Source organism: Dyadobacter alkalitolerans DSM 23607 (genome assembly GCF_000428845.1).
Lineage (GTDB): Bacteria > Bacteroidota > Bacteroidia > Cytophagales > Spirosomataceae > Dyadobacter > Dyadobacter alkalitolerans.
Genome location: NZ_AUAS01000002.1, coordinates 115343 through 230685, shown reverse-complemented (window position 1 = coordinate 230685; position 115343 = coordinate 115343). Strand labels below are relative to the sequence as shown.

The window sequence follows — 115343 nt, the reverse complement described above, 5'->3', positions numbered from 1 at the left end:
TCCCAGTCAGCTGGAAGATGATATGCCCGGTGTAGGCTTTCCCCGCTGGCACGTCCAGCTTCTGAAAGTGCGCAACGGGGAACCCGGTGAATGGAAAATGGAATGGTCGGACGGGCGTTTCAATTATCTGGAACAAGAAGTAAAGATGGCGACTCCATTCCGCAAATCTACTTCGCCATCTGCCGCTTAAAGAATGCCCAGGTTTCTTCGAAGATGTCGAAATCGGTCAGGAATTCGTGTTTGCCGTTGATGACTTTTAATAATGTTACTTCGGGTTTTCCCTTCTTTTGATAGGTGTATTTTTCGACAGTAACATTGTTGGTTTTGTCGCCATCCGGCATCATTGATTTGGCAGGCTCACCGCTGTAACCATCCAGTTTTGCCCAGTATTGAAATGACTGATCTGTCGCGCGTACAGTGCCTAGCGTTACACCCGCAGTTTTCACTTCACCGCCATTATAGGGGTTGGTTTCATCGGCAGTTCCGTTGGTAATCATGACCGGCAGCGGTTTGTTCATAGCCACGCAATCCATATTTTCATCCGTCGGAAGGTTGGCAACAATCGCCGAAATGGCCCGGATTTTATCAGGCATGGTCAGCGCCAGCTTGTACGACATATGACCGCCACCCGAAAATCCGGTTGCAAAAACGTTTGCTTTGTTGATCTTGTATTTATCGGAAAAGAAGTCGATCATTCCGGAGAAAAATGCTTCTTCATTTAAATTTTCCTTGTTGGCAATTGCTGTTGAGGCTTTTCTGCATTCATTCCAATATCGCTTATAACCAGCCGGATATACCAGCACAAGGTTTTCAACCTCGGCCCTGGCTTGCAACTTCGCAGCTCTCGGCGCAAATCCCATCGGTTCACCACCCGAGCCATGCATCAGAAAAATAAGGCTTGCACCCGGCTTGACCTTCACGGATTTGTCATAAACAAAAACGCGGTGATGGCCTTCAATGAGCAAGGAATCGGAAACCAACTGCGCATTTGCAGACATGGAAATAGAAAGCAGCGAAGGAAGAATGTACTTCAACATATTTGGAATAGGGGGCTAAAATGTTTTGGCGCAAGTTACCTTTTAGCCGATGTTTTCTCTACAAATCCTTTAAATAAACTCAGCCAGCCCTGTCCTATGCATTTTCAAGCGCAGCAATATCAAATTTACTCATCTGCATAAATGCCGCGATCACCCTCGGCGCCTTTTCAGGATCCGACATTAATTTGGACAAAACACTTGGCACTACCTGCCAGGACATCCCGAATTTATCATCCAGCCACCCGCACTGATTGTAGGAACCGCCTTCACCTAGTTTCTCCCAGTAATAATCGATTTCTTCCTGCGTATCACATTCAACCACAAAGGAAGTAGCCGGAGAGAACTGGTAATGCGGACCGCCGTTCAGCCCCATAAATTTGAACCCATTCAGCTCAAATGTCACCACCATCGGGTTCTCAGAAGTGATCTTGGAACTTTTGAAAATAGAACAATAGTAATCCGCAGCTTCCTTCGCATTTCCATTATACCAAAGGCAAGGATAAAGTGGCTTGATCATGTTGTTGGTGATTTATTTACAAGTAGTTAGTTTTTACTTTATTAAGATTAAAAACTCATTTGCTACTGATGGTTGTACATAGATATCCTTGGATCAGTTGAGAAAACGCTTTTCCGGCTTCTTAGGAGTTGTGATTCGTAGGCAGAATAAAGATTTTAATATCTTTGGTTTTTTAAAACACACTATAACTAAAATGAATATTGAAAGTTACACGACCGAGCTGATCGGTGAAGCGGAGTTTAAGTTTTTCAGTGAAGGCAGGAATGGTCGTTTTGAAATGAGGATCCGTTTCGAGCCGATTGGTGAAAACCTATTTAATCTTGCTTTTGGATTACTCGCAGATGATTTTAAAACGATTGATGATAGCACGGAGCTTCGCAATGGCGATATGAACCTAATTCTTGGTACTGTTGCATCGAAAGCTATTGAATTTCTCAATGTACATCCCAGCGTGAGTATCTACGCCACGGGCCTGATTTTGCCTGGCAAATTGGCTGTCAGAACACGAAAATATCAGATTGGGATAAACAAGAATCTCTCTTATTTATCAGAAAGACATAACATTTACGGTTTTAGGACAATTGATGACGCCAATCCTGGACTGGCGGGCGGCTGGCCTTACGGACGTTCCGGAGTGTGGGAAGTATTTAAACCAAACACAAATTATGATGCATTTTTGTTAAACCTAAAATGATTGGTTAAATTTGAATAAACCATTTTAGAAAAACGTATGGCAACAGCAACTGTTAATAGAAGGGAAAGCCTACATATCGAAAGAGCTAAATCGAAAGATTCCAAGGTCGAAAATGAAGTTGCTCCGCCGCTATCAAAACAAGCGCAAGAGGCAAAAATCTTCCTGGAAAGGAATCCGATTCCCAAGGAATTTTTAAAACAAAATTGACGGCCCTGTGCGTGCGGACCGTCATTTTTATGTTAACTTAACCTCAGCCCTGCACCTTTGCCAGATACGCATCCAGCTGGTCGAATGTTCCGCTGAATCCTTGGTGCATATTATCCAAAATTGAAAAATACGTTTCTTCCTGTGCAGGTGTTGCGTTGATGGGGTAACCCTGGATCGTCAATGTTGTTACTCCGTCTTTTTCTTCTAATGTAATCTTGTTGAGTATTTCCAGAGGGAAATCCATTGGAAATGGCGAGGTGATGATGTTCCCTTCTGCATCTGCAAATGAGTTGATGAATTCCATCAGATCGGCACGCTGAATGTTTTTATACTGAAATAATCCCCACATAACGTGACCGTTCCCTTCCATTTTGTAATGCGTACTCCCGCCTGTCCGGAAGTCAAAGCGTTCAACGGATAGATTGCTGCCGGCCGGGCCCCACCATTCGCCAAATGCTTCGGGTGATGCAAATGCGTCGAATACAAGCGTTTTAGGTGCTTTAAACTCCCTGACAATTTTCAATCCTTCTTTTTGTGCTGTTTGCTGGTCCATATTACTGATTGTTTGATTGGTTCGCGTTTGGATCATCACTTAATTGGTCATTTGCCTGGATCCGGGTTAGATAGCTTCCCAGGGAATCGAATTTTTCATTCCAGAATTGTTTGTATTGATCTACCCAATTTGACACTTCACTTAGTCCGTCAAGCTTTGCCTCACAAAACCTTTCACGGCCTTCCTGCCGGATAACCACCATTCCGCATTCCGTGAGGATCTTAATGTGCTGGGATATAGCTGGTCTGCTGATCTCAAAATTGTCTGCAATGGCATTGAGGTTCATGGATTTATGTGCGATTAGGCTGATAATCTGCCGCCGGGTAGGATCTGCTATGGCTTGAAAAACGTCACGTCTTGCTCCAATGGACATATATGTAAGTATTTGCTTACGCAATATTAAATGTAAGTATTCGCTTACGCAAATTTTTACAAGAAATCTGCATAAGATTTTACAGAAAGGATTATTTCAGTTTAATAAGCGGATGGTTAAGCCCGTTGATCTCGTTATTAACGATCTTGTATTTGGGCAGACTTTTTAGCAGTTGGGTTAAAGTCTTGAACCCATAAGTGCGGGAGTCGAAGCTTGGGTCAATTTTTCGAAGGGATGATCCTAATTTGGAAATAAGCGCTTCCTCTTCCTCGTTGGTGGATATTTCAAATGCCTTATCAATGACCGTCATATCAATTTTCGGATACTTTATCTTTATTTCCGGTTTTTTAGGATCCTTTTTGATTTTCTCTTGTGGTGTGACGTCGATCTTTTTAATCTCCGCTTCTTCTGATGTCGCATCCAGTTCCGCAATCAGGTTTTCGCTGAAAGTAAAGATCTCGCAGGAATTGACGAATGCAAGCGGGGTGGTTTTTCTGCCAATCCCCATAACGAAAAGCCCTTCCTCTCTGATCCTTTTGGCTAGCCCGGTGTAGTCGCTATCGCTTGAAACGATGCAAAATCCGTCCACACTTTTGCTGTGCAAAATATCCATTGCGTCGATTATGAGCGAGCTGTCCGTGGAATTTTTGCCTGTCGTATAGGAAAATTTTTGAATCGGACTGATTGAATGATTGTTGACAGTTTCTTTCCAGCTATTCATGTGAGAACTCGTCCAGTCGCCATAAATTCTCCTAACCGTAGCTTTCCCATATTTGGAAACCTCTTCCAGCATTTCCTTCATAAACTTTGCCTGTGCATTATCGCCATCGATTAATACCGCAATGTTGAATTTTGTTTCGCTCATTTATTTCGACGGTTTTATGAAATTTGCTGGTCCTGGTATAATGGTTTGTCTGGCCTACAAGTTAAGTTTTTGTAAGTAAATAAATGTTGCTGCTTAACCATTAAAAATACTTTCCTGAAAATTTGTGCAACTATAAAGTTGCACATATATTTGCAATCATAACGTTGCATAATTATAAAAAGCGTATGGCAAAAGAGTTTAGAAGAGATGTGTTTCAGGCCATTGCGGACCCAACGCGCCGGGCCATACTGACCATGGTTGCCGTGCAAGCAATGACGCCTAATGCTATGGCTGAACATTTCAATACCAGCAGACAGGCAGTTTCAAAACATATAAAAATTTTGACCGAATGCCAGCTGATAAGCCAAGAATCATCTGGCAGGGAAATTTATTACCACTTCAATGCAAAGCAGATGAAGGAAGTGGATCAGTGGCTGGAACAGTTTAAAAAGCTTTGGGAAGATCGGTTTAATCAACTAGACGAAGTATTGAATAACTTAAAACCAAATGATTATGAAAGCTAACCTGTTTTTGAATTTTACAGTTGACAAGGAAAATAAAAAAATAAACGTTGAACGGGAATTTGCTGCTCCGGTAGCGAAAGTTTGGGCAGCCTGGACACAAAAAGAACTTCTGGAACAGTGGTGGGCGCCAAAACCCTGGAAAGCAAGGACCAAAGAAATGGATTTCCGAGAGGGCGGACACTGGTTATATGCCATGGTCGGGCCGGAAGGAGAGGAGCATTGGGCGCGCATGGAATACAAATCGATCACGACACAACAATCCTATTCAGCTTTGGATCATTTCTGTGACGAAAGTGGAAAACCAAGCGACTTTCTTCCAGGCTCTCAATGGCTTATATCCTTCAATGAAAACAATAGCAATACGATCGTAGATGTTTTAATAACATTCAACGAACTTTCCGATCTGGAAAAACACCTTGAAATGGGTTTCAAAGAGGGCTTCCTGATGGCATTCGAAAACCTCGACGACATGTTGGAACCGCAGCAGTAATTTATTCTATATATCTCTTTAAAGCTCCTCAATCTCCGGCTTGGTTGAGGGGCTTTTTTGTTGATGTCTGATAAAACAAAGTAAAGAAAATTCTTGCGACTATACAAGAGATTTGATATCATTGTGACCAAATTATAGATATCAAAAATATCATTTATATTTCAAAAGATTAATAATCAAGTGTTTATGTAAAACAATTGCTACTATGCACCAGCGCTTTGCCAACATATGGTTCCGACATTTAATCACAGACTGGGTTGTGACTGAACGTCCTGAGCTTGCTAACGAGCAGTTTGTTTTAGCGGCTCCCGAGCATGGGAGAATGGTCGTAAAAGCGGCCAGCCCGAAAGCGATTGAAAGTGGGATCATGGTGGGAATGGTGGCTGCTGATGCCCGGGCCCTTTTTCCGGCCTTAAAGGTGATAGATGACGACCCCGCTAAGGCAGCCGTGTTGCTGAACGAGCTCGCCGAATGGTGCATACGCTATACGCCCATTGTTGCAGTAGACTTGCCCGACTGTTTGATGCTTGACATCACAGGATGTGCACACCTGTGGGGAGGTGAGCGGGCTTACTTGAAAGACATCGTCATCAAACTCAGGCACAAGGGTTATCAGGTAAGCGCCGCCATAGCGGATACAGTGGGCAGTGCTTGGGCGGTTGCGCATTATGGCCAGGATAAGCGCATTGTGCCGCCAAATGGCCTGTCCGGAGCATTGCTGCCTTTGCCACCGGCGGCCTTACGGCTGGAAGCATCAATTCTGGAACGCATGCAGAAGCTGGGGTTATATCAGATCCGGGATTTTATCGATATGCCGCGTTCGGTGCTGCGCAGGCGCTTCGGCCAGCAGCTTTTGGATCGGATGGACCAGGCTTTCGGACATGCCATAGAGGTTATTCAATCGGTTAAACCGACGGTGCCTTACCAGGAAAGGTTACCATGCATGGAGCCGATTGTAACGGCCGTTGGCATTCAGATCGCTTTAAAACGGCTTTTGGAAACGATATGCCGTCGCTTGGTGAAGGAAGGGAAAGGATTGCGGACGGCCGTTTTCACGGGTTATCGCGTGGATGGAAAAGTGGTGCAGATTGACATTGTGACCAACCGGGGATCATTTCATGTAATGCACCTTTTCAAGCTTTTTGAACTGAAAATATCCACCCTCAGGCCAGGAATGGGTATTGAGCTATTTGTGATGGAAGCCCCTGTTACAGAAGATGTTAGTGAGGTCCAGAAAAAGCTTTGGAATACGCAGGCAGACTCGGGAAATGTAAATCTGATCGAGCTGCTGGACAGGCTTGCAGGCAGGGCAGGCATGGAGACGATCCACCGGTATCTTCCGGATGAACATTATTGGCCGGAAAGGTCTGTTAAAATCGCTGATTCCCTGCTAGAAACCCCTCAAACGGCCTGGCGGATCGACAGGCCCAGGCCGATCATTTTATTGGCAAACCCGCAACTGATCGATGTGGCTGTGCCTGTGCCGGATTATCCGCCGGTGCTGTTCCGGTTCAAAGGAACGGTCCATTATATGAAACGTGCCGACGGCCCGGAGCGGATTGAAAGGGAATGGTGGCTGGAACAAGGCATGCATCGGGATTACTATTGTGTTGAAGATCAGGATGGTGCGCGATTCTGGATTTTCCGGCTCGGACATTATGATCATGATAATTCCAAATGGTTTATCCACGGTTTTTTTGCTTAACTAAATATGTGCTACACGGAATTACAGGTGACGACTAATTTCAGCTTCCTTCGTGGTGGATCGCACCCGGAGGAATTGGTGCAGCAGGCATTGCTATTTGGATACAAAAAAATCGCGATCACGGACCGGAACAGCCTGGCTGGAATTGTCCGGGGCCATGCGGCTGCAAAAGGAAAGGACATTCGTATCATTCCGGCTTGCCGCCTGGATTTGCTGGATGGGCCCAGTTTGCTGGCTTATCCCACTACGCAACAAGGTTATGCCCGGCTTTCTTCTCTGTTAACCGAAGGCAACCTGAGGGCGGAAAAAGGTCAGTGTCATTTATACAAAGCAGATGTTTTTCGGCATGCGGGTGAAATTAAGTTTATAGTTGTTCCTCCTGCTGCTTTGAACAGTCATTTTGATTTTGAACCTGAATTCAAACACGCATTAAAAGAATACAAGAGGGCTTTTGGCAAGAACGTTTACATCGCTTCGGCCCGCTCGTACCAGGGCGATGATACGAAGAAGCTGCACCGGATTTCGCAGCTGGCCCATCAGCAGGACATTCCTATGGTGGCCACCAATGATGTGTACTATCATAATCCGGTGCGAAGAGAATTGCAGGATATTCTTACCTGTATCCGTGAAAAATGCACGATTCACAACGCAGGATTTAAGCTTTATCAGAATGGGGAAAGATTCCTGAAACCCATTGATGAAATGCAGCGGCTGTTCAGGCAATATCCGGATGCAATCCAGCGCACGCAGGAGATTGCGGACGCCTGCCAGTTTTCGCTGAATGAACTCAAATATGTTTATCCTGAGGAAATTACGAGCTCCGGTAATTCGGTAATGATTGAGCTGGAAACGCTAACCTGGAAAGGGGCCAGGGAGCGTTTTGGCGATTGCATTCCTCAAAAAATTGAAGATGCGATTGCATATGAAATGAAATTCGTGGAGGAAATGGATTATGCGCCCTATTTTCTTACCGTTTATGACATTGTCCGGTTTGCGCGTGAACAAAAGATACTTTGTCAGGGCAGGGGATCAGCCGCTAACTCCACGATTTGCTATTGTCTTGGCATTACGTCGGTGGATCCGTTGGAAATCGATCTGCTTTTCGAGCGGTTCATATCTTCAGCCCGTAATGAGCCACCCGACATTGATGTGGATTTTGAGCATGAACGCAGGGAAGAAGTGATCCAGTATATCTATAAAAAGTACGGTCGTGACAGGGCCGGAATTGTGGCTACGGTAACACAGATGCATCAGCGTGGGGCCATCCGTGATGTGGCCAAGGCAATGGGAATGTCGCTGGATGCTATTAATCGCCTGGCCAATTCAATCTGGGAATTTACGGATGAATGGTTTGAAGGCAAACGTGTTGCTGAACAGGGATTTAATCCTAATGACCCGCATTTGCTCAAAATTCTGGACTTGACCAGGCAGTACGTTGGATTTCCCCGGCAGCTAGGGCAGCATACCGGCGGTTTCGTGATTACGCAAGGCAAACTTTCCGACCTGTGCCCCATCATGAATGCGCGTATGGTGGACAGAACCTGCATTGAATGGAATAAAGATGACATTGATACCCTGGGTTTTCTCAAAATTGATGTGCTCGCTTTGGGAATGCTCACTTGCATCCGGAAAGCTTTTGATCTGGCCAAAAAACATTACGACAAAGACTATACGCTGGCCAACATTCCCCAGAATGACGAAGGTGTTTATGATATGATCTGCAAGGCGGATACGATCGGTGTGTTTCAGATCGAAAGTCGTGCACAGCAGTCCATGTTGCCCCGATTGAAACCAAGATGTTTTTATGACCTTGTTATTGAAGTTGCTATTGTACGTCCTGGCCCTATTCAAGGAGATATGGTGCATCCTTATTTACGTCGTAGAAATAAGGAAGAGGAAGTAATTTATCCTTCCAAAGAACTGGAAGACATTCTGGGCAAGACATTGGGCGTGCCCTTATTTCAGGAACAGGCTATGAAAATCGCGATTGTGGCAGCCGGTTTCACACCTTCGGAAGCGGACGAATTGCGGCGGAGCATGGCTACTTTCAAAGTGAAAGGAATGGTAACCCGGTTCGAGAAAAAGCTTGTGGCCGGTATGACGGCACGTGGTTATACCGAGGAATTTGCATTGCGCGTTTTCAGGCAATTGGAGGGATTCGGGAGCTATGGTTTTCCCGAAAGCCATGCTGCGAGTTTTGCATTGCTGGTGTATGTTTCCTGTTATCTGAAATATTACTATCCCGATGTGTTTGCCGCTGCATTATTAAACAGTATGCCGATGGGTTTTTATCAACCGGCGCAGATTATCATTGATGCCAGAAAGCATGATGTGGAAGTAAGGCCCGTGGATATCAATTACTCCGAATGGGACAATTTACTGGAAGAGAAGACCGGGACATACTGCCCGATCAGGCTGGGTTTCAGGCAGATTAAGGGAATGCGGGAGGAAGATATTGCGGCGCTGCTAACGGCAAGGCAAAGGCCATTTACCAACATTCATACCCTGCGTGATGCAGGTGTTTCGCAAGCTGCCCTGGAAAAACTGGCCGATGCCGATGCATTCCGGTCCATAGGGCTGGACCGGCGGCAGGCGCTCTGGGAAGTGTCCGCAATGAACGACAGGCCTATCGGATTGTTTGAAGGTCAGCCATCGGAAAGCGCGTCGGAAGCAGCCGTAAATTTGCCTCGCATGAGCGCTTCGGAGCATGTGGTTCAGGATTATGCTTCTACTTCCTTGTCTTTAAAAGCGCATCCGGTCAGTTTTGTGCGGGAAAAATTGGAAATGCTTAATGTTTTTTCAACCAGAAAACTGGATCAGATCGGAAATGCAATGAAGGTGAAAGTCGCAGGACTGGTGCTGGTAAGGCAGCGGCCCGGAACTGCCGGCGGGGTTTGTTTTATTACCATTGAAGACGAAACAGGCTTTGCAAATCTGGTTGTATTTCAAAGTCTTTTTGAAAAATACCGAAAGGAAATCCTGTATGCCAGACTGTTAATGGTTGAAGGGAAGTTGCAGCGAGAAGGAGATGTGACGCATGTAATTGTATCGAAATGCTACGACCTTTCTGTTTTACTCAAAAAACTGACAGCCGTTGAGGATGAAAAACCAAACATTCTGACCCTTTCGCGGGCAGATGAAAAGGATGAGTATGCTACAATGGCCGTGAACAAAAGGACACAGGTCCGCAAGGATGTGCAAACAGAGATTTTTCCCAATGGTCGAAATTTCAGATAGCGCTTTTACAACACATTACCGGCCGAACCTCAGACCTGCTGAAACACCCACCCGGTAAGGCTGGTAATAAAACGGATCGCCTGATCCGGTGAATTTCACCGGACTGAATTCTGCATAGGGGCCAATGTGCAGGGAAGTTTTTCTGTTAATCGGGAATTGCTTGCCGATGCCCGCATTCACCCAGCCAATGCTTTGCTTCCTGATCATACCATACGAATATTCCAGTCCTGCGGACGCATAATATTTGCCCACCGAAGCATTTCCCCATTGCACCTGCTTGCTGACGCCAACCCCTAAAAGACTAAATTGATTCTCCTGACTAACCCGCGTTCCCTGTCGTATCACGACAAATTTACCCTGGTCCACCGGGTGTACAACATAGTCATTACCAGCAATTTCGTATGAATAGGATTGCTGAAAACGGCTATAATGCAGCATAAACTGGAAACCTTTTTTCTCTGCACCTACACTGACTTTATATCCCAGGGAACGAAGAGAAAATGTAGAAGGGAACTCGAAATTCTGGAAACTCTGGCCACCAGCCGGCACTGTCAGGATCTGGTAAGATTGCAGCACAGCCGCATTCACAAGCCAGTTAAAATGGCCTCTTTGATAACGAACAACAGGTTTAACATCAGCCTTTGGAATATCAATATGTGGTAAGCTGGAATGATCGGTTGAAAATTTATATGATTGATTATCAAGTATATCAGCAGTAATGTCAATGGCTTCACCAGCAGCCGGTTTCACGACAGACTGTGCTTTTTCAGAGTTGACAATAATGTCTGATTCAACATCTTCAACATCGCTTTCATCGAAGTTTGGCATTTCGTGCAGCTGTGATTTTAAAGACTTATCGTTCAACTCACCTTTCGAACCAGCCAAACTGTTTTGATCAACATGATCTGAATTCTTAAACGTTGCCTTTGATAAATGAATAACCTGACTTGCCACAACCGCCTTTTTTGAAATTCCCCGTTTCAAGAAAGCGGACTCCTTAACCGATGATTCTGCGGCAGACAATGCCGCGGCAGACGATCCCGCGGCGGGCGATCCCGGACTGGAATTTTTTAGGTCAGCTGCATGCACGAGGGTTAGTTTCTCAGCTCTGTTCTTTAAGAAATGTTGGTCTGTAATGATGCCGGTAACGGCTATGCCGACAAACAACAGGCTGAAAAACAGATATTTCCACTGCGGAATAGGTTTGATATTGGCGCGAATTTTCTCAAATGCAGACGGGTCAGGCGCGTTTTCAAAATTGTCGAATTTGCGTTTAAGGGCTGACCGCAGTGCCTCATTGAGTTTGTTCTCAGAAGTTTTCATGATGCACGATCCCTTTAAGTTCTAATTTTTTTAACAGCAAATTACGCCCCCTCATAAACTGTGACCGCGAAGTCGCGTCGGGAATGGAGAGTAATTCGCCAATTTCAGCATGTGTATAGCCGTCGATCAGGTGCAGGTTTATAATGGTCCTGTATTTGTCGGGCAGCTCGTTGATGATGGCAAGCAAATCTTCCACATTTAACTGGTCAACAATTTTTTCATAATCGTCGGATTCCAGCTGAATATCCATATTGTGAATAGAACCATTTAGGTCCTGTTGCTTCGTGGTGCGATGATAATAATTAATCGCCGTCCTGACGACCGTTACTTTAACCCAGCTATCCACCGATTCCGGGTCCTTCAAATCCTGAATGTTATTGAAAATCTTAATAAATGCTTCCTGAAAAATATCTTCTGCTTCCATTTTTGTCCTCGCATAACGCTGGCAAACACCCGTTAACCGGCCTTTGTATCGCTCATAGAATGCAGTCTGCGCACCCGGATCCTGCTTTTGACAAGCTTTCACCAAGGAGGTCAGGGTACTGAATTTCTTTGAGAGAAAAAACTTCATAAAGTCCGGAACATGAGCACGTTGTGAGTAAATTTATTACGATATAGTCAATTTTATTGAAAATAAATAAAGTACATTTTGTTAACCAGTTTGCCATCCTTGTCAAACTGCAAATCACAAAAATCGAAAGTGGTATTATTGAGATATCGGATCCAGTAGCATTTCTCTCCCCGGTACTCCGCCATCCACTGCATGCCGGCGATCGGCTGGCTGGAAAATTCGGCTAGTTCTTTCGAAGAGTCCAGATATTGCTGCATTGCCTCAGGCAGTTTATCATAATTGGGAGGTCCATTAAGATCTTCCGGCTCATTGAATGCCCTGCTAAACCATTGTAAATCACCCTCGTCGTTGAATATAAAAGTTGCGTACGTTTTCACCCCCGCCTTGTCAAAACTGACCTGCACCTCGTAAGACTTTTGATAACTCATATCAACTTGCAGTTCCAAACCTTCGTATTTGATCTGTGGATCAGCATTAATGAAGTCTTGTGCTTTTTTGGGCAGCGTGCTCATGTCATGATATGAAATCCAGTAAAGGGTTTCCCCAAAAGCCGCACCCGCAACCCTATTATCAACATACACCCAGTTAAAACTATAGTCACTCCCATGCAGGTTATATATCAGCCTGTTATATTCATTCGGAGCAACCGCTCCGATCATGTCCCGGTTCGCACTAAACGTTCCTCCCCGGAAGGCACTTTTCTCCACCAGCGCCAACATTTTTGGAGGTGCATTTTCTGCACTAAAACGATACGTCTCCCAAATTTTCGTGCTGTCTGCAAGCGATACATACTTATTGGCGCCTTCATCGAATTTTGCCTCCCAAACCAGCTTTTCAACCAGCGGTTTAAACACCAGGTTTTCTGCATTCGGATACCACTGTTTCACTTGTGCGATCACTTTCGAAGGCACTGGTTCCGGTTCAAGTGGCTCCAACTGGTTCACTTGGTTACAGGAAACAACGGAAAGCAAACAAATGACGCACAATAAAAAAACTCTCATACGAACTAAAATCTTATGTATTCAAACCCATAGACACCATATCAAAATCAAAGCGTTGCGTTAAATCGAAATATATTTTTTTAAAAAAATCTCAATAAAAATGCAACGTATTAAAAGATGTTTCGTGTCTTTAATTTAAGCATTAATATTAGTTTTTCTTTCACCTTTATTGCCGCGTATATATTCATAGGTTGAGCTAAAATATAGCTTTAACCATGTCTTTTTTGTTTCCTTCGTGATATCCACGGATGTCAACCATGAAACCTATTGGCCATATATTAAATTCCCTTCCGTTATGATCAATTATGTCACTTCAAAACCAAAAGTCATTTCATTTGTATCCGGCTATAATTTTATTCTAAATCGAAAGAAAGTTTATAAGCCATCTAAAAATGTAGCATCTTCTCATAATTTTAAAACTGTCGACAGTGCTAATTTTACCAATGTTTTAATCGTTCTGTCATTTATTTATCTAATATTACCAGTCATTATTTTTATAAATGGCTACTTAAAATTGGAGCTCGCTATCTTATTGAACGCGTTAATTTGTTTTTCTCTTTATAGATCTTTCTCGAAAACAGTTCAATTCAATCAAGTTTTGAAGTCAGTCCGTCATGCTTATTACTATGCGTTGAATCATCGCAAAGCCTTGATTTTTCTGGCAACATTAACTTTTGTATGGCTCCTGTTTTCAAGCATTGGCGGCATTGGTTACCGGAATTTCGACTCGGGAATCAGGAGCTCGTTGCTGTGGCATTTGACTGTGGATCCATGGCCGGTTTGGTTTACGCCTGCATACATGGGGGAGCGGTTCGGGTATGCTACGGACAAGCCGTACGTCTATTATTTTGCTTATTATCTACCTGCTGCACTTGTAGGGAAGGTTTTCGGATGGAAGGCCGCAAATCTGGCTTTGTTTGCCTTCTCCTATTCCGGCACATTGCTTTCTCTGTTACTCGTCGCATTTTCCCAAGCGCACAAGAGCCTGCGAGGCATGTTTTGCATCTTTATCAGCATATGTTTCTTCGGCGGCTTCGACTACGTTGCAAATCTGCTTTTCCATATGACCGAAGACCGTGCTGAGACTTGGCTGACACCATTCTTTTATTTTTCAAATATGTGCAATCTATATTGGTCCCCACAACATTGTATTCCTGCGTGGATTATGATTGCCATTTTATTAAATCGAAGATATATTAATCCCACTCTCAATCAGATTCTGCCCATTGCTGTGGTGTCACTTATTCTCTGGTCGCCATTGTGCTTGCTGGGATTAGTGCCTTTTTTTATCCCTCATTTTTTCAATCATTGGAAGCAGTATCTTTCTTTTACGTTGATTAACCTTTCTGCATTTATTTTATTCTGTGTGCTGATCTTATTTATATTATCTAATGATTTTTCATTTCCAATTCACTTCTCCATTCTGGTTTTTGATGATTTTTCGAAAAGATATCTGCTATTTATTTTGGTTGAATTTATTTTTATTTTGCCCATCATACATTACAGAATCAATCATTTGAGCACTGACGAGACACGAATTATTTTCACTGCTATATTTTCTTTAACTCTTATTCCATTTATTATTCTTGGCACCTGGAATGATTGGGCTATTAAGGTTTGCATGCCTTCCATATTTATTCTCAGTATTTTCGTAGGAAAGCAATTTGTTTCATTGGTAAAATCTAAAAGCAGATTGCTTTACTGCGCTGGCTTCTTGTTTTTCCTCGCTTCTTTAACCGCAGCCGAAGAGCTTATTTTCAGCGCGACGCACTATGAGATTAGTTTCAGGTTCCCGCCAGAAATTCGCGATTTCGGGCCGGGATACATTGTGAGTCAGCAATTGGGGAAGGCGGATAGTTACTTCTTTAAATATCTTGCGAAAGGCCAGTAAGTCAGCGGATTATCTTATGCTGTTATGCACCCAGTGCATAGGTTCATTCAAGCGGAATGGCTGGCTCTTTTTGCGCAAAAGAATGTGCAGCGAATCATTGCCGCTTTTCGCGTAAAGGAGCATTCGCGAGCTGTCCGGTTCTTTATAATGCAATGTGAAGTTGCGGGTTGAGTCCTTGTATTGCATTTCAAATGTCTTTTTTGCAGTGTCCGCTTTGTAAGTAAAATACTCCCGTCCATAGCGCATCAGCGGGCTGTCCGCAGGCTGACGTTTGATGCTGCCGCCATTCCATTTTTCAAAAATCACATTATCCCAGCGGGTTGTGTCCGCAAGAAGCGTTAGCGGCTTTTTGTTAACCTCAAATGCTTCCACATCGAAAAATCCCTCGGTAACAGTAGGTTTGTCCAGGGACATATAGCCACCTCTTCCGTATGCCAGGATCATCGCACCAAAAGCCGTGGTGCGCCGCGAGAGCATGAGCAATCCACCGAGCACTTCGCAAATGCCTGAAAATATCTCGTAGGAGGGAGAGGAGCCAATAAAAAGCCACGCAAAACGCATTGACGTGAATTCGCCAAGCGGCGTGGCAAGCTGACTAATACTGGGTTCCGGCATCTGCATCGGGAAAATTTTGATAAACCCGTAAGTAAACATGCTCATTGCCAGCTGGTAACGTACAATCACTTGCAGCCACGTGTACAGTGCATTATACTCCCGTCTTCGTGCATCCACAAGCGACCAGATCGCGGTCCCGATAAAGGAAATGAACAGCATGATCCCATTCCAGGTCCAGTCATCAATCGTATCGCCGCTGCCGTTAGGCGTAATCTTAATATCGATGTGCAGGATATGTTTTTTCACCAGCTGAATCAGCCAATCCGCCGCGCCCCAGTGCAGGTCGTTGAAAAAACTAAGTAAGTCGCCGGTGAAGGGCATGCTGGACGGCCAGGTCCAGGGAGCAATGTAGAGCAGAAAAAAAATAAAGAAAAAACGGAATGCAACTTTTTCTTCCCATTTCCAGTAACGTTCAGTAAGCGTAGCGGAGGCGTCCATATAATTGATCAGGCGTAGTTTTCTTCATTTCTATCATTATAAAAAGCGTTTCACAGAGGTTCTGGAAAACGATTACGTGTGCTAATATGGATATTTTTTGGAAAAACTTTACTTTGTTAACGCATTGTCATTTATTATTTTACAACCCTACTGGACGAGTCCTATGGTCAAAGGTCAAATGTTGTGGAGCGCAATGTTGGTGGGCATTTTCAACCTGTTACTTGTCGGTGAAAGTGCAGGTTCAAATCATGTTTTTGGTAAAGAATTGACGGAAGTCAAAGGTACCGTCAGGGACATTAATGGTGTTGCGGTTTCTAATGCAGCGGTCTTTATCAAAGAATCCGTCCTGGGAACCGTTACCAATGTGAAGGGCTATTTTGAGATCGCCGCCGTTCCTGAAAACAGCGTGATGCTTATCAGTCATCCTGATTTTGAGCCGGTTGAAATGCATGTGAGGAAATCGGGAAAAGATTATGAAATTGTTTTGAAAGGTAAGCCGGGGTGGGTTAGCCAGGCGGCGAAGGCGGAAGTCACTGCTAAAAAGCCGCTTGATAACCATGAAAATTCGGGCAGTGGGTTAGCGTTGGAAAGGTGGCCGCGTTTTCCGGGAGGGACCAAAGAACTGGTCAAATTTCTTGCGCACCACATGCGTTACCCGGCAGAGGCAGTTGCTGCGGGTGTTGAAGGACAGGCTTCGGTCTCATTTTTTTTGGACGAAAAGGGGAACATCAGCAGCCCGGTTATCGTGAACGGGCCGGGGTGGGGGATTGACGAAGAAGCTGTTCGGCTGGTTCAGCATATGCCGCAATGGACGCCAGCCAGGCAAAATGGAAAAGCCGTTGCGGTGCGCTACACCATTGTCATCCCTTTTGATCTGGAAGTGGAGAAGCTGCCGATCCATATCCGGGAAAAATTACCGGATTTTTTCAACCGGAAAAGCCGCCTTACAGTCAACAAGCCTACATTCAAGAGCGGCACCGAATTCAAGGCGTTCTTTGACAAATCATTAAACCTCTCTCAAAAGGAGCCGCCGAAAACGGAGCTGTATCGATATAATATGATCGCACGACCTGTTTTGATGCCCCTGCCCGCCATTGATTTGAAATACAAAAAATAAGCGTGGCCGAAATCAGCCACGCTTATCACAACACATTTATTAGTCACACAAAGTTTCTGGCTTTGTACGATCAGGGGTGAAGTGAACTTTCGAACATTTTGGCCAGTACAACCGGATCGCTGATCTCACTTTCCGGCGAGTTGGCGAACACCGCAACTTGCACGCTGCCGAAGTCGATCACCATTGTTTCGCAGTTTTTACCATTGCCTCTTTTCCAGTAATAAGCGCCCTTGGATCCGTTCAGCTTGCCGTCAAATCCGACGAGCTTGTTTTTCATCGCAGATACGGATTCCATTTTTATCACCTTAAATGTCTTAACTGCATATTGCAGCTTTGCAAATTGGGAAGCGCTGATATACAGGCCCGTAGCACCACCATTAATCAGGTTATCTTCCTTCAACAAGCCGGGTTCTGAGCCGGATCTGGACGGATATCCCTTCGTTGCTTTTTCTGCGCTAAGTGGCCCTGTCGGAGACCAGGCTCGCCATTCTATTTTGTCTGCATGTTCCAGTCCGGCTGCGCCAAAAACATAGGTCCTCACAAAATTTCCATAAATCGAGGTCGCTACGTAATAGACACTCGAATTCGTTGGTTGAGAATTTAGTGTATTCAACAGTCCGCTATCGCCTTGTTTGGCTAACTCTTTGGCATGTACGTACGGTAGGATCAATGCCAGCAGCTCATAATTTGCATCGGAATACTGGTAGGCCTTTTCATTGAAAATGGTTGTGTTTATCGGACCTTCAACTGTTTTTTCCAGGTCATTCAGATTGGCATAATCGATCAATCCAGTGCGGTGTGCAAGTAGCCGTTCGAATGTCAGCGCTTTAAAGCTTGCACTTGGCACCCAGCCCTTGGGCAAATAATTGTGCACGGTGTGCCCGAGCGTTAAGTTATATTTTTCCAAAACCCGCATGACGGCCACCGCTGTTACATATTGCGTAGTGGCAACAATTTCCTGCCTAGCATTGGCGCCATGAAATTCGAAGTTTGACTCGATCTTCTTTCTGGCGTAGCCGTCCCCACCATTGTTCACGTAAAATTCTTTCCCGTCTTTAATGATGGAATAGCCAAATCCCGCAACCTTATCTTCCAGATACGTTTCAATGCGATTTGCAAATGCCACCTCGTCAAATTTGGTAGGCACACCTAGTTTAGCCGACTCGTCCGAACCGTCCAGCTCGAATTTTTCGTTTTCGGACAGGATTTCTTGATCCTTGCAACTTGTTGAGAATAAGACCGCGCCGAGCATTAAGCCACAGCTAACTGTTTTGAGCAAGTGATTTTTCATTGGATTTGAGTAGTTACCTTTTTAAATGATTGATGTGAATATTTGATGGCAACAAAGGTATCGTAGCAGGGAGAGCCGAACTTTTAAGGGTTCATTAAAAAGTATAAAAAAATATAAAATAGGTGACAGTATTTTTTCCTCGGGACAGGATCCTGGGAACGGTTATTTTACATACCCGCTTTGAAACTGTGTGTGGAACGGATTACACTAAAAATGAATAACAGTATATTACTTATCGACGATGATCCGGATGATCATGATATATTTGAATTTGCATTGGAAATGGCTTTCCCAAAAGCCACTTGTGAGCACTCATTCAACTGTCAGGATGCGGTTAACAAAATAAAGGAAAGGCGTTTTCCATTGCCTGATAATATTTTTCTTGACTTCAACATGCCGAGGATGGAGCTTCCCAAATGCCTGTTTGCAATCAATGAGGCACTGGGCGTAAACCATGTGGATATTGTTATTCTAACCGGTCTGAAAGCGGCTGACCTTCCCAACTATCAATCTTTCGGTGTGATGAAGGTAATTTCTAAGCCAAGCACTATTGAATCGTTGGCGGGCGAAATCAAAGATGTGATGGGTTACAAGGCCAGTGCATGACGTTGCCGACAGCCCTTTATCTTTTATTTACAAAATATATTTGCAGAGTGATAATTTACATCTAATTTACGTAGAAATAGTTGTAAATTGATTGTGACCCTGCATGCATAAAACCTTTACGCTCCTCTTTTCTCTTCTTTACTTATTTACCCCTTCGTTCGCTCAGCATAAGCAGGCAATATTCCGACATTTAACGACCGGAAACGGCTTATCTCAAAACAATGTGACCTGCATTGTGAAAGACAGGCGCGGTTTCATGTGGTTTGGCACCCAGGACGGACTGAATAAGTTTGATGGTTACAAATTCACAGTTTACAGGAATGACCCCCGTAACCCACAGAGCATCAGCCACAATTATATTCATACCATATTTGAAGATAAACAGGGCAGGCTCTGGATCGGCACGGACGATGGAGGGCTGAGCCGGTTTGACAATGAACAGGAAACTTTCACAAATTATCTGCACAAAGCGGGGAATAACAACACCGTCAGCCACAATAAGGTGCATGCCATTGATCAGGACAAGGCCGGAAATCTCTGGCTGGGCACCATAGGAGGCGGCGTAAGCGTCTTTAATCCGGAAAAAAACACATTTCAAAATTATTCAAATAGTCCTCGCGTTGCCGGCACTTTGAGCCACAATGTGGTGAGCGACATTACGGTAGACCGGAAGGGGACCGTTTGGATATCCACCAGCGGAGGAGGACTCAACCGTTTTGATGCGGCTGCAAAAAGGTTTGTCATTTATAAAAACGATCCTCAAAATCCGGCATCCCTTAGTAGCAATGATCTGAATGAGGTTCTGGAAGATTCCCGCGGCAGAATTTGGGTGGCCAGTGAAGGCGGAGGTCTTAATCTTTTGAATGCGGACGGAAAAACGTTCACCATTTTCCGGCACGATGATCAGCAGTCGACAGGACTTTCTCATAACGATGTCATCTCTCTGGAAGAAGACAAAAACCGCCGACTTTGGGTAGGAACCAGGAACGGGGGCATTAATGTGTTGCAGGAAAACAACCAATTTGCCCATTATACATATGACAAAAATGATGCGAGCGGGCTAAATAATGGATCTATATACAGCATGTTTTGCGATCCACTGGGCACCATGTGGGTCGGCACTTACAGCGGCGGGATTAATGTAATGGACCGGGAACCATTGAAATTTGGCCTGTTGAAAACGAATATTAACGATCCGAAAAGTCTGAATAATGATAACGTACTGACTGTTATTGAAGACAATGAGGGAAAGATCTGGGCAGGGACAGATGGAGGAGGAGTGAACGTGGTGAACCTTAAAACCAACCATACTACTTATTTAACGCACAATCCTAAAAACGAAAGCAGCATTGCCAGTAACTATGCAATCGCCATTTGCGAGGACGCTGATGGAAACATATGGGTGGGAAATTACAAGGGCGGTTTGAGTTTGTATGATAAGAAAAGCAATGCATTTAAGAATTTAAACCAAAGTGAAAATCCGGCTTCTACAATTTATGCCAATGTTCATGTGATGATCAATGATGAAAGCGAGCATTGCATGTGGATCGGGACGTCGAGAGGTTTGCTGAAATACGATAGGACTTCGGGGAACGTAGCGCAATTCCGGGCGGACGCCAATGTTCGGGGCTCTATCAGCAGCGACATGATTCTCTCGTTAATGGTGGATTCCGCTGGGAATCTCTGGGTAGGAACCGAGGGAAGCGGGCTGAACCGTTACAATAAGAAAACCAACCAGTTTACCAGATTCACATCGGATCCTGCACAAATCACAAGCTTGTCCAATAACCAGGTCAATGCCATTTATGAGGATAGAAACGGACACATTTGGGTTGCGACCAGTGGCGGTCTCAATTTGTTAGACAAAAAAACGAACACTTTTAAGCATTATCAGCGATCGGATGGCTTGCCTAATAATGTCGTTCAGGCAATCACCGAGGACGACCGGGGCTTGCTCTGGATAAGTTCTAATAAAGGCCTTTCCAGGTTTAATCCAAAAACTGGTGAATTCCGCAACTTCGATTTCAGTGATGGCTTGCAGCAGGGTTCTTTTAACCGTCTTTCCCTGTTTAAAAACAAAGAAGGAGTCATATATATCGGAGGGCAATATGGGCTCAATTTTTTCCATCCCGACAGCATTAAATACAATGCATACGTCCCACCCGTCTTTATCACTGATTTTCAGATTTTCAATCAACCCATCAAAAACCAGGAGGAGGGATCGCCTTTAAAAAATCACATCAGCGCAGCCAAAGAAATTACCGTTTCCTACGCGCAGTCCATGCTTTCCTTTGAGTTTACCGCGCTGAATTACACACTTTCTGAAAAGAACCAGTATGCTTACCAACTCGTCGGTTTTGACAAGGACTGGATTTACAGCGGGACGAACAGAAAAGCGACTTACACCAATCTCGATCCTGGTAAATATGTCTTCAAAGTAAAAGCTTCCAATAATGATGGAGTCTGGAACGAGCAGGGAACAAGCGTTGTCCTGCACGTTACGCCACCATTCTGGAAAACGCTCTGGTTCCGCACATTGGCGGTTTTGTTGGCAGCGGGCCTCATTTACTGGTTCTACCGCTGGCGGATCGGCGCTATGAAAAAGCAAAAGGATTTGTTGCAAAAGCAGGTTGAAGAACGCACCGTTGAGGTGATCCGGCAAAAGCACGAACTTGAACTGCAATCCGCGGACCTGCAAACAATGAATTCCCGTTTGCAGAATCAGAACGAAAGAGAACTGGTGGCAAGGCAGGAAGCGGAAAAAGCGAACATGGCCAAAAGCGTGTTTCTGGCAACGATGAGCCATGAGATTCGCACGCCTATGAATGGGGTGATTGGTATGGCGTTGCTGCTAGCGCAAACGCCTATGAATGAGGAACAAACTGAATATACCGACACCATTATCAAATGTGGCGACAGCCTGCTCATGGTAATCAATGATATCCTGGATTTCTCGAAGATCGAATCGGGAAATATGGAGCTGGAACACATTAGTTTCAATCTTCGCGATTGTATTGAGGCGGTTTTGGATATATTTTCTTCCAAAGCGGCGGTGATTGGTCTGGACCTTGTTTACCAGATCAGTCCACAGGTGCCCAACCAGATCATTGGCGACAGCCAGCGGTTGCGGCAGATCCTGATCAACCTTGTCGGAAATGCGATCAAGTTCACGCATGAGGGTGAAATTTTGGTGATTGTAAAACTGGTTAAGTATGTCAGTGATGACGAACTGGAAATCAGCTTTCAGGTTCAAGATACGGGCATAGGCATCCCGGCAGATAAGCTGGACCGCCTGTTTGTCGCCTTCTCACAGGTCGATTCGTCCCATACGCGCAAGTACGGAGGCACGGGGCTCGGGCTGGTGATCAGTCAGCGCCTCGTGGAACTGATGGGCGGAACAATCAGCGTCGACAGCGAGCCTGGCAAGGGAACCAGCTTTCATTTCTCTATCCAGGCAAAGGTCAGCCATGAATCCCAGCGGCAATATGTGCATTTTAACACTTCTGAAAATGATGGCAAAGCCGTCCTGGTCATTGATGATAATGAGACCAATCTGCGGATTTTCCAAGCACAAATGGAGCAATGGAAACTGGTGCCCACGCTTGCGTCATCGGGAAAACAGGCGCTCGAAATTCTGGATAGCGGCATGAAGTTCGACCTGATCATTACGGATCAGCAAATGCCTGAAATGGATGGCGTTACACTGGCCGGGATCATTAAGCGGCGCTTCCCAGCATTGCCTCTTTTCCTGCTCAGCTCGGTAGGCGACGAAAAACGCCATACTTTTAAAGATCTATTCGCCGCTATTCTGACCAAACCGGTTAAGCATCAGCAGCTTGGGCAGTTGATCCAGATGGAGCTGAAAAATCAGGGCGACTCGGCCAAGCTGGTTTTACCTGCGGTGCAATCGCCACTCTCGGAGGCATTTGCTATTCAGTATCCGCTGCACATTCTGATTGCTGAGGATAATCAGATTAATGAGAAACTGTTTGTCAAAATACTCGGAAAACTGGGTTACAGCCCGATCGTTACCCGCGACGGCGCTGAGGTGGTCGCCAAAACCTTTACCAGAAAATTCGACGTTGTTTTCATGGACGTTCAGATGCCCGAAATCGATGGTCTGGAAGCCACGCGCCTGATCCGCAAACAGGAGATCGAGCAACCTTACATCATTGCCATGACCGCCAACGCTATGAAGGAAGACCGCGAAGAATGCATCGCCGCCGGCATGGACGATTACATTTCCAAACCCCTGCGCTACGACGACATTACATCATCTTTAAAGAGGGCATATATGGCTTGTATTTCGGCTGGATAGAAGTGCTTGAAAGCATTCTGTTACGACCAGGTTACGATTTTTCATAAAGGATTATCAATGTACCGACTAAACAAGCTCGCAGTTTTCGGGAGCATTGCAAAACCACTGCTGGCGTGGAGGTCAGGATTTTTATTATCTTGCATTGCGCAGATGCGCTTGCCCGAAACTTGTGAAAATGCTTGAAAATTTGATTGTATTCCTGGTTGACGATGACATCGAAGATCAGGAAATTTTTTCTATCATGCTGGAAGACGCACTTCCTGATGCTAAATGCTTTTTTGCCAAAGACGGGATCCAGGCGCTCGAAAAACTGGAACAACCCGCATTCTCTCCCGATGTCATCTTCATAGACATCAATATGCCCAAAATGAATGGTATGGAATTTTTAGCAGAAATGAAAAAAAGGCCGTCGCTCATTCATATCCCTGCTTTTATGTATTCGACTTCCGATGAAAGGGCCATTGTTCAGCAATGCAAGGCACTCGGAGCAGCGGGGCTTATTAAGAAACACGCCAACACGGATGAGGTAAAGGAAGAAATTAAAAGAATTGTAACGACCCTTTTCTAGTCATTTCATGGTAGATAATGAGTTAAAAAAGCTGGAATTCCTCGTAGGAGGAGGCGAAATGGGCGAACGCATCCGGCAATTAGATTGGGAAAAAACTAAACTTGGCATCCCCGAACAATGGCCGCAAAGCCTTAAAACCTGCGTGCGGATCATGCTCAGCTCGAAACAACCGATCTGGATCGGCTGGGGGGATGAATTGATTAAATTTTACAATGATGCATATATCGATATCGTTCGCGGGAAGCATCCTGTCGCATTAGGCCAGCCGGCTTCGGTGGTTTGGAAAGATATCTGGAAAGACATTGAACCACTGCTTTCGCGGGCTATGAAAAAAGACGAAGGGACCTACGTGGAATCCCAGCTGCTGATCATGGAACGAAGCGGCTTTCCCGAAGAAACTTATTACACATTTTCGTACACACCCGTGCTGGGCGCAGACGGATTTCCATCAGGCATAATTTGCTATAACACAGCTGATACAGACCGGATTATCAACGAGCGGGCATTGAGGACAATGCAGTTGCTGGATACAGTTGCACAGAAGAAAAACGAACAGGAAGTGTACGCGCAGGCAACAAAAGCGCTTGCAGGGAATCCTCAGGATTTCCCTTTTTCTATGGTCTATAAGATCAAAATGGATGGCAGCAGCGCTGAGATCGTCGCGTGCTCCGGCTTTGAGGAAGCTCCTGTGAGTGGGTTAATAAACCTGACCAACCCAGAAACAGCCGCTCCCGGCATTATAAAGGCCATTCAGGAAAATCATATCGTGGAATCGGTCGTGGATGGGCAGTGGAAAGAGATCCCGAAGGGCGCGTGGGACATTGCGCCGCGGATTTTTGTGGATATTCCTATAAAATCCGCTAACCGCCAGTTTCCATTGGCGGTGCTTACCGTTGGACTCAATCCATATCGCAAATTCGACGACGCATACCGGAATTTTATTCAAGTAGTTGCGGACCAGATTGCGCTGGGTGTGAACAATACGCTCGCGTACGAGGAAGAGCGGAAGCGCGCTGAGGCACTGGAAGCATTGGATAAGGCTAAGACGCTCTTTTTCACCAACATCAGCCACGAGTTCCGTACACCACTGATGCTGATCCTTGGACCACTGGAAGAATTGCTGAACAAGCCTGCAGGCAACCTCAATAGTGCGGAAAGGCAAAGTATTGAAGTAACGCATCGGAATGCGTTGCGTCTGTTGAAGCTCGTCAATTCACTGCTGGATTTTAGTCGCATTGAAAGCGGCCGTCATCAGGGCAATTTTGTATCGACAGATCTGGCGACATACACCCGTAACCTGGCGGCGAATTTCAGATCGGTGATAGAAAGCGCTGATCTTCAATATAATGTTGAAGTTGACGCCAACCTTCCGCCCGTTTATCTGGACCGTCAGATGTGGGAAAAAATCGTTTTCAATCTGTTGTCAAATGCTTTCAAATTTACACTGGAAGGCGCTATAACAGTCAGACTTTTTGCCAATGGTGACCATGCCGTGCTTACCGTGGCCGACACCGGTGTGGGGATTCCGGAGAACGAGCTGCCGCATATGTTTGAGCGTTTCCACCGGATCCAAAGTACGGCAGGGCGAACATATGAAGGGACTGGAATTGGGTTGTCGCTGATTAAGGAGCTCATTTCGCTGCATAACGGTAACATCGAGGTAGAAAGCGTTGAAGGTGAGGGAAGTTGCTTTACGGTTTCCATGCCATTTGGCACCAAACATTTATCCCATACCCAAATTCTGGAAGATGACGGCGGCTTGGCGAATGCAGGCCTAAATGTATATGTACAGGAAGCAGCGGCGCTGGTGGACAAGCAAGCGTTATTGCCAGATGATAGCAGCACAGAGGTTGAGGCAGGATCAGGAGAAGCAAATGAACTGGTGCTGATTGTAGATGATAATGCGGATATGCGCCAGCACATTGAGTCATTGGTCTCAACGAGATATGAAACCATCACGGCAACCAACGGCTCGGACGCACTTGACAAAATACGAAAGTATAAGCCTACGCTCGTTTTGAGTGACATTATGATGCCGGAAATAGATGGTATCGAATTGCTCAGGCGTGTAAAAGCCAATCCGGAGACCAGCCAGCTTCCGGTGATCCTGATCACCGCCCGGGCCGGAGAAGAATCCAAAATTGAAGGTTATGAAATTGGCGCGGATGACTATCTGGTAAAACCGTTCTCATCCAATGAAATGCTCGCCAGGATTACATCCCAAATCAAAATTCAACGGGCCCGCAAGCGGATCGAGGAGAGCCAGAAGTTATTTACAGAAGAGTTAGAGCAGCAGGTGCAGCAACGCACAAAGGATCTTTTATTGGCCAACAAGGAACTGGAATCGTTCAACTACATTGCCAGCCACGATTTGCAGGAACCATTGCGAAAAATCCAGACATTTATCCATTTAATTCAGAAAAACAAAGCCGACGAGAACACGGCGGCCATGTACTACCGGAAAATTTCATCGTCGGCACAGCGCATGAGTGAACTGATCCAGTCGGTGCTGACATACAGCCGGCTGGCCAAGACAGGCGACGACCACACTGCGGTGGATCTTAATGAAATTGTGGAGAACATTGAAATCGATTTTGAGCTACTTATTGCTGAAAAACAAGCTGTTATCCATTACGATAACCTGCCCGTTATCAGGGCAAATAGTTTTCAGATTAACCAGCTCTTCTCTAATCTGATCAGCAATTCCATCAAATTTTCTACTGAGAACCCGGTAATTACCATCAAAGCAGAAATCGTTGACGGGGCAAATGTGGTGGCGTATGCTGCCATTAATCACGATCAGCTGTTCCATCACATTACATTTTCAGACAACGGAATCGGGTTTGAACAGGAGTTTAGCGAAAAGATTTTCAGCCTTTTTCAACGGCTGCACGGCAAGCACGAATATTCAGGAACGGGGATCGGGCTGAGCATTGTTAAGAAAATCGTGGAGCAGCACGGCGGTTACATTTCGGCACATTCGAGCCCGGGTAATGGTGCTGTGTTTAACATCTGGCTTCCTGTTTAGCATTTTAATTTTAGCTCCATAAAAAAACGCCTCCCAGATAAGGAAGGCGTTTTTTTTATGTTAATAGGATAGTTGATCAGTATTAATAGGTAAGCTTATACACTTTACTGTTTCCAAGGGAAACGACATAATAAGTGTTTGTATAAACTTTTTCAATGTCCGTTGGCATGTTCAGTCCGGCCAGAACAACAGCACCGTCTTCGCTGGTAACTGTTCCTGTATTTTGCTCAAACATGAAAGCGGATGAAAAATTAGCGAAATGTACAGCCAATGGCTTATTGCTGTCTGTTAGTACAACATCCACCAGTGTTGTGAATCCTTTTTTATGATCCGATACATTGCCATGCTGGTCAACAGTTTTGATTTCAGCCAGGCCCTCATTGAAAGGGAAACCTGTTAAAGATGTAACGTAGAACTTGCTGCCATCCCAAGCGATGCCCGTAGGAACGAAATCCACTGTCGGGCCGCCCACAGGTTTTTTAGGATTGTCGAAATCCGGGAAAGTAGCAAATACGCTTTTGGAGCCGTCACTTTTTCTGCGAATGATCATGTTACCCGCTGCGTCTGTGATGAAAAGATCTCCCTCAGGTCCCCATGTCAGGTTGTACAAGTTGGATTCCGCAGTTGCCGGATCAGGAAGCTGAGATTTTACAAAACTGCCAAGATCTTCAAAACTAAGCTCATTTGCTTTCAAAGGTGCGTCGCCAGGGTTCCAGGACGAAACATTTGCCTTGTAAAGCCTGCCTTCCACGCCGTGAAGAATGTATAGCATGCCATCTTTATATAAAAGGTGCGTAAGGCCGCTAGGCATTTTTTCAACGCTGCTTTTCGATAAAAAGCCGGTGATTGCGGGATAAACCGTGCCATCAGGCCCGATCATGGAAACACGGCCGTCGTAAGTGTCGCCCTGGTCGGTTGCGCTGCCTTGTTCGGTTACCCAAAGTCTGTTATTATCTCCCTTGGTAATAGCGATCGGAGCAATTAGCGCACCTTTTGAAAACTCAGCAGAACTGAATTCGATAGGATCCGGCGCGTGGTCGGTGCAACTGAGGGCAGAAGCAAAAAGGAAAAAGCCCAGGCCAAGTAAACGAATTGTCTTCATAGGAAAGAGATTAGAGAATTGTGAGTAAAATTAGACGCGACAATATTAATAAAACAAGCTGCAAACGGACTATTCCGATATAGAGTTCTTATTTAATGGTAATGTTACACCAAATGCCGAGGCGAGGGGCCATTTGTTTGTAGGGTATGAATGATAATGATTCGTCTTAATAATGAAACTTCTTAACTGATAAAATGAAACTCAAAAGAATACTCGTAGCAACTGTTGCCTTTGCATTGGGTGTCAACACGCTTTTTGCCCAAAAAACAAAACCTCTTTTCCCTGACATGCCGGGGATGGTTTCTTACACTTTCCGTAAAAGTTTGGCCAAAGACGCTGCGGCTACGTTGGACACATTGCAGCAGCTTGGCATTAAAGACATGGAATTTTCAAGCTTGTTCGGGAAAACGGCAGCTGAACTGCGCAAGCTTCTGGATGAGCGTGGCATTAAATGTTCATCCTTTGGTGTGCAATACCCGGACGCATTGAACAAAACGAAAGAAGTGGGAGAGAATGCCAAAGCGCTGGGCGCGAAGTTTGTACGCGTTGCCTGGATTCCGCATAAAGGTCCCTTTACATTAGAGATGGCTCAGCAGACTGTTGCTGATTTCAATAAGATCGGGAAGCAATTGAAAGAGGAATTCGGTCTTACATTCTGCTACCATAATCACGGTTATGAGTTTGAGAAACATGAAGACGGCACTTTGATGGATTATCTGATCCAGAAAACAGACCCGAAATATGTCAGCTTTGAAATTGATCTTTTATGGACTTTTTTCCCAGGCGCCGACCCGGCCGCACTGATCGCAAAATATCCTAAGCGCTTCAAATTAATGCACATGAAGGATTTGAAAAAGGGAGTTACGGGGAACATGTCCGGCGGGACGCCTGTTGAAAACGATGTGGCATTAGGAACCGGACAACTCGACATTCCAGGCATTCTGAAAGCCGCCAAAAAATCGTCCATTGAACATTACTATATAGAAGACGAGAGCCCGAGTTACGCTACTCAGGTGCCTCAGACCATTGCCTATCTTAAAAGTCTGACTTACTAAATAAACACGAAACCGGGTCGCTTAGCAGTCCGGTTTCATTTTATAATGCCTATGGCAGGGAACTGAGCCGCTCTTTCAACGATGTAAATTCCAGGGGAGGTTCTTTTCCCCAGCTATGAAACTGCTTGTCCTGATAAGCAACTGCTTTACGGATGTCCCAGCCGCCAGCGGTTTGATAATCTGGTTTCGCACCGTGGTTAAGCAGCAGGTTGCAAATTTCCCATTGTTCCAGGCCCGCCGCCGTGCATAGGGCCGATGAAACAATGACATTCTCATCATATTTGGGAGAAAACGCATTAGGATCGGCACCATATTCCAGAAGCAAACTCACCTTTTCTGTCTTAGCCGTATCATTCACATCCAGAAATAATGCTTGAAAAAGGATGGGATAGTTACGCTCTGCTTCTATTGCATTGGGGTTTGCCCCGTTTTTTAGGAAAAATTCGAGAAAAGCAGGATCATCTGCTAATACAAGAAAGTGCGTTGCCGTGCGCATAGGATCCGGTGTCTCGGTTTTAGCACCATGAGCCAGCAACAATTGAAGAGATTCGAGCACTTGTGCTTTGGGATTCTTCTTTGCCTGCATCGCAGCAAAATCCAGCAGGGTTATATGGTCTTCGCCGCTTGCATTGATGTTAGGAATGGGTTGGTCCAGTGCGGTTTTCAGCTCCTCAATATTTCCTGCTGCCAGCGCCGCAGCCAGATTTCGCCTCACGGGATCCGGAAAATAATAGGTGCCATTCGCTTTTTCAGTCAGTTCAATATCATAGCTTTTGGATTGATAATTTGTAATGACGCGGCCGAGACCGAGATAAAATATACCCATAGCCAGCGGATAAATATTGATGGCCAGGGCAATGATCTTGGTTGTTTTGTAAGGCAGGTAATTCAGCAGCGCCAGTATGGCAAGCGGTATGTAAACCATTATGAGCATGCCGCTCGCCATACGGTCCGATTGCGTTTTTTCGATGAGCAGCGTCCATAGTATGCCCAGCGCGTACACGCTCACAGCCGCCCAGTTAAACAGTGTTATTGTTTTCATGCAAGCAAAATAAGCAATCTCGCACGCGGCAGATTTCCTACTTATTTACAGGCAGGGCAGGGTTAGCAAGCGGTTTAAATTTTATTCTTCCGGATCGGCAATCTCAATCCAGGTAGGTGCATGGTCACTCGATTTTTCCCAGCCACGAACGTCCTTATCCACACCCGCCGCAAGCAGGCGCGCGTCCACATGCGGACTTAGCAAAAAGTGATCGATACGAAGGCCGGCATTGCGGCCGTAAGCATTTCTGAAATAGTCCCAGAAAGTATAAATCGTTTCAGCAGGATGTAATTTCCGGATGGCATCCGTCCAGCCCTGGTCCACAACTTTTTTGAAAGCCTCCCGGACCTCGGGACGGAACAGCGCATCGTCTACCCACCGTTCAGGCTTGTAAACGTCCAGCTCAGTGGGCATCACATTGTAATCGCCCGCCAGGACGACCGGCACATCGTAAGCCAGCAATTCCGCAGCGTGTGCTGTAAAGTGTTCGAACCAGCGCAGCTTGTATTCCAACTTGGGCCCGGGTGCCGGGTTGCCATTGGGCAGGTAAAGGCAGCCCACGAGCATTCCGTTCACAATGGCCTCAATGTACCGGCTATGCAGATCATCCTCATAGCCGGGAAGCGTTCTGCGCACTTCTTTCAGCTCTAAGCCCCGTGCCAGGATCGCTACACCATTCCAGCTTTTTTGCCCGTGCCAAATCGCATTATAACCCGCGTCCAATAGAGCTTTTTCAGGGAATTTCTCCTGCGGCGCTTTCAGTTCCTGCAAACAAACGACATCGGGTTTTGTCATTTCCAGCCAGCGCAGCAGCACCGGCAGCCGGCCATTGACTCCATTGACATTGTAGGTGGCAATTCTCATATCGGTCGATCATTGATTTGAATAAAATATGAATATAAAAATCAGTCCTGATGAAAGTGAAGTCTGGCGGTTTGCCGGGCGACATGATCAGCCCGCATTATCAAACATTTGCTGCTATCGGCCCGAAGCCGGTAGAATAGGGCTTGAGTACGCCTTTTTTCATTAACATTTACAGTACACAAGCGATGAAAATCAAGTTCTATGCGCCGCAATGGGGCAACACATTGCCTTTTGACACTTTTTGCAGCCATGTAAAATCAGCGGGTTACGACGGCGTTGAGATGGCGCTGCCTTTCGAGCGGGAAGAAACGGACGTAATACTGGAAGCGCTGGCCAGGCATGGTCTCGAACTGATTGGTCAGTATTGGCAGTCATTTGAGCGGGGCATTGATGCGCATGCGGCTAATTATGAAAAATATCTTCGAAACCTGATCGCAGCCGGGCCGGTTTTTATAAGTTGTCAGACCGGAAAAGATTACTTTTCCTTTGATCATAACAAGCGGCTTTTTGATCTGGCTGCTTCGCTTGCAGCAGAATCCGGCATCCCGATTATCCATGAGACGCATCGTGGAAAAAGTTTATATGCCGCGCATGTTACGCACGAATATCTTTCACAAATCCCGGATTTGCGCATTACGCTGGACATTTCGCACTGGTGCAACGTGCACGAATCGCTGTTGGAAGATCAGGCGGAAGCAGTTGCATTGGCAATCGCGCATACGGATCACGTTCACAGCAGGGTAGGGCACGCCGAAGGGCCGCAGGTAAATGACCCCCGAGCACCGGAATGGGCCGAAACGCTCGAAACACATTTGCAATGGTGGGACCAGGTGGTTGCCTCGCACAATGCAAAGCAGTCGCAGCTCACCGTCACCACTGAATTCGGCCCTGCACCTTACATGCCGTCGTTACCATACGCACAAACGCCCGTGGCCAGCCAGTGGGACATTAATGTATACATGATGAATCTTTTAAAGGACCGATATCGTCAGGAACCCGGCTCTGCGAAGCCTTGATTGCGATAACATTCGGGCAAATACGTAACGTTTCTAGGAACCAAAATGGAAATGAGGCGCTTGTATAATGTAGCATGGACCAGAAATCTTATCACGTAAAGAAAAGTCAGAGAGTCGTCGGAGTGTTAATTGCAGCCGCATTTACAGGTGTAGTATCCGCATTGATCGCAGATACACTTAAAGTGATCACAGAACATTACGAGGAGAATTTGCTTGAAAAGATCCATGAAAACACCTATCTCATTTTTGTTTTGCCACTGATCGGCATCACGACGATTCACATGCTCAGGCGATTTCTGTTCAGGAATAAGGCCAATAAAGGGATCAAAGAGGTTTTGGACACGATCAATAAAAATGGAAATACGCTTCCCGCATACAAGGTTCCTTCCCATTATTTCAACGGATTCCTGACAGTCATTTGTGGCGGTTCAACGGGCATCGAAGTTCCTACAGTCGTTGCTACGGCGTCGGTTGGCGCATTGTCGAGTCGCAAGGTGAGTTATCTCAAAAAATACAGGACCGATCTCGTTTGTTCGGGGCTGGCCGCGGGTGTTACAGCATTATTCAATGCGCCTATTGCGGGTTTTTTGTTTGCATTTGAGGTTTTTACCAAAAGAAAAAGCAAGCTGCATACAGCCAGCGTCATTACGGCCGTGCTGGTTTCTTACCTGTTAACCCGCTATTTCTTTTTCAAACAAATATTCAATTTCAATGTCTCCGTTTGGAATAGCTATGCCTTGCCTTACTTTGTATTGCTCGGGGTTATCGCTGGCCTTAATTCGGTGTATCTGACAAAAAGTGTCCTCTTTTTCAAACGTTTTTTCAGCTCCCTGAACAATGACCTCACCAAAATCCTGGCTGGTTCGTTGCTGATTTCGTTGCTTGTTTTCTTCTTTCCAAGCTTGTATGGCGAAGGTTATGCCGGGATCAATAACCTGTTGAAACTCACGCCGGACACTGCAATGTCAACCATTTTACCGTTGCTGCTGATCTTGCTTTTGAAGCCGCTGGCAACCTCCATAACATTAGGCGCCGGGGGCGATGGCGGGGTTTTCGCACCCAGCTTATTCATAGGCGCGTTTCTTGGATTGATCGTTTGTACGGTCTTAAACCATTTTTTCGGCCTTAATCTGATTGCTGTTAATTTCATGGTCATTGGCATGGCGGCAGTGCTGAGCGGCAGCATTCACGCACCATTTACAGCGATTTTTCTGGTTTGCGCCATCGCTGATAACTATATGCTTTTTGTCCCGATTGTGGTGGCCAGCCTTATTTCCAAGCTGGTTGCACATTACATTTTCCCTTACACCGTCTACACATACAACGCACCGGCCTTGGCGAAAGTGCAGCAGTAATCATTCAGGAGATATCATAATAAGGTAATTTGTCCGCACATATATTTGACTAATTTTATTGGTCAAATATTTCCAAACCTCATGATCCTACGCAGTGCGCCGTTTTGGCTCTGGCTTGCATTCAGCAGTCTCTTTTCCTCATTTTGTTTCTCCCAAACTGTAACTGAAATCCGGACATTTCAGGTAACCGAAGCGAAGCAGGCCGTTGCCGTTGATGCAGATCATTTTTATGTTATCAACAACAGCACCATAACCAAACATACCAAATCTGACGGCAAGCAAGTTGCCGTCTGGGACGGCTCAAAAGAAGGCATCAAACATTTAAACAGTGGCGTGGTCATTAAAGGAAAAATGTATTGCGCCAACACGAATTACCCCGAAATTCCGATGGCCAGCTCTATTGAAATGTTCGATGTGAAGTCAATGCAACACATTGGGAACCATAGCTTTGGCATTGCCCAGCACGGCTCCTTGACATGGATAGATCAGAAGGATGGCTTTTGGTGGTGCGGATTTGCACATTATTCAGGAAAAGAGGCCAGCGAAGGCAGGGACACCCGCTGGACGGCGGTCGTAAAATATGATCCGGAATGGCGCCAGCTTGAATCCTGGGTTTTTCCCAAGCATATCATAGCTCTTTTTACGCCAAAAAGTAATTCAGGTGGCGTCTGGGGCGCAGACGGCTTGCTCTATTGCACAGGCCACGACGAGCAGGACCTTTACGTCATGCGCCTCCCTAAATCCGGATTCACGCTCGAACACGTCCGCACGCTACCCGCACCAATGCATGGTCAAGGCATCGCCATGGACCATTGGGTAAAGGGCAAGCAAGTCGTCTACGGCATTAACCGCGCTGAAAAAAAAGTTGTTGCGGCTGAAATTAAGTGAGAGGCTTGCTATGAAGCGAAGCAGATGGTAAGGCATTGGTTGGACTATCCGAGAAGCACTTGTGCAGGAATTCCGAGCTTCTCGTGAAATAACTTGGCCAATTTCAAGGTCAAAGGTTTTTTCCGGTTTAGTATGGCCGAAACATAGCTTTTGCTGCCAACCCAATCCACCAGATCTTTACTTTTCAGCCCTTTTTCATCCATTTTGAGCTTAATCGCCTCGATCGGATCAGGAGAGGGGATTTTGTAATGCACATCTTCATACGCTTTGATCAATAGCAAGGCGATTTGAAGGTTGTTTCCTTCTTTGCTTTCGGGATGCGGCTTCTTGTCAAACTGCTCGTCAATCCATTCGAGCATCAGCTCATACTCCGCGTCATTTTTTATCAGTTTTAATTCCATTTGTTCAAGGTTTATATTTTATTGATTTCACGTCCACCTTATCGTATGACCATTTCCTCATACCATTCTCTTAATGCGTTGGAAGCCTGCGGATAAGTAACACAATATGCTAAAAGCGTTTTGCGTGCGATAATATTAAACATAGCAAAGTTTACTATTAGTGAACAAAATTACATCTTTAATTCTTTATTACAAATCTTTAGACGTAACATTTCACATTGGTCACAAGCGAGCAAGAAATTTTCTATTCCAACTCCCTAAGCTCGCTTCGAGCGCATGGCTTTTACGGTTGTTAGTTTTTCGTCGGAGGAGAATTTTTGATATTCTTTTGATTCCAGGCCGTATAGCGCAACTTTTCCTTCGGTGTCGCTATGAATGCCCCAGCCGTATCGCTTTGTGAGTGGTGAGGCTCTAAGGCAGGCCTGGCCTTTGGAGAAGAATTTTTCCCGCTCTGCTGCAAGCTCAGCCTCGTCCAGACCCTGGCGAACGGCGAAAGTCTGGAAGAGGACGTCGTCGGATGTGTATTGGTAGGGATGGGTGCTGATGATTTCAAACTGAATGTTGGCGACAGATTTTTCGGTTCCCTTTGTTGGCGGCACTTCGCCCGCTTTGGCCTGGCTGTCTTCGGCGACCTGAATGAATGTATCGATGTAGTTGGTTGTATGCGTCTTCATTTGTCCGGAATAGGTGTTTTTGATACTAATGTAAACAATATAAAAAGTCGGGAAGTAATTACAAAAAGTTAACTTTGAACAAACAAACTGATATAAAATGAAAGCGACATTTGCACTCTTATTTTTACTGATTTCGGCTCCGTTATGGGCACAACTTCCTGCTGCCGATGATCTGTCGACGTCGAAAGGCCGGCTGAAAATACAGCCGCTCAACCACGCCACAATGTCGCTGACCTGGGCCGGAAAGACAATTTATGTGGATCCCTATGGGGGCACGAAAACATTCAAAGGCATCGCTGCACCCGACCTTGTCCTTATTTCAGACATTCACGGCGACCACTTCGATCCTAAAACATTGGACTCTCTGGACCTAAGCAAAGCCATCATCGTAGCACCGAAAGCGGTCATTGATATGATGTCGGAAACGCTGAAAGCCAAAGCCGTTGAAGTTAATAACGGTCAGACGATCAGTAAAATGGACATCTCTATCATGGCTATTCCTATGTATAACCTTCCCGAATCAGCGGATGCAAAGCATACCAAAGGCCGCGGCAATGGTTATGTATTGAAATTTGGTGACAAAACGGTCTACATCAGCGGTGACACAGCGGGAATCCCGGAAATGCGCGCCTTGAAAAACATTGACCTTGCATTTGTCTGCATGAACCTTCCATACACCATGGACGTGCCCGAAGCTGCCTCCGCAGTCCTGGATTTCAAACCAAAAATCGTCTATCCTTACCATTACCGCGGTCAAAACGGCCTAAGCGACACCGAAGCTTTCAAAAAGCTCGTGAACGCTGGCGACAAGAAAATCGATGTGAGGCTAAGGGATTGGTATTCTATTAAATAAGAGGTTACTGTTAAATTCCAGCTACGGACTTATACCAGAATTGTCGCAAAACACCCTGCGATTTGTCGTATAATCCCTGTTGCTTGTGGCGGTTAGGCGGTATTTTTGTTTAGGCACCGACTGGTTTGAAAAATGGCGACGCGTATCTCTCCCTATCTGACATTCAATGGCAATTGCAAGGAAGCAATGTATTTTTACAAGGAGTGCTTTGGCGGGAAGCTCACGCTCGAAACGATAGGCGACACGCCTTTTGCCATAGAATTTCCGGACAATATGCAGCATCAGGTTATGCATGCAATGCTAACAAATAGGGAGTTTACTATCATGGCCACCGATTTCATGGGTGCGCAGGAGTTTGTTGCTGATAATGATATTTCTATCGCATTGTTATTTGATGATCAGCAGGAGATCATCCGTTGCTTTTCCAAGCTTGCTGCTGACGGAAAGGTTATTTACGCACTAAATCCTGAACCTACCGATGTGCTTTTCGGTGTGGTCCAGGATCAGTTTGACATCATCTGGATGTTTAATTATAATACCAATTAATATAAAATCCCTTGGTAAGGAATCACGTTAGCCAGACTACTTTTTGACTGGAAGCATGATCTGCGCCGATGACATCGCTGTAAAGTTCGGGACGGCGTGCCATTCTGTAACGGTGACCGCCCGCCTGGGTCAGTTTCTCCGGTGTGCATGTGGCGATCGCGATGTCATCGCCAAGTGTTCTACATTCTGCTATAATGTCGCCGAATGGGTCGAGGATCATAGAGCAGCCATTTTTGAGCTGGTCGTCGTCCATCCCGATCGGATTTGAAAATATGGCATAAATCCCGTTGTCATAAGCTCTTGCCGGCAGCCATTTCATAAGCCATGCACGCCCTTTCAAGCCGTCAAATTCCAGTCGGAGCGCGGTCGGATCTTCGTGCCTTTTTTCCCACAAGGCCGGATCGGCAAAGCCAGCGCCGGGACGGGTGGAAGGCGTCATCATCGTCACGTGCGGCATGAAGATAATGTCCGCGCCAAGCAGTGCAGTAGCACGCACATTTTCAACGATGTTATTATCGTAGCAAATCAGTATCCCGCATTTCCAGCCATACAAATCAAACACAACGTATTCGCTGCCCGGTGTAAGGTTGCTGTTGATGAACGGATGCAATTTTCTGAATTTGGCGATCAAACCTGTTTTGTCCACGCAAACGTATGCCTTAAAAAGACTTCCCGCTTCGTCTTTCTCAAAAAGTCCGGCCAGGACGGCAATGTTATGTCTGGCAGCAATGTCTATGAGTTTCGTTATGCTGGGCCCGTCGGGAATGGGCTCGGCAAGTTCGGTGAGTTGCTCGCGATCGAGCTTCCTGGCGAATGTGTAGCCGGTCACGGAACATTCATGAAAAGCGATAACCTGCGCGCCGTCGGCTGCTGCTTTCTCCGCCAGCCTGTCGATAGCGAGCAGATTGTAGGCCTTATCACCGCTTTTGTTTTCAAACTGGGCCGTAGCAATTTTTAGATTCTGCATACAAATAAGATCTTTTTGTACAAAGCTATATGCTATGAGCAAAACTGGAAATAGAAAGCGCCATAAGTTGAAAGCGAGTTTCTGAACGGTAGACTTTTGGCAGTCTTCATTATTGGATTATTTTATTTAATAATTAGATAAAAAAGTTGCCAGGTAAGGTTTGGTTAATGTTTTATTAATCATTTCTTAATAAGTCTCGCTTTACTTTGACCCATGGTTTGGCCAACCTGCTACACTTGAATTGCTGTCACCGACTTTAAATGACTTTATGGAAAATCAACTTTTATTAAAACGGGAAGTATTGCGAAGCTTCCAGAAATACCTCTTGCAATGCTGCCTGGCATTCGCTGTCACACTGCTGGCGGGGCACATGGCGCTGGCGCAGGAAACCAACATTTCAGGTGAAATTAGGGATGAAAAAAACAGCGCGATCCCAGGCGCGAGCATTGTTTTGCAAGGCACCGCAAAAGGAACTACAACGGATGCAGATGGCCGTTTTTCATTGAGCGTTCCAAGATCAGGCTCCGTGCTCATCGTGAGCTTTCTGGGTTATAAGCGCCAGGAAATTGCGGTGGGAAGCCAAACCAATTTTCAGATCAGACTGGAACCGAGCACCGACGACTTACAGGAAGTGGTGGTTGTGGGATACGGAACGCAGCGTAAACAAACGCTCACCGGTGCGATCTCCAACATTGTTTCCGAAGACATCAAAACCACCACGCATACGAGTCTTGCGCAGAGCCTGCAGGGAAAAGTGGCTGGTGTGCAAATCCGTCAGAATTCGGGCGAACCTGGCTCATTCAGCACGAGCATTAACATTCGCGGGTTTGGTGAGCCGCTTTATGTTGTCGACGGCGTAGCGCGTGATGGCGGTTACGAATTTCAAAAGATCAATCCGGATGATATCGAAAGCATTTCTGTATTAAAGGATGCTTCTGCTGCGATTTTCGGAATCAGGGCGGGAAATGGTGTGGTGATCGTTACGACCAAAAAGGGAAGCAAGGGAAAACCGAAGTTCAGCTATAATGCGGTTTACGGACGCCAGAGTCCTACGGATGTTCCACAAATGACTTCTGCATTGCAATGGGCTGAAATGCGGAATGATGCTGCCAGAAACCTGGGAGAAACGCCGGTTTACACGGCAGAAGAAATTGAAAAGTTCAGATCGGGAGCGCCCGGTTATGAAGGAACAGACTGGTATAAGACGGTGTTGAACAAATCAGCTTCCCAGCAGCAACATTTTCTCTCGGCTTCGGGTGGGGAAGGAGCTGTGACCTATTTTACTAGTTTTGGTTTTCAAAATGAAAATGGTCTTTTGAAAAGCAAGGATATGGGTTACAAGAAGTACACTTTCCGGGCGAATGTGGGCATTGATCTTACCCAAAACCTGAAAGCCGACCTAATCCTTTCCGGACTATTTGACAAAAGAGATCAGCCAGGAGACAACTTTTTCAATATTTACAAAGGAACACGAATCGCACTGGCGACAGAGCGGCCTTATGCCAATGACAACCCAAAATATCCTTCATTGCTGAGCGGTGGCTACAATCCCATTGCGCTTGCAGATGGCGACCTGACCGGCTACAATGAAGAAGCGAACAAATTTTTCCAGTCGACCTTTGCATTAACGTATTCGGTTCCTTTTGTTCCTGGTTTGAAATTGAAGGGATTAGTAGCTTACGACAGCAACAATTACCGTAATAAATCGGTCTCTAAAAGCTATAACCTTTACACTTACGATGCAGCGACGGATAAATACACGGCGCATCTGCAACGGAATCCTTCACGCATTGGCAATAATTTTTCGGATAACAACCGCGTCACATTTCAGGGACAGTTGTTTTACAACACGGTAATCGCCAAGAACCACAATGTGGGGGCAACATTGGTTTACGAACAACAGGAATCCAAAAACCGCTGGGCGGGATTAGGAAGGGAATATGCTTTTTATACCAATGACCAGATCGACCAGGCCGGGCTTAACAATCAGACAACCAGCGGTTCCGAGAGCGAATATGCGAGCCAATCGTTTGTAGGAAGATTGAACTACGATTTTAAAGAAAAATATCTGCTTGAAGTTGCGGCACGCTATGACGGCTCTTACCGCTACCACCCGGATCGTCGCTGGGGATTATTCCCGGTGGTTTCGGCCGGCTGGCGGGTTTCGGAAGAACAATTTATGGACAAGATTCCATTGATCTCCAATCTTAAACTGAGAGGTTCTTACGGGCTTGTAGGCGCTGATGCAGGTGCGCCGTTCCAGTATGTGCCCGGCTTCTCGCTTACGGGCGGAGGCGGATATGAGTTTACCAACGGCAACTATACAACCGGTGCCGCTTCACCTGCCATTGTTAACGAACAATTGACGTGGTTTAAGTCGAAAATCAAGGACGTCGGCATTGACATTGGCCTTTGGGACAACCGCATCGACCTGACTTTTGATGTGTACCAACGCGACCGCAAGGGCTTGCTGGCCAGAAGGAATGTTTCATTGCCTAACACATTTGGCGGAACATTACCCGATGAAAACCTGAACAGCGACCGGGTGCAAGGGATTGAATTCTCGGCTGCCTATAATGGTCAGATCCGCGATTTTAAATATGGCATTTCAGGGAATTTCAACTTTGCCCGCACCATGAACCGCTACGTGGAAAGGGGTGATTTTCTGAACAGCATGGATAAATGGAAAACGGGGACAACCAATCGCTGGAACGACGTCGTATGGGCTTATCAGTTAGAAGGCCAGTTCCAGAACAAAGATGAGGTGATTTATGCGCCGATTCAGAATGGCGACCTGGGTAACACACGTGAGCTTCCCGGTGATTTTAAATACAAAGATGTGGACGGAAACGGCATGATTGATGGGAATGATGCGTTGCCTTTGTTCTTTGGCGGCGATCCGAAAATGTACTACGGTGTGACATTGAATGCTTCCTGGAAAGGTTTTGACTTCAAAGCATTGTTCCAGGGATCGGGAAAATACAGCGTGCGTTTTCGCGAAGTATATGCTGAGGTCTTTGCCTTCCGCGGTAACACGCCAGAATATTTTTATGACAGATGGCATCTGGATGGTGACAATGAGTGGATTCCGGGAAAATGGCCTGCGTCGCGTTTCAATTATAATGTCGGAGCGATGTATGCAGAAAGCTCGGCGTGGCGGAAAGATGCTTCTTATTTGCGGTTCAAAAGCGCACAGCTTGGTTACACTTTCAATCTGGCATGGCTGAAAAAGATCGGTATCGATGACGTGCGGATCTACGGAAATGCGCACAACATTTTCACCTGGGCCGACCCGTTTGTAAAGCCATTTGACCCGGAAAAAATCGAAGGGTTGTTTGGCGCCGGGCTTACTTATCCCGTAACCAGAAGCTACAACTTTGGTATTAATGTTACATTCTAATTGCTGAAATAATGAAATTGACCAAACATATATTCATCCTCTTGTTGCTGCTAACGGCGATTAGCTGCGACAATGTGCTCGATAAGCAGCCGCTGGACAAGTTGCAGGGAGAAAACCTCTTTTCCAATCCGGAAGGGGTCAAATTATACATGGCGAATTTGTATTATCAATTGCCTATCGAGGATTTTACGTTTTTCAGACAGGGTTTCAACTGGAACACAGGCGACCCGAACAATGGTGGATTTGCACCTGCTATGATCACCGACGAAGCGGTTCACACGGAATTTGGGGATTTCATCGGAAATGATGATTTTCAATGGTGGGACCAGGGTTATAAACTCATCCGCGACACAAATATCCTAATCGACATTATCCCTACATTGGACGTGAGCGAGGACGAGACCAAAGCACTTGTAGGCGAAAGTGCATTCATTCGCGCATATGCCTATTTTGCATTGGTTAGAAGATATGGCGGCGTTCCTTTAATTACGGCGGTTCAGAAATACGAAGGCGATGTGGAAGCGCTTAAAGTGCCGCGCAGCACAGAAAAAGAGACGTGGGATTTTGTGTTAAAAGAATGTGACATAGCCATCGCAAACCTGACCGATTCATGGCCAGGCGGTGAGAGACGTGCTACGAAATGGGTGGCTTATGCACTCAAATCCAGGGCTGCCTTGCATGCTGCTTCGCTGGCAAAATATGGTGACAGAGCCCCAATTTCGGGCACGGCGGTAGATCAAAAACTGGTTGGACTGGATAAATCGGCTGCTGCGGAATATTATAAGGCTGCAATAGAAGCTTCTGAGGCCATTATTTCATCGGGTAAATTTGCGCTTTATAAACCTTCACCTGCCAGTCCCGAAGAAGCGGCTGAAAATTATCGCAAGCTTTTCGAAGATCCGAACATTGCGCCTACGGAAGCTATTTTCATCAAAGGTTATGCACGTCCAGGTTCAGGAACGGGACATAATTACGGAATCTGGTTTCAGCCCAATCAAACTGCCAACGGATGGCCGCACCCAGGCCGCATGAATCCGACGCTGGACCTGATCGACGCTTATGAAAGTTATACAAACCCAGGGCAAAGTGCGCCGGTTACAACAACAGTTGCGGGCAATGATGTGAGCGATTATAACGGGTTTGATCCTGCCAAGAATTACAAACGTTACGACGATCCTGCCGGAATTTATAAAGATAAAGATGCGCGCTTGTGGGCAACGGCTATCCTGCCAGGAACGGCCTGGAAAGGCCAGAAGATCATCATTCAGGCGGGTTTCATCAAACCGGACGGCAGTGCACAGCTGTTTGGCGGTGAACCGATCAAGGTGGGCGGCACGACCATTTATCCGTACGGCGCCGCCGACAGGACACAATATTCCGGCTTCGATACCTGGGGAGGAAATAACACCCGCACGGGCGTCAGCTTTAAGAAATTCCTGAACGAGGGCGTGAATGTTGCGCCGGGGTGGAACCAGACCGTTTCTGACTGGGCAGACTTCCGTTATGCCGAAATCCTGCTGAATTACGCCGAAGCCATCATTGAAAGCGGCACCGGAACGGCGACAAAAGGCGCACAGGCATTGAATGACATTCGCCGTCGGGCAGGCCATACCAAAAACATTCCTCTGACGGTCGAAAATGTGATCCGGGAAAGAAGGGTAGAGCTGGCTTTTGAGAACAAACGTTTCTGGGATTTGATCAGAAGGCGTGAATATCATACGCTATTCAACAACCGCGTGCGCCATGCGCTCGTTCCGGTGCTGGATCTGCGTGTAACGCCTGCGAAATACATTTTCATCCGCCAGAACATTGCACGGCTGAACCCGGCAACATTCGATTACAAGCAGTATTACCGTTACGTTCCTGGCATCGGCGCGAACGGGTTGGTTCAGAACCCGCAGTATTAATACGCTTCCCGCCAGCGGGAACTCGACTTCGAACTTAATCTTGAAACTATAATATCAAACATTGTGAAATCACAGATATACATCAGCGCGCTGGCCATGTTGCTCTTCGCCTCGGGCTGCAAAATTGACAATTACCCTGCGCCGGATGCGCAGCTGTACGGGACTTTCCTGGATGCAGAAACCAATGAACCCGTAGAGCAGGACATTATCCGCGGTAGCACGATCGAATATATAGAGCACGGTTATGCTTCTCAAACAAAGCAGGTTATGCTCGTCAAAAATGACGGGACATACCGCAACAACCTGATCTTCGCGAATCAATACACCATTACACCGGTGCGCGGAAATTTTGTTCCGACGGAGCCGCAGGAAGTGACGGTAGCAGGCGAAACGCAGCTGGATTTTAAAGTGCAGCCTTACATTCGCTTGAAAGATGCGAAGATCGAGAAGGTTGGCTCTAAGGTGATCGCAACGTTCAAAATCCAGCAGACGGTGATCAATAATGTGCGGAAAATAGGTCTTTATGCGCATCCAGAACCCTCGGTAGGGGAGCCTATGCGGACTGTTTTGTCCGAAACGGAGATCAATGGCGCGACGGATCCGAATAAGGTGTACAAGCTGGAAATTGATATTCCTTCGAACAGCAATAACTTGAAAACGGGCAACCAATATTTTTTCCGGGTCGGCGCGATCATCGATGCACCAGAGTCCAAGTTTAACTATGCGAAGGCGGTGCAGATTGCTTTGTGATGGAGAGATGAGAGCTGTCAGGCTCTTTTGAGGGAAACCTGCTTTGGGCGGACGAGAGCCGTCAGGCTCGATGATTTGTTGGGATGGATTTCAATCCATCGGCTTGATGATTTCTGGTGTTGTTCCCCTGGATTGAAATCCAGGGTTAGGGTGTCTTTCGAGCCTGACGGCTCTTTTGAGGGAAACCTGCTTTGGGCAGAAAAGAGCCGTCAGGCTCGATGATTTGTTGCGATGGATTTCAATCCATCGGCTCGATGATTTCTGGTGTTGTCCCCTGGATTGAAATCCAGGGTTAGGGTGTCTTTCGAGCCTGACGGCTCTTTTGAGGGAAACCTGCTTCGGGCGGACGAGAGCCGTCAGGCTCGATGATTTGTTGGGATGGATTTCAATCCATCGGCTTGATGATATTTCAATCCATCGGCTCGATAATATTTCAATACATCCAATGCTAAGATTTTTAAACTAAACCTTTAACCATGAAGTTTTTTCGATTCCTTTTGCTCTTGCCTTTTATTTCATTCGGATGTAATGGTTCGGATGATGTTAAACAACCTGTTGATCCTAAACCAATTGAAGCAGTTAAGTATGATGAAACCGGTGTGCTTTTCAAGAGCTACAAAGGACTGGTTATGGCCGGTTACCAGGGCTGGTTTACTGCCGAAGGTGATGGTGCTGGCCGCGGCTGGCATCATTACCAGAAAGGTGGCAAGTTCGAGCCCGGTTCCACTTCTATCGACTTTTGGCCCGATGTAAGCGACTATCCTAAAACTTATAAGACTGCCTTTAAATACAAGAATGGCGAAACAGCGCCGATTTACAGCCCGTATGATGAAGAGAGCGTCGATTTGCATTTCAAGTGGATGAAGGAGCATGGCATTGACGGCGTTTATATGCAGCGGTTTGTGTCGGAAGTGAAGGGCGAGAGCGGCAAAAAGCATTTTAATAAAGTACTGGTCAATGCATTGAAAGCCTCCAAAAAATATGGCAGGGCCATCAGCATTATGTACGATCTGAGCGGCTCTACATCTGCGGATATGGATTTTATCGTAAAAGATTGGGAGGAGCTGCAAAGCACATTTAAGCTTTTTGATAACAAAGAAAATCCGCAATATCTGCGGCATAACGGCCGTCCGATGCTGGCGATCTGGGGCGTGGGATTCAATGACGGGCGCAAGTATACCATTGCAGACATTCAAAAACTCGTTAAAAAAGTAAAAGGGCCGACCAAGAAGGCTTCAATTTTGCTGGGCGTGCCCTATTATTGGAGAAGTCTGGGTAAGGATACGGAAAACTCCACTTTGCTGCATACAGTTGTGAAAAGCGTGGATGTGGTGATGCCCTGGGCAGTTGGGCGCTACAATTCATCCAGTTATACGAGCGTTGCGGGACCTAATCTACCGGCCGACATCGCCTGGTGCAAGGCCAACAATGTCGATTACGCGCCGCTCGTTTTTCCTGGTTTTAGCTGGGGTAATTTAAAGAACGATAAATCGCTCTATAACGAGATCCCCCGCGGAAAAGGGGACTTTTTATGGCAACAGATTGCAGGCGCAAAGCTTTCGGGCGCCGAAGCGTTGTACGTGGCGATGTTCGACGAGGTGGATGAAGGAACGGCGATTTTTAAATGCCGTCGCGAAGGTGAATTGCCCGAAAATGCAGGTGGGAAATTTGTAGGGATAGAGGCGGATCTGAAAACGGATCACTATCTGTGGCTCACCGGACAAGGCGCCAAATGGTTTCACGGGGAGCCGGGTTTCAGTGCCAAGAAACCTGAAAGACCGAATTAAGTTTGGAAATGGGCGGTCAGGAATGTAAAACTTCCGGCATGTCCTTTTGAAATTCTTCCCCGTAAATCCGGCTGTATTCTCTGGCGAAATTCTCAAAAGTCGTTTTCGCCAGAGAATGCTTGCCCAAAAGCGCCAGCGCCTTGCATTTGATGGTCATCGCTTCTTCATTAACCGGGTCAAAATAGAAGATATAATTGGCGACTTTGATCATAAATTCCGGGTCATCCGCGATTTTCACAGAAGTAACATAACGCAGATAAGCATCGACGATCTCGTTCGAAATTTCAGATTTAAAACTGTCCAGCCATTCATATTCCAAATCGGCCAGAAATGTGCCGCGTTTGCTGATCTGCGACAGGTCCACAATGTCCTGCTTTGAAAGCACGCGCTTATCGGACACGAGTTTCAAATATTCGGCATAATCGACGTGGATCTGCTCATAATCAATGTTAACGCGCCAGTAACCGCTCTCCTTGGAAACATGGCACCATTTGAGTTTGTCCAAAATCCCTTTCAGCTTCGCAATGTTAACAGCGCGGTTATTACGCGCACTTTCCGACGATTTATCTGACCAAAGCAATTCCTTCAATCTTTCAGAACTAATCCCTTCCCGGCGCACGGAATGTAACAGGATTACCAGGAAAAGCTCTTTCAGCAAAGGCGTGAATAACCTTGTAATCTCAGTGCCTTCGTCATCAAACAATTGCAGGTTACCAAAGAGCATAATGCTGCTATGAAGCGGGATGACCTTCGTTTCAATGCTTTTTTCAGGAATGTCAATGACGGGAACAGTTACAATGCCAGCCTCCGTTTTTGGATGTTTTTCGGCAGGAACAGGAAGAGTTGTTTGAACCGTTTCGCCGGGTTTACGCCTTTTGTAAAAATATATTCCTGCAATCACTGCCACCGCCGCTCCGATGATCCATAACATATTTCCTGACTTCGCAGAAGCCTGCGCAATGGTAGGAACCGTTGCTAATGGCGGAGAGAAAAGGGAGTAGATTGAGACTTTTGTCTGGTTTTTGTCTGTCCGGAATAGGGTTACTGCGACAAACCTGTCTGTCGATTCATCGAAGAAAAGGTCTGCAAATGATTCCGTATCAATGAATTCAAAAGGAATTTTTGAGCCGACGGCCTTGTATTCTGGCTTGGAAAGCGATCCGGTGATGAGCTGTAATTCAGAGTTGAATTTGTCTTTTGGGAAAATCAGCGCATAATAGGCGTTTTCCTTTTCCCGGATGATCATCGAGTTGGCAAACACAAAATCCTCCTGAGGAGCTTTCAGCTCATATATTTTTTTAAATGTCCCGGTTTTGGTATTAAAATAAATGAGATCATACCAGTTTCTCGGGTTCAGGATTTGCCTTCCCGTAATGCTGCCATACCCGCCCATGATGTACGCGCCGCCCGTTGCCTCGCCCGCAGCCGCCAGATAACGCGGCGAAAAAGCGCTGTCTTGCGGGCTCGATTGCGACCATTGGCCGGTTGCCGGCTTATATTTTTGAATAATGTTTTTGTATTCGAGATGGCCGTAACCGCCTAGTACATAAATCGTTGAATCCGTTTTAGAGTAAAACTTATTGGCATGCAGGAAATGGGTTTTCAATTCGGCCTTTACATTGTTTTTATCCCATTTGCGGCTAATCGTATCAAAACTGGCAACTTGTTTTTCGTTGATAAAAAGATTATAGATCCGGTTTTTTGATTTCTCGTAAAACACCTGATTGTCCATAAAAAGCGGCTGGCTCTCATACGGAATGCGTTTTGTCAGGTTATTAGAAATGCGGTAGGATGTCAATGTATCGTTGCCAACCACGTAAACGATCCCGGCTGATTGGTCGCACGTAACGCGGGCTGGGCCTTGCACCAGGAACGTTTGCAATGGCTGCCATTCGTGATGCATCTTTTTGATCCATAATGGGTTAGTAACGAAGCCATCGGTGTGTTTTGCGGTTCCAATTGCCTTGACCCCGGTCATTTCATCCAGATTCCAGCGATATTTTTCACTGCCGTTCTCGCTGATGGCCACATTCCGGATTTTCATCGGCGGAACGTCCGTCGTATTGAAGTTTTTGTATTTGTTTGCCCCAAAGAGAATCTTAAAGCAGCCATCTTTTTCCAAAAAAACTTTCTGCTTGAATTGCTGCGTCCCGCTGAAAACCGTAAGCGTGCCCGCGCTTTTATCAAATACCAGCCTTATTTTATTCCAATGCTGGTAAAGTGCGTTTTCGCTGATATCGAAGGCGATTTTGGAAAATTTATCGCCTATAACCACCTTAAAGCGGTCTTTATTCAGAGAAGAGTTGTCGTAAAGAATGTCAATGTTCTTCTGATCGTTTTCGATAAGACGGACAATGTAGCCGAAGTAATTCTTTTTGTGTTTGAGAAAAGAAACCTCAAAGGACAGCTCGAAATTTTTATCGAAACATAATGTCCCCTCCGGCGAAAGATCCAGGCCGGTCCTTTTATCCTGCACCGATTCAAAACTTTCAAAACCAAGTCCGTAAGATTGGGCAGGGCACAAATTGATCATCCCGTATCCAAAGTGGAATGCAAGCAGGATGACAACGACTTTTAAACATTTACACATATTCAAACGACCACGATCTGGCAGGGTACTAATAATGGCTTAATAAGTAAATATTAAGATTTTTTTGTCTCTATTTTACTTTGCTCCCAATTTATTTGTTTCACCAACAATCCGGCCAGGTTACTGGGAAGCAAAAAAGGCACCGGAATATATTCCGATGCCTTTTCGATATGCAACTTTAAGATTCTATTTTACCGGTTTCTTGAAAACAGCTGCGTCCACAGGCGTGTTTACTGATACTTTGTTGGTAATGAACGACATTGTGCCCATTTGCGCATTGGTAATGTCCATGGTGTTGGGAAATTTCACGCCTTCCACTTCCTTGTAATCCGAAAGCTCGATCTCGCCGCTCTGCCCATTCATGTCCACTTTTACCTTGCTAACCAGGAACGTTTCCGCGTCCAGATATTCATCCATTGATGTGCCTTCCTTCGAAGTTACTTTCAGGTGATACACATCTTTCTTGTCCAGTTTTTCTTTGCCGACAAGCTCCACTTTGTTTCCCTTTTCCTTATAATTAACAAGGCCGCCAAACGGGTCCAGGGATGCAATCTGTTGTTTCAGCTGATCGGCTGGCATATCCTCCGGCTCACCCGTTCCGCCCATTTGTGCTGGACGGATCATCCAACCCTTGGAATCGTCCACAACCTGCACCATTGAATTTCCCATAATAGTCGATTCATTGCGAAGCGATTTGCCCACCACAAGAATCGTTTTCGTTGGGATTTCCATTCCCTGTACAGCCAGTGAACGTTCGGTGATCACCGTGTTAACGGCTTTAATTTTATCCATTCCGCCAAGTGCAGCCACATGCTTATCCACGATTTCATCGACAGTTTGCGCAAAGGTGCTTGCCGAGATCAATGCCGCTGCGACAGCGACGAACAATTTGGTTGTTTTCATATGTAGGTTTATTTGGAGTAAGTAGCTTGTATCTTCTTAAAGTATTGATAGTAAAATAACTACCGGGGCGTTCCGCCACCTGCCGGAGCCGGACCGGATTGCTGTCCGCCGCCTTCGCTTTTCACGTCGTCATTGTTAACCGACTTCGCTTTGCGTTTTGGCGCGTCCATAGTCATTTTCCCGATTTTGTATGTAAATGTCAGCCTGATGCCACGGTTGTACATGTAAATGTCGTTCACCTGATTAAATTCCAGCGATTTCAGCTCGGTGTGCATTTTAAAACGTCTGCTCAGGAAGTTTTCAGCTGCGAGTCCAAGACTTGCCTTTTTATCCGCAAATTCTTTTTTCACACCCACGGTATAAAATCCGAAACCACCCTGGTGACCCTGCAACTGGACCGTATTTCCCTGCATAAAGCCGAACGCCTGCGCCCCCCAGCCATTTTTGAAAGTTGCCTGTGAGAACAACCCGCCGCTCACCACAAAACCTGTATTTTCCAATTTCCGTGTAACACCTTTTTCCAATGTCTGACCAGTCAGCGTAGCATAATACATGTTGGAAAAGACCCCGAAGCTGATCTTGGAAGTGGCAGCCACGTTCGCGAAAATGTTTACACCATAAGCGTGCTGTTTTCCAATGTTCTCATAAGTGGTAATAATGGCTCCTTCGAGTGTATCCGATGGCTGGCGCACCTGCGAGATCGCATTGTTGGTGACGCGGCCAAAGAAAGTGGCATTCACGAACGTCTTTTTAATGTTCTTGCTTACGCCTAACTCGAAGTTGTTAGTCAGCTCAGGTCTCAATTCGGGGTTACCGATGGTAATGTTCTGAGGGTTGGCCGAGTTGAAGTTCGGGTTCAATTGCTGTAATCCGGGACGTTGGATCCGGCGGTTATAACCCAGTTTCAATGTTGTTCCTTTGAAAGTTTTGGAAGCATTTACACTTGGCACAAGCACGCCATAATTACCCACGCCGACAGTTCCTTCATTGGTGCTGGCATCAATAAATGTATGCTCGTAACGCAAACCTCCTTTGAAAGTGTAACGCTTCTTGGTTGTATAAGTGTAGGAACTGTAACCTGCCGCAATGTTCTGGTGATAGGTCAAATCTCCCGCGGGCTGGTCCAGTTCGGGACGGAAGTCGCCGGTTGGTTCAGCGATCAGGAAGTTGTATGCGCTGGTAACCTCTCTGAAAATCCCTTTTCCACCAAATTCCAGCAACTGGTTTTTCTTGATAGGCGTCTGATAATCAGATTGGAATGTAAACTCCTGGTTGATGCTTTTGTTCAGGTTGCGCTGACGGTTAACCAATTCGCTGCTGCCATTCAGGATATCTGCGTCAAAGTCGTTGGTCAGGTCGTTGCGGCTGTAAAGCGTCGAAATGCTCCATTCCTGCTGTGGTTTGAAAGTATGGAGGTAATCAATGTTCGCATCAATCGTTCCCGAAAGGTTTTTTGCATCCACATTCCGCGCGGTGTTAAAGTCCATTTCACCCGTTTTCATAATGCGTGTCATCAGGTCCTGCTGGCTGCGGAAATTCCGGACCCCATAACGCACGCCGGCTGTAATGCTTTGATTTTTCGCCAGATCGTAATCAAATCCTAGGTTGTAATTTCCAAATAAGCCACGGCTTGATCCGTCGCCTGTTTGGCGCGTTACCGTTGAAACGTTGTCGACAATGCTGGTCTGTTCGAGGTTTGTTTTCGTGATCGTATTATACATCCCGCGGCCGAAACCACCGATGGTGAAACCAGCCTTTCCTTTGCGGTAACCACCATTCAGCGAAAGAATAGATCCTCTGTTTCCAATGCCGGAGTCCACATTCAGGTTCAATCCCTGCAGGCTGTTTTTCTTGGTAATAATGTTTATGATCCCGCCTGAGCCTTCGGCATCGTATTTGGCCGATGGGCTCGTGATCACTTCCACTGTTTTGATCTGATCGGCAGGAATTTGCTTCAATGCGTCTGCAACGCTGTTGGCAATGATCGTGCTCGGTTTGTTGTTCACCAGCACGCGAATGTTCTGGCTTCCGCGCAAGGAAACATTACCGTCCAGGTCGACTGTTAGTAATGGCACTTTTCTCAAAATATCCGTCGCATCGCCACCTTTTGCCGTAATGTCCTTTTCGGCATTATAAACAAGCCTGTCGACTTTTTCTTCTATCAAAGCAGCTTGTCCGGTAACCGTAACTTCGTTCAAAGTTTTCGTATTGGATGACAAAGTAATTACGCCAAGATCCAGTTCCTGGCCTTTGGTGATTGCAATGTTGTCTATTGTTTTATTTACAAATCCAATAAATGAAATCAAGACCTTGTAATCGCCTGCGGCGAGCTTGGATAATGTGAATTTTCCTTTTTCATCGGCTACTGTTCCGTCCACAGCCTGGCCGGTTGCTTTGTTATAAAGTGCAATGCTTGCGAATTCAATGCCTTTTGCTGATGAAGAGTCAACGATTGCGCCGGATAGTTTTGCGTTTCCTTTCGGAGTTTGATCGCCCGCAGTTCCGGGCAGTGCCTTAGGCTGGGCGGTTCCGCCGGCACCTGGAAATTGTGCAATTGCAGGAGAAACGAAGGTGGCCAGAATGATGATTGAAGCTAGAAAAAGTTTATTCATTTTTATAGGATTGTATTTGCACCATAAAAATGCAACAGAATAAAAAAACCTTATAGTAAATTATGATAAAGGCTTGATTAAACGGGATGGATGAAGCGCTGGGACAGATGGAAGTATGGATGATCTGCATGCAAATGCATAGCCCGATCTCGACGCCTGTGTCGTATATATGGAGATTAGAGAAATAATTAGGATTAAACTTTGAATCCTATATTAAAAATGACTAAAATCGGCATGACTATCTCGGTTAAAGCCATATTATTTGCGTCATGCGTCTTCGGAATGCTGGCTTGCGGACCTGAACTGCCTCAGGATGTGAAGCTTGCGTATGAGGAACTGCCGGAAAACCTGGATTATAATCAGCATGTGAAACCAGTGCTGTCGGACAAATGCTTCGTCTGCCACGGACCGGATAAAGCCAAACAAAAGGCCGGGTTAAGGCTTGATTTACAGGAAGCTGCATATAGTGATCTTCCGGAAAATAAAGGAAAAGTGGCGATTGACCCGGGCAGCCTGAAAAACAGCGAAGTATTCCACCGCATTCTTTCAGGCGATCCTGACTATATGATGCCGACGTCGGCATCGCATTTGAGTTTGAACGCCAGGGAAAAGGCAATTTTGATCAAATGGATCGAAGAAGGCACTGCTTACAAACCACATTGGGCCTTTGTAAAGCCTGAAAGAGTGGAAATGCCAGACGTCAAAAATGATAATTGGGTCAAAAACCAGATCGATCATTTTATCCTGGCCAAGCTGGAAACCGAAAATCTCAAACCTTCCGCCGAAGCAGATAAAGAGCTGTTATTGCGTCGGTTATCACTCGATTTGACCGGATTACCTCCGTCCATTGCAGAAATGGATCGCTTCTTGAATGACAAATCGGCCGATGCCTACGAAAAACAGGTTGACCGGCTCATGAACTCACCACATTATGGAGAAAAAATGGCTGTTGACTGGCTGGATCTGGCGCGTTTTGCGGATTCGCATGGCTATACTGTGGATCGTCTCCGCGACATGTCGCCTTACCGCGACTGGGTCATCGGTGCATTCAATCGGAACTTGCCTTACGATAAATTTTTGCACTGGCAGCTTGCCGGCGACCTGATGCAAAAACCTACGAAAGAAATGCTGATCGCTACGGCATTCAACCGGAACCATCAGCAGAATATGGAGGGTGGGATCATTGAGGAAGAGTTTCAAACGGAATATGTTGTCGACCGCACCAATACATTCGGCGATGCAATGCTTGGACTATCAGTAGGTTGTGCCAAATGTCACGACCATAAATATGACCCGATCTCCCAAAAAAACTACTACGAGCTATTCAGCTTTTTCAATAATGTAAAAGAAGCTGGACAAATTTCCTGGGACGACGCGCTTCCCACACCAACGCTCATGTTACCGACCGATGCGGAGGAGAAGATGCTGAAATTCCTGAAATCGAGAGAAATGGAGCAGCAAAAGGCTGTCGTGCAAATGAAAAACAATGATCAGACTGGTTTCGAGAAGTGGCTTAGCAGTGCTGGCTTGCGGGAATTGGCAAGTGAACGAATTCCGTCTGCGGGCTTACAAGCACATTTTTCGTTTGATAAAGGTGCATTGAGCAGTAAAGTTTTATCCAATGAGGTCAATCAGGCTGAAAAGGCAGTGATGAAACGGGAGTCGGGCCAGCCTGGCGGAAAGCCGGTTTTTGTAACGAATCGAGGCGGATATGCCATGCAATTCGACGGTGATGTTTTTTTGGATTTAAATCAAATCGGCGTTTTCAGAAAGTCGGAACCTTTCAGCATTGGAATTTGGGTAAATGTGCCTGAGAAAATGAAAGAGGGGGTGATTTTGCATAAGAGTCAGGCGGAGCGGCTTTATAATTACCGCGGCTATCATCTTTATCTGAAAAATAACAAGCTGGAACTGAATATGGCGCATACTTCGCCTTCAAATGCGATTACAAAAGTTTCGAAAGTCAATGTGCCGAGAAATAAATGGATCCAGCTGACGATCACTTATGACGGATCGTCGAAAGCGGCTGGCTTTAAGGTGTTTATGGATGGTGCAGAAATGGCGATGGTTACGGAAACGGATCAGCTGACCAAAGATATTTTATTCAAATCCAATGTGCAGCCCGGCTTGCAAATTGGTGCCTGGTGGCGTGGCAACGGTTTTAAGAATGGTCTGGCAGATGATATAGTAGTGTACAACCGCGCGTTAACCCCGTTTGAAATCGGCATTTTAGCAGCTAAAAATGATTGGAAGTCGATTCTTTCCTTAGATCAAACGGCATGGTCGGACGAGCAGCGGAAGGTGTTGAAAGAGTATTATTTTTCAGCTGTTTCTAAATCGGTTACCAAAGCGGAAATGGATCTTCAAAAGACCCGGACTGCGCTGGCTGATTCTACGGAGCATATCAAAGAATTAATGGTGATGGCAGAAATGCCAAAACGGAAAAAGGCGCACATTTTGCTGCGTGGAAATTACGATTCTTTCGGGGAAGAGGTTTTTCCTAACACACCCAAATCAATATTGGTATTTCCTGAAAATTTGCCCAAAAACAGATATGGACTTGCGCAGTGGCTGACGAGTAAGGACAATCCGCTGACGGCCCGGGTGGCGGTGAACCGGTTTTGGCAGAACTTCTTTGGCACCGGATTGGTGAAAACAACGGAAGATTTTGGTAACCAGGGAGAAATGCCCAGCCACCTTGAATTGCTGGATTGGCTCGCGATTCGTTTTCAGGAATCGGGATGGAATGTGAAAGAGCTTAACAAGCTGATTGTCATGTCGGCCACTTACCGGCAGCGCTCGGACGTTTCGAAGGAAGTTCGCGAAAAAGATCCGGAAAACCGGCTGCTTTCGCACAGTCCTGCCAACCGGCTTACCGCTGAAATGATCCGGGATAATGCATTGGCAGCGAGCGGATTGATTAATAAAAGAGTTGGCGGAAAGAGCGTCAAGCCTTATCAGCCGGATGGGCTTTGGGAGATTAATAATACAAGTTATCAGCGGGATTCAGGCGACGCAGTTTACCGGCGAAGCTTATATGTGATAACCAAAAGATCCGTCCCTAATCCTACGCTCGCCACATTCGATGCCACGTCGCGTAGTTTTTGCATGGTAAGGCGGCAAAAAACCAACACCCCACTGCAAGCGCTTGTCACATTGAATGATCCGACGTTCAACGAAGCCATGAAAGTGATGGGGCAGCAAATGGCTTCAATGAAGAATACAAATGATGCTATTATAATGAGTTACCGCAAATTGACAGGCAGAAAGCCTTCGCCGAAGGAAGTTGTGCTTTTGATGGATCTGCAAAAAAAGCAGGTGGAAAAGTTCAGCAAAGAACCCGGAAAAGCGTTGGGCTGGCTGACGCAAGGGCAGTTTGTTATTGACAAAAAAATGGATTTGACGCAAATAGCGGCTAATGCAGTTGTGGCAAGCACGATATTGAATTCGGATGCATCCCTAACCAAGCGATGAACCATGGAAGACCATCACAAAGAACCGTTCAGGATCAATAGCCCTGAATTTGATATACTAAATAAAAAACTGGAAAGACGGAATTTCCTGGTTAAAACCTCGCTGGGACTGGGTGCGCTGGCGATGGGATCGTTATTTGGTTCGCAAAAGCTCTTTGGTTCCGGTGCGGCCGCTACCACCGAAGGGGCGGCGGCATTGGAAGAAAAAGTCCTGAAAGCGCTGCCCCACATTGCCCCTAAGGCAAAACGGGTGGTTTACCTGTTCATGGCGGGCGGCCCTTCACAGTTTGAAACATTCGATTATAAACCAAAACTGGTTAATATGGCCGGCCAGAACTTGCCCGACTCGGTTAGGAAAGGGCAGAGGCTTACGGGCATGAGCGCGAACCAGAGTTCTTTGCCGGTGGTCCCGTCGGTTTATGGATTTAACCAGCATGGCAAAAGCGGCACTTGGGTGAGTGAGTTGATGCCGCATACTGCCAAGGTTGTGGATGAGTTGTGTATGATCAAATCCGTTTATTCCGAGGCCATTAACCACGATCCGGCAATCACTTTTTTCCAAACGGGCAATCAGCTCCCGGGCAGGCCGTCTATCGGTTCGTGGGTTAGTTATGGATTAGGGACCGATAATCAAAATCTGCCATCATTCATTGTCTTAGTTTCAAAAAATGGTGCAAGAGATCAGCCGTTGTATGCCAGGCTCTGGGGAAACGGCTTTTTGCCTTCCAAACACCAGGGCGTTCAGTTCAGGTCCGGGAAAGATCCGGTGCTTTTCCTGAATAATCCCGAAGGCTATGATGGCGCAGACCGGAGGGAAATGTTGGATTACCTGGCAAAGCTGAATCAACTCCAAAATGAGCCCTACGGTGATCCCGAAGTGGACGCGCGCATTGCACAGTATGAAATGGCTTTCCGGATGCAGACATCCGTGCCGGAAGTGATGGATACCGCCGGTGAACCGGATGAGGTTTTCGATTTGTATGGGCCGGATAGCCGTGATGCAGGGACTTATGCGGCTAATTGCATTCTCGCTCGCAAGCTTTTGGAAAAGGATGTCAAGTTTGTGCAACTCTATCACCAGGGCTGGGACAACCATGGCGGACTGCCCAAAAGCATCGCCCAGCAATGTAAAAACACAGATCAGGCCACGGCTGCATTGATCATGGATTTGAAACGCAGGGGATTGCTGGACGATACATTGGTTGTTTGGGGAGGAGAATTCGGGCGCACGGTTTACTCGCAAGGCAAACTTACTGCCGATGATTACGGCCGCGACCATCACCCGCGCTGCTTCACTATGTGGATGGCCGGGGCGGGAGTGAAGCCCGGAATCAGTTTCGGTGAGACGGACGATTTTAGTTATAACATTGTAAAAGATCCTGTTCATGTGCATGATTTTCAGGCAACATTAATGCACTTAATGGGCGTTGACCACGAGCAGTTGACTTATAAATTTCAAGGCAGAAGGTTCCGGCTCACGGATGTGCATGGCCATGTGGTAAAAAGCATCCTTACTTAGGCAATGCGCTATGCAACCGTTTTCAAGGATTTTGTGTCAGAAGTTATAATGTACAAAATTTGCTTTTTACTTGTAATGATAATTGGCGTTGCGCTGACGGGCTGCAAAACTGCTGAATCGACACTTTCGATCCGGCGGGTCAGAAATTATGATCCTAATGCTTCAAACCACATTCTTTTCCTGGATTTCAAGATTAGTAAAGGGAACGGGAAAATGGAGACGGTTGAGCTGGTTAATGCAGTTTCAGGAAATGGGAAGCTTAAAAATTTAGCTGCGCCTGTTCATAGTCCTTATCGGATCGTTGTAATCCCGCGCTATCCGGTTGATGATATGGAAAAGGCATTGGTTTTCGAGCATCCGCTTTACAAGTCTGTAGAGGTTGCCAGCGGGGACGGACGGCTGACCAAACAGGATTTAAACGCAAAGGAAGGCATACTTTCTGTTCGTATTCAAAATGATAATGGTCTGGAAAAGGTTGAATTATACAGCATTACACCTGGAAAAGAGAACATTAAAATCTACACACTTAACTTAGAATAGATGGCCAGATTCTTTACCCTCGTATTATTTTTAATTTCATCTTTCGCCTGCTTTTCTCAAACTTTTGAGGTCGATACCATCTATAAACATGGCTCCATCGATAACAGGGTTAATGTTGTTATTCTGGGCGACGGTTTTACACAGACCGAACTTCCGAAGTTTACGGAAGAGGCAAGGGAATTTGCGGACTTCTTTCTCAACTACGCGCCGTACAATGTTTACCGTAACTATTTCAACTTTTTCTCTATTGCAACACCGTCCAAGGAAAGCGGCGTGAGCAATCCGGGCAATGCACCCGACGCGTATCCCGATCAGCCTGTTGGTAAGAAAGACACTTATTACGGGACGACATTCGGCGAATACATTCATCGGCTCGTTGTTGTCCAGAACTATCAGAATCTCACGAATGTGCTGGCCGTCAACTTTCCAACGGCTGATCTGGTCGTCATGCTGGTTAACACACCATTCTATGGCGGTTCAGGCGGCGGCATTGCGGTCCATACATTGCATTCAGCTGCGAACACTATCGGCGTTCATGAAATCGGACATACATTTTCTTTTCTGAATGATGAATACTGGGCTGGGCCGCAATATGGCTGGGAGGCGCCTAATATGACAGCCATTACCGATCCGGCTACAATAAAATGGAAAAACTGGCTGGACGAAACCAACATCGGTATATTCCCACACGGCGAAGGTGAGGCCGCAAAATGGTTTAAGCCAACGCACGCCAACTGCCTGATGGAATATCTCGACCGACCGTTTTGTGCAGTTTGTAAAGAGGCCACGGCTGAGCGGATTTTGCAATATGTAAGTCCTATTGACCAGGTTTCGCCTGAGCCATCGCAGGGAATCGTGCTTTCGGAACAACCCAAAACATTTAAATTAAACCTGGTCGAGCCCGAGCCCAACAGCTTGAAGGTAACATGGACGCTGGACGGAAAGTTGATCAGGACCGGAAGCGAAATAAGCTTAAATGCGGCCGATATGGAGGAAAATTCGGGCAACTTAGTTGCCTCGGTGTTTGACTCAACATTGCTAAGCCGACGTGATAGCAGGGCGAATGAGCGTACTAAAACGGTTCAATGGACTTTGGTCAAAAGCAATGCACCACTTGTCTTTAAAGTGAAAATTTCTGATCCTAACGTTTGTCCGGGTGAGTTTAGCTTGCTCACTGCATCCGGCTGCGCCGGAAATGTTTCCTGGTCCACAGGTGAAGCTGGGTTGTCTATTAATGTAAACCCAAAGGCAACAACCGACTACACTGTAACATGCAAAACGCCCGGCCAGCCTGATTCCACATTAAAAGTAAAGGTTATCGTCTTTGAACAACCAAAAGCCACTGCGACCAACACAGGCCCTTACTTTGAAAAAGAGACCATTGAACTTTCAGCCGACGGAGGCATCAGCTATTCCTGGCAAGGACCGGAAGATTTTAAATCCCAAACCCAGACGGCACGGATCGAAAATGCAACTGTCAAAAATTCGGGCGTTTATGAAGTTCGGGTGGTAGACGGAAATGGCTGTGCAGACACCGCGACAACGGAAGTAAAAGTGGCGCCGATATTAGCTGTTGAAAATCCAGCCAACGCACTTGTACAGGTTTCACCTAATCCGGCAAGAGGTTTTGTGCAAGTCACGACGAAGCTGGCAGGAACGTCCCTGTTCACGCTGTTCGATATACAAGGCAGAAAAGTAATGGATAAGCAGTTCGAGCAGCAAACAGAACTGAATTTGAATAGGACGACGGGATTGTATTTATACAAATTCAGCAATGGAGGCAGAGAGGTCTCCGGAAAGCTGCTGATTGAGTAGGATGATGAGTTATTGTAAGCGACTGTCACACTGAGCGGAGCCGAAGTGCGTTACTGCTAGCAGAAGCGCACTTCGGCTCCGCTCAGTGTGACAGGGGATGTAACATTTTACTCACTAACCGACTTTGGCTTGCGGCCTACTTTTGTACGGTTTCTAATTTTGTCTGGTCTTGGGCGGATCTCTTTGTCCTGAAAATAGAGCTTTAAGGATTCAAGAATGATGTCTTTTTGCGTCAGACCTTCCCAGTAACCGTAATCTTTCATGTTTTCCATTAAAATGTAATCACAATCAAATGTTACTTTGGTGGGCGCTCCGTCTGCAACCTCATTGGTTTTGTTGTTATCAACCTCCTCCTGAATGTCAGCAACCCGCGGAAGCGGCGCAAAATCGAATTTCCTTTCCTTAGCCATCGTGTCAGTTATTGATTCGTTCTAAAATTTCTCGTGTCAGTTTGTAATAATCTTCGGCACCATTACTATTCGGTGCGTAATCAAATATGGTTGTTCCGTTTGCCTGCGCTTCGGAAAGCGCAATGTTGTCGCGGATATAGGATGCCATGAAAACATCGCCCAGTTGTTCCTTCGTGGCGTTGATCAGTTCATGGCTGATCTTCTTTCTGATTTTAGGGTTATATCTCGTTGCAAAAACGCCGCCTAGATTTGTGTTCGGGCTAATCTTTTTGATCTCCGCAGAATAAACCAGAAAATTCCGAAGACCCTCATAACTCAAAAACTCAGCCTGCAAAGGGACATAGTACTGGTGGCACGAAACCAGGGCCAACCGCGTATTTCCATACAATGCAGGCGGGCAGTCGATGATCACGAAATCGTAACGGTCCTTGATTTTTTCCAATGCAATTTTCAGGTTGAACGGAAATACAGGAGCCGCCTTAATGGTGTCTTCGCGGTGTATCAATTCTGCCGATCCAGGCAACACATCAATATCCCCAACCCGCTTCACGATCTCATCAAATTCATATTCGCCGGTAATGAACGAGCCACTGTCTTTTTTAAGTCCTGCATGCTGAATGCCGAAACTTTTGGTAAGGCTAGCCTGCGCATCCAGATCAATTACCAGCACCCTTGCATTGGCAAATTTGCTGAGACCGGCAGCAATACTCTGAGCCGAAGTGGTCTTTCCCACACCGCCTTTGTTGTTGACAATACTAATGATTTTCATTTAAAAGTATTATAAGTATAAAAAGATAATAGTTTATTTCCAGTTTGATACGTAAATAAACGTAAAATAATTTTATACCTAATCCTTAGAAATAAAAAGCTTCAAAAGTTTTTCGCTTTGTAAATGTATAGATCTTTTTAAAAGAATGATAAGTATTATATGAATTTATTTTTAATGAGGTCGTAAGTGGCTCATTTACAAGCAGGGGATATCACATAATCATTTTCAAACAGTCGGTTTCACAACACCATCCGCCGAGCTCGCCAGCAACTTCGCCGTAACATACCGATGAATCCTGTACATCAATAATGCAGTCACCACAACAGCAACAACAACCACATTGCCTAATGTCGGATAATGTTCAATAAATCCCGTGCTGGTTTCTGAGACGATGAACCCTGCGAGGAGCGAGGCGAGGCCGCCGGCGATTTGCTGGATTGATGAGTTGATTCCCATAAACGCACCGCGGTCCTGCGGCTCGGGAACTGCCGTCATCAGCGCAGATGCGGAGATCATTCGGCCGGTTATTCCTACAAAGAGGAGCACATTCAAAATGATAATAATCCAAAGCGGTGTGACGCCGAGATTGCAATAAATGAGGGTCATTACGCAAGTGATTGCAGAGCCGGCGAGGAAGACTTTGTACTTCCCGACCTTATCGCTAAGCTTCCCGATGAACGGACTGAAGACCAGCATGCAAAGTCCGGTGATCATATATAAGGTCGGAAGTTGTGCTTCCTGAATGCCGAGGTTGTTGACTCCATAAGCTGTCCCGAACGGCATCAGCATGAAACCTCCGGTGGCTAGTAATGTGGTCGCTGCAAAACCCTGAAGATATTCCGGGCGGGATAGTGTTTTTCCCAAATGCTGGAATGCATTGCTCTGGGTCTGGATTTTCAAATGTGCATTAATCGGTTTCATGTAAGTCACGATAAGGAAACCTACAATCAGGCTTAATCCGACGATCATCAGGAATGGGGCATGCCAGCTGAATTCCTTTGCAAGGTAAAGTCCGATTGGAATTCCCAAAACCTGGCTGCTCGCAAAGGCCATTTGCACAAATCCCATCACACGGCCGCGCGCGTTAATCGGGAACAAATCTGTAATAATCGCAAAACTGATAGAGCCGATTACGCCGCCAAAAAGCCCGGTGAAAACGCGAGCCATGAGCAAAAAATGATAAGTTGGAGCGATGCCGCATAAAAACGTGCCGATTATAAAGCCCGTATAGAAGAACAGGAGCATCTTTTTGCGATCAAACTTATCAGCAAATCCCGCCGTAAGCAGGCCGGCCGCACCTGCGCTGAATGCATAGGCCGACACCACGAGCCCGAACTGGCTCGTAGAGATGTCGAGTTTGTCGAGTAAAATGTATCCCAATGGCGAAAGCACCATGAAATCCAGTACGATCGTGAATTGTAATGTGGCTAAAATGGCTATGATAAACTTTTCATAGCCCGAAAAAGTGCTTGGTTTAGATTCTGTCATAAGGTGTGGTTGGTTTCTAGTCTGTTAATTCTTCGCAGTTGAACCCCGCAGTGGTCACCAGGTGAATGACGGATTCATGATGCGGATGCGTCGCTTCGATGCGCAGGACATTGTCGCAATCAGATAAGTCAATGTTCCATTTGATGATTTCTGAACAGCCGTTGAGAAGCGGAGTCAGGGACTTAACATGCTTTTTGCGATTTATATTGGTACGGAATACCAATATAAATTCCGGTTTGTTGAGATTATTTTTCATGTGAGCTAATTTTAAGACAGCCAAAAGTCGCTGTTTCAAGGTTTTAAAGCTTTGATAACCAGGCCTAGCGTCAGATTTATCTTCTCTTCATCCAAAACAAATTGCGGCCGACCCGGCATACTTGTTTTTGCAATGTGAAATTTCACTAATTGATAGAGCGGGGCAAAAGCAATTGACCAGTAAATTTCAACCGGCAAAGGAATGACTTCATTTCTTTCAATGGCCCGATTTACAAACCGGTGCATCGCATTCAGGAACCGCGTGTCAATATTAGAGCGGTCGACCAAGGGTGAATGCTTGACTTGCTCCGTAAAAAACATGCTGTATGGATTCTCGAAACAGTAATTCATCCGGTTAAGCCACTGCACTTTCAAGCCGTCGTCGAAATGGGATTCGGGATCAAAATCGCGTAATGTGGCCTCCACCATTTTCTGCATTTCCTCGGCATACAGTTGCTGGATCAGGTCTTCGCGGTCTTTGAAGTAAATGTAAATGGTCGCCACCGAAACGCCTGCCGCTTTCGCCAACTTATGCATGCTCAAACCTTCAAATCCATGATCGACGATCATTTCAATCGCCTTTTCCCGAATGACCGTTTCTTTGTTAATATCTCTGGTTCTCAATTCATAAAGTATCAAATTTCAACGCAAATATAAATGAACGTTCGTTTATTTATTGATTTTTTAAGATTAAATAAATTCAATACAGTTCACTGTTTCAAGCTAATCAGGTAAGGTTATGATAAAGTTCTCGATGATCTTTTTGTTATAACCTTTGTACCCACCCTGAAAATCACGACCCGCTACGGCGATAAATTCGGCCATTCGTGGCGAGTTTAGTTGGGTCAGCAGCGCTTCATAATCGCCATCATATTTTATAAAATATCCCGAATAGACAGTCACGTCCGGGTTATCATAAAGCACGAAATTCGGAGCGCGGTTCATCGGCGAAAACACGATTTTTTTACCAAATGTGTTGTCTAATCCCTGTGCACGCCCAAAAGCATACCAGGCAACCGCATTAATCTTCCCATTATCACGACGATCAAGGGCAGGTTTTACTTTAAGCAAATAGGAAAAAGTTTGAGGAAATTGGTCTTGAAGAACATTTTCGGGTATAATGCGCTGTTTGCCAGCGGCATCTCTTTGGTAAGGGAACAAAATGTATTCTGTCACCGGATCCGCCGCAGACTTCAATTTAGAAGCCTTAATGATGGGTTTGAGGATGTCTTTTTCCAGGTAAACCTGCATCCCGTTCTTGTTTTGGGCATAAACAAGATTTGAGTCCTCCCGAATGATCGTAAACAAGTAATATGCATCAGCTAATGTGGTAAGGCCCACAGAAATCTGGCATATGTCGCCTAATCGTTGACCATTAATGTGCTCAGAACGCTTGACGGACAACTGCCAGGGCTTTAATTCAGGAAGTTCGGAAAAGTGGATATCTCTTTTTTTGTATTGTAAGTCAGCGCTTTCACATTGTTCAAATGTAAAGTGTGCTTGATCCAATTTTCCAAAGACCACGATTGCGGAATAAGTTGCTGTATTTCCAAAAACTGGAACGGACCCGTAATTCGTAATCTGCTTTACATTCCGATTCTGCTGGAAATAGGAGCGAAGCGGCTTCCCCGTTTCGGAGGTTAAGAAGCCATTGGGCGTGATAAATCCACAGGTCCCGCCGGGAGATAGCAATTTTACAGCTAGCTCGAAAAAGGCCATGTATGCATCCGTAGAGCCTTTTTTACAGAAGGCATAGTGGGATTGGATAAATGTCCTTTGCGCAATTGGGAGAAGCTGGATCCGAATGTAGGGCGGATTCCCAAAGATAAAATCAAACTTCAAACGCTTTCGAAATTGTTTGAGCGCATCGCAAAGTTTAAGATTCCAGTTGATACTAACACCCAACGGTTCGGTTAGTGCATCCAAATGTTTCCTGCAACTTTCAAGTGCCCCTGAGTCAATGTCCCAGCCATAAATCTGGTTTAGGCTATCAGTAAGCTGGTGCGAAGGAGTCGTCTTAATAATGTGTTCAACGAGAGGAACCAGGAATCTCCCATCTCCACAAGCAGGATCCAGGATTTTTTTGTGGGTCAGATCAGCATCATAAAACCCGGCATCTTTCAGGATTTTATCAACGATATGAGGTGGCGTGTAAACCTGGCCAAGCAGCTTTTTCTTTCCGTAAGTGCGTGTTTGCGAAGCCATTAGAAGTCGATGCCTGGCCTCTTTTTTAGAACCTGTGTCAAAAATTTAGACGGAGCAAGCACCTTAATCGTGCTATTATCTGCCGCTGAACTAAAATCCTTGGTGTTGCCTGTCAGAAGATAGTCGCAACCCGCCTTAACCGCAGTATTGTATTGAAAGCCATCTTCCAGATCTTTAAAACTCGATGTCAGACTATCCAGCAAACACTTACTATCTGTATAGCAGACATGCAGGAAGCCGAGATAGAGTTTCAATCTTTTCTTCAACTCCTCGTTTCTAAGGCCATTTTTCTGCAAGATGTATACGAAAGTGTGAAAGCTACCCGGTGAAATATACATGGGGATCTCATTCTCCAAAGCCCAGGACAGGATAAACTTTGCTTCGAAAGGCTCTCCGGTAGGTCTCGCAAGTGCGTGGTCAATCAGGACATTCGTATCCAGAAACAGCTTCATAGCCCGTATTTATCCTTGATCATCAAGTCCTTAATTTCTCTGTCTGTCATATAACGAAGAGGACCATCCTTGGCACATCCGAAAAGTTCGTCAGCAATCGAAGGCTTTTTAGCAATGGTTGTATCTTCTGATTTTGTGTAACTTAAAAGATATTCTTCGAAGAGATTTGATAAAGATGTGCCACGTGTTGCTGCAAATCTTTTTGCTTGTTCAATAGCCGATTTACGGACACTAAGCGTTAGTTTAACTTTTGGCTCTTTTACTGTTTTCATTTTACACGTGTGTTCTTGAATAAAACCATTTAAATATACGTATAAAAATCATTATGTCAACGCACAGATCCGGAAGCCGGGCAACTTCCTGATATGGTTTGTCACAACGGGCGGATCAATGTCGCGGAACAATACTTCATATGTATTTTCATAAAATGTAAACGAAGTTCCGTCAGATCGGATGCGTTTTGTGCCGCTTTTATATAGCGCTCCGACTTCTCCTTTTTCTAATGCAACCTTATCAATGAAACCGAGTAGGGAGGCGACGGTGCCTTCCGTGGGGCACTGGTGAAAGGAGATGCAGAAGTAATGCGAAGTTTTGGAATTGGCTTTGTGCAGTTGCGATGACGGAATGTTCAGGACATAGTCGGAGCCTAACTTGCCAGTGCGGCGTTTCATGGATTTAATACCGACGGAGAATGAATGCTCCTCGGATTTGATCAGAAAGTCCTGGCCCCAATCCTGGCCGTCTGTTGCGCCGAAGGATTTCGTCGGCCGCGGTAAATGATAGCAATCTGCGAAAATGATTTCACCCAGACTTCCGGTAAAACGCATCATCCTGGTTTGAGAAAGTTTGTCGTTGTGCTTGTCCCAAATATTAGCGACGTGATGGTGGCGCAAAGAATGCTCAACAAGCTCGCGAGCAAAAATTCGCTGATTTTCGCCAATTGAGATTTGAATATACGAGCCCTTGGTCAGAACAATTTGCTCCATGCAAACCTAATCGCTAGTAAAGTGAGAACAAAACCGATCAAAATGGCACTAAACGGAACGTAAGTCCATGCTACTAAGTGGATTCTGTCGACAAACCACATCACCCCGATGAGTGCAAAAATCAATGTTAGAAATCCGGAAATTTTGCCAAATCCGGGAATTAACGAAAATGGGATCTTGCTTTTGATCAACATCAGGGTCAAGCCCACGGAAATGATCGGCAGAAACTGCATAATAATGTTTGCCTGCCAAACACTTTGCCTTTCGAACAGAAAAAGATAAATGTTGAGCGTAACAGCGAAAATACCTGGAATGCAAACTGCATAAACGAGCACGGCATAAACGTAGCTCCAAAGTTTAACATCCTTACTGCCGTCTGCCGCCATTCCAATGAGCCATGCAAAAACCGGTAACAACATGAAATAGATGGCCAGCGGCCAGGGATTTTCCGAGATGGAATTGAAGAGTTGGGATAGTGTCATGTATTAATTTGCAATAAAAGGGAAAGATAACAAAAGAGGAGGGGAATTTTACATTTGTAAATTTCCCCTCCTCCAAAAATCAACTCAGTTCTTCTCAAATCATAATCCTAATAAGAAGCCGATCGTAAAGTTGGCATCCCAGTCGAATACAAATTGCTGACAGCCAGTTGCATCTGTTACTGCTTTGTAAATGTTCACACCCGCTTTCGATTTGGCATTCGTCAATTTCGAATAGGCGAGCGGCGCGCTCAATGTGGTGTAGCGTTCTTTTCCTTTGCGCACTTCTTTGGCCATTTCAAAGGGAACGCCGCCGATGATGAAGCAGGTTTTTCTCAAATCCTCAGGAATTTGTTTGGCCTTCGCGCTTACTTCCTGGTACACTTTGGAATCGTCTGTTCCTTCCTGGAAATATTTAGCTCCGTAAGATTCAAGCGCCGAAACTTTTCCATTCTCAATCCATGAAATTTTCGTGTTCCCGGAGCCAATGTCAACCACGAATGCTTTGCCTGCGTAGTCAGCTGGTAAAACCGATTTCAGAGCCAACTGCCCTTCCTGCTCGGCAGTAACCTGGTTCACCACGTATCCAAGTGATTTCAAAACACGCGTTATTTTTACCGTAACATCCGCTTTCGCAGCACCGGAGCTCACTACGAAGTGAATGTCTTTGCTGCCCACGCCGTAATCCAGCATGCCGCTAATGTATTTTTTCAGGCCAATTCTGACGTCTTCATCCGTCGCCATATTTTCGGTCACAAGACTGTTTCCGAATTCAGATTTTTCAAGAGACCAGCGTTTTTCTTTGTCAACCTTAATAATGAATGAGTTGAAACCGCTTGCCCCCAGCTCAACAACGCCGCGTAATTTGCCATCCACTGGCGCCGGTGGTGTGTAACTGAATGCTGAAACCTCTGTGGAAGTTGCTTCTGAATTTTCCGCAGGCGTTTCGGCCGAAGGCATATCGGGGTCGGTGTTACTCGCTTCCGTTTGCGGACTTTGTGCACGATCCTCAGCCATTTGGTTCAGAGCCTTTTCGCCGCCGAGATATTTGTAACCTAAGAATATGGCCCCAATAATGATAGCGGTGATAATCAACCGGCCCGCAACTGTTAGTCTTTTCATTGATTTTTTATGTAAAATGAATAATGTAAATCGAAGTAAGGAAGAATTCTAGTCCAGTAATCCTTTGTAGCTGGAATCTTTCGGAGTTTCTACCGAACGGTTTACCGGCTGCGGATTATCGAGCTGGATAAGTTTAAATTGTCCGGAGTTATAAGCTTCCAGCATAGCTTGTCCTTTGTCAGAAAGCAGCCCGTTCTGAACGTCCACGCCGTTGATAAAGTCCAGTGACAAGTCCATCGCGCGCTTCATTTCTCCCAGCTTCTGGCTCATATCGTCCTGAATGTATTCCATCGATTCATCAAAATAGAACTTTTTGTCAGGATTTCCTTTGAAAATGCTGATCGCCGTACGCAACGCATTGGAGCTTTCCTTCACAATTCTATATTCCGCTTCTTTCAGTTTAACCTTAATTTCTGTTTCCTTAATGATGTAGTCAGCGCTTTTATTCACCTTTTCCATGAATTCGAGCACCGTTTTCATGTTGCGTTGGAGTGGAAAAAGCTTCTCGTTCATTTCCTGCAAACCGGCTCCTTCAATGGTTGCCAAAGACGCTGTTTCCTTCATTCCCGGCCGGTCGAGCATGGTGCTCGCTTTGTTTGCCTCCGCAAATTTTTGCTTTATCTGCTCGTTATTCTCGTTAATGTTCTTGTTCAATTTCACGAGCTGGCCAGCGAGCGTATTGATCTGACCTTGCATTTTCTCCCTTTTCTCTTTCAGGTCATCAATATAAATTTTCATAATCGCAATCGGATCCAACTTGATAATCAGGCCGGTAATGTTACGCATGAGTGTTTTGAAAAGGAAGAAAACCGCCGTTCTTACATCTTTGCTGGTAAATAGAAAGATAAGCAGCGCAAGCACAGCCATTAAAAAGCCCAGATAGAGTGTGTTTTTAGTCACTTCTATCAGGAAAGCTGCGATTTTATTCCAAAAATAAAGGGTTACCGCCCCGGCCGCCCCGATAAAAAGGAGTGAGGTTATGCCTTCGGGTTTGCTCCAGTATGATCGCTTTGATGCGTCTTCCTGCGAGCCTCCGATTTGTGTAAAATCTGGTGTAGCCATTGTTGATCGAAATGTTAGGTTATTTGAGATATTGATTGATTTTATTTAAATCCGACTTAATCTGATCTACGAAACTGAGATAGGTGATTTCAAAACTATCCTTGTTTGCATTGATCTTCGCACTTTGTTCTGCCACTTCTCCCGAGATTTGTCCGAGTCGGTTCTTATTCTCGTCCATCTTTTTTTGCAGATCCGCAATCTGCTGGGCAATGGCCTTATTGGCATCTTCCAGCCGCTTTTCCTCATCCTGCAATGCGCCCACGCGATCCTTAATCGCCCTTTCTACATCTTTCAAAAACGAAGCCCGGTCCTTATCCAAAATTCCCAGGTATTGATTGGCAGAAGTGTTCAAAACCGTTATTTCCTTCACACCACCCATCGCCTTGAAACTTGCCCAAGCGGCCTGGAACTGCTTTTCCTCTCCTAATCCCAGACCTTCCATACTTTGAAGTGCCTGTTTGTATTCGAAATAATCAGGTCCCGGCAGGTTGGCTTTTTCGAGCAGGCTCACAAAATGTTCTGTGAATTTCTTGTCGATGTTGCCGGTGCCCGCAGCATTCGGGGCGGTGTTCGCGATGACTGGTTTGGGAGCTTCCTGCGTTGCGTTTGTAATTGGTGCAGTATTGCCTTGTGCGGGCCTGATCGGTTCCTCACCCTCCTTGATAAAAAAGCTGAGTATCTTTCTTCCAATACCCGGTTCTGAATCTGCCATATGCGTCTAAAGTGTTAAGATTCATTGTTTTTGTCAGGTCAATATTACTAAAATTAAAAGGATTTCGTACCGTACGATAATTACCAATGGTGCCCTGAATTGATGAAGCCACGGAAAATTTGGATAGAAATGCGGTTGATTCTTGAATGCCGCCGGTTTTTTGGTGATGTTTACCTCAAAAACTAAATCCTTATGCTTAAACTAGGTTTTAATAGCGCCATTTTGGGCGATTTTAGCTTTGAACACGTGGTTCAGTTTGCAGGAAATCATGGATTTTCCTGTGTAGAAATGATGTGCTGGCCATCGGATAATGCGGATAGCAGAAGATACGCCGGCGTCACGCACATTGACGTCAACAACTTCACACCCGAGCGGATTGCAGGGATCAGGCATACATTAAAGGAAGCCAATATTACCATTTCGGCGCTGGGATATTATCCCAATCCGCTTGATCCGGACGAGGAGCGTTCCGGTTATTATATCGAACACATTAAGCAGGTGATCCGTGGGGCAGCGAAGCTTGGTATTCCTGTGGTTACGACATTCATCGGGCGTAATCCGGCGAAGAGCATTAAAGAGAATCTGGCCAAATTTGCCGATGTATGGCCCGCAATCGTAAAGGTTGCCGAGGAAAATAATGTCAAGATAGGGATCGAAAATTGCCCGATGTTCTTTACAGACGACGAATGGCCGGGCGGAAAGAACCTGGCTATCAGTCCTGCAGTCTGGGACAGGATGTTTGAGATCATACCAAGCCCGATTTTTGGTCTGAACTATGATCCTTCTCACATGATCTGGCAAATGATGAGTGAGACTAAGCCAATTTATGATTACAAAGACCGCCTGCACCACATTCATTTAAAGGATGCAAAAATTTACAAAGACAAGCTGAACAGGGTAGGCATTATGGCGAATCCGCTGGAATATCATTCTCCCAAATTGCCCGGCTTGGGTGATGTAAACTGGCGCGCCTTCTTCGCGGCTTTAACGGACGTGCGTTACCGGGGCCCGGTTGTCATCGAAGTCGAAGATAAGGCTTATGAAGGAAGCATTACAGATGTCCAAAGCGCAATCCTGACAAGTAGAAATTACCTTCGTCAGTTTCTCGGGTGAAACTCAATGGCTCTCTTGAAATACAAAAAAGGATAGCCTCTCGACTATCCTTTTTATTTTATTAAAATAACCCTAGTTATTGGATCAACTTAGCTTTCGCAGACAGGAATGCTGTTAAGGAAGCGAGTATGCCAACAATCCCGAATGACATTCTCAAATCGGCAAACTGAGCGACAATCCCGATCAACGGAGGTCCGATAAGGAAACCGATAAAGCTGATCGATGAAACCGCAGCCAGCGCCATTCCGGCCGACATGGTGGTTGATTTTCCTGCCGCACTGTAAACCAATGGCACAACGGACGAAACGCCAAATCCTACCAAAAGGAATCCGAATGTTGCCGGAACCAGGAATGGGAAAAACACAGCAATAGCTAACCCGGATCCCATCAAAGCGCCGCTGATCTGCAACATTTTCTTGCGTCCGATGCGGTTGGCAAGCCAGTCGCCAGCGAAGCGACCGCCAGTCATGGTGCCCATAAAGGCTACATAACCAAGCGTTGTCAATGAGGCAGGCACGTGAACGGCTTCCTGAAAATAAACGCCGCTCCAATCGAACATTGCGCCTTCACAAACCATGGCACAGAATCCGATCAAACCTAGCATTAGCAAATCACGGTCCGGCTTTACGAACATCGGTTGCGCTTCGCCTTCGTTCTTTTCGCTATCAGGCATTGTATGCTTGTAAGCGGTGAAAATAATGATGAATGCCGCCAGCGCGATAATGCTAAAATGAATATGAGGAGGGATACTAACCGAAATAAAGAAAGAGCCAATCATCGCGCTCACAAAGCCAGCCAAACTCCAGAGTCCGTGAAATGACGCCATGATGGATTTTCCGTAGACCTGTTCCACCGCAACAGCTTGTGTGTTCACTGCAATGTTAGTCAGGTTTCCCCAAAGCCCGAATGCGAACAGCGCAATAACAAGTTGCTCGGTCCTGGTTACGAAACCTATAAAAGACAATGTGACCGCGTACAAAATGGCTCCGATAAGCACCATTTTTTTACTTCCGTAATGTGTCACCATCCAGCCTGAGATGGGTAAGCTGGCCATTAAGCCGATGGGTAGTGCCAAGAGAACTGTCCCCAAACCGCCTTCGGTCAGGTGCAGCATGTTCTTGATATCCGGGATCCGGCTCGCCCAAGCCGCAAAACTAAGGCCTTGAACGAAGAAGAAAGCAGCCACGGCCAGGCGCAGATACTTTCGGGAGTCGGAGGGGGCGAAAATTGAATAATTCATAGGAGAGAAAATTTAATGACAGATGTGTGCAGCACTATCAATTCGTATTTATTTGTTATGATTTTTTTAAGATTCCAGTTTTTTAGAATAGTGAAAAACAAAGATTGCTTTTATTGTTAATCACTCTCGGATGCAAAAATAACGGATTATCAAACATTTTGATTCACCGTTGTTGTACTTTTTAAATAATATTAAAAAGTATGTGTTGTACAAAAATAAGAAATAGCATTTTCTGATTCAGCTTTTTTCAAATAGCGTAATCCATTTTGTAAATTGACCTTTCAGCCATCATAAAAATCATTGGATAAATGAAATTTGCCTTTACATCACTCCTTAGTTTTCTGATATTCATAAGCGCTTTTGGCCAGGAAAACAGCGGCGACCGGGCCGCCAGGATCAAAGCCACATTGCCTGTGATTGAGAAGATGTACAATGAATATGCTGAAAAGAACCATTTTCCTGCTGTGGCATTCGGCATAGTGGCGGACGGTCAGCTTGTAATGTCTGGTGCGACCGGCTTCTCAGAGATCGCCACGGAGACCAAAGCGTCGCCTGGCTCCTTGTTCCGGATCGCCTCCATGTCCAAGAGCGTCACGGCGATGGGCATCCTGGCCCTTCGGAAGGAGGGAAAGCTGAAACTCGATGATCCGGCCTATCTATACATCCCCGAGTTGAAAGATATGCCGTCGCTGACCAGTGATGCCCCGGCTATCACCATCAGGCACCTGCTGACCCACCAGGCAGGCTTCCCGGAAGACAATCCCTGGGGTGACAGGCAGCTGGATACAAAGGATGAGCAGCTTATTGAATTGATTAAAAAAGGAATTTCATTCTCAAATGTTCCCGGCGTGACATACGAGTATAGCAATCTGGGATTCGCTATGCTGGGCAAGATCATTAGCCATGTTTCGGGGCAGCCTTACCAGGAATATATTAATGAGGTTGTTTTTAAGAAGTTGGGGATGACTAACACCATTTGGGAATATACTAAGGCGCCTGCAAACCTGTTAGCGCACGGATATCGCTTTGAGGACGAATTGTGGAAGGAAGAAGAATTGGAGCATGACGGCACTTATGGCGCCATGGGCGGTTTGATCACTTCTATCGATGATTTTAGTAAATATGTTTCTTTTCATTTGTCGGCCTGGCCGCCAAGCAATGATCCGGAAATGGGCCCCGTTTCGAGAAGTGACGTGAGGGAAATGCAGATGCCGTGGAATTTCAGCTATTTGAATGCACAATATAAATATCCCAATGGTCGTCCCTGTGCGATGGCTTCCGCATATGGTTATGGATTGCGTTGGAGCCGCGATTGCGAAGGACGGACTGGAATAGGGCATACGGGAGGCTTGCCGGGGTTTGGGAGCCAGTGGCAAATCCTGCCTGAATACGGCATTGGAATCCTTGCTCACGCCAACCGCACCTACGCAGGCATGGCCAACATTAACACCGCCGTGCTCGACACGATCATCACATTAGCAGGTCTGAAACCGCTTCCTGTGGAGGTTTCTGCCATTTTGAGACAAAGAAAAGATGCCTTACTCAAACTCTTGCCGCATTGGGAAGGCGCAGAACAGAGCGGGATATTTGCAGAGAATTTCTTTCCCGACAGATCTGTAAATCACAGAAAGCAGGAGCTGGACGCCATTCTCACGCAAACCGGAAATGTGACCGGCTCAACGGAAATAAAGGCTGAAAACCAGTTAAGAGGAAGTTTTCTTCTAAATTGTTCCAATGGCAATGTGCGCGTTTTCTTCACCTTGTCACCCGAAAACCCGGCATTGATACAGCAGCTTGATTTTTCGCTTGCCAAATAATTTCCTAAAAAATTTCATGACTAAATAGGGGAGTCGATTTTCTGGATTGTCTGATAAGAAACAAAATCAGAAAATGATGAAAACGATACTCTTATTAGCCATCTGCTTAATCGGCATTTCCGCCACAGACATCCTGGCGCAGGAAAACGAAACAATTTTCAAAAGCTCAGGTGTTCGGCGCTCCAGCGGATATGCGGCGATCTCCAATAAGTTTACAAAAATCAATGGCAGCTATGCCAATATGCCCGGTATCTACGGCGGCTGGTTCATCAATCGCCGCTTCATGCTAGGTTTGGGCTTTGCGGCCACAACCAACCACATCCCGGTTCCTTTGCAGGACCAGCAATTCCCGGCCAGAAAGATGACCTATCAATATGGGCAAGCCGGCTTAATGACGGAATATGTGGTTGCTTCGACTAAATGGGTGCATTTCAATTTCAATTTGTTAACCGGGACCGGATTTACATTGCAATACGATCGGCGGGAAGTGGATGACTGGGATTTCGATTTTGACGATCACGATGGCGAAGATCCTAAGTTTTTCTTCCTCATGGAGCCGGGTGTACAGGTTGAATTCAATGTCTTAAAATGGATGCGTTTCAGCCCGGGTGTGTCGTATCGGCAAGCGTTTGGTGCAAAAGGAAACGGCCTGAGCGATTCCGATCTGAGCAACATTACCTATAACCTTACATTAAAATTTGGCAAATTTTGACCGTTTTGAACGGGATTTCCGGGATTGGGTAATAATGCTCCATTCAGTCCCCACATTACCCTATGAAAACTTGTCGGGCGTCGTGTGAGCCTGTCATATCGCTGATTATCTTTATAGAAAGCAATAGGAACAATAGTTTAGAGTTATACTAGCAACGCACTATTTCGACAGCAAAAAGACATAAAATGAGAGTTTCAGGGTATTTGGTTTTCGGAATGTTATTTCTTTCGGCTTCAATGGTCCGGGCGCAAAATGTATACGACGTGATCGTTGCAGGACGCACCATCGGATCTTTAAAGGTCTTCGATGACCAGGGCAAGGATAATTTGCAGCAACATCGCATTGAATCGGATTTCAAGGTGATGTTCTACAAGGGTAAGTATTCAACCCAGGCGAATTATTCGGGAGGAAAGCTGGTGTCCGCAACTTGCGCGCATCATGTGAACGGGGATTTGAAGGAAAAAACACTTACTAAAAGTGCAGCAAAGAGTTCTTATGAAGTGTTGTTTTCGGGTGAAGACGGCGAGGACAAGCCTAAGCTTTCACTCAATAGACCGATTAGCAGCACGATAACCGGCCTCTATTATAAGGAGCCAATTAATATCAATGAAGTTTACTCTGAGCGATATGGGAAGATGTGCAGCGTCAAAAAGCTTGCGCAAGGGAAGTATGGCGTAACACTTCCCGATGGCAAACAAGGAATCTACTCTTATAAAGATGGGCTCTGCCGGGAAGTCAAAACGGACCTAGCTGGATTTAAGCTGAGAATAGTCCTTAACGAGAAAAAGCAAGTCAGTAGCTTATAAACCAAAAAGAAAGCCGGTCCAATTTTTTGGGCCGGCTTTCTTTTTGAGTTACGAACGCTTAGTCAACAGTAGGATAAGCTGTACTATCTGGCTTGCTATAATAATCAGCCACTTGCGTGTTGTCGCTGGTCGTTATATTAGTAGGAGTCTTGTAGTTCCGCGGTGAAATCAATGGGTTGATATCGACTCCTTGCGGCGTGTAACGCTTGGTAACCACCAGCGTCACCGGGCGCGGTGCATACTTAGGCGTGTTGCTCACATATCGACTGCGTTGTTGCTTGCTGTAACTTTCAACTGTGTTCAAATTATAAACGACAGCATCACTGCCACGGTTAGCTTTGGCTTTTGCAGCTTTATTCGGGTGTTTGTAATTGTGAACAGAAACTCCCGGATCAACAATAGACTGTGCCTGTGCACTGAACGTAACTAATCCTGTAAGCAATAATATAGATACTAAAAAAGATGACTTATTCATGATATTATCCGTTTAATCGAGTAACAAAACCTCCCGTTGTACGGGATTTCATGAATATAAAAAATTTCTTGCCATCCTACTAGGCGCTAAAATGCAGCCTAAAAGTTAAAAATATGGATTTTGAGGTAACTTTTGGCGATTGATTTGTCAAATTATTGTTAGTATGACAATCGTCGGCGTTTAAATGAAGGTGATTTTGGAAAAATTTTTCAAAAGTCACGAAAACAGGATAATATTCGATTGGAGAAATTTTCTGAAAAAGTTATCAATTTTAATCAAACTCTTACAGTTTTCTAATTTCTTCCTAATAATTGTGCCATTCCTGACATTATTGCAGCAACGCATGTGTGGAAGTCTGTATACCATTGCAAATGCGCTCCATAGGAAGATCATTGCTATCTACCCCAAAAGGATCCTCAATCTCTTCGGCGATGACTTCAAGACTGGCGAGAATGTAAAACACAAACATCACGAATGGGACAACCAAAAAATGCAGGCTAAAAACGTAGCCGATTGGGAGAGTCAGGCAGTAAATGAAAATGAACTTTTTAATAAAAGAGCTGTAAGAGAGAGGGATAGGCGTGTTCTTAATCCGCTCACACGCTCCGCAAATGTTAGTAAAAGCTTCCAGTTCGTGATTTAGCAGAATCGTATGCTCCGGTAGCAAAACACCTCTTTTTTGCAGTTCAATCACTTTGCTAAAGATCGCAGCGGCAATCTGGTTGGGAATATGATCGTGCGCGCGAAGCGTTGTCTTTTCATACAATTCTGAATCCTCAAACTCCTCCGACCTGTAACCGCTCTGCAAATGATTTTTCAGGGCAAAAGCATAATTGGGAATCATCTTCATAAAAAATACCCGCTCCAATTCGTGTTCATTTCCAAGTAATGCATTGATTTTCAAAGCAAGGTTGCGGCTAATGTTCATTAATGAGCCCCACTGTTTGCGTCCTTCCCACCAGCGGTCATAAGCCGTATTGGTCCGGAAAACAAGCAGCATGGAAATCACAAATCCCAAAAGCGAGTGCATCAGGGAAATGTTTTTCAGATCCGTGTTTTCCTTTAACTTGAAATGAATCAATAAGAGATAGGCAACGGCTGTTGAATACACCGCAATGGTCAGGATCAGCGGCATAAGCTTGCGGACCGTATCTCCTTTTTGGAAATAAAATATGTAGCGGAACCACTCCTTAGGATTGTAGTCGATCATTTGAGTGTAACATTGTCAATTAGTTTGAAGAACTCTTTCAGGCACTTAGCGGTCAGTCGGGCATCTTCCAATGCATTATGGGTTTCTTCTTCCCGCTCAAAACCAAAATAGGTGGCCACTGAACCCAGGCTGAGCGAGCGGGGAATCGTTTTGCCATTCTTTTCTAAAATTTGAAAAAACAAATAAGATACCGTGTGAAGATCAATCAGCTTATTGGAGAATCCCCACTTCATTTTCTCATTTCGGTATGCATAGCGAAGGAAATTAATGTCGTTAATGACACTTTGACCGCAAATGATGACATTAGTAAAGTTTGGTTTACCTGCATTTAGCTTTTTAAGCCATTTTTCAAATTCCGGCAAGACGTCGTAAATCATGGGCGCATCTTCCAGATCGGCCATTGACAGTCCATGCACTTCTTCCGATTTAACAGAAAAAGCTTCCTCATTTTCGGGATAGACGTTTTGTAGGTAAGTGCCCAGCGACCGCCAGTTGTCGTCAAAAAACTCTGCTCCAATTTGTATGATCTCATTCCAGCCCGGCTCGGGGCCCGTCATTTCAATGTCTAATACGAGGAACGCCATGCCGTGGTTTTAATTGGTAACAGAAAATTGGGACTCTTTTGAAACTCAAACTTATACTTTTGTGTACAAAAATAGAGAAACCTTACATTTTAGCTGATTCATTCATTATTCATTTATATAAAATGCCAATCGATTACAACGAAATCCCGTCGCCTTGTTTTGTTCTGGATGAAACGCTCTTACGCCAGAACCTGAGCCTGATCGATTCGGTGCAGCAGGCGGCCGGTTGCAAGATCATCCTGGCCTTGAAAGGTTTTTCCATGTTCAGTGCATTTCCTATCGTGAAAGAATATCTGAGCGGCGCTACGGCAAGCTCGCTGAATGAGGTCAAGCTGATCAATGATTTCATGGGTTACCAGGCACATACATACATGCCGGCGTATCTGGATAGTGAATTTGCAGAGATCATGGAGCGCAGCAGCCACATCACATTTAACTCCCTGAGCCAATGGGAGCGGTTCAGAGATAGGGTAGAAGCATTCAAAGCTGCGAACCCGAACCATAAGCTGTCCTGCGGCATCCGCGTAAACCCGCAATATTCGGAAGTAGCGACGGATATGTATAATCCATGCGTGCCCGGCTCGCGCCTGGGCATTACACGGGACAAAATGCCGGATACCCTGCCGGAAGGAATTGAAGGCATTCATTTCCATACACTTTGCGAGAATGGTTCGGATACGTTGGAACGTACATTAGAAGCATTGGAATCACGCTTCGGAAATTTGCTGCATCAGGCCAAGTGGTTGAACATGGGAGGTGGTCATTTGATGACAAGAGAAGGGTATGATATTGAAAAACTAAAAAAATTAGTTAGTAATATAAGGGCCATGTATAATCTGGATGTAATACTAGAACCCGGTTCAGCCATAGCCTGGCGGACTGGTGTTTTGGTTACAACCGTACTGGATTTGATGGACAGCCAGGGCATCGATGTCGCGATCCTGGACACTTCATTTGCAGCGCATATGCCGGACACATTAGAGATGCCATATAAGCCAGCAATCACTGGTGCCAGCATGGAAGCTATCGCAGGAAAACCAACTTACAGAATGGGTGGTATGACATGCCTCGCAGGCGACTTCATTGGCGACTATTCGTTTGACGAGCCATTGACGTCTGGAGATAAAATCATATTTGAAGACATGATACACTACACCATGGTCAAAACAACAACATTTAACGGCGTTAACTTACCTTCCATTGGTATGGTGACAACTGACGGTGATTTCAGAATGATCAAGTCTTTCGGATATGAAAGCTTTAAGGATCGGTTATCATAGTAAACGCTTGATTTTACACTTAATTTCGTCCTAAACTAAAAAGCCTCGTTAGAATAATCGTTATAAAAACGACAGATCGAACGAGGCTTTTTATATATCGGTTCTCGAAGTAATTTGAAACTTTTTGACCCTAATTTCCATTTGGAAGCATTGGGAATAGTCGCCTTATCTCTTCCGGTGACGGCTGCTTTCCATACTCGGTTATCTCAAAAACTTCTACAAATTTTATCTTTTCAGATTGCTCTTTTCCATACCATTTTTCAACGGTCAGCTTAATCTCCGGGGTAATAGAAGAACGTTTTTCCGTAGCTGCCAGCAGCCACTTTTTTCGCTCTTCAAGCCCTTTCGGAACATTAGCAAGATCCTGATTTGTCCAGGGTAGCCATTCGTAGAATTGGGAGATATGCGCATCCAACCCATCGACCTTTTTAATAATTGCTGTGGTGATGTCAATAGCAATGTCCGGGCGGAAAGGGTTAGGACGCTGAAACCGATCTCGGAAGTAAAGAAAAAGCGGGTTTTTGACCAGCGGAGGTACACTGCTAAGAATATTAGGTACGATTACCAGGTAAGATGCGTCTTGTACAATTACGCCAGTATTGCGGTGATCGGGGTGATAATCGTTTGTTCTGGGTGCAATCACCACATCTGCATTCCATTCGCGGATTTTGCGGATTACTGCCAGCCGGTTTTCTAATGTGGGGAAAAGCTCGCCGTCGTGGTTGTCGAGCACGTCGTATTCGATGCCTAGTCGCTTCGCCACTTCCTTTGTTTCATTAAGCCGACGTTTGGCCAGTTCTCCGCCGCCTATATCCTGGTGGCCTGCGTCGCCATTGGTAAGGGAAACGAATTTAACCTTATGTCCCATGGAGGAGTAAATGGATGCAACGCCTCCGGCGCCAAGATCGCAGTCGTCGGGATGTGCGCCAAACACAATGATTTTGAGCGGTGTTTTGGCGGCGTCCTTTGCGCTTTGTGAAAATGCGGGCGATAGCCATATCAGCAGAAATGGCAGAAATAAAATTTTTCTCATATTGGTTAAAATGATTTAGGTTGGTACTGATGCAAAATAGGAATTAAAATTTGTAGTTTTTTTTATTCAAAATTTTAGGCATTTTATGAAGTCACAAACGCACTTAAAACCTGTGCAAAAGCTTGTTTGGAGAAAATGGGGGCAGAAAAATTTACGCCTGCTAACCTTCCAGAGTAACAAGTGTTTAATGATTTTACGGTAATATTTAAAAAGCCCCCGCTTAGATTCTTCTAATATTCCTGTATCTTTGTATCCCGTAATCATAGAAAAAAAGCAACGTCTTATGGCTTCCAAAGCACGAAAGACCGCGAAGTACATTTTCGTTACGGGCGGTGTAACATCTTCACTTGGCAAAGGAATCATTGCCTCTTCATTAGCAAAACTACTGCAAGCCCGAGGGCTTTCTGTTACGATTCAAAAATTCGATCCATATCTTAATATTGACCCGGGAACCATGAATCCTTACGAGCACGGCGAGTGCTATGTAACGGACGATGGCGCCGAAACGGATCTTGATCTGGGCCATTACGAGCGTTTCCTGAATGTTCGCACGTCCCAGGCCAACAATGTTACTACGGGACGCATCTACCACAATGTCATTACAGCCGAGCGCCGGGGGGATTTTCTGGGCAAAACTGTTCAGGTTGTCCCGCACATTACGGACGAGCTGAAAAGGAATATGCTGCTGCTCGGGCAAACCGGCGATTACGATATCGTTATTACGGAAATCGGCGGTTGCGTAGGGGATATCGAGTCACTTCCGTTCCTGGAAGCCGTGCGTCAGGTTAAATTTGAGATGGAAGAGCATAATACGCTTGTGATCCATCTGACCCTGATCCCTTACTTGAATTCTGCCGGAGAACTGAAAACCAAACCGACGCAACACTCGGTAAGAATGCTGCAAGAAGCGGGGATTCAGCCGGACATTCTGGTTTGCCGCACGGAACATCCGCTTCCTTACGATATCCGCAAAAAAATCGCGCTTTTCTGCAATGTTCAGGTGAATTCTGTTATAGAGGCCATGGACGCAGACACGATTTACGCCGTTCCTTTGCTGATGCTGAAAGAAAGACTGGATCAGCGCGCGCTCTATATGCTCGATATTTACAACGATAAAGACGTCGATCTGGATTCCTGGAAGACGTTCTTATCCCGCTATAAAAATCCGGTTGATTCCATCCGCATTGGTCTGGTAGGAAAATATGTTGAGTTGCATGACGCTTACAAATCCATCGTTGAATCATTCATTCACGCCGGAGCAGCCAACGAGTGCAAAGTGAACATTGAATGGATCCATTCTGAAAGCCTTACAGCAGAAAATGCCGTGGAAAAATTGGAAAGCCTGGATGGTGTTCTGGTTGCACCTGGTTTTGGTGAAAGAGGGATCGAAGGAAAAATCGCTGCGATCCAGTATGTGCGTGAAAACAACATTCCTTTCTTCGGAATTTGTTTAGGTATGCAAATGGCGGTTATTGAATATGCAAGAAATGTAATAGGCTGGGATGGAGCACATTCTGTTGAAATGGACGCTAACACCGATCATCCGGTGATCCACCTGATGAAAGATCAGAAGGACGTTTCTAACAAAGGCGGCACCATGCGTCTGGGAGCCTATCCATGCAAGATCAAGAAAGACACGCTGGCGAGCCGGATCTATGGCAAAACGAACATTAGCGAGCGCCACCGCCACCGTTATGAGTTCAACAATAAGTATCTCAAAGACTTCGAGGAAAAAGGACTGGTTGCAACCGGAATTAATCCTGACAACAACCTCGTTGAAATGGTTGAGCTGCCCGGGCATCCGTTCTATATTGGCGTGCAATTCCACCCTGAGCTGAAAAGCACGGTGATGAACCCGCATCCGATTTTTGTGAACTTCGTGAGTGCTGCACTTACTTATTCGCTGCAAAAGAGATCTGTTGAATCGCTTAACACCACAATCCACTGATCACAAAAAAGGCCGATAAGGAAAAAACTTATTACCTTTGCCGTCCCCTCGCGGGTTTACTATTTCAATCATTTCAAGTAAATAATGGATAAAAATTTTATTATCGGCTTAGTATTAATCATGCTAATGCTGATTGGCTACCAGATACTGGTTCCAAAACCTGTGGAACCTGCACCTGCGGAGCAAGTAAAACAAACTACTACAAAACCCTCTGTTCAATCACCAACAGTTTCGGATTCAACCAACTTATCTGCTCAATCCACTGATTCAAACGCGGTCGCGCAAGTCGCTCCGAAAGACCTGGTTATCGAGACGAACGACACGCGTGTTGTTTTCTCCAACAAAGGAGGGATCATGAAAGAGGTAATGTTGAAAAAATACAAAACCTACGATCAGAAGCCGCTTTACCTGATCGCGGAAAATCATAACAGTTTCCGGATCAGCTTTCCGACTACAACAGGTGACGTCCGTTTGACGGACCTGTTCTTCACTACCGAGGCGCGAGATCAGAAAGTAGGCGAAAAAGACTCAGTAATAGTAACTTACCGCGCTCCGCTGAATGGTAATCAGTTCGTTGAACAAACGTATGTTGTGCATGGAAGCGGTTATGTGATCGATTACGGCATCAAATCAAATGCTAAGGGATCAAGTGACAAACTGGTTCAGCTGGATTGGAACAATGATCTGCTGCAATTGGAAAATGACATGCACAAGAACCGTGAGGTGGTGACGATCAACTATTACACCGATGATCTGCAAAGCCTTGCGACGAGCCCGACAGCAACAGAAGAGGATAAAACGGCCGAACCTGTTAAGTGGTTTACAATCAAACATAAATACTTCCTTGCAGGTCTGATCGCGGATAAGCATCCGTTTGGTAATGTGGCTGTAAGGGCTGACGTAAACCCTGCGGATTCAACCATCGTAAAGACAATGCATGTTTCGGCCGGAATCCCGATGTCTGCCATACAGAAAGGGGAGGCCAATTATCAGTTCTTCCTTGGACCAAACGACTATCACCTGGTCGATAAGGTTAAAGCCGAGAATTTCGACCAGAATGTTTATCTTGGATATGCGTTTTTAAAGCCTATCAACAAGTTTTTCCTCGTTCCGCTTTTTAACTTTTTGGAAAAATTTGTGAGCAATTATGGTCTTTTAATCATACTGCTGGTAATTTTTGTAAAAACAATCCTCACTCCGCTGACTTACAAGTCATATATCAGCATGGCAAAAATGCGTTTGCTGGCACCCGAGCTGGAACAGATCCGCAGCCAGAACCCGGATGATATGGCAAAGCAGCAGCAAGATCAGATGAAGCTTTATCAGGAAGTAGGCGTAAGCCCGCTGAGCGGTTGTATCCCCGTGCTGGCGACCATGCCAATCCTGTTTTCACTGTTCTTCCTGTTCCCCAACCTGATTGAGCTGCGGCAGCAACCCTTCCTGTGGGCGAGCGACCTTTCTACTTACGATTCGTTCATCAAGCTGCCCTTTACCATTCCTTTCGGTGTAGGAAACCACATCAGCTTGTTCACCGTGTTGATGACGGCATCCAGCATTGGTTATGCTTATTATAACAATCAGATCACGCCAACGCAGCCTGGCCCGGTAAACATGAAAGTGTTGGGTTACATTATGCCGTTGATGTTCATGTTTGTTCTTAACTCGTTTCCGGCCGGTTTGACATTCTATTATTTTGTATCAAACGTGGTAACGATCGCGCAGCAGCTTTTGATCAAGCGTTTTGTGAATGAAGACAAGATCCGGAACATTCTGGAAGAAAACAGAAAGAAAAACGCGAATGGCGAGAAGAAGCAGACGAAGTTCCAGAAATATCTGGAAAAGTCGCTTCAAGCCGCAGAAGAGGCCAAAAAGAAGCAGGCTGAGCTTGAAAAGCGTTCGAAAAAGAAATAAAAGATTTAATATATCGTAATGTATAGGGCAATGTTTCCAACCGGAAATATTGCCCGTTTTTTTCTCTTAGACCGGATTTTGTAATTTGTCCGCCGTTACTCAATTTTCACCCACTGTTACGATGAAATCAATTATTGTAGTCATCTTCATACTTGCCGGTTTGAGCGATGCAGCATTTGCCCAGAATATTGCACAAACGGAAAGCAGATATAAAGCGGCGCTTGGAGATTATAAACAAGGACGTTATGCCGCAGCAGTGGAGAAACTTTCGCCGTTGACAAGTGTCAATTCAAAAACCACCTTCTCAGCCTACGCACATTACTATTATGCGCTTTCCGCTTACCAATTGAAGCGTTTCAGGGAGAGCAAGCAAATGTTACTGCAATTGCAGAGCCGCTATCCGGGTTGGAACCGTATTGCCGAAGCGCAGTATCTGCTTGGTGCCATAGCGCTGGAAGAGGGCAAGACCGATGAAGGACTGGCTCATTTGGCCAAAATAAAAGATTCTTCACTGGCTAAGGATGTATTTTCTTTAAAACAACATTATTTCGGCTCCATTACTGATCTGGCCAAACTGAAAGGACTGCAAAAGCAATATGCGGATGATCGGGACATTGCCTTGACGCTTGTCCACTTTATAGAAACTTCCCCAAGCTCAACACAAACTGATTTCCAGATCGCGGAGCAGCTTCAAAAGCAATTTAAATTTAGTAAAAAAGAAAAAGTTGCCGTAGCAGAAGAAGCGCCGAAGCGCAGCATTCCAAAATCCGAAGGGCAGTGGACAAAAGGTTACTATGATGTTTCTGTGCTCCTTCCGTTTCGCTTGGATGAATTTAGCACGGGCAGGCGTCGTTCGAACCAGTTTGCTTACGACTATTACCAGGGCCTTATAATGGCCAAAGAACAGCTTGCCGCTGAGGGAATAAGCGTAAACCTGTGGGCATATGACGTGGGAGCTGATGCCAAAACGGTTGAGCCGATTGTTGAGAATAAAAATTTTCAGCAATCTGATATGGTGATCGGGCCGTTGTATCCTGCCACATTCGACGTCACTTCCAGCTATGTTGCCAATGGCAGGGCTATCATGCTTAATCCATTGTCAACCGATGGCAATCTCTTGAAATCAGGCTCTAATATTTACCTGGCGCATCCATCTATCGCTTTTCAAATGCAAAAAGCGGCGCAATGGATGAAAACGCAGGCGATGGGATTGTCCGCGGCGATCTATTACGGTGGAACCTCGAAGGACTCTGCAATGGCATTTTCATATGCCAATGAATGGAAGAGTAAGGGAGGGAAAGTGCTGGAAATGCTTAAAATCCAATCATCCCGTGAGTGGCTGGAAAACAATCTTTCCACTTTTGAAACCACAAAACCATCCCACATCGCCCTGTTCTCCACCGACGGTTCCTCCGGCGCAATGTTGATGGAGGTGTTGAATGCACGCAAATTGACAACCACTCCGGTCCTGAGCACATCCACAAGTTTCAGCGCGCAGCAGTCCAGGCTTAACCGCTATGCGTCGCGACTTTACCTGATTGATACGGATTATGTAGACCGTGAAAAGGAGAACATTCGTGAGTTTCAAAAGAATTATTGGAACAAAACGAACACTTTCCCATCCGTTTACTCTTACCAGGGATTTGACCAGCTGTTGTTCTTTATGCGTATGCTTGCCAAGCATAAGGACCGGTTTCAGGATGGCTTGCAATCCGCACGGCCGGCAGGTGATGAATATCTTTTGTCAGGATTTAATTTTACAAAAGCAAACGAGAACCAGATTACACCTGTTTTGAAACATAACGGGTCCAAATGGACGCCAGTAGACAGGTAACCTAAATTAGCGTATCCAATGAACATTGCAACGAGTCAGCATCTTTTTGAGAAAGCACAACACTTCATTCCTGGTGGCGTAAATTCTCCCGTCCGCGCATTTCGCGCAGTAGGCGGTTCACCCGTTTTTATCAAGTCAGCTAAGGGGCCTTATGTTTATGACGAGGATGATAATGAGTATATAGAGTTAATCAATTCCTGGGGCCCGATGATCCTGGGACATGCTAATGAATTGATACAAAAGGCAGTTTACGATGCCATTCAACATTCATTCTCTTTCGGCGCACCTACTCGCAGGGAAGTGGAAATGGCTGAGCTGATCGTGAGTATGGTGCCTTCCATCGAAAAGGTAAGAATGGTAAATTCGGGCACCGAGGCTACAATGTCTGCGATCCGGGTGGCCCGAGGTTTTACAGGAAGAGACAAGATTATCAAATTTGAAGGCTGCTATCATGGCCACGGCGACAGCTTTTTAATAGCAGCTGGCAGCGGTGCAGTCACTTTCGGCACACCGGATAGCCCGGGTGTTACAAAAGGTGTGGCAAATGACACATTAACAGCACCATTTAATGATCTGGAAGCAGTTCAAACGCTCGTTAATGCCAACAAAAATGCAATTGCCGCATTGATCCTTGAACCTGTGGTTGGTAACATGGGATGCGTCCTTCCGGCCGAAGGTTTCCTGCAAGGTTTGCAGAAAATTTGTGATGAAGAAGGAATTGTTCTTATCCTGGATGAAGTGATGACCGGCTTTCGTCTTGCAAAAGGCGGAGCGCAGGAAAGATTCGGAATAACCCCGGATTTAACAACGTTAGGAAAAATAATAGGTGGAGGAATGCCCGTAGGAGCATATGGAGGCAGGGCCGACATTATGAACAAGGTTTCGCCAGCCGGTCCGGTTTACCAGGCTGGAACACTGTCAGGCAACCCGATTGCGATGGCAGCGGGGCTTACCATGCTAACCTATCTCAATGATCACCCGGAAGTTTATACGCAACTGGAAGCATCGGGAGAGAAGCTATCGACTGGTTTCAAAGCATCCATACAGAAGCTCGGCTTGAATTATACATTGAACCACATCGGCTCGATGTACACGCTCTTCTTCACAGACCAGCCTGTAACAGATTTTCCGTCCGCAAAGTCCTCGGACCTTCCCCTGTTCGGTCGGTATTTTCATGCAATGCTGGATAGAGGCATCTACATGGGCCCATCCCAATTCGAAAGCATGTTCCTATCCACCGCACTGGAAGACAAACATTTAGACAAAATCATAACAGCCAATGAAGAATCTTTGAAAGAGATTTTGAGCTTATAATCTCCATTCACTCATTCGGTCACTCACTCAATAAAATGCGCCAATACTCCATCATCATCCCTGTCTACAACCGTCCCGACGAGTTGCAGGAACTGTTGGAATGTCTTGTTCAGCAGACGGTTAAGCATTTTGAAGTGATCATTGTGGAAGATGGCTCGAAGATTAAGGCGGATGCGGTTGTCAGATCTTTTGAAGATAAACTCGACATTAAGTATTTCTTCAAAGAAAACGGCGGTCAAGGCTTTGCGAGAAACCACGGCTTCGAGCGCGCTACGGGTGATTATTTTATCCTGCTGGACTCCGATGCATTAATCGAGCCGAATTACCTGGCTGTGGTCGAGCATAAATTAAACACAGATTACGTCGATCTGTATGGTGGCCCTGACACGGATCATCCATCATTTACGCCTATACAAAAAGCCATCAGCTATTCAATGACCTCCGTTTTCACGACGGGGGGGATCAGGGGAAAGAAGAATAATATGGGTGGGACTTTCCACCCAAGAAGTTTCAATATGGGCCTTTCCAGGCAAGTTTGGGAAAAAACGGGAGGATTTTTAACAAGTCGGATGGGAGAGGATATTCTGTTTAGCATTGTTGCTTTACGACTCGGATTTCGCTCTGCACTGATCCCGGAAGCATTCATTTATCACAAGCGCCGCACGCAATTTGTGCCGTTTTTCAGGCAACTGAAATTTTTTGGAAGAGCCAGGATTAACATTGCACGATTTTACCCGGATGAACTGAAACTCGTGCACACATTCCCACTGCTTTTTACCCTGGCAGTTTGCAGCATCCCCCTTTGGTTCCTGATCTTCAAGCCATTCTTCTATCTGGGCCTGATTGGATTAGCCACATACATTGCACTTCTTTTTATAGATGCATTCAGAAAAACAGGAAGCGCTCAGGTCGCGCTTCTGGGCATAGGAGCTGCTTTTGTCCAGCTTTTTGGCTACGGAATTGGCTTTATGGAGGAGGGATGGAAACGGCTTTTCGAAAAAAAATCGCACCGGGAAACCGGCGCGACCATCGAATACCCATCATAACATTGGCGTCCAAATTATCGGAAACCCGGGGTTGAAACCCCGGGCTAGAGTATATATTATATCTGACGATATTATCTCGAGTCTCTCGCATTGTGATTATATCATAATCATTCAGATACTATAACCTGGGGTTTCAACCCCAGGACGCTAGCTGGCTAGCAGGATGTTCTGCTGCTGTCTGGCCGCATGATCCGCCATCTGTCCAGCCGATAACCCGCCAGAGACCCACCAGCCCACCATCACAACGCCTTCTGACAAAAGTAAACGATCTCCTCACCGGGCAAAGCATACCGGCTAACCTCAGCTTTCGTCAGCTCATCCATGACAAATCGGTCCTCCTTCACTGTAAAACCGCCTTTTTCCAATTCCCGGCCGTAATTTCTTCCAAACAGCCTTAAATGGTCGTTTTGTAGAAAATACTTTTCACGCTCTTTGGGATCCGTAATCGTAGCATCTTCATAAGTCACTTCATACTTCATATCCTGTGGCGATTGGATCAGCGCCCAGCCGCCAGGTTTTAGAACTCGGTGCAGCTCGCTCATCGCCAGAATATAATCGTCCACGTGCTCCATTACGTGATTACAAAAGGCAACGTCAAAGGTATTTTCTGGGAACGGAATCGAATGAATATCCATCTTCACCTTCGCCAGTGGTGACTCAATGTCAGCTGTAATATAATCCAAGTTTTTCATGTGCTCGAAGCGATCGATGAAGCAATATTCTGGTGCTACATGCAGGACTTTGAGATTGGCGGTGAAGAAATTGGTTTTTCTTTTAAGGTATAAACCCATTAATCTGTGTCGCTCTAAGGAAAGGCAACTAGGGCAAAGTGCGTTCTCACGGCTGGATGTATTGCGGCCATAGGGCAGAAATTTCCGGTAACGGCTTTCGCAAACAGGACATTCAACCTGATTACCAATATAAAAAATGCTGAGAAAACGGGCAACCCAGTGACCGACCAGTTGCAGATAGGGACGGGGAATATACCTTAATACTAAACTAATGATGGATTTCATTAAATCAATTAACTAAAAATTAATAATTTTAGGATCATAATAAGGAAAAAAGTAATAAATGATTCCATCAATCGATCCGAAACCACCTGGCAAAAGGCTAATTAAACGAATGTCGACGCGCACCAAATGGATGATATTAGCTCCATGCGGCCTGTTGATTTTCAGTTTCGGCCTTACCGTCCTGAGCGAGGCAGCACACCAGCGCCGGACGGGAGTTCCTACGCAGGTTTGGGTTGTTTTAGGATTGTATAGTCTGGCGTTGATCAACGGTGGCCTCATCATGTTTGGCGAAGCCCTCCGGTTCCGGATACTACTGGACGTCCGCAGGGAAACCCGGCGCAGCATGCGTCAGCTTGTTCGGAAAATCAACATTAAGTCTGCCAGCAAACACAAGCCCGGTAAAAAAGCAAAAAGCCCTACCAAAACAGATTGACAGGGACTAGTTGATTCCTTTCGTAGATGCTAAAATTATTTCTTATTAGCTTCAAACTGAGCCTTTATTGCTTCAACATCAACGTTGCGTACTTCTGGCTTGCGTAAAAGATCTTTGATTTTCGCTGTGCGGTTATTAGCTACTGCTTTGTTTCTGCGACTCTTACGTTTTAATTCCGTAACTCCCATTGTAAAATATTGTTTTGTGAAAGAGCCGCAAAATTAATCATTTTCATGTAAATAATGCAGACAATAGTCACAAATATTGCCTAACCTGCCCTAACTTTACGGTTAAATTGGCCTACAAGCCAAATTAATTACAAATACTGACACCAATTGACGTTCGATAGCCGGCAACTTCATGTGCCGGTTCATCGCTTTCAGGTTCTGGTGCGCAGTACATTTACCGAATGAATTCAATGAGTAAACCATCCCTTGCCCGCGGAACCCGAGACTTCGGTCCCGAACAAATGGCAAAACGTACTTTTATTTTTGACACCATCCGCCGCTCTTTCCAACGATATGGATTTTTGCCCCTGGAAACACCAGCCTTCGAAAACCTCTCGGTTTTAATGGGCAAATATGGCGATGAAGGCGATCAGCTTTTGTTCAAAATACTGAACTCCGGAGATTTCAGCGGAAAGCTCACCGACGCCGACTGGCAGGAAGGATCCAAACCATTAACTTCAAAAATTTCTGAAAAAGGACTGCGTTATGACCTTACGGTTCCCTTCGCCCGATATGTGGTGATGAACCGGGGAACGTTGGTAATGCCTTTTAAAAGATATCAGATCCAGCCTGTCTGGCGCGCAGACCGTCCGCAAAAAGGCCGTTACCGCGAATTTTACCAGTGCGATGCAGACGTTGTAGGAACCGATTCGCTGCTTTGCGAAGCGGAGATCGTTTTGCTTCTGCACGAGATTTTACCTGCATTGGGGATCAATGATTTTACAGTAAAGATCAATAACCGGAAAATCCTCACGGGCATTGCGGACATGATCGGCGCGCATGGGATGGAAGGCCCGCTTTGCGTTGCGATTGATAAATTAGATAAAATTGGAAAAGATAAAGTCGTTGAAGAGCTCGTTGAACGTGGTTTTTCCAGCGAAAGTGTTACGCAACTTGACCCTGTTTTTAGCCTTTCCGAAGGCGACGAACCGTTTACAGCTTTGAAAAACTGGCTGGGAAGTTCAGAAATTGCAATGAAGGGCGTGCAGGAATTGGAAGAAGTCTGGGATCTCGTAAAAACCTTCGGGCTGGAAAATCCGAAGATCCAATTCGATGTAACATTGGCGCGCGGCCTTTCCTATTATACAGGGGCTATTTTTGAAGTGAAAGCGAACAATGTTCAAATTGGCAGCATTTCCGGCGGTGGCCGTTATGATAATTTGACGGGCACTTTTGGCGTTTCAGGCATTTCCGGCGTGGGCATTTCGCTCGGCGTCGACCGGATTTATGATGTGATGGAAGAACTCAATCTCTTTCCGGAAAACCAAAAGACGGCAACTAAGGTTATGATTTCAAACTTTGACCAGCCAGCATTTCGTTTTGGGCTGTCCATCTTGCCAAAGCTGAGAGCAGCAGGCATTAATGCTGAAATTTACCCGGATTCGGTGAAGCTCAAAAAGCAACTCGACTACGCTGACAGAAAGAACATTCCGTTCGTAATTCTTATCGGTTCCGATGAAATGGAAACCGGCCAGCTTACTTTGAAAAATATGAAAACAGGTGAGCAGCAGAAGCTAGATACCGACGATATCATTGCGTCACTCGCCGAAACCAATAACTAAACTTAACTTACAGACCAAACCGTTGCTTAGCGGAAGCCCACAACACAATGAATGACAACATATTAAGAATTGCAATACAAAAATCCGGAAGGTTGAGTGAAGACTCTTTAAAATTGATCAAAGAGTGTGGGATCAGGTTTGATAATGGTGCCGGAAAGTTGAAAACCGATGCTACAAATTTTCCTGCTCAAATACTTTTCTTGCGGGACGATGATATTCCTGGGTATGTTGAAGACGGCGTGGCGCATCTGGGCATCGTGGGCGAAAATGTTTCTGAGGAGTCAAATCGGGACGTGGATACGGTTCACAAACTCGGTTTTTCCAAATGCAGATTGTCGATCGGCGTTCTGAGGGAACATGACTATAATGATGTCACGGACCTGGAAGGAAAGAGCATTGCTACGACTTATCCGCGTTTGTTGGAAAAGTATTTGAGTTCGAATAATGTTAAAGCACAAATCCACGAGATCAGCGGATCAGTTGAAATTGCGCCGAGCATTGGTTTGGCGGATGCAGTTTGTGACATTGTAAGTTCTGGCAGCACACTTTTGAGCAATGGCTTGAAAGAGGTGGAAACCATTTTCCGCTCAGAGGCGGTAATGATTGCAAGCAAGCATCTTTCGGAGGTACAAAAGGATCTTTTGGATCAATTGCTTTTCCGGATCAAGTCTGTTCAGGTTGCGAAGAATAACAAATATATTTTGCTCAATTGCCCCACCAGCGCCGTAGAGAGCATTACCAAGTTCCTGCCCGGCATGCGTGCCCCAACGATCCTGCCGCTGGCCACAGACGGCTGGTGTTCCTTGCATTCGGTGATCAATGAAAATGAGTTTTGGGAAAATATTGAGAAAATCAGACAAGCTGGTGCAGAGGGGATTCTGGTTATTCCAATTGAAAAAATGATCTTATAATTGTATGAATATTATTCCATTTCCTGAAAGAGATCAATGGCCCGCATTGTTGGCCCGCCCCGTTCAGGAAGCACAGGATATTGAAGCAAAAGTAAATCCCATCCTTGATAAGGTTAGGAAAGAGGGTGACGAAGGCATTAAGGAACTGGCGCTGAAATTCGATAAAACAGTGCTGGATAACATTGCTTTCACAGAAGCAGAACTGAGTGGCGCTGCTGACAAGCTGGATGAGGCTTTAAAGAAAGCCATCGAACAGGCTTACAAAAACATTTACAAATTTCACGAAGCCCAGCTCCAACCCGCCGAAAAGATCGAAACCATGCCCGGCGTTACTTGCTGGCGTAAAAGTGTTGGAATCGAGAAAGTAGGGATATACATTCCGGGTGGTTCCGCGCCATTGTTCAGCACTGTATTAATGCTTGGAATCCCTGCCAAAATTGCGGGTTGTAAGGAAGTTGTGTTATGCACGCCTTCGGATCATCCGGCGATTTTATATGCAGCGCAGTTAGTAGGCGTTACCAAAGCATTCCGGATAGGAGGGGCGCAGGCTATTGCGGCAATGGCTTATGGAACGGAATCTGTTCCAAAGGTTTACAAGATTTTTGGCCCTGGTAATCAATATGTTACCACGGCTAAAATGCTGATCAGCAAGGAAGGCATCGCCATTGACATGCCTGCGGGACCATCGGAAGTGGCTGTTTATGCAGACGACAGTGCCGTTCCTGCATTTGTTGCAGCCGATCTTTTATCCCAGGCCGAGCACGGTCCGGATAGCCAGGTATTGCTTGTTTCTACCAGCAAAAAGCTCTTATCAGCTGTCAATCTCACATTATCCTCGCAAATGGACAAGCTACCCAGACGCGATCTGGCTGCTCAATCCATTGCCAACAGCAAAGCCATCCTGCTCGATAACGACGAAGAAGCGGTTGACCTGCTGAACGAATATGCAGCAGAACATTTAATTTTAAGTGTTGAAAATGCAGAAGCCGTTTCCGAGAAAATAGTCAATGCAGGCTCAATATTCCTGGGCAATTATACACCTGAATCATGCGGTGATTACGCCTCAGGCACCAATCACACATTGCCTACCAACGGCTATGCACGTGCATATAGCGGTGTTTCTGTTGATAGTTTTGTAAAAAAAATCACCATACAGAACATTACTAAGGAGGGAATCCAGCAAATTGGCCCCGTTGTGGAAGCCATGGCAGCAGCCGAGTCACTGGATGCACATAAGAAAGCAGTTAGCATCAGGCTGAAAAGTCTTTTGTAAGAATGAATTTTTAATGCTGGAAAAATGTCTTAAATTTGGGGACATTTTTCAACTCAATCAAAAGAGCGATGACAGCATACTTGGTTAATGAACGGCTCGGAGGTTATGGCATTTTGAAACATGCTGTAAAAAATGATTTCGATCTTGCCTACCTCGCAGCGAATGGCGTGCCGAAAGCATCCATTCAGCATCTGGCGGATTCCGTAGGCATGGATGTGAAAGATATCATTGCATTATTGCCTGTAACATCCCGCAACCTGCAACGTTACAATGATGTAGATCTGCTCAGCAATGTTGTTTCAGATCATCTCATTGCGCTTGCAGATCTCTTTTCAATAGGGGTTAGAGTGTTAGGTAAAGAATATTTTTTGGATTGGCTCAACAATGAAATTCCTGCTTTGGGGCAGGAGAAACCCATTAGTTTTCTGCGTACACACGCAGGCATAGAACTGATTAAAACAGAGTTGGGACGAATCGAACACGGTATTTTTGCTTAATGGAGCTATTTAGGATTACACGCACTATTTATAAAGACGATTTGACTGGGATTGGCGCTTTTCACCACGGTGGAAGGTGGAACTCGCCCGGCAGACCAATGCTCTACGCGTCCTCGCACAGGTCGCTTGCCATGCTGGAAGTGCTGGTTCATGCCAGCCGGTCCACGCCGCCTCCGGACTATGTGGTTGCTGTGCTTTTTGTGCCTGATGACATTAAATCGCTCGCTGCATACACCGTAGAAGACTGGAAACAGGATCCGCAATGGAGTAAGTCGGTGGGTGACGAGTGGCTGGAAGACAGTAAATCGTTGCTATTGAGAGTTCCGTCGGTGGTGGTGAATTCGGAGTATAATTATTTAATCAATCCGTCGCATCCTGCTGCCAGTGAGGTGAAAGTGGTTCATATGAGCCATTTGAATTTGACAAACGACTATTCTTCTTTTCAAAAAAGTAAATAACCGCATCCGAGCGATATAAAACGGACCGCATGAAAAATACATTTGACCTTACTAAAATTCTTCGTCCGCATATACTTTCACTAGCGCCCTATTCCTCGGCAAGGGATGAATACACCGGGCATTCAGGTATTTTCCTGGACGCTAATGAAAATCCTTACGGCTCGGTGACGGAAGAAAATTACAACCGCTATCCCGATCCTTACCAATCTGAAATCAAACATAAGCTCGCGCCAATCAAGAACATTGGCATCGACCGTATTTTCCTGGGAAATGGAAGCGACGAGCCGATAGATCTGCTGACAAGAGCGACCTGCACACCTGGTCAGGACCACGTTATCATCTTGCCGCCGACTTATGGAATGTATGAAGTAAGTGCCTCCATTCACGACGTCATCATTGATAAAGTGTCATTAACGACAGATTATCAAATTGATGTGGAAGCAGTGCTTAATGCAGTGACGCCGAAAACCAAGATCATCTGGATCTGCTCACCTAACAATCCGACCGGTAATGTTATGCAGGCTGATGCCATTCAGGCGATCCTGGAAAATTTTGACGGTCTGGTGGTTGTGGATGAGGCCTACATTGATTTTACGGATACGCCTTCCTGGATTCAGCATTTGGATCAATACCCAAATCTGGTGGTGCTGCAAACATTCTCCAAAGCCTGGGGACTAGCAGGGATCCGTGTGGGAATGTGCTTCGCCAGCCCGGAGCTGATCCGCATTTTAAACAAGATCAAACCGCCTTATAATATCAGCCTGCCAGCTCAGAAAGCGCTATTGGAAGGATTGGAGGGAATTGATAAAAAAGACAAAATGATCGCAGAAATTCTCAAAGAAAGGACTTCTCTGTGTAACATGTTAACGGATTTATCGTTGGTGATAAAAGTGCATGCAACTGATGCCAATTTTCTACTGGTGCAATTCGATGAAGCAAAGGCAATCATGGATTATCTGATCAGCGAAGAGATCATTGTCAGGGACAGGTCCCGGGTTCATCTTTGTGACGGTTGTTTGAGAATTACAGTTGGCACGCAGGAAGAAAATGAAGCATTAATAGACTCTTTGAAAAAATATCAATCAAAAAGCGTGACGGTGTAGCACGCTTTTTGATAAGAGCACAAAAATTCAATATCCCCGATAAAAACTCATTATGAAGAAATTAGCCTTAACGTTTGCCTTTATCCTCAGCTTTGGTTTTGCACACGCTCAATATGACAACTGGGCAGTTGGTTTTAAATTGGGAGAGCCAACAGGGATCAATATTCGTAAATATTTCAACAACATTCATGCGCTGGACGTAACGATAGGGACTTATGGCGGAATCTTGTCCAACGACCGTAAGTACAGAGGTGATGAAGGAATTTACAAAAACGCCGGCGTTTCCTTGCAAGTGCATTACTTATGGCATACGCCGCTTTTCAATTCTGAAGCCGTGCACGTTTATTACGGATTAGGTGGACAGGTAAACAGCCGCAGATCTTACCCAAAACGCTTGAATGGCAATTATGAAAAAGACATTTCACTAGGCGGATCGGTTCTGGGTGGAATTGAATATTACATTCCTGATAACCGCATTTCTGTTTTTCTGGAAGGCGGAACCTATCTTGAACTGCTTCCAAGACCATTTTATCTAAGCCCTAACATTTCAGGAGGCATTCGCTTCAACCTGTAAGGTGTTTAAGGTTTATAGTTCATCGGCAGGGTCGGGGAAGACGTATACGCTTACCAAGGAGTATCTTAAACTTGCCCTGCACTCCAACTCAGATACTTATTTCAGGCATATATTAGCTGTCACATTCACGAATGCGGCAGCTAATGAAATGAAAGACCGCATCCTGCTTATGCTGCGGATCTTTTCAGATTCCTTCAATTCGGATGCCGATCCACATCCCATGCTCCGTGATGTGGTAACGGAAATGTATCCGAATACGCTTCAAGATCAAGAACTTTTCCAGGGTGCCTGCCAGCTGATCGCCGGTCGTGCACAACTCGTTTTCAGGCAAATCCTGCATCGCTACTCCGATTTTTCGGTAATGACGATCGACAAGTTCACTCAGCGGCTGATCAGCAGTTTTACAGACGAACTTGGGATCCCGTTTATCTTCGAAACACAACTCGACAGCGATTTACTGGATGATGCCGTAGACCGCTTGCTCGCACGTATCGGGCAGGATGGCGAAGAAGTGCTCACAGAAATCGTCGAAAGATATTATCGTGAAAACGCCGAAGAGGGGAAAAGCTGGGGCACCTTACCCATGCAGATCCGCGGCACGGCTGGCACATTGCTGAGTGAGCAAAGTTACATGCAGATGAAGCGAGTGGAGGATCTTAAAATGCAGGACTGGATCGCCATACGGAACCAGATGCGCACCTTTGTTCGCGAACGTGAAGCGCATCTGACGAAACTTTCAAAAAATGCTTTTGAATTAATACAATCTACTTTCCTTACCGAAAAAGATTTTCACCAAAGCGGGAGAGGCATTTATGGTTACTTTCGCGACAGGGCCGAAGGGAAAAAAATTTGGGCGGAGCCTAATTCCTACGTTTACAAAACCATTGGAGAAGGGGTTTGGTATGGCGCCAAAGCCCCAGTCTTAATCAAAGACGAAATTGAGAAGGTAAGGACCGATCTTGAAAATTATTTTCACCAGATCGAGAACATCCGGACTTCCGAAACGCAAAAAATTACGCTTTACGGGCAGCTGGACAGGCACATTTATAACCTGTCATTGCTGGGTGAGATTAGGAAGGAATTTGATGCGCTTTTGAAACAAAATAACCAGGTCCACATTTCAGACTTTAACAGGAAGATCGTTGAAATCGTGGCGCGCGAGCCTGTTCCGTTTATTTTCGAGCGGTTAGGGGAGCGCTACAACCATATTTTGGTAGATGAGTTTCAGGACACATCCAAGCTGCAATTTGCCAATTTGCTCCCGCTGATTGAAAACGCATTATCAGGTGGGTTCTTCAATCTGATCGTTGGCGATGCCAAGCAGTCGATTTACAGGTTTCGTGGCGGCGATATGGACCTTATTTTACATCTCGCCACCAGCCAGGTGATGGCGCTGGCGACTGTGCTGGGGAACAGTTCGTATAATGCCGAGCGGTTACTCAGCCTGGATAATTATCTGGATGTAAATCATTTGAAAGTTAACCGCCGCAGCCGTCGGGAGATTACGGATTTCAACAACAACTTTTTCGCCTTCGTTGCCGAAACGGTCGGCGTAGAGAATGTGCTTATCCAGGATGTTTATGACCAGAATTTCCAGCAGGAGATTCCTGATAATGTGCCGAATGGCGGCCATGTTGAAATTGAGTTTCTCGAACTGCATGAGGAAAACGACGAGACGGAAGGGATCGGAGCCACCGACAGCATTGTCAGGCGTTCTTTGGAACTGGTGAATGAGTTGAAAACGCAAGGTTACGATTGGCGTGACATGGCTATTTTATGCAGGAAAAAAAGGGAAGCAACTGCCCTCGCCAGCACGCTCAAAGAAGCAGGATTACCCTTGATATCGGACGACGCGCTTTCATTGGGCTATTCCAGATCAGTGCATTTTATCATTTCATTTATGAAAGTGCTGCTCAGCTCCGACCACCGGTTGGCGCGTTACGAGGCAGCTTATTTATTTCATCACGTTGTCAGAAGAGAGAATCCTGCGGCGAGCGAATACGAGCAGATACGTATTTTGTGCGAAGAAAGCGGTTTGGATACATTTCTGGAATATTTCAAAAAATGGAACATTAACCTGAGCTCATTCAGAATGCGGCAATTGTCTGTCTTCGAATTGAGTGAGCAGCTGATGCAGCGTTTCGGATTGTTTGCAAACCATTTCGAGAACGAATATCTGTTCCGTTTTCTGGATGTGGTGATGGATTTTGGAAACAGAAAAAGCAATCACCTGGGCGATTTCCTTACTTATTGGGAGTCGGCAAGGCATAAGCTTTCTATAACGATCCCAGACGAAACCAATGCCATCCGCATTACCACCATTCATAAATCGAAAGGTTTGGAATATCCTGTGGTGATCGTGCCCTATGCACATTGGAAAGTGACGCCTAATGCCAAGCTCGACCGCCTATGGCTTGATCTGGATGATGTCCATTATGATGAACTTGCATTGGCCAATCAGCCCGAGAAAAAGCTGAGGAGCTCAATGGTCTCGGTCGTGAAAGACCTTGAAAACACAGCCGTTGCCACGCAGTATACTGATGAGCGTACACGCACATTGGTTGAAAATCTGAATTTATTATATGTAGCTTTTACCCGTCCCGTGCAGCGCTTGTATATTCTGGCCAAACGCGAAAGAAAGTGGGAAGCGGGGCAGCAGGTTAGCAACTGGCTGCAAAATTATCTGACCCAGGAGGGTGTTGAGCCTGCCTGGAATGAAAGTGAATCAAAATATGTCATTGCTAATGGCCATAGCGAGCCCATGCACGCGCATAGGAAGTCTAATGCACAGCCATTTGTCCTCAACCACATTCTAAGTAACGATCGCACAGAATCCTTGCGCCTCAGAAGAATGGCAGACCGGATCTTCGATGTGGAAACGTTTGAACCTAAGCATGACCGTTTACAAAAAATCCGATATCTGTTAACCCGCCTCAAAACCATTTCCGACCTGCCCCTTGCCTTAGACCGGCTGGTGGGCGAAGGGATTTTTACCAAAGCAGAAACAGCAGCGATTGAGGCGCAAACAAGGGATTTATTGAGTGATCCCGAACTGTCAGATCTTTATCAAGACACTGGCAAGGTGCAGACAAACAAAGACTTATTAATACCAGGAGGCAAGTTGCTGCACATTGACCGGGTTGTTGAGCAAACGAGCGGCGAGTTCATTTTCATGTCATTCGTGGGCGGGAGCAATGCCGACGAGCCGCGCAGGCATTTGCGGAAGCTGATCAAAACATACGACGGAGCGGGCAAGAAGTCACGCGGTGTGCTGATCACGCTGGAAAACGAACTGGTTGAATGGGTTACCGCAAAATCGAGCGAATAGGACAGTTCGAAGTAGAAGTAGTTTATATTTGATATCCGCTAAAATTCTATTAAATAGTTAAGCGAAACGCTTCATATCAAGAGCAGTTTCCTTTTTTTTCCTGATATTTAGCGGAAATTGCTCAGCCAGTCCATTCCGCTATTTGTCGTTTATGCGCTTCTCTTTCCAACAACAGATTTTAATTGGTATAATCTTCTCTATTGTTTTAGTTGTTGTCGTAGGGCTTACGTCTTACAATGCGATAAGGATGCAGCAGGAAAATACCGGCTGGGTGAGCCATACCCGGGAAGTAATGGCCATTTCAACGAATGTCCGGAACAAGCTGCTTACTGCGGAATCCAATCTTCGGGGATACGCGCTCACTAATAATGTACAGTTCGAGAACAATTACCGCCAGGCCGCCGACAATGTATGGCAGCAACTGGATGCCATGCGGAAATTGGTAAAAGATAATAGGCTACAAGTGAGCCGGCTGGATTCACTCATGCCGATCATGCAAGTGCGGCTGGATCTGATGGATCAGCAATATGAGCTGCTCAAAGCCGGAAATGTTAAGCCCGACACCATTAAAGCGATCGTCTTAAAAGGGAAAGTCCTTTCTTCACAGATCGATTTTGTTTTTAAACGAATTGAAAACCAGGAAGAAGGCTTGCTTGCAGAGCGTGAGCAACTTGCTGCCGACAGCTCAGCGGAGGCGACACAATACATTGTTTTTGGAACGCTCGTGTTCCTATGCGTCGTCTTCCTGCTTTACTATTTTATCAGAAGGACCTATAATGCACAGATCGCTTCCGAAAATGAGACGATTAATGCTAATAAGCAGCTCGAAAAGTTGTCGATTGAGGATCAGGAAAAGAATTGGATATTAAACAATGCAGTTAGACTGGCAGAAGCCATTCGCGGAGAGCCTACACATCGCGAACTGGCGCGCAAATTTTTAAACAAGCTTGTAGAGGTCACCGGCTCGCCGGTAGGAACCATGTATCTGGTTAACCGCTCGAGAGATCTTTTACAGCTCGCCAGCACTTATGGCATTGACGGCGCTGCGTCTATTCCGGATGAAATCAAATTTGGCCAGGGGATGCTCGGGCAAATGGCAGCCGACCAGGTAGGACTGAGGAAAGTGGAAGTCCCTGCCGCATATTTTAAAATTGCGAGCACGACGGGAAGTGCCGACCCTGCATTGGTTTATATCAAAACCGTTTCATTTGAAGGCTCGGTGACGGCGGTTATAGAAGTGGGTTATCTCAATGATCCCGGAGATAAGGTTTCCAAATTATTGGAAATGGTTTCGGACAATGTTGCCGTTGCCATCGTGGCTGCACATGCGCGTGAGACCACCAATGAGCTGCTTGAAAAAACCCAGCTGCAAGCGGAAGAACTCGAAAGCCAACAAGAAGAACTGCGGGTTACGAACGAGGAACTCATGCGCCAGACGCAGCTTTTGCAAGTTTCGGAGGAGGAATTGCGGGTGCAGCAGGAGGAGTTGAAACAAATTAATACCGAGCTTGAAGAAAAAGCTTTTATGCTGGAAGAGCAAAAAAGCACCATCGAGGAAGCGCGTGACCAGATACAAATCAAAGCCGACGAACTCGAAAAAAGCGGCAGGTTCAAAAGCGAATTCCTCGCCAATATGAGCCACGAGCTCAGGACCCCATTGAACAGCATTCTCATCCTTTCCCGAATCCTGGGCGAAAACAAGGGAGCGAGGCTCAACGAAGAAGAACAGCGCTATGCTTCTGTAATTTTCAATTCAGGCAATGATCTGCTGACATTGATCAATGACATTCTCGATCTTGCAAAAGTAGAATCGGGTAAGATAGAGCTGATGCACGAGCATGTAAGCACAGAGCTTTTGTTATCCGAGGTCAGAAACACATTTCAGAAAATAGCGGAGAACAAAGGACTGGAACTTAAAATCGAAAAATCCGAGTCATGCCCTGACACGCTGTTTTTGGATCAGGTCAGATTGTTGCAGATCATTCGGAACCTTGTTTCCAATGCTGTGAAATTCACCTCGGCGCCGGGCACAGTTTCACTGAATATCAGACAAGAAGCGTCACATTTGTTTTTCGAAGTTTCGGACACCGGCATTGGGATTGCGCCGGAAAAACAGCAGTCCATTTTCGAAGCTTTCCAGCAGGCCGACGGCTCTACCAGCCGGAAATATGGCGGAACGGGACTGGGACTTTCTATCAGCCGTGAGCTCGCTAATTTATTCAAAGGCTCGATTTCTCTAAGAAGTGAAGCAGGGGTAGGATCAACATTTACATTAAAAATACCCGTACAAGACCAGGAGCCGGCTTCGGAAGCCGCAGCAACGCCTCTTGAAATGGTTGAAATCCAGAAGCCGGTGGCAAAAGTGCCGGAGCATGAGAATGGCAAAGAATACCGGTTGCTACTGGTTGAAGATGATGAGATTTTTGCAGCGGATATGTCGTCCAAAGCACGGGATAGCGGTTTTGAAGTAGTAGTAGCCGACACAGGCAGGAAAGCCATGGACCTGGTGCAGAGTTTCCAGCCCACGGCCATCATTCTGGATATGCATTTGCCCGATATGTCCGGGGATGAAGTTTTGAAAGAACTGAAAGCAGACCCAAAAACAAGTCTCATTCCTGTTCACACGGTTTCTTCGGGTTCCTATCTGGACATGGATATGGTCAAAGAAGGAGCGATCGGGTTTATGCAAAAGCCCGTGGACGAGAAATCGGCGGAGCATATATTTACTTTGCTGAAACTGGAATCCGGCAAGACCGAAAAGCAAAAAATCCTGCTTATAGAAGACGATCAGTATCAGAGCAAGTATCTGGGTGATTTCCTGACTGCGAACAACATTTTTGTACTATATGCATTTTCAGCAGCCGATGCATTAGCTATACTCGATACAAAAACGGTCGATGGCATCATTCTGGATATCCGGCTTTCGGACATGAACGGACTCGATTTGCTGGACGAGATCAAGAAACATTCAGTCTGGAGCGCAGTGCCTGTTGTGATTAATACAGCGGAGGATCTGGACCAGGGGGACCTTACACGTGTAATGAAATACGCGCATCCGGTCGTGATGAAAACCAAGAAGTCGAATGAGCGGCTGTTGGATGAAGTAAAATTGTTCCTGAAAAATATTCAGCCCAAAACATTCAAAGGACTTGAGAAACGGGATGCATTCAGCAATCCGGTAGTCCATTCGGAAAATGTTTTTGTAGGTAAGAAAATACTGGTCGCGGACGATGATATGCGCAATATATTCGCTTTGAGCGCGGTGCTCGAAGAGTCGGGTTTCAAGATTGAAATCGCTGCAAACGGCCGGGAAGCTATTGAAAAACTGGAAGATACATCCCAAATAGATCTTGTTCTGATGGACGTCATGATGCCGGAAATGGATGGGATAGAGGCGACAAGGAAAATCAGGGAAGTGCCTAAATGGGCTAACCTGCCGATCATTGCGGTAACGGCCAAGGCGATGCAAGGCGATAGGGAACAATGTCTTGCGGCAGGTGCCAATGACTATATTTCCAAACCTGTGGACGTGGATAAGTTGCTGGCATTAATTAAAGTGTGGCTGCATTCGGCCTGACATATGGTTGTTTTAGAATATTCACAGCTCGAAGAATTGATCATCCGCATACGTGACATTTCCGGTTTCGACTTTTCCGGTTATGCACGACCCTCACTTTTGAGAAGAGCGGGCCGTTACCTGGCTAAATACGGCATGGACCTGGACGAGCTCATACAACACATCGAGCCTGGCGGAAGCATTGTATACGACCTGATCCAGGAACTGACGGTCAATTATTCTGAAATGTTCCGCGATCCCGAATATTTCAAAAGGGTAAGGACGGAAGTTTTTGGTTACCTGGAATCTTACCCGTCACTGCGGTTCTGGGTGGCCGGATGTGCATCAGGCGAAGAGGCGTTCTCAATGGCAATCCTGCTGAAAGAGGCCCAACTCATGAGCCGTTCGCTGATCTATGCAACTGATCTGAGCAACAAGGTCCTTGCTTCGGCCAGGGAAGGAGTTTTTACTCTGGGAAACGCAAGATCATTTTCCGAAAATTATCTCCTGGCAGGGGGAAATGGCTCATTGTCAGATTATTACCATGTCGCTTACAATAAAGCCATTATATCCCCGGAATTGCGGAAGAACATTGTTTTTTCATTGCATGACCTTACCGGTGACGGGGTTTTCAATGAGTTTCAATTTATAAGCTGTCGCAATGTAATGATCTACTTTACACTCGAACTGAGGCAGCAGGTTTTCAGGCTTCTTTACGATAGTTTGAGCATGTTAGGGTTTCTTTGTTTGGGAAAACGAGAAACATTACGTTATTCGGGGTTAGAAGCCCATTTCAAAGTAATTGACAGTGCACTGAACATTTATCAGAAAATCAAATGAACAGCGCGAAAGATGAATCGCTGCGTCTTGTACTAATGGGCGGCTCGTCAGGAAGCTTTGTGATCCTGGAAGACATTATTAAACTTTTAAAGGGACCGATCTCGTTTGCCGTTATTTTCGTATTGCATAGGGGAAGATACAGTTCATCGGTGTTGCCTGATTTATTTAAAACAAAAACCGATGTTCACATGAGCGAACCGCATCATCTTGATCCGATTACCTCGAACACCATTTACTTTGCATTGCCGGATTATCATCTTCTGGTCGGAGACGATCATCGGTTCTACTACGATCATACAGAGCCGGACTTTTTCTCTCGACCGTCTATTGACGCAACATTCATGTCGGCGGCAATGTCGGGCATTCCCCTGAAAGCCGCTATGCTGTTTTCAGGATCAAGCCAGGACGGGGCGGCGGGATTGAAGCTGCTGGCTGAGAAGGGCTGTCCGACCTATGTGCAGAGCCCGGCGTTTGCGGAATTTCCGCGTATGCCGGAAGAAGCATTATTAAAATATCAAAAGCACAAGCTGTTAGAGGAGAATGGGTTTTACGAAACGATCAGCGATCTACTTTCATAGAATAAATTAAGATGGAAAACACAAAAATTCTGCTGCTCGACGACCGTGAAGAAAACCTCATTTCGTTGAAAGCGATTCTAAGCCGGGATGATATCGAGATTTACTCCACAACTTCTGCCAACGAAGCATTGCGCATAGTATGGGAAAATGAGATTGCGGTGGCACTTGTCGACGTCCAGATGCCTGGTATGGATGGCTTTGAATTTGCAGAAACCTTGCTTTCCAATCCGAAGACCAAAGAAATTCTGATCGTTTTTGTGACCGCCATTTCGAAAGAAACAACCTATGCGGTGCGCGGGCTCAAAACCGGCGCGATCGATTATCTGTACAAACCGCTGGACCCGTATATAACCAATGCTAAGGTCGACTCGCTGATCAGGCTGGCCAGGAGCCAGAAAGAGATCCGTGACAAGAACAAATTGCTGGAAAATTACGCAACAATTATTCTCAATTCTCCCGACATTATCGCAACCGTTGAACCGGAAACGGGCAACATTATTTCTATTAACCCATCAGTTGAAAAAATTCTTGGAATATCTCCCAGTCACTTGGTAGGAACCACAATCCTGGATCTGCTGGTGGAACCGGGAAATGCTTCTTTACGTGAGGTTTTGGTCAGAAAGAGCTACGTGGGCGGTGAAACCATCGTCGTGGAAGACCGCTTTTTCGGGCGGTTAAGGCAACCTGTCTGGCTCGAATTGCGCATTATGTATAAAAACAGGCTCCTGTTTGTAAACCTGCATGATGTAGAAAAAAGGAAAGAGCATGAAAGAGCATTAATCGACGCACAAAGCCTTGCCGAGAAAGCCCGGAAAGCGAAGGAATCATTTCTTGCCAACATGAGCCATGAAATACGTACACCGCTTAACGGTATCATCGGGCTCGGGAATCTGCTCAGCGCAACATCCCTCGACGCATCGCAGCGCGACCTGATCGATATGCTGCGCCAGTCGTCCGGATCCTTGCTCAACATTCTGAATGACATTCTGGATATATCCAAAATTGATGAAGGGAAATTCTCTATTATCCCGACGTCCACTGACCTCCGTGTGCTCGGAAAAGGGATTATTGACCTGATGCGCTTTAAAGCAGATGAGAAAAAGCTGAACCTCAGCCTGGCTATCGACGAAAACCTTCCGGAATGCGTAATGGCCGACGGAATGCGCCTGAACCAGATTTTGCTGAACCTGGTGGGCAATGCATTAAAATTCACACAGGAAGGTGGAGTCGTTTGCCGTGTGGATCTGATCTCAGAAACGCAGTTTGGCCACAAGATCAAATTCAGCGTCGACGATACAGGCATAGGCATGTCTGAGGAGCACCTTGCCAATATTTTCTCGGAGTACGGACAAGCTTCCGAAAACACATCACATCAATACGGAGGAACGGGCCTTGGGCTGACAATTTCTCAAAAGCTCGTGCGGCTGATGGGCAGCGAGCTGGAAGTGAACAGCAAATCCAATAAGGGAAGCCAGTTCTTTTTTACCTTAATCCTGCCGGATGCCAATGAAAAAAGCGTTGAGCCAAAACCTTCGGTAGCATTCCAGGATTTGCCGCCATTTACGGGGAAGACAGTCCTGGTAGCCGAGGATAATCCGATCAACGCACTGCTTTTGAAAAAATACCTGAAAACCTGGCTCCTGGATGCGACCATGGTTTTGAATGGTAGGGAAGCCGTTGATGCATTAAGAGAAAAGAAATATGACCTGATCATTATGGATACAAGAATGCCCGAAATGGATGGCTTTCAGGCCGCAAGCTTTGCCCGGAAGCAGCTGATGATTCAAACGCCCATTTTATCGCTTTCGGCCACGGTGTTGCCTGAGGAAATTCAGCAGGCCCTAGCGTCGGGTATGAACGATACATTATCCAAGCCATTTGAGCCGGAAAAACTGCACAAGAAGATTGCTGCCTTGCTGGGAGAGGAATAGCGTTGGCACACGATCAGCCGGAAACATTTTCCCAAATGTGGAGAGTCTTATTCATCGCAACGATTTCATCGCGACGATTTATTTCCGTTTGCAGTAATGATTGGTGGAAGGATTTCGTTTACAAATTATCCATAATCGTCAAGCTTAGTTAAAATGAAAATCATAAAATACAGTTGGTGTCTACTGCTGCTGGCTGCCCTCGCTGGATGTAGTTCCTCAAAAACCATGACATATGAGTCGAAATGGAATGCACCTTTCTCATATGTGGATGAAGTCAAACCAGATCAGCAGGATCAGAAGTCCAGGCTCAGATACGGAATCATTAATGATGAACATTACGTTTACCTGACCCTGAAAACCAAGGATCCGACCACCATTCAAAACATCCTTTCCAGCGGCCTGAAAATCTCTTTCAGCCCCGACGGACAGAAAAAAGACCAATACTCACTGCTGTTTCCGGTTGTGATGAAAGAAGATAGGAAAGCGCTGAAACGCGTGGATACCGATCTTCCCAACAGCCTCGGACTCGACCTGCTTCTGGATTCGTACAACAAAGAAGCCGTTTGGAAAGACAAGCAAGGCCAGCATTTCATCAATCTGGTGGCACAGGACGGCAGCATCAAGTCCAAGATCCTGATGGACCAGAATCGAGAGCTCACAGAACAGATTGCAATCCCGTTCAGCCTCATGGGCGTGAACGCCAAAGAAACCGCAATGCTTGGTGTTAACATTAAAGTGGATGGACAATCGTCACAATCCGGATTCAGCCCGCGCATTGGCATAGGTTTAGGGGGAGGAATCGGAATGGGTGGCGGAATGGGTGTAGGCATCGGATCGGGCGGCTATAACTCGCGTTATAACGGCAACGACCGTAATGTGGACATCAAGCTTGAAGTTCAGCTTGCCCGTGCTAACTAGCATTGAAAATGAAGTCCGCCGGCGTTCCGGCGCTCCGGCGGACCAAAACGGTAAATTGTGAACAAGAGCAACATTAAGAGAGCATTCGGTTATTTAAAGTTCAGAAGAAACTTCATCAGATACAGCCTCAATAAAGCGCGCAGTTACGAAATCGTGCTTTTCTGGTTGAAAAGTGTACTCACAAGATCTCAGTTCTTGATCCTGTCGGGTATCCTGGTCGGCATCACCTGCGGCCTTGCGGGCGTGATCCTCAAATCGCTCGTACATTACATTCACTATGTAATTACCTACAAGGTCTACTTCGAGCAGCAGGTTTTCTTTTATATTTTATTTCCCTTTCTGGGAATTGTCATCACGACGCTGGTTGTGATTTTTATATTCAAAGGGCAGGACAAAAAAGGCATCCCCGTAATCCTGTACGAGATCGCACAGAATTCGAGTGTGGTCTCTTCGGTCAAAATGTACTCTCAGATCGTTCAAAGTGCCATCACCGTGGGGTTGGGTGGGTCGGCCGGTTTGGAGAGCCCTATCGCAGTTACAGGAGCTGCAATCGGGTCCAATTTCGCTCAGACCTACAAGCTGGATTATCGCGAGCGGACATTGCTGCTCGCAGCGGGCGCAACTGCCGGGATTGCCTCTGCTTTCAACGCGCCTATCGCAGGCATGATGTTCGCCTTTGAGATCTTGCTGGTAGGTGTCGTATTTTCTGATTTTATCCCGTTGGTCGTTGCGGCAGTTTGCGGAAGTCTTATCTCAAAAATCCTGCTGCAGGAAAATGTTTTATTCCAGTTCAAAACGCGCAACCCGTTCGATTATCACAACATTCCGTTCTATTTAATTCTCGGCGTCCTGTGCGGACTTTACGCCCGGTATTTTGTTTTAATAGCCAAATACATTGACGAGTTTTTTCACGGGCTGAAACTGACACGGATCAGAAAAGCCATGCTCGGAGGCGCGATCCTGTCGGTGTTATGCGTGCTCTATCCGCCGCTCTTTGGCGAAGGTTATGACACGATCAAAGCCATTACAAACGGGCAGATGCAATCGGTTATTGAGAACAGTTTATTCCGCTTCATAGGCTACCGCGAATGGGTCGTTGTAGTCTTCGTCGCACTCGTCTGTTTGCTCAAAGCATTCTCTGCTTCGATCACTATTTTCAGTGGCGGGAATGGTGGAAATTTTGCGCCGTCGCTTTTCGCGGGCGGGTCGCTTGGCTACGTGTTTGCGCTCATCTGTGTGCAGGTCGGCGCGACCGATGTGCCCATCAATAATCTTGTGATCGTTGGCATGGCGGGCGTCATGAGCGGCGTGCTTTATGCGCCCTTAACCGCGATATTTCTGATCGCCGAATCTACTTCCGGCTACGATCTTTTTATCCCCTTAATGATCGTTTCGGTCATCTCATATTTGATGGCGAAATGGTTTTCACCGATCTCTCCCGACCTCAGAAAACTGGCTGAGCAAGGCAAGATTTTCACGCGCGAGCATGACCGGAATTTGCTCTCGCTGCTGCACATTCTGGACCTTATCGATAAGGACATTCAGACGGTAAGCCAATACGCAACACGCGAGGAGCTGGCCGAGCTTGTAAGGGTAGGAAGGCGCAATATGATCTCGGTGGTGGACGCGGATAAGAAACTGGTTGGTACAATTTCTCTGGACGACATCCGGCCGCTGCTTTTCAATCCGGAGCTGTATGATATGCTCACCATTTCAAACCTCATGAAAGTCCCGTCCGTAGTCATCAGCGACTTCGACAGCATTGTAAGCGTTGTTAAAAAGTTCGATGAAACGGGTGCCTGGAACTTGCCCGTTGTGAAAGTGTCCGGGGAGTTTGTAGGGTTCATTTCTAAGTCCGCAATCCTGAACAGTTACCGCCAGTTGCTGCGCGCACATTCGGGCTAGAAATCCACGCATAAGCGCTTCATAAACCACCTTATTACGCATTGAAATCCAGCGCGTAACAGGGCAGTTTATGCCATTGCTTAACGATCCACGTGAAACATTTCCGAAATCCCGCTCAGAGGCATCAAAAACCCACTTTTTTAGTCAAAATAAGGCAAGGCATTGTTTGGCAATGACTTAAACTTACAATATATTTGCATAATACTTGAACACTCAACTATTAATCAACAATAAAACAAATACTATTCAATTATATGTCAACCATAACACCATCATTAAAATTGTTCCTGAACCTTACCACAGTGCAGGCCTTGATTACCAAGCGATTCGATGCAAAACTGAGCAGTCATGGCATGAGTCTCAACGAATTTATGATTCTGTTTCACCTCGGGGAAGCGCCCGAAGAGAAGATGCGCCGCGTAGATCTGGCTGAAAAAATCGGCCTGACAGCCTCAGGAATTACCCGGATGCTGTCCCCGCTGGAGAAGCTGGGAATGGTGAAACGCGAAGCCAACAGCCGCGATGCACGGGTGTCTTATGTGAAACTGGCGAACGCTGGTAAGCGGATTCTTACCGACGCGACTGCCACATCGGAGCTTTTGTCAGAACAAATTCTTTCAACCGTAAGAACAAAAAAACTGGACGACCTTTCAAAAATCCTCGTGGAAATGGGCGGCACAATTGAATAGACGCGGGCCATAATGCATGCATATTCGTACATCAAAAAGAAAACCCGCCGCATTCCTTTTCAGCATCGGCGGGTTTCTGCGTATAGGGCTTGTAAAGGCAGTTTTACTTCGCTTTTCGCACGTAAATATTGCCATTCATATTCTTCATCATAATTTCGCTTCCGCCGCCATTGATCTTGCCTTTTACCCAGTCATCGATCGAAACCTTATACATTCCATCCTTGGACGAGCGGGTTGCCTGCGGAGCGCTTTTGTCCACGTCCACATCGAAGTCGCTGAATATTTCGCCCCGGTCTGATTTTAGTTTTACATTGAATTTTGCACTCGCCGGAATGGTCACATCCACGTTGCCATTCAATGTCGAAAATGCCATGGGCGAGGTGGTGTCGATGGTCTTAAAGTTAGCTTTCAATGTTCCGTTAATGGTATTCGCAACGGCCGATCCGGCAATGTTTGTAAGCGTAATATCGCCGTTCACATTTTGGATTTCCATCTCGCCGGACACGTTCTCAATGACGATGTCGCCGTTGTTCACAGTGCCTACTTTGAGGCCAAATTTCTGGGGCACTTTGATCTCTAAAAGCATGGTTGTGTTCACCATTCTAGTCGTTAATTTGACAACATTATGCTCTTCCGTTGCGGTCAGTTCGAGGCCTCCGTTTCGGGTGATCCGCTTCATGCCACCGGCTGCTTCGTCTTTGGGTTTGTCCGGCTTTTCGGAGCCCTTAACGACCGCGTCAATGACAACCTGGTTGCCCGAATAGCCCGTCACTTTGATGGTCCCGTTTATCAGATTGACTTGCAAAGATCCGGGTTTCGCAGGGTCAGTAAGCGGCACCACGAGTTGTTCTTTCGTTCCCGTCTGGGCCATGGAAGGACTCGTAAAACAGGTTAGCAAAGCGGCAATCGAGAGGGTCAATAATTGGTTGGTTTTCATTTTTGTTATGATTGTTTTTTAATATAAATATTCCCGTTGAATGTTTCAAACTTGTAGGTCGGGCCGCCTTTACCAATGCGGATCCTGGTTTCCGTGCTGAGTTTGTAGACGGTTTTATTGGGCTTGTTTTCTTCATTTTTCACCACTTTTACCGGTAGTGATTCTGTGTTTGGAAAGTCTGTATAAAATTCTCCGTTAAAGCTTTTGAACTGGCAATCGGCGGAAAAATCAGACGGATAGCTGATCTTGATATCGCCATTCAATGTCTTGAAATCCGATTCGCCCGGGGGAAGTGAAACATAGTCGGCGACAACATTCCCGTTAATGGTCCGCACGATCGCCGCACCTTTTGCATTCACCAGCGTAATGGCGCCATTGACATTGCTGACGCCTAATCTGCCCGTAACATCCTTCACATCCACATCGCCACCGTTTACCGTCGACACATGCAGGTTCATGGCATAGGGGACTTTTACAGTGAAATCCAGCTCAAAATCGTACTCGATCCCGGGGCCATCATTGTTACGTCTGCTGTGATTCGGGCGCGAGTCAAATGGTTCGGAAATGTAAGCCGTAATGCTGTCCGCTTTCTGATCAAAACTCAGTTTGAACTCCTGCTTTCCCTCATCTACGATGGCGTTGGTTTTGCCCGTAATTTTCTTGTCCACTTCAATCAAAACCTTACTTCCGTTATAGCCCTCCACCTTTATGGAGCCATTAATGTTGTAAATGGCCAGCACATTGGCCGATGCATTCTGCGATAGGGTAAACTCTTTACTTACATGTTCCTTAAATTCAAGCTTTTGTGCGGGCGCCTGGGTACAACAAAGCACCGCTCCCGCTAATAAGGGGATTGCAAAAAAATTCATAGCTAATAGTTGGATTATGGTTGTAATTTAAGATAAGTCCTTGATTGACTGCTCGATCTTGTTCTTGACCAAGTCATTTAATCCCTCTCTGTTTAGCAGCTTACGCAGTTCTTTCACAGAGCCTTTTTCCTGCAATTTCACCATCACATCGGCCAGCGCAACCTGAACCATTGGTGAATCCTGCACAGCCAGCGATTTCACCAGCCCTTCCCGTACCACCGCATTCGTGGCAAATTGCGTAAGCGCTTCCAGCGCCACCAGGCGCACATTCACATTCGCATCGTTGTTCAATGTTGAAAAAAGTGCGTCGATCACCTTCTCGTCCGCGTGGGTAATGTCGCTTGTATAGCTCACTGCACGCAGCCTTTCCGTTGCCGACGGGTTCTCGATCAGCGCCAGCATCATGGTGCTTTTCATCTGTTCGACCTGCGTTGCGAGCGTTTCGATTTGTTCTTGATATGCGCTAGCAGACACGTTGTTTTTGCTCGTCTTGTTGCCGATCACCCAGCCTAAACCCACCAGCAGCAAGCTGAATGCAACCTGAACAGACCATTGCGGAAGCGCAAAATCCCTGAGTTTTTCGATAACTGTTTGCCAAGAAAACGGCTTGCTGGTTTCCTCCGCGGCTTTGAAATTATCGAGCATGGCGTAAAAGTTAACCCGCATTTCCTGGCTTGGCTCCGGGACTTTCATCTTACCCAGACTTTCCCAAAGCTGCTTGTCAGACGTAAACGCCTCCTGGCATTGCACACATTCGGCAAGATGCCGCTCCATATTTTGTCTGTCCGCCTTGTCCAGATCGTTGTGAAGCCAGTCTTCCAATTTATCCTTTGCATGTTCGCAACGCATGTCCTTATCGTCTTTCATTTGTAAAGAACTTTTTTTTCAACTCACCCAAAGCTCTGTGCACCCGCACTTTCACCGTCCCCTCGTTAATGTTCAGAACCTTCGCAATCTCATCGTATTTCATTTCCTGGAACCGGCTCAGCACGAGCACTTCCCGGTAATCGTCGCTTAATCCTGCCATTGCTTTATGCAGGAAATCGGCATTTTCTTTTTTCTCAAATCCTTCGTCTGCCAATGTGCCTCCACCGATCTTATCGGCCATCTCGTTCACATCATAATGATCATCGGAGCGGTTTTGCCTGGCGGAGTCATTCAGGATATTCCTGGCCAGATGATACATCCATGTCCTGAATTCACCCTCACCCGTAAACGTGTGCTTGTATTTGAGCATCCGGTAAAATACATTCTGCACGAGATCTTCGCTCATGTCCCTTTTATGCGTCATATGATAAAAAAACGCAAACAAAGGGCGGTTGTACCGTTCGAAAAGGAGGCCCATCTTGTCCAGATCCCCGGCCTTAACCCTCAGCATGAGTGAATTATCTGTCAGCGTATTCAAACGGTTCGTCTTTTGTGGTGATCCTGATGTGGAAACCTGGCGTGAGGGAAAAGGTTACAGGAATTTATAAAAATAAATTTGAAAAATCCGTATCCATCTCTTTACTTATGTATTATAAACAAACAAGACCGGTTTCCCGGCCTCATTATGATCAGTATCAATGTCGTCTTGCACCCAATGAAGTTTATTCCGACCGCAGTGATTTTACCGGGTTCATTAATGCTGCCCTAACCGATTGAAACGACACTGTAAGCAGTGCAACCGCCACCGAAACCAGGCTTACCAGTGCCAAGGCCCACCATGAAACGTCAATTTTATATTCAAAATCTTCCAGCCAGCGGCTCATCAGCCACCAGGAAGTGGGCAGTGCAATCACGATCGCCACCACAACGAGTTGGAGAAAATCCTTCGACAGCAGCGCAACAATGCCCGCTACCGACGCGCCCAGCACTTTGCGAACGCCAATCTCTTTGGTCCGTTGCTCCGCCGTAAAAATCGCCAAACCGAACAGTCCCATGCAAGCGACCAGTATGGTTAATCCGGCAAAAATCGCTAATATCTTACCCGTTTTTTGTTCGGTTTTGTAAGTCTCATTAAACCTTTCGTCCAGGAATGAATAGGTGAAAGGCATGTCAGGTTTAAAGCTTTCCCACTGGCTTTTCATTTTGGCAAGCAGCCCGGAAACTTCCTTGTTTTTAGTCTTTATGATCATCCATCCACGGTCCTGGCTCAATGTCATCACAAGCGGTGAAATTTTCTCGTGCAATGATTTGAAATGGAAGTCTTTCACGATGCCGATCACGTGGTAAGCGCTGCCTTTGCCTTCGTTGTTCCTGCGTGAAAGCGTTTTGCCGATCGCATTATGCTGCCATCCCAGTGCTTTTGCGGCTGTTTCGTTCAGGATAACGGCGGTTGAATCCAGGCCATAAGCTTTTGAAAAATTGCGTCCCTGTGCCATTTCCATGCCCAATGTGGCCAGGTAATCGTAGTCCACTTCGTAACGGAGCGTTTTGAGAAGTTGCGAGGGATTGTCTTCCGGCGTGATCATATAATTGTTGTTATCAGAAGGTCCGGCAGGCACAAAGCCCGACAAGCTAACGTTGCTCACCCGCGAATCCCGCATCAGCTCATCCTTGAAAACCGGCATATTTTTGCCGAGCGCCCAGGCCGGAACAACCAAAACCTGGTCTTTTTCATAACCCAGTTTTTTGTTTTGAATAAATTTCAATTGCTGATAAACAACTGTCGCACCGACCATTAATGTGATGGAAACGAAAAATTGAAAAACCACCAATCCACTTCTTAGGCCAATATTTTTACCGGAAGAATTAAGTTTAACGGCCGCGTTACCGCCCTTGAGAACGGCAATGGGCTTGAATGAAGAAAGGAAAAAAGCGGGATAGCTCCCTGCAAAAATGCCAACAAACAGACCGAAAAACAGCAAAGCGGGAATCAGCGCGGGAAGTGCTTCTAGGCTGAAACCGAGATTTTTTCCCGAAAGACTGTTCAGCAAGGGTAAGCCGGCCAGACAGATAAGCCCTCCAAAAACCAATGCAATACCAGTCAGTAAAATGGATTCCATCAAAAACTGAGCAACCAGCTCAATCTTTTCCGATCCCATCACTTTCCGCACACCCACTTCCCGGGCACGCTTGGACGAACCGGCCGTGGATAAATTCATGAAGTTAATGCAGGCAATGAGCAGCATGATCACTGCAATGGCGCCGAAAATGTACACGTATTTAAGATCTCCATTCGTGCCCAGATCATATTGAAAATCGGAATGCAGGTGAATTTCGGTCAGGGGTTGCAGATAAAGGCCGAGGTTGTTTCCCTTCTTTTTGAATTCTGCAAAAGTAAGGCCCAGGGCTGTTTTAAGTTGTGGGCCCATGTATTTCTCCACGGTTTGCGGGAGTTTCGCATCCAGCTGCTTGTAATCGTAGCCCTCGGGCAAAAGGAGATAAGTGTAAAACTCCGAGATCATCCAGGAAGTCGATTTAGCATCTTCCAGTGAAGACATGGACGCCAGCATATCAAATTGAATATGCGAATGTACAGGCATTTCCTCCATTACGCCAGTTACCTTAAATGGCGTTTTCCAGTCCTTAAATGTGATGATCTGACCAACAGCATCTTGTTTTCCAAAATACTTCTCGGCCAGTTTTGTTGAAATAACAATTGTATTGGGCTGTATGAGCGCCGATTTTATGTTCCCTTCTACAAGCGGAAATGTGAAAACTTGCAAGAAATTGGAATCGACGAATGCAAGTTCATCGTCGGTGTAAATTTGTTGGTTGCGTAACACCATCGGAGCCCCTCCGCGTCTTAACCTGGTGGCTTCCAAAACCTCCGGATAATCAGCTTTGAGCGCGGCGGCGGTAGGAGGCATTACATGCGCTTCCTTCATCTCACCTCCTTGCATTATACCTTTGAAAACCACCCGCACGATCCGGTCGCCGTTTTCATGAAAGCGATCGAAACTGAGCTCGTCCAGCACATAAAGGCTGATCAGCAGGCAGGAAGCCAGCCCAATGGCCAGGCCGGTAATGTTGATAGCAGAAAATGCGCGGTTGCGGAGCAGGTTGCGCCAGGCGATTTTGAAATAGTTTTTTAACATAACAGCAGGAGAATGAGAGCGGGTTGTATTTTATTTTTATGGCTAACAGATCAGTACATTGTATAACATAGTTCTTTGTATAAAATATATGCCAATTTACTTAACGGCTCTTAACAAGCCATTTACACGCATATTGATTCTTCAAAATGTCCGCATTCGAACACTTTTCGTACGGAAATGATCAGCATTACCAAGGCTCGTGCAGCACGGCGCTTGGCGGTTCAGAGGAGCGTTGTTACATTTGATATATAGCAAATCACCCATGACAGAACTGGAAAACTATCTGCAATCTTATTTTGAGTTCGAGCCCGGCGATCTAACCACCGTCGCTTCTTTTTTTAAGCCGGAATTTGTCAAAAAAGGCGATTATTATCTCAAAACAGGAAAAAGTTGCGATAAATTAAGCTTCCTCCAATCGGGGCTGC

At 45.8% G+C, this 115343-nt stretch carries 98 protein-coding genes (2 of these 98 running past the window's edge); 54 read left to right on the top strand and 44 right to left on the bottom strand.

Features of this window, described 5'->3' with window-relative positions:
• Positions 1-190, top strand: partial view of an ImuA family protein gene (locus G395_RS0104120; RefSeq protein ID WP_026628919.1) — the final stretch only. Its footprint begins 560 nt before the window's first position; 190 of the gene's 750 nt are visible here — the last part of the coding sequence; the start codon falls outside the window, past its left edge; the stop codon is at positions 188-190.
• On the opposite strand, the gene G395_RS0104115 is transcribed toward G395_RS0104120, so the two are convergent.
• Entirely contained in the window at positions 168-1037 is an 870-nt protein-coding gene (locus G395_RS0104115; protein WP_026628918.1) for a CE1 family esterase, read from the bottom strand. The two genes, G395_RS0104120 and G395_RS0104115, sit on opposite strands and share 23 nt — an antisense overlap.
• Before the next feature lie 94 nt (positions 1038-1131).
• The gene (locus G395_RS0104110) at positions 1132-1554 is read right to left on the bottom strand and encodes a VOC family protein (RefSeq protein WP_026628917.1); all 423 of its coding nucleotides are present in this window, start codon (positions 1552-1554) and stop codon (positions 1132-1134) included.
• An 88-nt stretch (positions 1555-1642) separates the two neighbouring features.
• Here G395_RS0104110 and G395_RS30945 point away from each other — a divergent pair, with 88 nt between their 5' ends.
• Together G395_RS30945 and G395_RS31960 are read left to right on the top strand one after the other, a co-directional pair.
• Entirely contained in the window at positions 1643-2248 is a 606-nt protein-coding gene (locus G395_RS30945; RefSeq protein WP_211237741.1) for a DUF6934 family protein, read from the top strand.
• A gap of 36 nt (positions 2249-2284) precedes the next feature.
• Entirely contained in the window at positions 2285-2455 is a 171-nt protein-coding gene (locus G395_RS31960) for a hypothetical protein (protein WP_157486536.1), read from the top strand.
• Between the two features lie 43 nt (positions 2456-2498).
• Here the strand turns inward: G395_RS31960 and G395_RS0104095 are convergent, their stop codons facing one another.
• From G395_RS0104095 to G395_RS0104085, 3 genes are all read right to left on the bottom strand, one after another.
• Complete coding sequence (locus tag G395_RS0104095) at positions 2499-3008, bottom strand: SRPBCC family protein (protein ID WP_026628916.1); 510 nt, start codon at positions 3006-3008, stop codon at positions 2499-2501.
• Between the two features lies 1 nt (position 3009).
• On the bottom strand, positions 3010-3381 hold the full coding sequence (locus tag G395_RS0104090; RefSeq protein ID WP_026628915.1) for an ArsR/SmtB family transcription factor: 372 nt from the start codon (positions 3379-3381) through the stop codon (positions 3010-3012).
• Positions 3382-3472: 91 nt separating this feature from the next.
• The gene (locus G395_RS0104085) at positions 3473-4246 is read right to left on the bottom strand and encodes an NYN domain-containing protein (RefSeq protein ID WP_026628914.1); all 774 of its coding nucleotides are present in this window, start codon (positions 4244-4246) and stop codon (positions 3473-3475) included.
• A gap of 185 nt (positions 4247-4431) precedes the next feature.
• Between G395_RS0104085 and G395_RS0104080 the strand changes: the two genes are divergently transcribed.
• From G395_RS0104080 to G395_RS0104065, 4 genes are all read left to right on the top strand, one after another.
• Positions 4432-4770, top strand: a complete 339-nt coding sequence (locus G395_RS0104080; protein WP_026628913.1) for an ArsR/SmtB family transcription factor — start codon at positions 4432-4434, stop codon at positions 4768-4770.
• Positions 4760-5260 carry an SRPBCC family protein gene (locus G395_RS0104075; protein WP_026628912.1) on the top strand — a complete coding sequence of 167 codons (501 nt, stop codon included), beginning with the start codon at positions 4760-4762 and terminating at the stop codon, positions 5258-5260. Before G395_RS0104080 ends, G395_RS0104075 begins: the two co-directional genes overlap by 11 nt.
• Positions 5261-5465: 205 nt before the next feature.
• On the top strand, positions 5466-6965 hold the full coding sequence (locus G395_RS0104070) for a Y-family DNA polymerase (protein WP_026628911.1): 1500 nt from the start codon (positions 5466-5468) through the stop codon (positions 6963-6965).
• A 6-nt stretch (positions 6966-6971) separates the two neighbouring features.
• Complete coding sequence (locus tag G395_RS0104065; RefSeq protein WP_026628910.1) at positions 6972-10202, top strand: error-prone DNA polymerase; 3231 nt, start codon at positions 6972-6974, stop codon at positions 10200-10202.
• 15 nt (positions 10203-10217) lie between these two features.
• Here G395_RS0104065 and G395_RS0104060 read toward each other — a convergent pair whose 3' ends face one another.
• The 3 genes from G395_RS0104060 to G395_RS0104050 form a co-directional block, all read right to left on the bottom strand.
• A complete protein-coding gene (locus G395_RS0104060; protein WP_026628909.1) occupies positions 10218-11525 on the bottom strand; it encodes a hypothetical protein in 1308 nt (435 codons plus the stop codon).
• A complete protein-coding gene (locus G395_RS0104055) occupies positions 11512-12051 on the bottom strand; it encodes an RNA polymerase sigma factor (RefSeq protein ID WP_310588841.1) in 540 nt (179 codons plus the stop codon). Before G395_RS0104055 ends, G395_RS0104060 begins: the two co-directional genes overlap by 14 nt.
• A 98-nt stretch (positions 12052-12149) precedes the next feature.
• Positions 12150-13097 (bottom strand): hypothetical protein, encoded by a 948-nt coding sequence (locus tag G395_RS0104050; RefSeq protein ID WP_026628907.1) that lies wholly within the window; start codon positions 13095-13097, stop codon positions 12150-12152.
• A gap of 598 nt (positions 13098-13695) precedes the next feature.
• Between G395_RS0104050 and G395_RS0104045 the strand changes: the two genes are divergently transcribed.
• Entirely contained in the window at positions 13696-14988 is a 1293-nt protein-coding gene (locus tag G395_RS0104045; protein ID WP_157486534.1) for a hypothetical protein, read from the top strand.
• Between the two features lie 9 nt (positions 14989-14997).
• Here the strand turns inward: G395_RS0104045 and G395_RS0104040 are convergent, their stop codons facing one another.
• Positions 14998-16041, bottom strand: coding sequence for a hypothetical protein (locus G395_RS0104040; RefSeq protein WP_026628905.1), 1044 nt, complete (start codon positions 16039-16041; stop codon positions 14998-15000).
• A 97-nt stretch (positions 16042-16138) separates the two neighbouring features.
• Between G395_RS0104040 and G395_RS28470 the strand changes: the two genes are divergently transcribed.
• Positions 16139-17158 (top strand): TonB family protein, encoded by a 1020-nt coding sequence (locus tag G395_RS28470; RefSeq protein ID WP_157486532.1) that lies wholly within the window; start codon positions 16139-16141, stop codon positions 17156-17158.
• Between the two features lie 70 nt (positions 17159-17228).
• On the opposite strand, the gene G395_RS0104030 is transcribed toward G395_RS28470, so the two are convergent.
• Complete coding sequence (locus G395_RS0104030; RefSeq protein ID WP_026628904.1) at positions 17229-18449, bottom strand: serine hydrolase; 1221 nt, start codon at positions 18447-18449, stop codon at positions 17229-17231.
• 213 nt (positions 18450-18662) lie between these two features.
• Here G395_RS0104030 and G395_RS30940 point away from each other — a divergent pair, with 213 nt between their 5' ends.
• The 4 genes from G395_RS30940 (at position 18663) to G395_RS0104010 (ending at position 26969) form a co-directional block, all read left to right on the top strand.
• Positions 18663-19055, top strand: coding sequence for a response regulator (locus G395_RS30940; RefSeq protein ID WP_051349966.1), 393 nt, complete (start codon positions 18663-18665; stop codon positions 19053-19055).
• Between the two features lie 103 nt (positions 19056-19158).
• On the top strand, positions 19159-23373 hold the full coding sequence (locus G395_RS28460; RefSeq protein WP_051349965.1) for a hybrid sensor histidine kinase/response regulator: 4215 nt from the start codon (positions 19159-19161) through the stop codon (positions 23371-23373).
• Positions 23374-23548: 175 nt separating this feature from the next.
• On the top strand, positions 23549-23941 hold the full coding sequence (locus G395_RS0104015; RefSeq protein WP_035360361.1) for a response regulator: 393 nt from the start codon (positions 23549-23551) through the stop codon (positions 23939-23941).
• 7 nt (positions 23942-23948) lie between these two features.
• The gene (locus G395_RS0104010) at positions 23949-26969 is read left to right on the top strand and encodes an ATP-binding response regulator (RefSeq protein ID WP_026628902.1); all 3021 of its coding nucleotides are present in this window, start codon (positions 23949-23951) and stop codon (positions 26967-26969) included.
• An 82-nt stretch (positions 26970-27051) separates the two neighbouring features.
• Here G395_RS0104010 and G395_RS0104005 read toward each other — a convergent pair whose 3' ends face one another.
• Positions 27052-28071 carry a ScyD/ScyE family protein gene (locus G395_RS0104005; RefSeq protein ID WP_026628901.1) on the bottom strand — a complete coding sequence of 340 codons (1020 nt, stop codon included), beginning with the start codon at positions 28069-28071 and terminating at the stop codon, positions 27052-27054.
• Between the two features lie 194 nt (positions 28072-28265).
• Here G395_RS0104005 and G395_RS0104000 point away from each other — a divergent pair, with 194 nt between their 5' ends.
• A complete protein-coding gene (locus G395_RS0104000) occupies positions 28266-29126 on the top strand; it encodes a sugar phosphate isomerase/epimerase family protein (protein ID WP_026628900.1) in 861 nt (286 codons plus the stop codon).
• 49 nt (positions 29127-29175) lie between these two features.
• Here the strand turns inward: G395_RS0104000 and G395_RS0103995 are convergent, their stop codons facing one another.
• Positions 29176-30168, bottom strand: coding sequence for an ankyrin repeat domain-containing protein (locus tag G395_RS0103995; protein WP_026628899.1), 993 nt, complete (start codon positions 30166-30168; stop codon positions 29176-29178).
• Between the two features lie 81 nt (positions 30169-30249).
• Complete coding sequence (gene xth / locus G395_RS0103990) at positions 30250-31032, bottom strand: exodeoxyribonuclease III (RefSeq protein ID WP_026628898.1); 783 nt, start codon at positions 31030-31032, stop codon at positions 30250-30252.
• Between the two features lie 185 nt (positions 31033-31217).
• On the opposite strand from xth, the gene G395_RS0103980 reads away from it, so the two are divergent.
• The 3 genes from G395_RS0103980 to G395_RS0103970 all read left to right on the top strand — a co-directional run bounded on the left by G395_RS0103980 (position 31218) and on the right by G395_RS0103970 (position 34291).
• Positions 31218-32048 carry a sugar phosphate isomerase/epimerase family protein gene (locus G395_RS0103980; RefSeq protein WP_051349964.1) on the top strand — a complete coding sequence of 277 codons (831 nt, stop codon included), beginning with the start codon at positions 31218-31220 and terminating at the stop codon, positions 32046-32048.
• A 74-nt stretch (positions 32049-32122) separates the two neighbouring features.
• Positions 32123-33403, top strand: coding sequence for a chloride channel protein (locus G395_RS0103975; RefSeq protein WP_026628896.1), 1281 nt, complete (start codon positions 32123-32125; stop codon positions 33401-33403).
• An 81-nt stretch (positions 33404-33484) separates the two neighbouring features.
• Positions 33485-34291, top strand: a complete 807-nt coding sequence (locus tag G395_RS0103970) for a hypothetical protein (RefSeq protein WP_035360359.1) — start codon at positions 33485-33487, stop codon at positions 34289-34291.
• Positions 34292-34335: 44 nt separating this feature from the next.
• Here G395_RS0103970 and G395_RS0103965 read toward each other — a convergent pair whose 3' ends face one another.
• Both G395_RS0103965 and G395_RS0103960 read right to left on the bottom strand, forming a co-directional pair.
• Positions 34336-34692 (bottom strand): helix-turn-helix domain-containing protein, encoded by a 357-nt coding sequence (locus G395_RS0103965; RefSeq protein WP_026628894.1) that lies wholly within the window; start codon positions 34690-34692, stop codon positions 34336-34338.
• A gap of 257 nt (positions 34693-34949) precedes the next feature.
• Complete coding sequence (locus tag G395_RS0103960) at positions 34950-35366, bottom strand: DUF6157 family protein (protein ID WP_026628893.1); 417 nt, start codon at positions 35364-35366, stop codon at positions 34950-34952.
• Between the two features lie 97 nt (positions 35367-35463).
• Here G395_RS0103960 and G395_RS0103955 point away from each other — a divergent pair, with 97 nt between their 5' ends.
• On the top strand, positions 35464-36219 hold the full coding sequence (locus G395_RS0103955; protein ID WP_026628892.1) for an MBL fold metallo-hydrolase: 756 nt from the start codon (positions 35464-35466) through the stop codon (positions 36217-36219).
• Between the two features lie 132 nt (positions 36220-36351).
• The gene (locus tag G395_RS0103950; protein WP_026628891.1) at positions 36352-36765 is read left to right on the top strand and encodes a VOC family protein; all 414 of its coding nucleotides are present in this window, start codon (positions 36352-36354) and stop codon (positions 36763-36765) included.
• A gap of 22 nt (positions 36766-36787) precedes the next feature.
• On the opposite strand, the gene G395_RS0103945 is transcribed toward G395_RS0103950, so the two are convergent.
• Positions 36788-37732, bottom strand: a complete 945-nt coding sequence (locus G395_RS0103945; RefSeq protein WP_026628890.1) for a nitrilase family protein — start codon at positions 37730-37732, stop codon at positions 36788-36790.
• Between the two features lie 268 nt (positions 37733-38000).
• Here G395_RS0103945 and G395_RS0103940 point away from each other — a divergent pair, with 268 nt between their 5' ends.
• The 4 genes from G395_RS0103940 (at position 38001) to G395_RS0103925 (ending at position 45576) form a co-directional block, all read left to right on the top strand.
• Complete coding sequence (locus G395_RS0103940; RefSeq protein WP_026628889.1) at positions 38001-41132, top strand: SusC/RagA family TonB-linked outer membrane protein; 3132 nt, start codon at positions 38001-38003, stop codon at positions 41130-41132.
• A gap of 11 nt (positions 41133-41143) precedes the next feature.
• Complete coding sequence (locus G395_RS0103935; RefSeq protein ID WP_026628888.1) at positions 41144-43039, top strand: RagB/SusD family nutrient uptake outer membrane protein; 1896 nt, start codon at positions 41144-41146, stop codon at positions 43037-43039.
• 63 nt (positions 43040-43102) lie between these two features.
• Entirely contained in the window at positions 43103-43789 is a 687-nt protein-coding gene (locus G395_RS0103930; protein ID WP_229203956.1) for a DUF3823 domain-containing protein, read from the top strand.
• A gap of 476 nt (positions 43790-44265) precedes the next feature.
• Positions 44266-45576, top strand: a complete 1311-nt coding sequence (locus G395_RS0103925; protein ID WP_026628886.1) for a glycoside hydrolase family 99 protein — start codon at positions 44266-44268, stop codon at positions 45574-45576.
• A 16-nt stretch (positions 45577-45592) separates the two neighbouring features.
• Here the strand turns inward: G395_RS0103925 and G395_RS28455 are convergent, their stop codons facing one another.
• From G395_RS28455 to G395_RS0103905, 3 genes are all read right to left on the bottom strand, one after another.
• Positions 45593-48166 (bottom strand): hypothetical protein, encoded by a 2574-nt coding sequence (locus tag G395_RS28455; RefSeq protein WP_051349963.1) that lies wholly within the window; start codon positions 48164-48166, stop codon positions 45593-45595.
• 186 nt (positions 48167-48352) lie between these two features.
• A complete protein-coding gene (locus G395_RS0103910; RefSeq protein ID WP_026628885.1) occupies positions 48353-49069 on the bottom strand; it encodes a LolA-like protein in 717 nt (238 codons plus the stop codon).
• A gap of 59 nt (positions 49070-49128) precedes the next feature.
• The gene (locus tag G395_RS0103905; protein ID WP_157486530.1) at positions 49129-51681 is read right to left on the bottom strand and encodes a TonB-dependent receptor; all 2553 of its coding nucleotides are present in this window, start codon (positions 51679-51681) and stop codon (positions 49129-49131) included.
• Between the two features lie 219 nt (positions 51682-51900).
• On the opposite strand from G395_RS0103905, the gene G395_RS0103900 reads away from it, so the two are divergent.
• From G395_RS0103900 to G395_RS0103885, 4 genes are all read left to right on the top strand, one after another.
• Positions 51901-55155, top strand: a complete 3255-nt coding sequence (locus G395_RS0103900; protein ID WP_229203954.1) for a DUF1553 domain-containing protein — start codon at positions 51901-51903, stop codon at positions 55153-55155.
• A 3-nt stretch (positions 55156-55158) separates the two neighbouring features.
• Positions 55159-56673 (top strand): DUF1501 domain-containing protein, encoded by a 1515-nt coding sequence (locus G395_RS0103895; RefSeq protein ID WP_026628882.1) that lies wholly within the window; start codon positions 55159-55161, stop codon positions 56671-56673.
• A 75-nt stretch (positions 56674-56748) separates the two neighbouring features.
• On the top strand, positions 56749-57213 hold the full coding sequence (locus G395_RS0103890) for a hypothetical protein (protein WP_051349962.1): 465 nt from the start codon (positions 56749-56751) through the stop codon (positions 57211-57213).
• Entirely contained in the window at positions 57214-59028 is a 1815-nt protein-coding gene (locus G395_RS0103885; RefSeq protein WP_026628880.1) for a M64 family metallopeptidase, read from the top strand. It abuts the gene before it with no gap.
• A gap of 107 nt (positions 59029-59135) precedes the next feature.
• On the opposite strand, the gene G395_RS0103880 is transcribed toward G395_RS0103885, so the two are convergent.
• The 13 genes from G395_RS0103880 to G395_RS0103820 all read right to left on the bottom strand — a co-directional run bounded on the left by G395_RS0103880 (position 59136) and on the right by G395_RS0103820 (position 68968).
• Positions 59136-59438 carry a hypothetical protein gene (locus G395_RS0103880; protein ID WP_026628879.1) on the bottom strand — a complete coding sequence of 101 codons (303 nt, stop codon included), beginning with the start codon at positions 59436-59438 and terminating at the stop codon, positions 59136-59138.
• A 4-nt stretch (positions 59439-59442) separates the two neighbouring features.
• A complete protein-coding gene (locus tag G395_RS0103875; protein ID WP_026628878.1) occupies positions 59443-60207 on the bottom strand; it encodes a ParA family protein in 765 nt (254 codons plus the stop codon).
• A 225-nt stretch (positions 60208-60432) separates the two neighbouring features.
• Positions 60433-61695 (bottom strand): MFS transporter, encoded by a 1263-nt coding sequence (locus G395_RS0103870; RefSeq protein WP_026628877.1) that lies wholly within the window; start codon positions 61693-61695, stop codon positions 60433-60435.
• A gap of 16 nt (positions 61696-61711) precedes the next feature.
• Complete coding sequence (locus tag G395_RS0103865) at positions 61712-61951, bottom strand: hypothetical protein (protein WP_026628876.1); 240 nt, start codon at positions 61949-61951, stop codon at positions 61712-61714.
• Between the two features lie 35 nt (positions 61952-61986).
• Complete coding sequence (locus G395_RS0103860; RefSeq protein ID WP_026628875.1) at positions 61987-62574, bottom strand: TetR/AcrR family transcriptional regulator; 588 nt, start codon at positions 62572-62574, stop codon at positions 61987-61989.
• A gap of 99 nt (positions 62575-62673) precedes the next feature.
• A complete protein-coding gene (locus G395_RS0103855) occupies positions 62674-64155 on the bottom strand; it encodes an HsdM family class I SAM-dependent methyltransferase (protein ID WP_026628874.1) in 1482 nt (493 codons plus the stop codon).
• Entirely contained in the window at positions 64155-64607 is a 453-nt protein-coding gene (locus tag G395_RS0103850; RefSeq protein ID WP_026628873.1) for a PIN domain-containing protein, read from the bottom strand. Before G395_RS0103850 ends, G395_RS0103855 begins: the two co-directional genes overlap by 1 nt.
• Positions 64604-64879, bottom strand: coding sequence for a DUF6364 family protein (locus tag G395_RS28450; protein WP_035360355.1), 276 nt, complete (start codon positions 64877-64879; stop codon positions 64604-64606). The genes G395_RS0103850 and G395_RS28450 overlap by 4 nt, the downstream gene beginning before the upstream one ends.
• A gap of 51 nt (positions 64880-64930) precedes the next feature.
• On the bottom strand, positions 64931-65593 hold the full coding sequence (locus tag G395_RS0103840; RefSeq protein ID WP_026628872.1) for a hypothetical protein: 663 nt from the start codon (positions 65591-65593) through the stop codon (positions 64931-64933).
• Positions 65575-66075: a hypothetical protein gene (locus tag G395_RS0103835; RefSeq protein ID WP_026628871.1), complete on the bottom strand. Its 501-nt coding sequence runs from the start codon at positions 66073-66075 to the stop codon at positions 65575-65577. The genes G395_RS0103840 and G395_RS0103835 overlap by 19 nt, the downstream gene beginning before the upstream one ends.
• 99 nt (positions 66076-66174) lie before the next feature.
• Complete coding sequence (locus G395_RS0103830; RefSeq protein ID WP_026628870.1) at positions 66175-67194, bottom strand: Ppx/GppA phosphatase family protein; 1020 nt, start codon at positions 67192-67194, stop codon at positions 66175-66177.
• A 48-nt stretch (positions 67195-67242) separates the two neighbouring features.
• On the bottom strand, positions 67243-68256 hold the full coding sequence (locus G395_RS0103825; RefSeq protein ID WP_026628869.1) for a hypothetical protein: 1014 nt from the start codon (positions 68254-68256) through the stop codon (positions 67243-67245).
• Positions 68257-68275: 19 nt separating this feature from the next.
• A complete protein-coding gene (locus G395_RS0103820; protein WP_026628868.1) occupies positions 68276-68968 on the bottom strand; it encodes a hypothetical protein in 693 nt (230 codons plus the stop codon).
• Positions 68969-69160: 192 nt separating this feature from the next.
• Here G395_RS0103820 and G395_RS0103815 point away from each other — a divergent pair, with 192 nt between their 5' ends.
• Complete coding sequence (locus G395_RS0103815) at positions 69161-70081, top strand: sugar phosphate isomerase/epimerase family protein (protein WP_026628867.1); 921 nt, start codon at positions 69161-69163, stop codon at positions 70079-70081.
• Between the two features lie 76 nt (positions 70082-70157).
• Here the strand turns inward: G395_RS0103815 and G395_RS0103810 are convergent, their stop codons facing one another.
• Positions 70158-71321 (bottom strand): MFS transporter, encoded by a 1164-nt coding sequence (locus G395_RS0103810; RefSeq protein ID WP_026628866.1) that lies wholly within the window; start codon positions 71319-71321, stop codon positions 70158-70160.
• A 308-nt stretch (positions 71322-71629) separates the two neighbouring features.
• Between G395_RS0103810 and G395_RS0103805 the strand changes: the two genes are divergently transcribed.
• The 3 genes from G395_RS0103805 (at position 71630) to G395_RS0103795 (ending at position 74656) form a co-directional block, all read left to right on the top strand.
• Positions 71630-73138, top strand: a complete 1509-nt coding sequence (locus tag G395_RS0103805) for a serine hydrolase domain-containing protein (protein ID WP_026628865.1) — start codon at positions 71630-71632, stop codon at positions 73136-73138.
• A 73-nt stretch (positions 73139-73211) separates the two neighbouring features.
• Complete coding sequence (locus tag G395_RS0103800; protein WP_026628864.1) at positions 73212-73850, top strand: hypothetical protein; 639 nt, start codon at positions 73212-73214, stop codon at positions 73848-73850.
• 185 nt (positions 73851-74035) lie between these two features.
• Entirely contained in the window at positions 74036-74656 is a 621-nt protein-coding gene (locus G395_RS0103795) for a DUF6134 family protein (protein WP_051349961.1), read from the top strand.
• Between the two features lie 58 nt (positions 74657-74714).
• Here the strand turns inward: G395_RS0103795 and G395_RS0103790 are convergent, their stop codons facing one another.
• From G395_RS0103790 to G395_RS0103780, 3 genes are all read right to left on the bottom strand, one after another.
• Positions 74715-75131: a hypothetical protein gene (locus G395_RS0103790; RefSeq protein ID WP_026628862.1), complete on the bottom strand. Its 417-nt coding sequence runs from the start codon at positions 75129-75131 to the stop codon at positions 74715-74717.
• A 328-nt stretch (positions 75132-75459) separates the two neighbouring features.
• The gene (locus G395_RS0103785; RefSeq protein WP_026628861.1) at positions 75460-76341 is read right to left on the bottom strand and encodes a bestrophin family protein; all 882 of its coding nucleotides are present in this window, start codon (positions 76339-76341) and stop codon (positions 75460-75462) included.
• On the bottom strand, positions 76338-76925 hold the full coding sequence (locus G395_RS0103780) for a 3'-5' exonuclease (RefSeq protein WP_026628860.1): 588 nt from the start codon (positions 76923-76925) through the stop codon (positions 76338-76340). The genes G395_RS0103785 and G395_RS0103780 overlap by 4 nt, the downstream gene beginning before the upstream one ends.
• Positions 76926-77047: 122 nt before the next feature.
• Between G395_RS0103780 and nspC the strand changes: the two genes are divergently transcribed.
• Positions 77048-78205 (top strand): carboxynorspermidine decarboxylase, encoded by a 1158-nt coding sequence (nspC, locus tag G395_RS0103775; RefSeq protein ID WP_026628859.1) that lies wholly within the window; start codon positions 77048-77050, stop codon positions 78203-78205.
• Between the two features lie 130 nt (positions 78206-78335).
• On the opposite strand, the gene G395_RS0103770 is transcribed toward nspC, so the two are convergent.
• Positions 78336-79238 carry a PIG-L deacetylase family protein gene (locus G395_RS0103770; protein WP_026628858.1) on the bottom strand — a complete coding sequence of 301 codons (903 nt, stop codon included), beginning with the start codon at positions 79236-79238 and terminating at the stop codon, positions 78336-78338.
• Between the two features lie 283 nt (positions 79239-79521).
• On the opposite strand from G395_RS0103770, the gene pyrG reads away from it, so the two are divergent.
• From pyrG to G395_RS0103745, 5 genes are all read left to right on the top strand, one after another.
• Entirely contained in the window at positions 79522-81186 is a 1665-nt protein-coding gene (pyrG, locus tag G395_RS0103765) for a CTP synthase (RefSeq protein WP_026628857.1), read from the top strand.
• Positions 81187-81270: 84 nt separating this feature from the next.
• Complete coding sequence (yidC, locus tag G395_RS0103760) at positions 81271-83097, top strand: membrane protein insertase YidC (protein ID WP_026628856.1); 1827 nt, start codon at positions 81271-81273, stop codon at positions 83095-83097.
• 121 nt (positions 83098-83218) lie between these two features.
• Positions 83219-84931 (top strand): ABC transporter substrate-binding protein, encoded by a 1713-nt coding sequence (locus tag G395_RS0103755; protein WP_026628855.1) that lies wholly within the window; start codon positions 83219-83221, stop codon positions 84929-84931.
• An 18-nt stretch (positions 84932-84949) separates the two neighbouring features.
• The gene (gene hemL / locus G395_RS0103750; RefSeq protein ID WP_026628854.1) at positions 84950-86245 is read left to right on the top strand and encodes a glutamate-1-semialdehyde 2,1-aminomutase; all 1296 of its coding nucleotides are present in this window, start codon (positions 84950-84952) and stop codon (positions 86243-86245) included.
• 35 nt (positions 86246-86280) lie between these two features.
• Entirely contained in the window at positions 86281-87291 is a 1011-nt protein-coding gene (locus G395_RS0103745) for a glycosyltransferase family 2 protein (protein ID WP_026628853.1), read from the top strand.
• A 239-nt stretch (positions 87292-87530) separates the two neighbouring features.
• Here G395_RS0103745 and G395_RS0103735 read toward each other — a convergent pair whose 3' ends face one another.
• Positions 87531-88307 carry a class I SAM-dependent methyltransferase gene (locus G395_RS0103735; RefSeq protein WP_026628852.1) on the bottom strand — a complete coding sequence of 259 codons (777 nt, stop codon included), beginning with the start codon at positions 88305-88307 and terminating at the stop codon, positions 87531-87533.
• A 109-nt stretch (positions 88308-88416) separates the two neighbouring features.
• Here G395_RS0103735 and G395_RS0103730 point away from each other — a divergent pair, with 109 nt between their 5' ends.
• Positions 88417-88740 (top strand): hypothetical protein, encoded by a 324-nt coding sequence (locus G395_RS0103730; protein WP_229203952.1) that lies wholly within the window; start codon positions 88417-88419, stop codon positions 88738-88740.
• A 35-nt stretch (positions 88741-88775) separates the two neighbouring features.
• Here G395_RS0103730 and G395_RS32365 read toward each other — a convergent pair whose 3' ends face one another.
• Positions 88776-88928, bottom strand: a complete 153-nt coding sequence (locus G395_RS32365) for a hypothetical protein (protein ID WP_169719995.1) — start codon at positions 88926-88928, stop codon at positions 88776-88778.
• 230 nt (positions 88929-89158) lie between these two features.
• Here G395_RS32365 and hisS point away from each other — a divergent pair, with 230 nt between their 5' ends.
• From hisS to G395_RS0103650, 15 genes are all read left to right on the top strand, one after another.
• On the top strand, positions 89159-90529 hold the full coding sequence (gene hisS, locus G395_RS0103720) for a histidine--tRNA ligase (RefSeq protein WP_026628850.1): 1371 nt from the start codon (positions 89159-89161) through the stop codon (positions 90527-90529).
• 47 nt (positions 90530-90576) lie between these two features.
• Positions 90577-91440: an ATP phosphoribosyltransferase gene (gene hisG / locus G395_RS0103715; protein WP_026628849.1), complete on the top strand. Its 864-nt coding sequence runs from the start codon at positions 90577-90579 to the stop codon at positions 91438-91440.
• 4 nt (positions 91441-91444) lie between these two features.
• Positions 91445-92713: a histidinol dehydrogenase gene (hisD, locus tag G395_RS0103710; protein WP_026628848.1), complete on the top strand. Its 1269-nt coding sequence runs from the start codon at positions 91445-91447 to the stop codon at positions 92711-92713.
• Between the two features lie 68 nt (positions 92714-92781).
• Positions 92782-93210 carry an Xre family toxin-antitoxin system antitoxin gene (locus G395_RS0103705; protein WP_026628847.1) on the top strand — a complete coding sequence of 143 codons (429 nt, stop codon included), beginning with the start codon at positions 92782-92784 and terminating at the stop codon, positions 93208-93210.
• Positions 93210-93668 carry an RES family NAD+ phosphorylase gene (locus tag G395_RS28445; RefSeq protein WP_051349960.1) on the top strand — a complete coding sequence of 153 codons (459 nt, stop codon included), beginning with the start codon at positions 93210-93212 and terminating at the stop codon, positions 93666-93668. Before G395_RS0103705 ends, G395_RS28445 begins: the two co-directional genes overlap by 1 nt.
• A 29-nt stretch (positions 93669-93697) precedes the next feature.
• The gene (gene hisC / locus G395_RS0103695; RefSeq protein WP_026628846.1) at positions 93698-94771 is read left to right on the top strand and encodes a histidinol-phosphate transaminase; all 1074 of its coding nucleotides are present in this window, start codon (positions 93698-93700) and stop codon (positions 94769-94771) included.
• A 52-nt stretch (positions 94772-94823) separates the two neighbouring features.
• The gene (locus G395_RS0103690; RefSeq protein WP_026628845.1) at positions 94824-95345 is read left to right on the top strand and encodes a hypothetical protein; all 522 of its coding nucleotides are present in this window, start codon (positions 94824-94826) and stop codon (positions 95343-95345) included.
• A 1-nt stretch (position 95346) separates the two neighbouring features.
• Complete coding sequence (locus G395_RS0103685; RefSeq protein ID WP_026628844.1) at positions 95347-98673, top strand: UvrD-helicase domain-containing protein; 3327 nt, start codon at positions 95347-95349, stop codon at positions 98671-98673.
• 247 nt (positions 98674-98920) lie between these two features.
• Positions 98921-102250: a response regulator gene (locus G395_RS0103680; protein WP_229203950.1), complete on the top strand. Its 3330-nt coding sequence runs from the start codon at positions 98921-98923 to the stop codon at positions 102248-102250.
• A gap of 3 nt (positions 102251-102253) precedes the next feature.
• Entirely contained in the window at positions 102254-103069 is an 816-nt protein-coding gene (locus G395_RS0103675; protein ID WP_026628842.1) for a CheR family methyltransferase, read from the top strand.
• Positions 103066-103647 (top strand): chemotaxis protein CheB, encoded by a 582-nt coding sequence (locus G395_RS0103670; protein ID WP_026628841.1) that lies wholly within the window; start codon positions 103066-103068, stop codon positions 103645-103647. The genes G395_RS0103675 and G395_RS0103670 overlap by 4 nt, the downstream gene beginning before the upstream one ends.
• 11 nt (positions 103648-103658) lie before the next feature.
• Positions 103659-105578, top strand: a complete 1920-nt coding sequence (locus G395_RS0103665) for a response regulator (RefSeq protein ID WP_026628840.1) — start codon at positions 103659-103661, stop codon at positions 105576-105578.
• A 225-nt stretch (positions 105579-105803) separates the two neighbouring features.
• On the top strand, positions 105804-106496 hold the full coding sequence (locus G395_RS0103660; RefSeq protein WP_229203948.1) for a hypothetical protein: 693 nt from the start codon (positions 105804-105806) through the stop codon (positions 106494-106496).
• 57 nt (positions 106497-106553) lie between these two features.
• A complete protein-coding gene (locus tag G395_RS0103655; protein WP_026628838.1) occupies positions 106554-108401 on the top strand; it encodes a chloride channel protein in 1848 nt (615 codons plus the stop codon).
• A gap of 254 nt (positions 108402-108655) precedes the next feature.
• On the top strand, positions 108656-109090 hold the full coding sequence (locus G395_RS0103650) for a MarR family winged helix-turn-helix transcriptional regulator (protein ID WP_026628837.1): 435 nt from the start codon (positions 108656-108658) through the stop codon (positions 109088-109090).
• Positions 109091-109193: 103 nt separating this feature from the next.
• Here the strand turns inward: G395_RS0103650 and G395_RS0103645 are convergent, their stop codons facing one another.
• The 5 genes from G395_RS0103645 to G395_RS0103625 form a co-directional block, all read right to left on the bottom strand.
• A complete protein-coding gene (locus G395_RS0103645) occupies positions 109194-110027 on the bottom strand; it encodes a DUF4097 family beta strand repeat-containing protein (protein ID WP_026628836.1) in 834 nt (277 codons plus the stop codon).
• 5 nt (positions 110028-110032) lie between these two features.
• Positions 110033-110896, bottom strand: coding sequence for a DUF4097 family beta strand repeat-containing protein (locus G395_RS0103640; RefSeq protein ID WP_026628835.1), 864 nt, complete (start codon positions 110894-110896; stop codon positions 110033-110035).
• A 27-nt stretch (positions 110897-110923) separates the two neighbouring features.
• Positions 110924-111763, bottom strand: coding sequence for a zf-HC2 domain-containing protein (locus G395_RS0103635; RefSeq protein ID WP_026628834.1), 840 nt, complete (start codon positions 111761-111763; stop codon positions 110924-110926).
• Entirely contained in the window at positions 111750-112274 is a 525-nt protein-coding gene (locus G395_RS0103630) for an RNA polymerase sigma factor (RefSeq protein WP_035360350.1), read from the bottom strand. The genes G395_RS0103635 and G395_RS0103630 overlap by 14 nt, the downstream gene beginning before the upstream one ends.
• A 211-nt stretch (positions 112275-112485) precedes the next feature.
• Entirely contained in the window at positions 112486-114918 is a 2433-nt protein-coding gene (locus tag G395_RS0103625) for an ABC transporter permease (protein WP_026628832.1), read from the bottom strand.
• Positions 114919-115180: 262 nt separating this feature from the next.
• Here G395_RS0103625 and G395_RS0103620 point away from each other — a divergent pair, with 262 nt between their 5' ends.
• Positions 115181-115343 carry the start of a Crp/Fnr family transcriptional regulator gene (locus G395_RS0103620; RefSeq protein WP_026628831.1) on the top strand. The gene runs 407 nt beyond the window's last position, so 163 of the gene's 570 nt are visible here — the first part of the coding sequence; its start codon is at positions 115181-115183; its stop codon lies off the right edge, out of view.

Excerpts from the sequence above, each read along its gene's own strand:
- G395_RS0104115 (WP_026628918.1), bottom strand. The coding sequence starts at position 1,037 with ATGTTGAAGTACATTCTTCCTTCGCTGCTTTCTATTTCCATGTCTGCA.
- G395_RS0104110 (WP_026628917.1), bottom strand. The coding sequence starts at position 1,554 with ATGATCAAGCCACTTTATCCTTGCCTTTGGTATAATGGAAATGCGAAG.
- G395_RS31960 (WP_157486536.1), top strand. The coding sequence starts at position 2,285 with ATGGCAACAGCAACTGTTAATAGAAGGGAAAGCCTACATATCGAAAGA.
- G395_RS0104095 (WP_026628916.1), bottom strand. The coding sequence starts at position 3,008 with ATGGACCAGCAAACAGCACAAAAAGAAGGATTGAAAATTGTCAGGGAG.
- G395_RS0104090 (WP_026628915.1), bottom strand. The coding sequence starts at position 3,381 with ATGTCCATTGGAGCAAGACGTGACGTTTTTCAAGCCATAGCAGATCCT.
- G395_RS0104085 (WP_026628914.1), bottom strand. The coding sequence starts at position 4,246 with ATGAGCGAAACAAAATTCAACATTGCGGTATTAATCGATGGCGATAAT.
- G395_RS0104080 (WP_026628913.1), top strand. The coding sequence starts at position 4,432 with ATGGCAAAAGAGTTTAGAAGAGATGTGTTTCAGGCCATTGCGGACCCA.
- G395_RS0104075 (WP_026628912.1), top strand. The coding sequence starts at position 4,760 with ATGAAAGCTAACCTGTTTTTGAATTTTACAGTTGACAAGGAAAATAAA.
- G395_RS0104070 (WP_026628911.1), top strand. The coding sequence starts at position 5,466 with ATGCACCAGCGCTTTGCCAACATATGGTTCCGACATTTAATCACAGAC.
- G395_RS0104065 (WP_026628910.1), top strand. The coding sequence starts at position 6,972 with ATGTGCTACACGGAATTACAGGTGACGACTAATTTCAGCTTCCTTCGT.
- G395_RS0104060 (WP_026628909.1), bottom strand. The coding sequence starts at position 11,525 with ATGAAAACTTCTGAGAACAAACTCAATGAGGCACTGCGGTCAGCCCTT.
- G395_RS0104050 (WP_026628907.1), bottom strand. The coding sequence starts at position 13,097 with ATGAGAGTTTTTTTATTGTGCGTCATTTGTTTGCTTTCCGTTGTTTCC.
- G395_RS0104040 (WP_026628905.1), bottom strand. The coding sequence starts at position 16,041 with ATGGACGCCTCCGCTACGCTTACTGAACGTTACTGGAAATGGGAAGAA.
- G395_RS0104030 (WP_026628904.1), bottom strand. The coding sequence starts at position 18,449 with ATGAAAAATCACTTGCTCAAAACAGTTAGCTGTGGCTTAATGCTCGGC.
- G395_RS30940 (WP_051349966.1), top strand. The coding sequence starts at position 18,663 with ATGAATAACAGTATATTACTTATCGACGATGATCCGGATGATCATGAT.
- G395_RS28460 (WP_051349965.1), top strand. The coding sequence starts at position 19,159 with ATGCATAAAACCTTTACGCTCCTCTTTTCTCTTCTTTACTTATTTACC.
- G395_RS0104015 (WP_035360361.1), top strand. The coding sequence starts at position 23,549 with ATGCTTGAAAATTTGATTGTATTCCTGGTTGACGATGACATCGAAGAT.
- G395_RS0104010 (WP_026628902.1), top strand. The coding sequence starts at position 23,949 with ATGGTAGATAATGAGTTAAAAAAGCTGGAATTCCTCGTAGGAGGAGGC.
- G395_RS0104005 (WP_026628901.1), bottom strand. The coding sequence starts at position 28,071 with ATGAAGACAATTCGTTTACTTGGCCTGGGCTTTTTCCTTTTTGCTTCT.
- G395_RS0104000 (WP_026628900.1), top strand. The coding sequence starts at position 28,266 with ATGAAACTCAAAAGAATACTCGTAGCAACTGTTGCCTTTGCATTGGGT.
- G395_RS0103995 (WP_026628899.1), bottom strand. The coding sequence starts at position 30,168 with ATGAAAACAATAACACTGTTTAACTGGGCGGCTGTGAGCGTGTACGCG.
- xth (WP_026628898.1), bottom strand. The coding sequence starts at position 31,032 with ATGAGAATTGCCACCTACAATGTCAATGGAGTCAATGGCCGGCTGCCG.
- G395_RS0103980 (WP_051349964.1), top strand. The coding sequence starts at position 31,218 with ATGAAAATCAAGTTCTATGCGCCGCAATGGGGCAACACATTGCCTTTT.
- G395_RS0103975 (WP_026628896.1), top strand. The coding sequence starts at position 32,123 with ATGGACCAGAAATCTTATCACGTAAAGAAAAGTCAGAGAGTCGTCGGA.
- G395_RS0103970 (WP_035360359.1), top strand. The coding sequence starts at position 33,485 with ATGATCCTACGCAGTGCGCCGTTTTGGCTCTGGCTTGCATTCAGCAGT.
- G395_RS0103965 (WP_026628894.1), bottom strand. The coding sequence starts at position 34,692 with ATGGAATTAAAACTGATAAAAAATGACGCGGAGTATGAGCTGATGCTC.
- G395_RS0103960 (WP_026628893.1), bottom strand. The coding sequence starts at position 35,366 with ATGAAGACGCATACAACCAACTACATCGATACATTCATTCAGGTCGCC.
- G395_RS0103955 (WP_026628892.1), top strand. The coding sequence starts at position 35,464 with ATGAAAGCGACATTTGCACTCTTATTTTTACTGATTTCGGCTCCGTTA.
- G395_RS0103950 (WP_026628891.1), top strand. The coding sequence starts at position 36,352 with ATGGCGACGCGTATCTCTCCCTATCTGACATTCAATGGCAATTGCAAG.
- G395_RS0103945 (WP_026628890.1), bottom strand. The coding sequence starts at position 37,732 with ATGCAGAATCTAAAAATTGCTACGGCCCAGTTTGAAAACAAAAGCGGT.
- G395_RS0103940 (WP_026628889.1), top strand. The coding sequence starts at position 38,001 with ATGGAAAATCAACTTTTATTAAAACGGGAAGTATTGCGAAGCTTCCAG.
- G395_RS0103935 (WP_026628888.1), top strand. The coding sequence starts at position 41,144 with ATGAAATTGACCAAACATATATTCATCCTCTTGTTGCTGCTAACGGCG.
- G395_RS0103925 (WP_026628886.1), top strand. The coding sequence starts at position 44,266 with ATGAAGTTTTTTCGATTCCTTTTGCTCTTGCCTTTTATTTCATTCGGA.
- G395_RS28455 (WP_051349963.1), bottom strand. The coding sequence starts at position 48,166 with ATGTGTAAATGTTTAAAAGTCGTTGTCATCCTGCTTGCATTCCACTTT.
- G395_RS0103910 (WP_026628885.1), bottom strand. The coding sequence starts at position 49,069 with ATGAAAACAACCAAATTGTTCGTCGCTGTCGCAGCGGCATTGATCTCG.
- G395_RS0103905 (WP_157486530.1), bottom strand. The coding sequence starts at position 51,681 with ATGAATAAACTTTTTCTAGCTTCAATCATCATTCTGGCCACCTTCGTT.
- G395_RS0103900 (WP_229203954.1), top strand. The coding sequence starts at position 51,901 with ATGACTAAAATCGGCATGACTATCTCGGTTAAAGCCATATTATTTGCG.
- G395_RS0103895 (WP_026628882.1), top strand. The coding sequence starts at position 55,159 with ATGGAAGACCATCACAAAGAACCGTTCAGGATCAATAGCCCTGAATTT.
- G395_RS0103890 (WP_051349962.1), top strand. The coding sequence starts at position 56,749 with ATGATAATTGGCGTTGCGCTGACGGGCTGCAAAACTGCTGAATCGACA.
- G395_RS0103885 (WP_026628880.1), top strand. The coding sequence starts at position 57,214 with ATGGCCAGATTCTTTACCCTCGTATTATTTTTAATTTCATCTTTCGCC.
- G395_RS0103880 (WP_026628879.1), bottom strand. The coding sequence starts at position 59,438 with ATGGCTAAGGAAAGGAAATTCGATTTTGCGCCGCTTCCGCGGGTTGCT.
- G395_RS0103875 (WP_026628878.1), bottom strand. The coding sequence starts at position 60,207 with ATGAAAATCATTAGTATTGTCAACAACAAAGGCGGTGTGGGAAAGACC.
- G395_RS0103870 (WP_026628877.1), bottom strand. The coding sequence starts at position 61,695 with ATGACAGAATCTAAACCAAGCACTTTTTCGGGCTATGAAAAGTTTATC.
- G395_RS0103865 (WP_026628876.1), bottom strand. The coding sequence starts at position 61,951 with ATGAAAAATAATCTCAACAAACCGGAATTTATATTGGTATTCCGTACC.
- G395_RS0103855 (WP_026628874.1), bottom strand. The coding sequence starts at position 64,155 with ATGGCTTCGCAAACACGCACTTACGGAAAGAAAAAGCTGCTTGGCCAG.
- G395_RS0103850 (WP_026628873.1), bottom strand. The coding sequence starts at position 64,607 with ATGAAGCTGTTTCTGGATACGAATGTCCTGATTGACCACGCACTTGCG.
- G395_RS28450 (WP_035360355.1), bottom strand. The coding sequence starts at position 64,879 with ATGAAAACAGTAAAAGAGCCAAAAGTTAAACTAACGCTTAGTGTCCGT.
- G395_RS0103840 (WP_026628872.1), bottom strand. The coding sequence starts at position 65,593 with ATGGAGCAAATTGTTCTGACCAAGGGCTCGTATATTCAAATCTCAATT.
- G395_RS0103835 (WP_026628871.1), bottom strand. The coding sequence starts at position 66,075 with ATGACACTATCCCAACTCTTCAATTCCATCTCGGAAAATCCCTGGCCG.
- G395_RS0103830 (WP_026628870.1), bottom strand. The coding sequence starts at position 67,194 with ATGAAAAGACTAACAGTTGCGGGCCGGTTGATTATCACCGCTATCATT.
- G395_RS0103825 (WP_026628869.1), bottom strand. The coding sequence starts at position 68,256 with ATGGCTACACCAGATTTTACACAAATCGGAGGCTCGCAGGAAGACGCA.
- G395_RS0103820 (WP_026628868.1), bottom strand. The coding sequence starts at position 68,968 with ATGGCAGATTCAGAACCGGGTATTGGAAGAAAGATACTCAGCTTTTTT.
- G395_RS0103815 (WP_026628867.1), top strand. The coding sequence starts at position 69,161 with ATGCTTAAACTAGGTTTTAATAGCGCCATTTTGGGCGATTTTAGCTTT.
- G395_RS0103810 (WP_026628866.1), bottom strand. The coding sequence starts at position 71,321 with ATGAATTATTCAATTTTCGCCCCCTCCGACTCCCGAAAGTATCTGCGC.
- G395_RS0103805 (WP_026628865.1), top strand. The coding sequence starts at position 71,630 with ATGAAATTTGCCTTTACATCACTCCTTAGTTTTCTGATATTCATAAGC.
- G395_RS0103800 (WP_026628864.1), top strand. The coding sequence starts at position 73,212 with ATGATGAAAACGATACTCTTATTAGCCATCTGCTTAATCGGCATTTCC.
- G395_RS0103795 (WP_051349961.1), top strand. The coding sequence starts at position 74,036 with ATGAGAGTTTCAGGGTATTTGGTTTTCGGAATGTTATTTCTTTCGGCT.
- G395_RS0103790 (WP_026628862.1), bottom strand. The coding sequence starts at position 75,131 with ATGAATAAGTCATCTTTTTTAGTATCTATATTATTGCTTACAGGATTA.
- G395_RS0103785 (WP_026628861.1), bottom strand. The coding sequence starts at position 76,341 with ATGATCGACTACAATCCTAAGGAGTGGTTCCGCTACATATTTTATTTC.
- G395_RS0103780 (WP_026628860.1), bottom strand. The coding sequence starts at position 76,925 with ATGGCGTTCCTCGTATTAGACATTGAAATGACGGGCCCCGAGCCGGGC.
- nspC (WP_026628859.1), top strand. The coding sequence starts at position 77,048 with ATGCCAATCGATTACAACGAAATCCCGTCGCCTTGTTTTGTTCTGGAT.
- G395_RS0103770 (WP_026628858.1), bottom strand. The coding sequence starts at position 79,238 with ATGAGAAAAATTTTATTTCTGCCATTTCTGCTGATATGGCTATCGCCC.
- pyrG (WP_026628857.1), top strand. The coding sequence starts at position 79,522 with ATGGCTTCCAAAGCACGAAAGACCGCGAAGTACATTTTCGTTACGGGC.
- yidC (WP_026628856.1), top strand. The coding sequence starts at position 81,271 with ATGGATAAAAATTTTATTATCGGCTTAGTATTAATCATGCTAATGCTG.
- G395_RS0103755 (WP_026628855.1), top strand. The coding sequence starts at position 83,219 with ATGAAATCAATTATTGTAGTCATCTTCATACTTGCCGGTTTGAGCGAT.
- hemL (WP_026628854.1), top strand. The coding sequence starts at position 84,950 with ATGAACATTGCAACGAGTCAGCATCTTTTTGAGAAAGCACAACACTTC.
- G395_RS0103745 (WP_026628853.1), top strand. The coding sequence starts at position 86,281 with ATGCGCCAATACTCCATCATCATCCCTGTCTACAACCGTCCCGACGAG.
- G395_RS0103735 (WP_026628852.1), bottom strand. The coding sequence starts at position 88,307 with ATGAAATCCATCATTAGTTTAGTATTAAGGTATATTCCCCGTCCCTAT.
- G395_RS0103730 (WP_229203952.1), top strand. The coding sequence starts at position 88,417 with ATGTCGACGCGCACCAAATGGATGATATTAGCTCCATGCGGCCTGTTG.
- G395_RS32365 (WP_169719995.1), bottom strand. The coding sequence starts at position 88,928 with ATGGGAGTTACGGAATTAAAACGTAAGAGTCGCAGAAACAAAGCAGTA.
- hisS (WP_026628850.1), top strand. The coding sequence starts at position 89,159 with ATGAGTAAACCATCCCTTGCCCGCGGAACCCGAGACTTCGGTCCCGAA.
- hisG (WP_026628849.1), top strand. The coding sequence starts at position 90,577 with ATGAATGACAACATATTAAGAATTGCAATACAAAAATCCGGAAGGTTG.
- hisD (WP_026628848.1), top strand. The coding sequence starts at position 91,445 with ATGAATATTATTCCATTTCCTGAAAGAGATCAATGGCCCGCATTGTTG.
- G395_RS0103705 (WP_026628847.1), top strand. The coding sequence starts at position 92,782 with ATGACAGCATACTTGGTTAATGAACGGCTCGGAGGTTATGGCATTTTG.
- G395_RS28445 (WP_051349960.1), top strand. The coding sequence starts at position 93,210 with ATGGAGCTATTTAGGATTACACGCACTATTTATAAAGACGATTTGACT.
- hisC (WP_026628846.1), top strand. The coding sequence starts at position 93,698 with ATGAAAAATACATTTGACCTTACTAAAATTCTTCGTCCGCATATACTT.
- G395_RS0103690 (WP_026628845.1), top strand. The coding sequence starts at position 94,824 with ATGAAGAAATTAGCCTTAACGTTTGCCTTTATCCTCAGCTTTGGTTTT.
- G395_RS0103680 (WP_229203950.1), top strand. The coding sequence starts at position 98,921 with ATGCAGCAGGAAAATACCGGCTGGGTGAGCCATACCCGGGAAGTAATG.
- G395_RS0103675 (WP_026628842.1), top strand. The coding sequence starts at position 102,254 with ATGGTTGTTTTAGAATATTCACAGCTCGAAGAATTGATCATCCGCATA.
- G395_RS0103670 (WP_026628841.1), top strand. The coding sequence starts at position 103,066 with ATGAACAGCGCGAAAGATGAATCGCTGCGTCTTGTACTAATGGGCGGC.
- G395_RS0103665 (WP_026628840.1), top strand. The coding sequence starts at position 103,659 with ATGGAAAACACAAAAATTCTGCTGCTCGACGACCGTGAAGAAAACCTC.
- G395_RS0103660 (WP_229203948.1), top strand. The coding sequence starts at position 105,804 with ATGACATATGAGTCGAAATGGAATGCACCTTTCTCATATGTGGATGAA.
- G395_RS0103650 (WP_026628837.1), top strand. The coding sequence starts at position 108,656 with ATGTCAACCATAACACCATCATTAAAATTGTTCCTGAACCTTACCACA.
- G395_RS0103645 (WP_026628836.1), bottom strand. The coding sequence starts at position 110,027 with ATGAAAACCAACCAATTATTGACCCTCTCGATTGCCGCTTTGCTAACC.
- G395_RS0103640 (WP_026628835.1), bottom strand. The coding sequence starts at position 110,896 with ATGAATTTTTTTGCAATCCCCTTATTAGCGGGAGCGGTGCTTTGTTGT.
- G395_RS0103635 (WP_026628834.1), bottom strand. The coding sequence starts at position 111,763 with ATGAAAGACGATAAGGACATGCGTTGCGAACATGCAAAGGATAAATTG.
- G395_RS0103630 (WP_035360350.1), bottom strand. The coding sequence starts at position 112,274 with ATGCTGAGGGTTAAGGCCGGGGATCTGGACAAGATGGGCCTCCTTTTC.
- G395_RS0103625 (WP_026628832.1), bottom strand. The coding sequence starts at position 114,918 with ATGTTAAAAAACTATTTCAAAATCGCCTGGCGCAACCTGCTCCGCAAC.